Source organism: Shewanella sp. SM29 (genome assembly GCF_025654245.1).
Classification (GTDB): Bacteria; Pseudomonadota; Gammaproteobacteria; order Enterobacterales; family Shewanellaceae; genus Shewanella; species Shewanella oncorhynchi.
In genome coordinates this window covers 57,672-173,014 of sequence record NZ_JAKKRN010000006.1, presented here as the reverse complement: position 1 = coordinate 173,014, position 115,343 = coordinate 57,672, and the positions used below count along the sequence as shown (strand labels likewise).

Annotated in this window: 102 protein-coding genes and 2 pseudogenes (2 of these 104 cut by a window edge); 62 read left to right on the top strand and 42 right to left on the bottom strand. The window is 46.0% G+C overall.

The window, feature by feature from the left end; translation table 11 throughout:
* Window positions 1-580 carry the 3' portion of a glutathione synthetase gene (locus tag L5L77_RS06335; protein ID WP_263222368.1) on the top strand. The gene continues 851 nt to the left of window position 1, outside the view, so the window shows 580 of its 1,431 coding nt (coding positions 852-1,431); its start codon lies off the left edge, out of view; the stop codon is at window positions 578-580.
* A gap of 70 nt (window positions 581-650) precedes the next feature.
* Here L5L77_RS06335 and arrB read toward each other — a convergent pair whose 3' ends face one another.
* The gene (arrB, locus tag L5L77_RS06330) at window positions 651-1,355 is read right to left on the bottom strand and encodes an arsenate respiratory reductase iron-sulfur subunit ArrB (RefSeq protein WP_259482788.1); all 705 of its coding nucleotides are present in this window, start codon (window positions 1,353-1,355) and stop codon (window positions 651-653) included.
* A gap of 11 nt (window positions 1,356-1,366) precedes the next feature.
* On the bottom strand, window positions 1,367-3,931 hold the full coding sequence (gene arrA, locus L5L77_RS06325; RefSeq protein WP_259482789.1) for an arsenate respiratory reductase molybdopterin-containing subunit ArrA: 2,565 nt from the start codon (window positions 3,929-3,931) through the stop codon (window positions 1,367-1,369).
* Window positions 3,932-4,304: 373 nt separating this feature from the next.
* Between arrA and arsD the strand changes: the two genes are divergently transcribed.
* The 4 genes from arsD to arsC all read left to right on the top strand — a co-directional run bounded on the left by arsD (window position 4,305) and on the right by arsC (window position 8,347).
* Window positions 4,305-4,667, top strand: a complete 363-nt coding sequence (gene arsD / locus L5L77_RS06320; protein ID WP_182742966.1) for an arsenite efflux transporter metallochaperone ArsD — start codon at window positions 4,305-4,307, stop codon at window positions 4,665-4,667.
* A gap of 34 nt (window positions 4,668-4,701) precedes the next feature.
* A complete protein-coding gene (arsA, locus tag L5L77_RS06315) occupies window positions 4,702-6,474 on the top strand; it encodes an arsenical pump-driving ATPase (protein WP_263222364.1) in 1,773 nt (590 codons plus the stop codon).
* 64 nt (window positions 6,475-6,538) lie between these two features.
* Window positions 6,539-7,822 carry an arsenic transporter gene (locus L5L77_RS06310; RefSeq protein ID WP_263222360.1) on the top strand — a complete coding sequence of 428 codons (1,284 nt, stop codon included), beginning with the start codon at window positions 6,539-6,541 and terminating at the stop codon, window positions 7,820-7,822.
* A gap of 87 nt (window positions 7,823-7,909) precedes the next feature.
* On the top strand, window positions 7,910-8,347 hold the full coding sequence (gene arsC, locus L5L77_RS06305; protein WP_263222395.1) for an arsenate reductase (glutaredoxin): 438 nt from the start codon (window positions 7,910-7,912) through the stop codon (window positions 8,345-8,347).
* Between the two features lie 79 nt (window positions 8,348-8,426).
* On the opposite strand, the gene L5L77_RS06300 is transcribed toward arsC, so the two are convergent.
* The 5 genes from L5L77_RS06300 to L5L77_RS06280 all read right to left on the bottom strand — a co-directional run bounded on the left by L5L77_RS06300 (window position 8,427) and on the right by L5L77_RS06280 (window position 10,919).
* Window positions 8,427-9,131, bottom strand: coding sequence for an aromatic aminobenezylarsenical efflux permease ArsG family transporter (locus tag L5L77_RS06300; protein WP_263222358.1), 705 nt, complete (start codon window positions 9,129-9,131; stop codon window positions 8,427-8,429).
* The gene (locus tag L5L77_RS06295; RefSeq protein ID WP_263222357.1) at window positions 9,124-9,657 is read right to left on the bottom strand and encodes a nitrophenyl compound nitroreductase subunit ArsF family protein; all 534 of its coding nucleotides are present in this window, start codon (window positions 9,655-9,657) and stop codon (window positions 9,124-9,126) included. The genes L5L77_RS06300 and L5L77_RS06295 overlap by 8 nt, the downstream gene beginning before the upstream one ends.
* Window positions 9,658-9,675: 18 nt before the next feature.
* Entirely contained in the window at window positions 9,676-9,918 is a 243-nt protein-coding gene (locus L5L77_RS06290) for a thioredoxin family protein (protein WP_182742961.1), read from the bottom strand.
* A gap of 60 nt (window positions 9,919-9,978) precedes the next feature.
* Window positions 9,979-10,287: an ArsR/SmtB family transcription factor gene (locus L5L77_RS06285; protein WP_182742960.1), complete on the bottom strand. Its 309-nt coding sequence runs from the start codon at window positions 10,285-10,287 to the stop codon at window positions 9,979-9,981.
* A gap of 392 nt (window positions 10,288-10,679) precedes the next feature.
* The gene (locus L5L77_RS06280; RefSeq protein ID WP_263222355.1) at window positions 10,680-10,919 is read right to left on the bottom strand and encodes a hypothetical protein; all 240 of its coding nucleotides are present in this window, start codon (window positions 10,917-10,919) and stop codon (window positions 10,680-10,682) included.
* A gap of 421 nt (window positions 10,920-11,340) precedes the next feature.
* Between L5L77_RS06280 and L5L77_RS06275 the strand changes: the two genes are divergently transcribed.
* The 4 genes from L5L77_RS06275 (at window position 11,341) to L5L77_RS06260 (ending at window position 15,371) form a co-directional block, all read left to right on the top strand.
* Window positions 11,341-12,801, top strand: coding sequence for a radical SAM/SPASM domain-containing protein (locus L5L77_RS06275; protein WP_263222353.1), 1,461 nt, complete (start codon window positions 11,341-11,343; stop codon window positions 12,799-12,801).
* A gap of 249 nt (window positions 12,802-13,050) precedes the next feature.
* A complete protein-coding gene (tnpA, locus tag L5L77_RS06270) occupies window positions 13,051-13,332 on the top strand; it encodes an IS66 family insertion sequence element accessory protein TnpA (RefSeq protein WP_133040548.1) in 282 nt (93 codons plus the stop codon).
* Complete coding sequence (gene tnpB, locus L5L77_RS06265; RefSeq protein ID WP_014610304.1) at window positions 13,332-13,682, top strand: IS66 family insertion sequence element accessory protein TnpB; 351 nt, start codon at window positions 13,332-13,334, stop codon at window positions 13,680-13,682. The genes tnpA and tnpB overlap by 1 nt, the downstream gene beginning before the upstream one ends.
* 21 nt (window positions 13,683-13,703) lie before the next feature.
* Window positions 13,704-15,371 carry an IS66-like element ISSpu21 family transposase gene (locus L5L77_RS06260; protein ID WP_263222347.1) on the top strand — a complete coding sequence of 556 codons (1,668 nt, stop codon included), beginning with the start codon at window positions 13,704-13,706 and terminating at the stop codon, window positions 15,369-15,371.
* Between the two features lie 138 nt (window positions 15,372-15,509).
* Here L5L77_RS06260 and cadR read toward each other — a convergent pair whose 3' ends face one another.
* Window positions 15,510-15,950, bottom strand: a complete 441-nt coding sequence (gene cadR / locus L5L77_RS06255; protein WP_011638890.1) for a Cd(II)/Pb(II)-responsive transcriptional regulator — start codon at window positions 15,948-15,950, stop codon at window positions 15,510-15,512.
* 85 nt (window positions 15,951-16,035) lie between these two features.
* Between cadR and L5L77_RS06250 the strand changes: the two genes are divergently transcribed.
* The 3 genes and pseudogenes from L5L77_RS06250 (at window position 16,036) to L5L77_RS06240 (ending at window position 19,428) form a co-directional block, all read left to right on the top strand.
* Window positions 16,036-18,441, top strand: coding sequence for a heavy metal translocating P-type ATPase (locus tag L5L77_RS06250; protein WP_069453487.1), 2,406 nt, complete (start codon window positions 16,036-16,038; stop codon window positions 18,439-18,441).
* Between the two features lie 256 nt (window positions 18,442-18,697).
* Window positions 18,698-19,201: pseudogene (locus tag L5L77_RS06245) on the top strand (Tn3 family transposase); the annotation flags it as partial.
* A 41-nt stretch (window positions 19,202-19,242) separates the two neighbouring features.
* Entirely contained in the window at window positions 19,243-19,428 is a 186-nt protein-coding gene (locus tag L5L77_RS06240; RefSeq protein WP_263222343.1) for a transposase, read from the top strand.
* A 242-nt stretch (window positions 19,429-19,670) separates the two neighbouring features.
* Here L5L77_RS06240 and L5L77_RS06235 read toward each other — a convergent pair whose 3' ends face one another.
* Both L5L77_RS06235 and L5L77_RS06230 read right to left on the bottom strand, forming a co-directional pair.
* Window positions 19,671-20,975 carry a DUF6575 domain-containing protein gene (locus tag L5L77_RS06235; RefSeq protein ID WP_263222341.1) on the bottom strand — a complete coding sequence of 435 codons (1,305 nt, stop codon included), beginning with the start codon at window positions 20,973-20,975 and terminating at the stop codon, window positions 19,671-19,673.
* Window positions 20,975-21,388 carry a hypothetical protein gene (locus L5L77_RS06230; RefSeq protein ID WP_263222340.1) on the bottom strand — a complete coding sequence of 138 codons (414 nt, stop codon included), beginning with the start codon at window positions 21,386-21,388 and terminating at the stop codon, window positions 20,975-20,977. The genes L5L77_RS06235 and L5L77_RS06230 overlap by 1 nt, the downstream gene beginning before the upstream one ends.
* A 146-nt stretch (window positions 21,389-21,534) precedes the next feature.
* Between L5L77_RS06230 and L5L77_RS06225 the strand changes: the two genes are divergently transcribed.
* Entirely contained in the window at window positions 21,535-22,080 is a 546-nt protein-coding gene (locus L5L77_RS06225; RefSeq protein ID WP_263222337.1) for a hypothetical protein, read from the top strand.
* Window positions 22,081-22,343: 263 nt separating this feature from the next.
* Here the strand turns inward: L5L77_RS06225 and L5L77_RS06220 are convergent, their stop codons facing one another.
* Window positions 22,344-22,550, bottom strand: coding sequence for a helix-turn-helix domain-containing protein (locus tag L5L77_RS06220; RefSeq protein ID WP_263222334.1), 207 nt, complete (start codon window positions 22,548-22,550; stop codon window positions 22,344-22,346).
* 132 nt (window positions 22,551-22,682) lie between these two features.
* Between L5L77_RS06220 and L5L77_RS06215 the strand changes: the two genes are divergently transcribed.
* A complete protein-coding gene (locus tag L5L77_RS06215) occupies window positions 22,683-23,222 on the top strand; it encodes a response regulator (protein ID WP_263222332.1) in 540 nt (179 codons plus the stop codon).
* A gap of 4 nt (window positions 23,223-23,226) precedes the next feature.
* The gene (locus tag L5L77_RS06210; protein WP_263222330.1) at window positions 23,227-24,642 is read left to right on the top strand and encodes a DEAD/DEAH box helicase; all 1,416 of its coding nucleotides are present in this window, start codon (window positions 23,227-23,229) and stop codon (window positions 24,640-24,642) included.
* Window positions 24,643-25,021: 379 nt separating this feature from the next.
* Here L5L77_RS06210 and L5L77_RS06205 read toward each other — a convergent pair whose 3' ends face one another.
* From L5L77_RS06205 to L5L77_RS06190, 4 genes and pseudogenes are all read right to left on the bottom strand, one after another.
* Entirely contained in the window at window positions 25,022-25,585 is a 564-nt protein-coding gene (locus L5L77_RS06205) for a hypothetical protein (protein WP_263222327.1), read from the bottom strand.
* A 95-nt stretch (window positions 25,586-25,680) separates the two neighbouring features.
* Window positions 25,681-26,427: a hypothetical protein gene (locus tag L5L77_RS06200; protein WP_263222325.1), complete on the bottom strand. Its 747-nt coding sequence runs from the start codon at window positions 26,425-26,427 to the stop codon at window positions 25,681-25,683.
* Window positions 26,428-26,663: 236 nt separating this feature from the next.
* Complete coding sequence (locus tag L5L77_RS06195) at window positions 26,664-30,185, bottom strand: ATP-binding protein (protein ID WP_263222323.1); 3,522 nt, start codon at window positions 30,183-30,185, stop codon at window positions 26,664-26,666.
* Window positions 30,186-30,686: 501 nt separating this feature from the next.
* Window positions 30,687-30,827: pseudogene (locus L5L77_RS06190) on the bottom strand (transcription elongation factor GreB); the annotation flags it as partial.
* Window positions 30,828-31,221: 394 nt separating this feature from the next.
* On the opposite strand from L5L77_RS06190, the gene ompR reads away from it, so the two are divergent.
* The 3 genes from ompR (at window position 31,222) to L5L77_RS06175 (ending at window position 35,405) form a co-directional block, all read left to right on the top strand.
* Entirely contained in the window at window positions 31,222-31,947 is a 726-nt protein-coding gene (ompR, locus tag L5L77_RS06185) for a two-component system response regulator OmpR (RefSeq protein WP_006079507.1), read from the top strand.
* A 42-nt stretch (window positions 31,948-31,989) separates the two neighbouring features.
* Window positions 31,990-33,306 (top strand): two-component system sensor histidine kinase EnvZ, encoded by a 1,317-nt coding sequence (gene envZ, locus L5L77_RS06180; RefSeq protein WP_263222321.1) that lies wholly within the window; start codon window positions 31,990-31,992, stop codon window positions 33,304-33,306.
* A 128-nt stretch (window positions 33,307-33,434) separates the two neighbouring features.
* On the top strand, window positions 33,435-35,405 hold the full coding sequence (locus L5L77_RS06175; protein ID WP_263185107.1) for a methyl-accepting chemotaxis protein: 1,971 nt from the start codon (window positions 33,435-33,437) through the stop codon (window positions 35,403-35,405).
* A 37-nt stretch (window positions 35,406-35,442) separates the two neighbouring features.
* Here the strand turns inward: L5L77_RS06175 and L5L77_RS06170 are convergent, their stop codons facing one another.
* On the bottom strand, window positions 35,443-36,735 hold the full coding sequence (locus L5L77_RS06170) for a DUF5666 domain-containing protein (RefSeq protein WP_263222320.1): 1,293 nt from the start codon (window positions 36,733-36,735) through the stop codon (window positions 35,443-35,445).
* Between the two features lie 86 nt (window positions 36,736-36,821).
* On the opposite strand from L5L77_RS06170, the gene L5L77_RS06165 reads away from it, so the two are divergent.
* From L5L77_RS06165 to L5L77_RS06155, 3 genes are all read left to right on the top strand, one after another.
* Entirely contained in the window at window positions 36,822-37,490 is a 669-nt protein-coding gene (locus L5L77_RS06165) for a response regulator transcription factor (protein ID WP_131525518.1), read from the top strand.
* Window positions 37,462-38,727 carry a sensor histidine kinase gene (locus L5L77_RS06160; protein WP_263222319.1) on the top strand — a complete coding sequence of 422 codons (1,266 nt, stop codon included), beginning with the start codon at window positions 37,462-37,464 and terminating at the stop codon, window positions 38,725-38,727. The genes L5L77_RS06165 and L5L77_RS06160 overlap by 29 nt, the downstream gene beginning before the upstream one ends.
* Before the next feature lie 154 nt (window positions 38,728-38,881).
* Entirely contained in the window at window positions 38,882-39,271 is a 390-nt protein-coding gene (locus tag L5L77_RS06155; protein WP_105250668.1) for a YgiW/YdeI family stress tolerance OB fold protein, read from the top strand.
* 71 nt (window positions 39,272-39,342) lie between these two features.
* Here L5L77_RS06155 and L5L77_RS06150 read toward each other — a convergent pair whose 3' ends face one another.
* Window positions 39,343-39,816 carry a peroxiredoxin gene (locus L5L77_RS06150; protein WP_113940228.1) on the bottom strand — a complete coding sequence of 158 codons (474 nt, stop codon included), beginning with the start codon at window positions 39,814-39,816 and terminating at the stop codon, window positions 39,343-39,345.
* An 80-nt stretch (window positions 39,817-39,896) separates the two neighbouring features.
* Complete coding sequence (locus L5L77_RS06145) at window positions 39,897-40,844, bottom strand: choice-of-anchor H family protein (RefSeq protein WP_263222318.1); 948 nt, start codon at window positions 40,842-40,844, stop codon at window positions 39,897-39,899.
* Window positions 40,845-41,211: 367 nt separating this feature from the next.
* Here L5L77_RS06145 and L5L77_RS06140 point away from each other — a divergent pair, with 367 nt between their 5' ends.
* The 10 genes from L5L77_RS06140 (at window position 41,212) to L5L77_RS06095 (ending at window position 50,326) form a co-directional block, all read left to right on the top strand.
* The gene (locus tag L5L77_RS06140) at window positions 41,212-41,514 is read left to right on the top strand and encodes a PepSY domain-containing protein (protein ID WP_263222317.1); all 303 of its coding nucleotides are present in this window, start codon (window positions 41,212-41,214) and stop codon (window positions 41,512-41,514) included.
* A 2-nt stretch (window positions 41,515-41,516) separates the two neighbouring features.
* Entirely contained in the window at window positions 41,517-42,212 is a 696-nt protein-coding gene (locus L5L77_RS06135) for a response regulator transcription factor (protein WP_113940226.1), read from the top strand.
* Window positions 42,205-43,569 (top strand): ATP-binding protein, encoded by a 1,365-nt coding sequence (locus tag L5L77_RS06130; protein WP_263222315.1) that lies wholly within the window; start codon window positions 42,205-42,207, stop codon window positions 43,567-43,569. Before L5L77_RS06135 ends, L5L77_RS06130 begins: the two co-directional genes overlap by 8 nt.
* Before the next feature lie 148 nt (window positions 43,570-43,717).
* Window positions 43,718-45,220, top strand: coding sequence for a DUF3300 domain-containing protein (locus L5L77_RS06125; RefSeq protein ID WP_263222313.1), 1,503 nt, complete (start codon window positions 43,718-43,720; stop codon window positions 45,218-45,220).
* Between the two features lie 259 nt (window positions 45,221-45,479).
* Complete coding sequence (locus L5L77_RS06120) at window positions 45,480-46,139, top strand: alpha/beta hydrolase (protein ID WP_263222312.1); 660 nt, start codon at window positions 45,480-45,482, stop codon at window positions 46,137-46,139.
* Between the two features lie 69 nt (window positions 46,140-46,208).
* Entirely contained in the window at window positions 46,209-46,382 is a 174-nt protein-coding gene (locus L5L77_RS06115) for a YezD family protein (RefSeq protein WP_105250676.1), read from the top strand.
* A gap of 89 nt (window positions 46,383-46,471) precedes the next feature.
* Window positions 46,472-47,485, top strand: a complete 1,014-nt coding sequence (locus L5L77_RS06110) for a sulfate ABC transporter substrate-binding protein (RefSeq protein ID WP_263222311.1) — start codon at window positions 46,472-46,474, stop codon at window positions 47,483-47,485.
* A gap of 68 nt (window positions 47,486-47,553) precedes the next feature.
* Window positions 47,554-48,378 carry a sulfate ABC transporter permease subunit CysT gene (gene cysT / locus L5L77_RS06105; protein WP_011790693.1) on the top strand — a complete coding sequence of 275 codons (825 nt, stop codon included), beginning with the start codon at window positions 47,554-47,556 and terminating at the stop codon, window positions 48,376-48,378.
* Between the two features lie 4 nt (window positions 48,379-48,382).
* Window positions 48,383-49,234, top strand: a complete 852-nt coding sequence (gene cysW / locus L5L77_RS06100) for a sulfate ABC transporter permease subunit CysW (protein ID WP_263147359.1) — start codon at window positions 48,383-48,385, stop codon at window positions 49,232-49,234.
* Window positions 49,235-49,261: 27 nt separating this feature from the next.
* Entirely contained in the window at window positions 49,262-50,326 is a 1,065-nt protein-coding gene (locus tag L5L77_RS06095; RefSeq protein ID WP_263147356.1) for a sulfate/molybdate ABC transporter ATP-binding protein, read from the top strand.
* A 24-nt stretch (window positions 50,327-50,350) separates the two neighbouring features.
* Here the strand turns inward: L5L77_RS06095 and L5L77_RS06090 are convergent, their stop codons facing one another.
* Window positions 50,351-50,827 (bottom strand): cytoplasmic protein, encoded by a 477-nt coding sequence (locus L5L77_RS06090; protein ID WP_263147353.1) that lies wholly within the window; start codon window positions 50,825-50,827, stop codon window positions 50,351-50,353.
* 97 nt (window positions 50,828-50,924) lie between these two features.
* The gene (locus L5L77_RS06085; RefSeq protein ID WP_263222394.1) at window positions 50,925-54,548 is read right to left on the bottom strand and encodes an EAL domain-containing protein; all 3,624 of its coding nucleotides are present in this window, start codon (window positions 54,546-54,548) and stop codon (window positions 50,925-50,927) included.
* Between the two features lie 626 nt (window positions 54,549-55,174).
* Here L5L77_RS06085 and L5L77_RS06080 point away from each other — a divergent pair.
* The 6 genes from L5L77_RS06080 to cyoE all read left to right on the top strand — a co-directional run bounded on the left by L5L77_RS06080 (window position 55,175) and on the right by cyoE (window position 60,748).
* A complete protein-coding gene (locus tag L5L77_RS06080; RefSeq protein ID WP_259527539.1) occupies window positions 55,175-55,564 on the top strand; it encodes a hypothetical protein in 390 nt (129 codons plus the stop codon).
* 189 nt (window positions 55,565-55,753) lie between these two features.
* Window positions 55,754-56,857, top strand: coding sequence for a ubiquinol oxidase subunit II (cyoA, locus tag L5L77_RS06075; RefSeq protein ID WP_263222309.1), 1,104 nt, complete (start codon window positions 55,754-55,756; stop codon window positions 56,855-56,857).
* A 2-nt stretch (window positions 56,858-56,859) separates the two neighbouring features.
* Entirely contained in the window at window positions 56,860-58,839 is a 1,980-nt protein-coding gene (gene cyoB / locus L5L77_RS06070) for a cytochrome o ubiquinol oxidase subunit I (protein WP_212599486.1), read from the top strand.
* A 1-nt stretch (window position 58,840) separates the two neighbouring features.
* Entirely contained in the window at window positions 58,841-59,461 is a 621-nt protein-coding gene (gene cyoC / locus L5L77_RS06065; RefSeq protein ID WP_011787513.1) for a cytochrome o ubiquinol oxidase subunit III, read from the top strand.
* Window positions 59,461-59,802, top strand: a complete 342-nt coding sequence (gene cyoD / locus L5L77_RS06060) for a cytochrome o ubiquinol oxidase subunit IV (protein WP_263162517.1) — start codon at window positions 59,461-59,463, stop codon at window positions 59,800-59,802. The genes cyoC and cyoD overlap by 1 nt, the downstream gene beginning before the upstream one ends.
* Window positions 59,803-59,815: 13 nt before the next feature.
* A complete protein-coding gene (gene cyoE / locus L5L77_RS06055) occupies window positions 59,816-60,748 on the top strand; it encodes a heme o synthase (protein ID WP_263162520.1) in 933 nt (310 codons plus the stop codon).
* A gap of 111 nt (window positions 60,749-60,859) precedes the next feature.
* Here cyoE and L5L77_RS06050 read toward each other — a convergent pair whose 3' ends face one another.
* The 5 genes from L5L77_RS06050 to L5L77_RS06030 form a co-directional block, all read right to left on the bottom strand.
* Window positions 60,860-61,384, bottom strand: coding sequence for a protein disulfide oxidoreductase (locus L5L77_RS06050; RefSeq protein WP_219251406.1), 525 nt, complete (start codon window positions 61,382-61,384; stop codon window positions 60,860-60,862).
* 25 nt (window positions 61,385-61,409) lie between these two features.
* A complete protein-coding gene (locus L5L77_RS06045) occupies window positions 61,410-62,294 on the bottom strand; it encodes a thioredoxin domain-containing protein (protein WP_263185098.1) in 885 nt (294 codons plus the stop codon).
* Between the two features lie 136 nt (window positions 62,295-62,430).
* Entirely contained in the window at window positions 62,431-64,542 is a 2,112-nt protein-coding gene (locus L5L77_RS06040) for a protein-disulfide reductase DsbD family protein (protein WP_263185097.1), read from the bottom strand.
* Between the two features lie 399 nt (window positions 64,543-64,941).
* Window positions 64,942-65,370 (bottom strand): hypothetical protein, encoded by a 429-nt coding sequence (locus tag L5L77_RS06035; protein WP_173248345.1) that lies wholly within the window; start codon window positions 65,368-65,370, stop codon window positions 64,942-64,944.
* Window positions 65,371-65,773: 403 nt separating this feature from the next.
* Window positions 65,774-66,523, bottom strand: a complete 750-nt coding sequence (locus L5L77_RS06030) for a 3-oxoacyl-ACP reductase family protein (protein ID WP_263176904.1) — start codon at window positions 66,521-66,523, stop codon at window positions 65,774-65,776.
* Between the two features lie 185 nt (window positions 66,524-66,708).
* Here L5L77_RS06030 and L5L77_RS06025 point away from each other — a divergent pair, with 185 nt between their 5' ends.
* Window positions 66,709-67,629: a LysR family transcriptional regulator gene (locus L5L77_RS06025; RefSeq protein WP_263185095.1), complete on the top strand. Its 921-nt coding sequence runs from the start codon at window positions 66,709-66,711 to the stop codon at window positions 67,627-67,629.
* 46 nt (window positions 67,630-67,675) lie between these two features.
* Here the strand turns inward: L5L77_RS06025 and L5L77_RS06020 are convergent, their stop codons facing one another.
* Both L5L77_RS06020 and L5L77_RS06015 read right to left on the bottom strand, forming a co-directional pair.
* Window positions 67,676-68,323 carry a CatB-related O-acetyltransferase gene (locus tag L5L77_RS06020; protein WP_263185094.1) on the bottom strand — a complete coding sequence of 216 codons (648 nt, stop codon included), beginning with the start codon at window positions 68,321-68,323 and terminating at the stop codon, window positions 67,676-67,678.
* Between the two features lie 228 nt (window positions 68,324-68,551).
* Window positions 68,552-69,298, bottom strand: coding sequence for a class I SAM-dependent methyltransferase (locus tag L5L77_RS06015; protein WP_263185093.1), 747 nt, complete (start codon window positions 69,296-69,298; stop codon window positions 68,552-68,554).
* A gap of 266 nt (window positions 69,299-69,564) precedes the next feature.
* Here L5L77_RS06015 and L5L77_RS06010 point away from each other — a divergent pair, with 266 nt between their 5' ends.
* On the top strand, window positions 69,565-71,829 hold the full coding sequence (locus tag L5L77_RS06010; RefSeq protein ID WP_105250693.1) for a GGDEF domain-containing phosphodiesterase: 2,265 nt from the start codon (window positions 69,565-69,567) through the stop codon (window positions 71,827-71,829).
* A gap of 92 nt (window positions 71,830-71,921) precedes the next feature.
* A complete protein-coding gene (locus L5L77_RS06005; RefSeq protein ID WP_263141385.1) occupies window positions 71,922-72,767 on the top strand; it encodes a 23S rRNA (adenine(2030)-N(6))-methyltransferase RlmJ in 846 nt (281 codons plus the stop codon).
* Between the two features lie 57 nt (window positions 72,768-72,824).
* On the opposite strand, the gene L5L77_RS06000 is transcribed toward L5L77_RS06005, so the two are convergent.
* From L5L77_RS06000 to L5L77_RS05990, 3 genes are read right to left on the bottom strand one after another with little or no spacing between them, the layout of a single operon-like run.
* Window positions 72,825-73,580 carry a lytic transglycosylase domain-containing protein gene (locus L5L77_RS06000; RefSeq protein WP_263162538.1) on the bottom strand — a complete coding sequence of 252 codons (756 nt, stop codon included), beginning with the start codon at window positions 73,578-73,580 and terminating at the stop codon, window positions 72,825-72,827.
* A complete protein-coding gene (locus L5L77_RS05995) occupies window positions 73,580-74,617 on the bottom strand; it encodes a DUF3137 domain-containing protein (RefSeq protein WP_131524448.1) in 1,038 nt (345 codons plus the stop codon). The genes L5L77_RS06000 and L5L77_RS05995 overlap by 1 nt, the downstream gene beginning before the upstream one ends.
* A 49-nt stretch (window positions 74,618-74,666) precedes the next feature.
* Window positions 74,667-75,233 carry a LemA family protein gene (locus L5L77_RS05990; RefSeq protein WP_131524447.1) on the bottom strand — a complete coding sequence of 189 codons (567 nt, stop codon included), beginning with the start codon at window positions 75,231-75,233 and terminating at the stop codon, window positions 74,667-74,669.
* 559 nt (window positions 75,234-75,792) lie between these two features.
* Here L5L77_RS05990 and L5L77_RS05985 point away from each other — a divergent pair.
* Window positions 75,793-77,415, top strand: a complete 1,623-nt coding sequence (locus L5L77_RS05985) for an AbgT family transporter (RefSeq protein ID WP_263222307.1) — start codon at window positions 75,793-75,795, stop codon at window positions 77,413-77,415.
* A 56-nt stretch (window positions 77,416-77,471) separates the two neighbouring features.
* Here L5L77_RS05985 and L5L77_RS05980 read toward each other — a convergent pair whose 3' ends face one another.
* From L5L77_RS05980 to L5L77_RS05960, 5 genes are all read right to left on the bottom strand, one after another.
* Window positions 77,472-77,795, bottom strand: a complete 324-nt coding sequence (locus L5L77_RS05980) for a hypothetical protein (protein WP_131524445.1) — start codon at window positions 77,793-77,795, stop codon at window positions 77,472-77,474.
* A 37-nt stretch (window positions 77,796-77,832) separates the two neighbouring features.
* Window positions 77,833-78,096: a hypothetical protein gene (locus L5L77_RS05975; protein ID WP_131524444.1), complete on the bottom strand. Its 264-nt coding sequence runs from the start codon at window positions 78,094-78,096 to the stop codon at window positions 77,833-77,835.
* Between the two features lie 141 nt (window positions 78,097-78,237).
* On the bottom strand, window positions 78,238-81,372 hold the full coding sequence (locus tag L5L77_RS05970) for an efflux RND transporter permease subunit (RefSeq protein WP_113940203.1): 3,135 nt from the start codon (window positions 81,370-81,372) through the stop codon (window positions 78,238-78,240).
* A 9-nt stretch (window positions 81,373-81,381) separates the two neighbouring features.
* A complete protein-coding gene (locus L5L77_RS05965; protein ID WP_105250703.1) occupies window positions 81,382-82,527 on the bottom strand; it encodes an efflux RND transporter periplasmic adaptor subunit in 1,146 nt (381 codons plus the stop codon).
* 814 nt (window positions 82,528-83,341) lie between these two features.
* Window positions 83,342-84,031: a DNA-3-methyladenine glycosylase I gene (locus L5L77_RS05960; RefSeq protein ID WP_263185087.1), complete on the bottom strand. Its 690-nt coding sequence runs from the start codon at window positions 84,029-84,031 to the stop codon at window positions 83,342-83,344.
* Between the two features lie 206 nt (window positions 84,032-84,237).
* Between L5L77_RS05960 and L5L77_RS05955 the strand changes: the two genes are divergently transcribed.
* Window positions 84,238-84,885, top strand: a complete 648-nt coding sequence (locus tag L5L77_RS05955) for a glutathione S-transferase family protein (protein WP_173248370.1) — start codon at window positions 84,238-84,240, stop codon at window positions 84,883-84,885.
* Window positions 84,886-84,909: 24 nt separating this feature from the next.
* Here the strand turns inward: L5L77_RS05955 and L5L77_RS05950 are convergent, their stop codons facing one another.
* Together L5L77_RS05950 and prlC are read right to left on the bottom strand one after the other, a co-directional pair.
* Window positions 84,910-85,440: a thioesterase family protein gene (locus L5L77_RS05950; RefSeq protein ID WP_011791203.1), complete on the bottom strand. Its 531-nt coding sequence runs from the start codon at window positions 85,438-85,440 to the stop codon at window positions 84,910-84,912.
* Between the two features lie 175 nt (window positions 85,441-85,615).
* Complete coding sequence (gene prlC / locus L5L77_RS05945; protein WP_263185086.1) at window positions 85,616-87,652, bottom strand: oligopeptidase A; 2,037 nt, start codon at window positions 87,650-87,652, stop codon at window positions 85,616-85,618.
* A 269-nt stretch (window positions 87,653-87,921) separates the two neighbouring features.
* On the opposite strand from prlC, the gene L5L77_RS05940 reads away from it, so the two are divergent.
* The 17 genes from L5L77_RS05940 to L5L77_RS05860 all read left to right on the top strand — a co-directional run bounded on the left by L5L77_RS05940 (window position 87,922) and on the right by L5L77_RS05860 (window position 108,302).
* Entirely contained in the window at window positions 87,922-88,713 is a 792-nt protein-coding gene (locus L5L77_RS05940) for a hypothetical protein (protein ID WP_263185085.1), read from the top strand.
* A 152-nt stretch (window positions 88,714-88,865) separates the two neighbouring features.
* On the top strand, window positions 88,866-89,432 hold the full coding sequence (locus L5L77_RS05935; protein ID WP_263185084.1) for a hypothetical protein: 567 nt from the start codon (window positions 88,866-88,868) through the stop codon (window positions 89,430-89,432).
* Between the two features lie 146 nt (window positions 89,433-89,578).
* Complete coding sequence (gene gorA, locus L5L77_RS05930) at window positions 89,579-90,934, top strand: glutathione-disulfide reductase (protein WP_219254393.1); 1,356 nt, start codon at window positions 89,579-89,581, stop codon at window positions 90,932-90,934.
* A 182-nt stretch (window positions 90,935-91,116) separates the two neighbouring features.
* Window positions 91,117-91,317: a DUF1656 domain-containing protein gene (locus tag L5L77_RS05925; RefSeq protein ID WP_263185083.1), complete on the top strand. Its 201-nt coding sequence runs from the start codon at window positions 91,117-91,119 to the stop codon at window positions 91,315-91,317.
* 6 nt (window positions 91,318-91,323) lie between these two features.
* The gene (locus L5L77_RS05920; protein WP_173248382.1) at window positions 91,324-92,187 is read left to right on the top strand and encodes an HlyD family secretion protein; all 864 of its coding nucleotides are present in this window, start codon (window positions 91,324-91,326) and stop codon (window positions 92,185-92,187) included.
* Window positions 92,188-92,192: 5 nt separating this feature from the next.
* Window positions 92,193-94,265, top strand: coding sequence for an FUSC family protein (locus L5L77_RS05915; RefSeq protein WP_263222306.1), 2,073 nt, complete (start codon window positions 92,193-92,195; stop codon window positions 94,263-94,265).
* Window positions 94,266-94,428: 163 nt separating this feature from the next.
* Window positions 94,429-94,605: a hypothetical protein gene (locus L5L77_RS05910; protein WP_168826181.1), complete on the top strand. Its 177-nt coding sequence runs from the start codon at window positions 94,429-94,431 to the stop codon at window positions 94,603-94,605.
* 3 nt (window positions 94,606-94,608) lie between these two features.
* Complete coding sequence (putP, locus tag L5L77_RS05905) at window positions 94,609-96,105, top strand: sodium/proline symporter PutP (protein ID WP_263222304.1); 1,497 nt, start codon at window positions 94,609-94,611, stop codon at window positions 96,103-96,105.
* A gap of 11 nt (window positions 96,106-96,116) precedes the next feature.
* Window positions 96,117-97,217, top strand: a complete 1,101-nt coding sequence (proB, locus tag L5L77_RS05900) for a glutamate 5-kinase (RefSeq protein WP_105250714.1) — start codon at window positions 96,117-96,119, stop codon at window positions 97,215-97,217.
* Window positions 97,218-97,265: 48 nt separating this feature from the next.
* Complete coding sequence (locus L5L77_RS05895) at window positions 97,266-98,513, top strand: glutamate-5-semialdehyde dehydrogenase (RefSeq protein WP_168826177.1); 1,248 nt, start codon at window positions 97,266-97,268, stop codon at window positions 98,511-98,513.
* Between the two features lie 402 nt (window positions 98,514-98,915).
* Complete coding sequence (locus L5L77_RS05890; protein ID WP_263222302.1) at window positions 98,916-101,102, top strand: TonB-dependent siderophore receptor; 2,187 nt, start codon at window positions 98,916-98,918, stop codon at window positions 101,100-101,102.
* 39 nt (window positions 101,103-101,141) lie between these two features.
* Window positions 101,142-101,783 (top strand): nickel transporter, encoded by a 642-nt coding sequence (locus L5L77_RS05885; protein ID WP_105250717.1) that lies wholly within the window; start codon window positions 101,142-101,144, stop codon window positions 101,781-101,783.
* A 27-nt stretch (window positions 101,784-101,810) separates the two neighbouring features.
* Window positions 101,811-102,860 (top strand): efflux RND transporter periplasmic adaptor subunit, encoded by a 1,050-nt coding sequence (locus L5L77_RS05880; protein WP_105250718.1) that lies wholly within the window; start codon window positions 101,811-101,813, stop codon window positions 102,858-102,860.
* A 4-nt stretch (window positions 102,861-102,864) separates the two neighbouring features.
* On the top strand, window positions 102,865-106,032 hold the full coding sequence (locus L5L77_RS05875; protein ID WP_263222300.1) for an efflux RND transporter permease subunit: 3,168 nt from the start codon (window positions 102,865-102,867) through the stop codon (window positions 106,030-106,032).
* Complete coding sequence (locus tag L5L77_RS05870; RefSeq protein ID WP_105250720.1) at window positions 106,025-106,393, top strand: hypothetical protein; 369 nt, start codon at window positions 106,025-106,027, stop codon at window positions 106,391-106,393. The genes L5L77_RS05875 and L5L77_RS05870 overlap by 8 nt, the downstream gene beginning before the upstream one ends.
* Window positions 106,390-107,979, top strand: a complete 1,590-nt coding sequence (locus L5L77_RS05865) for a PepSY-associated TM helix domain-containing protein (RefSeq protein ID WP_263222298.1) — start codon at window positions 106,390-106,392, stop codon at window positions 107,977-107,979. Before L5L77_RS05870 ends, L5L77_RS05865 begins: the two co-directional genes overlap by 4 nt.
* A complete protein-coding gene (locus L5L77_RS05860; protein WP_263222295.1) occupies window positions 107,976-108,302 on the top strand; it encodes a DUF3325 domain-containing protein in 327 nt (108 codons plus the stop codon). Before L5L77_RS05865 ends, L5L77_RS05860 begins: the two co-directional genes overlap by 4 nt.
* A gap of 277 nt (window positions 108,303-108,579) precedes the next feature.
* On the opposite strand, the gene L5L77_RS05855 is transcribed toward L5L77_RS05860, so the two are convergent.
* From L5L77_RS05855 to L5L77_RS05845, 3 genes are all read right to left on the bottom strand, one after another.
* Window positions 108,580-109,737, bottom strand: a complete 1,158-nt coding sequence (locus tag L5L77_RS05855) for a hypothetical protein (protein ID WP_263222293.1) — start codon at window positions 109,735-109,737, stop codon at window positions 108,580-108,582.
* Entirely contained in the window at window positions 109,734-110,234 is a 501-nt protein-coding gene (locus tag L5L77_RS05850) for a DUF4365 domain-containing protein (protein ID WP_168826162.1), read from the bottom strand. The genes L5L77_RS05855 and L5L77_RS05850 overlap by 4 nt, the downstream gene beginning before the upstream one ends.
* Window positions 110,235-110,655: 421 nt before the next feature.
* Window positions 110,656-112,188: a DUF3612 domain-containing protein gene (locus L5L77_RS05845; RefSeq protein WP_263222291.1), complete on the bottom strand. Its 1,533-nt coding sequence runs from the start codon at window positions 112,186-112,188 to the stop codon at window positions 110,656-110,658.
* 255 nt (window positions 112,189-112,443) lie between these two features.
* On the opposite strand from L5L77_RS05845, the gene L5L77_RS05840 reads away from it, so the two are divergent.
* Together L5L77_RS05840 and L5L77_RS05835 are read left to right on the top strand one after the other, a co-directional pair.
* On the top strand, window positions 112,444-113,007 hold the full coding sequence (locus tag L5L77_RS05840; RefSeq protein WP_011845404.1) for a malate synthase: 564 nt from the start codon (window positions 112,444-112,446) through the stop codon (window positions 113,005-113,007).
* Between the two features lie 286 nt (window positions 113,008-113,293).
* Window positions 113,294-114,244, top strand: a complete 951-nt coding sequence (locus L5L77_RS05835) for a YeiH family protein (protein ID WP_263173910.1) — start codon at window positions 113,294-113,296, stop codon at window positions 114,242-114,244.
* A gap of 26 nt (window positions 114,245-114,270) precedes the next feature.
* Here the strand turns inward: L5L77_RS05835 and L5L77_RS05830 are convergent, their stop codons facing one another.
* Both L5L77_RS05830 and L5L77_RS05825 read right to left on the bottom strand, forming a co-directional pair.
* Entirely contained in the window at window positions 114,271-114,417 is a 147-nt protein-coding gene (locus L5L77_RS05830; RefSeq protein WP_105253023.1) for a hypothetical protein, read from the bottom strand.
* Window positions 114,418-114,530: 113 nt separating this feature from the next.
* A complete protein-coding gene (locus tag L5L77_RS05825) occupies window positions 114,531-115,076 on the bottom strand; it encodes a helix-turn-helix transcriptional regulator (RefSeq protein ID WP_173497818.1) in 546 nt (181 codons plus the stop codon).
* Between the two features lie 145 nt (window positions 115,077-115,221).
* Between L5L77_RS05825 and L5L77_RS05820 the strand changes: the two genes are divergently transcribed.
* Window positions 115,222-115,343, top strand: the 5' portion of a protein-coding gene (locus tag L5L77_RS05820) for a metal transporter (protein ID WP_263222287.1). Its footprint extends 1,102 nt past the window's final position; only the first 122 of its 1,224 coding nucleotides appear in the window; it begins with the start codon at window positions 115,222-115,224; its stop codon lies off the right edge, out of view.

Here is a 115,343-nt window from a genome sequence, read left to right as displayed (position 1 = left end):
AAAACATCGCGTTGCCATCAATGCCACCGTAGGACAACAACTGGCAACCAGTAAGCGGATGCAGATGCTGCTCTCGTCTATGGATGAAATGTCCTTGACTCAGTTTGGTTTAACGCTGCAACAAGCCAAAATGGTCAAATCCCTCCTCGGCGAGATGCGCTCCGTTACCCCAGAGAGTATCCAATTAGTCGAAGCATCCCCAATAGACACTTGGGTGCTAAAAAATCAAGGTGAAGGCGGTGGCAATTGCCTGTTTGGTGCCGATATTTCACATGAATTAGCCGAGTTAGAACCCGCGCAATACCAAGCATGGTCGCTGATGCGCCGCTTACACCCTAGGCCGAGAGCAACACCAACCTTAGTAGTGCGTGACGGCGAAATAGAAACCATAAATGACATGATCCCTGAAATAGGCATGTTCACCGTCCACATTGATGGCGAGCCTGTGATGGAGGATAGCTCTAATAGCGACAGCCCCGGTTATTCGGGATATTTAGTTCGCAGCAAATCAGCCATGGTGACTGAGGGTGGAGTTCACAGCGGCCAAGGGGTATTAGATTCGCTGATGTTTAGCGATTAACAGGGCGCGTATAAAGTAAAAAGCCACAGAATCTCATCTGTGGCTTTAACTAACAAATTAACCTATATGATTAATAAGCGGTTTTAACACCAAAACTACGAATATAAAATACCCTTGGTCCCGTTCCCGCTTCAGGTTTCAACTGCATAGGTTTATGCAATTTAATCAACTGGGATACCTTGCTCTGCGGATCATCTAAATCACCAATCACCCGCGCTTCAGATGGACAAGCATCAACACAGGCAGGATTCAACCCCTTATCAAGCCTATGATCACAGAAAGTACATTTCTCTGTAGTGCGTCTTGGTCGTGTAACAGGGTAAGTATCACCCCGCTCAGGGTTTTCATTGGGTGATGCAGTAGCCCCCGTGCGTTTGAGCAGCATCAGTGGTGATACAGTACCGTTAGCCACTAACTCAGAGTCATCTTGCCACCGACGGTGCGGTGTTGCCGCATTAAAACTAATCACGCCGTATGGGCAAGCATTCATACACTTCTTGCAACCAATACATTCATCATTGTTTTGCAGCGTTAAGCCGCGCTTATCTTTGTGCATAGCCCCTGTCGGGCAGACTTTTACACAAGGTGCATCATCACAATGATTACATAAGGTCGGTATATAAGTGTATTTTACATCAGGAAAAATCCCCTCAGTGGTGGCAATATGATGCGACCAATGAATACCGTCGTTCGTGTTGTTCTCTGTTTTACAGGCTAAGCTACAGCCACCACACCCTACACATTTTTGTAGGTCAATCACCATTCCTAATCTCATAGTGGGTTACCTCACACTTTCTCAACACGAACACGGATATGACCATAGAATGCCGACGCGCCACTTAAGCGATCGTATCTATCTGCAATCAAGTCATTATTTGAGCCACCTCTTGGGGTTATGCCAAATTTGGTACTGGCGTAACGTCCATAGGCCCAATGCCCTTGGCCAAAACACTTAGCCACAGTGCCAGGACGGACACCTTCCCACAGCTTCGCCTTACAGGTCAGCGTACCCACAGGGCTGGTAATGCGGATTTCATCACCGTCTTTGAGGCCAAATTTCTTGCCGTCTATCGGGTTGAATTTAGCCACATCTTCATTCGCCACATCACCAGGGTCGACATCTTTAAACTCGTAGTACCAAGGACTATTTGCAGTTCGACCTTCTTTGTTTAGACGTGACTTTTGATCCACGAGTAACAGCGGAAACTCGGCTTCATCACCAAATCGATAGGGTTCTTCATAATGGGGAATAAATACCAATTGACCACGAGCTTGGTAGTCACAAGCTTTCATTACCTCATCTATGCTGACTTTGTGTTTATCAGCATGTTCTTGCAACGCTTTTTCCAAGGTCTTACTGTAAAACTCAAATTTAGTGGTTTCAGTTTTGAACTTACCCCAGCGAGACTCAAGCTTATAAGGAGAGCTATTCCACACCCCTTTTTGCACGAACTCATCCCATGAATTGAGCTTATCACCGTATTTAGACGCATCTTCTTTCCACAGCGGCGCAGTCAAGAATCTGACCATCAACTTCGCAAACTCTGCTTCATCCGCAGCAGGTTTACCTGTTTCAGGGTCGACAATTTGTTCATTGATATAACGCCATGGTGCATCAAATCCTTTATCAGCCAGCTTTTTAGCTAACATGTAAGGGATTTCAGATTCATCGATACGGGTATCCCATAGACGTTTAATCGAGGGTTGTTGAATTGAAACCTGTGCAACACCATTACCGATAGAATCCAGCACACCCCATTTTTCAAACATATGGTGGCTAGAAGGTAATAACACATCAGCAAACCAACTGAATTCGGACACGTTGGTAGTCACATGGGCCATGAAGTCGACTTTGCTTAAGGCTTCATCCCAACGTTTCCCTTCAGGATTGGAAAAGTTGAAGTTATTAAAATAAGCTAAAATCACTTTAATTTCGTAAGGATCAGCAGCGAGCATGCCATTAGGGACGTTACCCGTGATCACCCCACTTCCAGGCTTACCTTTAGCAATGGCAGGGAATGCTAAACGACCACGTTGGTCAATTTTTTCTTTTTTGACACCTTTAGCAGCAATCTCATCCATATAGGCTTTTGCCTCTGGATATTCTTTCAGGAGTGGCGTTTTGTTACCTGGGAATAACCCCCCTTTACTATCGATACCACCAAATAAGCCATTTAAGGCATGGCAAGAAATCGAAGTATATGTTCCTCGGGCTTGCATCACTGCGCCACGGGAAGTCCATACTTGCACCGCAGGTGCCGCCGCACCCATATCTTTAGCAATGGCAATAATGGTTTTAGGGTCTATACCAGTAATCTTGCTCGCCCATTCTGGCGTATAGTCTTTAAGAGCTTGGTTCCACCACTCCACTAAACCGTAGGTATGGGTTTCTTTAAAGCTCTCGATACTGACGGTTTTACCCGCTTTAAACAGGTTTTTACCCTCAATAAAATCACCAACAAAGGGCTTATGCCATACACCTTCAACCAAGGCGACATGGGCAATGGCTAGGGCCAGCACACTGTCTTGACCAGGTTCAATCGGGATCCATTTATGGGCTTTCGCCGCCGAAGCAGAAAGCCTTGGGTCGACTACGACGACTGTAGCCTGATCGAGGGAATCACCCCATGTCTGCGAATAAAACGAGACTTGACGGTTACTCGCAATGGGATCGGCGCCAAATGACAAAATAAATTTAGCATTTTTGATATCGTACTGGTTATATCCCCAGTTACCATCTAGATAATACGGTCCCATTTTATGGGCTTCAGCACACACTGAACTATGTGAAATATTATTGGGAGAACCAATCAAATTGGTCATCTTTTTATAAAGCAAATCAGTGATATGTGAATATCGACCGCGAAGGAGCGCGTATTTATGGGGCTCATTAGCTTCGCGTAAAGCAATGATTTTATCCGCTAACATATCCAGCGCTTTATCCCAAGTAATAGGGACAAATTGAGGATCCTGATCGCGGCCCTTTTTAGGGTTAGTTCGCATCATTGGTGTACGCAATCTATCGGGATCGTACACTTGCTCTAAGCTTAGGTGCTGACGAGGGCAACTGGACATACCGTGGACGCCAGAGTTTGGATTACCCCTCACTTTCAATGCACGGCCATCCATCACATAAATCTGTTTAGCACACCATGAAGTACAGCCTTGGCAGGTCGTCGCTAACCACTCTCCGGTGCCAGTTCTACGCAAAGGCGCAGGTAATTCGGCGGCAATACCTTCTAGGATAGGGGTAAAGGATAAAGCTCCGCCAATCCCAGTGAGTACAGTACCTGCCGCAGTTGACTTGAGCAGCTGGCGCCGTCCCAAGTTGAATTGATTCTCTTTCTTCATTTTCCACACTCCTAATAAGGGTATGGAATTTAATATATATCTTTTGGGGTATATAACTGCGATTTAGATCAATTTACAAACATCTACACTTTACTGAAATTTACAATTGTGAAACCAAGTTGAAAATATCAAGAACTGTGACTTAGAACCGTAAACTGAAGTTATGTCACATTTTTCTGATATACCAAGGTGCTCAATATTCGAATTTGTGGATTTTAGCAGTGAATATCTTTTGAGTGTTTGACTCCATTTTTTTCAAGCGTATAGTATATATGAAAATCCATATATGCATTTTAAGTGGTTTTTAGGGCACCAACACCCACTTTTATTGCCTTCGCTTTCAAACCTGAATCCATTTTATGGGGAAAAAGTTATGACTCAATTTTCGATATTCGATCCCGCTTTATGTTGCAGCTCTGGCGTGTGTGGCACTGACGTTGACCAAGCACTCGTCACCTTTGCCGCCGATTGCCAATGGTTAAAACAACAAGGCATTACAGTAGATCGCTTTAATTTATCCCAACAGCCCATGGCCTTTGCCGAAAACGCCCTTGTCAGACGCTTTTTAGAAACATCTGGTACAGAATCCCTACCGCTTATTCTCTTAAATGGTGAAATGATATTAGCGGGCCGTTATCCAAGTCGGCAGGAACTTTCCCGTTGGGCGAAGATCGATATCGCAGAACCTGCGAAAAATATCGCTCCTTGTTGCAGTGGCAAAACCTCTTGCTGTTAGTCAACTCACGTTTGGAAACACCAAGGATAATCTAATGAAATTTATTCAGAATCCGCCCGCATTCCTCTTCTTTACCGGTAAAGGCGGTGTCGGTAAAACATCGCTATCCTGCGCGACAGCAATTACCTTAGCTGACAGTGGTAAGCGGGTGTTGTTGGTCAGTACCGATCCCGCATCCAATGTAGGCCAAGTTTTCGGACAAACCATCGGTAATAAACTCACGCCAATAGACAGCGTTGCGGGACTAACGGCACTGGAAATTGATCCTCAAGCAGCTGCAGAGCAATACCGCGCCCGTATTGTGGATCCCGTCAAAGGCCTATTACCGCCAGATGTAGTTCGCAGTATTGAAGAACAACTCTCTGGTGCCTGTACCACTGAAATTGCCGCCTTCGATGAATTCACCGGTTTGTTAACCGATGCATCGCTACTGCAAGATTTCGATCATATTATTTTTGATACCGCACCAACGGGGCATACGATTAGGCTGTTACAACTCCCAGGGGCTTGGAGCAGCTTTATAGAGACTAACCCCGAGGGCGCTTCCTGTCTTGGCCCATTAGCGGGCCTCGAAAAACAGGCGGAACGCTACTCGCAAGCATTAGCAGCACTGGCCGATCCCGACAAAACACGCTTGATCTTAGTTGCGCGTCCACAGCAATCCACCCTGATAGAAGTGGAGCGCACTCACCAAGAATTGCGCCAAGTGGGCCTTAAGAATCAATATCTGGTGATTAACGGCGTATTGCCCGAAGGCGCGGCACTCAATGATCCCCTTGCCTCTGCACTCTATCAACGTGAACAAGCGGTGCTCACCAATTTATCCCCCATTCTCACGGCATTACCTCACGAAACGCTGATACTTCAATCGATGAACCTGGTAGGCGTTGCGCCATTACGCCAACTCTTTATGCCTGCAGAATACATTGATTTACCCGTAATGGATGAGCAAGACCAATGTAAGCAAGACAGTCTGCCCCAAGTGCCAACACTGGATAGTTTAATCAGTGAAATCGCGCAGCAGGACCATGGCCTTATCATGCTCATGGGCAAAGGTGGTGTCGGGAAAACTACGCTGGCCGCCGCCATTGCGGTCAGATTGGCAGAGCTTGGCTTAGATGTGCATTTGACCACCTCAGATCCTGCCGCGCATCTAGAACAAACGCTGCATGGTCAATTGGCGAATTTGCAAGTCAGCAGAATCGATCCCGTCGAAGTCACCACTCGCTACCGTGAACAGGTGTTAGCAACGAAGGGCAAAGCGTTAGATGCCCAAGGTAAAGCCTTGTTAGAAGAAGATTTACGTTCGCCATGCACTGAAGAAATTGCCGTATTCCAAGCCTTTTCGCGCATTATCCGCGAGGCGGGGAAACGCTTTGTGGTAATGGATACCGCGCCAACGGGGCATACCTTATTGCTGCTTGACGCTACCGGCGCCTATCACCGTGAAGTCGCTAAACGTATGGGGGAAACAACTCACTATTCAACGCCAATGATGCAGTTGCAAGACAAAGAGCGCACTAAGGTATTATTGGTCACTTTGCCCGAAACTACCCCTGTGCTCGAAGCCGCGAATTTGCAGGAAGATTTGCGCCGCGCAGGGATTGAACCTTGGGCATGGCTTATCAATAACAGCCTCGCCGTTGCCAGAACGACCTCGCCATTATTAAAAGTACGCGCTCGCCATGAACTGGTGCAAATAGAGAAAGTGCAACAGGGCTTAGCCTCTCGGTTAGCATTAATCCCATTGCAGCAAGAAGAACCCATTGGTATTACGCGATTAAGCCTACTGGCAAAACAGCATTAATGTATCCTTATGGGCATTATTTTAGGGTTACGGGTAGACGGTATCTGCCCTTTTAGGAGCTTGTATGTGGTTAGCTGGGGCAATTTTTGTTCTCACCATAGTGTTAGTAATTTGGCAGCCTAAGGGATTAGGCATAGGTTGGAGTGCCACCTTGGGCGCCGTATTGGCTCTACTACTGGGTGTGGTGCACTTAGGGGATATTCCTGTGGTATGGAATATTGTCTGGAATGCGACCGCCACCTTTATTGCCGTGATCATCATCAGTTTATTATTGGATGAGTCGGGATTTTTCGAATGGGCCGCGCTGCATGTGGCCCGTTGGGGCAAAGGCCGTGGCCGTTTACTCTTTACTTACATAGTGTTACTCGGCGCGACGGTTGCCGCCTTATTCGCCAACGATGGCGCGGCGCTGATCCTCACCCCCATAGTGATTGCGATGTTACTGGCTCTGGGCTTTAGCGCCGGAGCAACCTTAGCCTTTGTGATGGCGGCGGGGTTTATTGCCGATACCGCAAGTTTGCCGTTAATTGTCTCTAACCTAGTCAATATTGTTTCAGCAGACTTCTTCAACATAGGTTTTAACGAATACGCCTCTGTGATGGTGCCCGTCGATATTGCCGCTATTAGTGCCACCTTAGTCATGCTGCATCTGTTTTTCCGCAAAGATATTCCCGCGACCTACGACTTGCAAAAACTACGCGAACCTAAGGCCGCCATTCGCGACCTCAACACCTTTAAAACCGGTTGGGGCGTATTAGTCTTACTCTTGGTGGGCTTTTTTGGCTTAGAACCGCTCGGTGTGCCCGTGAGTTTAGTCGCTGCCGTGGGTGCCCTGATCCTGTTTGTTGTTGCGAAAAAAGGCCATGCCATAGATACCACTAAGGTACTGCGCGGCGCGCCATGGCAGATAGTGATCTTTTCACTCGGCATGTATTTGGTTGTTTATGGTCTTCGCAACGCAGGCTTAACAGATTACCTATCGAGCGTATTAAATAGCTTGGCAGAACAAGGGCTTTGGGCTGCCACTATGGGCACGGGCTTCTTGGTCGCGTTTTTATCGTCCATCATGAACAACATGCCAACGGTGTTAATTGGCGCCCTCTCGATAGACGGTAGCAATGCGACCGGCGTGATTAAAGAAGGCATGATCTATGCGAACGTAATTGGTAGCGATTTAGGTCCCAAAATCACCCCCATCGGCAGTTTAGCAACCCTGCTATGGCTGCATGTACTGGCGCAGAAAAATATTAATATTACCTGGGGTTATTATTTCCGCGTCGGCATTGTGATGACGCTACCTGTGCTATTTGTCACCCTAGCGGCACTGGCGCTGCGCCTCTCCTTCTAATCTTCGTCCATGGGCACTAGAGCATCTGTTTAGTGCCTATGAATAAATTTATAAGCAATTATTTATCAGAGGCATGTTATGACTAATATGATTGATGACAGCATTAAGATTTACCACAATCCAGCCTGTGGCACATCGCGCAACACTTTAGGCCTTATCCGCAATTCAGGGGTTGAACCGACTATAATCCTCTACCTTGAGACGCCACCGAGCCGACAAACTCTGCTGCAACTGATTGCAGAGATGGGCATTTCGGTGCGCAGTTTACTGCGGCAAAATGTTGAGCCCTTTACCGTATTAGGCTTAAGTGAAGATAAGTTTAGCGACAGTGAATTAATCGATTTTATGCTCGAGCACCCAATCCTGATTAATCGTCCCATCGTCGTTACGCCATTGGGTACGTGTCTGTGCCGTCCATCAGAAAGTGTTTTAGATCTTTTGCCAAATCCCCAATTAGGTGCATTTACCAAGGAAGACGGTGAAGTGGTTATTGATGCCAATGGGCTGAGAGTAAAAAATAGTTAGATTTTCAAAACAAGCTCTGGCCTCGGGTAATCTCATACCTCGAGGCCTGATTTACAAACATGCAATACAGTTATAGCCTTTAATTTTCGCCAATAAATGGACTGAAAATATTCACCCAAGCGTAATAGCCACCAATGATGATAAATACCACGCCAGTGATTTTTCTGGCCCAGTGCTCAAACGCCAATATGTGGTTATAAGCTTTCGCAACGCGATTGGCGCTAATCCCTAATAGGATCGCAAAGACTAAAACCGGTAGACCAGTGGCTAACCCATAAATCGCTGGCAGGGCAATACTCGATTGTGACTCTAGTGCAAGCGGTAGCAGCGAGCCAAAGAAGAGAGCTGCAGAAGTCGGACAAAATGACAACGCAAATAAAATCCCCAGTAGTAAAGCGCCTACATATCCTTGAGGGTTAATTTTGGCTTTTAACTTCTCGAATAAGACACCACTACCTGGTAAGCGTAATGTCAGTAACTCCAGTAAAAACATCCCCACCAATATTAAGATAGGCCCGAGTAACAGGTTCATGTATTTCTGGAGCAACACCGATACCGTCACCGTAGAGAGTAAACTCCCCACGAGTACTACGCCGAGCACCAAGTAACTGAGCATGCGTCCAATAGTGTAGGCAAGCCCTGTAGCAAATACTCGATATGGAGATTGTATGCCTTTACTGATATAAGAAATTGCCGCTACATTAGTCGCTAATGGGCACGGGCTGATAGACGTTAAAATGCCAAACCAAAAGGCCGACAACAGCATAACTGCCCACTCATCCATGGGTGGGCACCTTGGCAGATGGCACGACTAAGGCTTGATTAGCCTTAGTCTGATTAACCATCGCGTTAATCTCTTCAGTCAAATATTGGCTGAATGCCCGCTCGTTGTTGGCTAACTCCCACACACGGTCTAACCGTCGCCAATCTGTATCCACGCCATTGTGGGTATTAGCAATCACCACGGTACGAAATACCAACTGATAATCATCGATGTAATGCTGGTTTTCAGGCAAATCGACATTCACCAAATTTAACTGCATTTCACCATCGCGCACTTGCTTGAAAAACTGATTCATCACAGTAGACTGTGTAAATTTTTCCATGCGGACACAGGTTGTACAGCGCTGATTACCATGAAAATAATAAACATTCAGCCCATCTTTTAATTGAGGTGACACGCTGGCAGCGATATCCGCATTATTAGTTTTAGCAGCGGTTATCGTGCCAAATTGCTGATACCCAACCAACCCTAAGCCTACACAAACCACAGTGAGCAGCAGGTAGCGGACAATTTTTTTAGCGTTCATGCCGACTCCTTTATGCCACTAAGCTGTATGGGCTTTAAGCAAGGTCATGAGCTCATCAACACTGGCAAGTCGTCCCGTTAGAATTATTTGCTCGTCTACCACCAACGCCGGTGTTGACATTACGTTGTAGGCCATAATTTTTTCAATATCAGTCACTTTAGATAGCTGGTAATCAAGATGAAGTGCCTGCGCCGCGGCTTTAGTAGCCTCTGCCAATTTTTGACACTTTGTACAACCCGTACCGAGAATTTTAATATCCATAATTGAGCCTTATTTGGTTACTTTGTTATTTTACCATTTAACCAAATGATAGGTCTGAAACTACTCAATTAATGCGATCTGCTTCTGAATTTGTAGATCTAATAAACCATCAATGCAATGTAACGATGTCAGTAAGCATGGCATGGTAAGACGATAAAAAATCTGCTTACCTCGTTTTTCCATATCCACAATTCCAGCATGGCGCAAAACGGATAAGTGCTTAGAAATTGTGGAAAAATCAACATCAACGCCCTCAACAAATTCACATACACATTTTTCACCCTGTGTAAGTTGCTCTACCATCCATAATCGCGTTGGATGCCCCAGTGCTTTGAAAATATTGGCTTTTACTATAATTCTTTGTTTCATTTTTATAAATTTCCACGACGGTTCAGCGAATGGAACAGTCGTCAGTATAAAATAATCAGCGTTAAAATAATGTAGGTAAACGAAGTTATGTGCTAGACATTTATTTTTTAAATGACCTGAAGATCCTAATCAAGAATATCAGATCACTACAATAGATAACTATTGAACCACTCGATAATCACTCTTAATTTGTTTAGTTGAAGTATAAGAAAAAGTAATGCTAAATCTGTGTAACTTACAATCAAGAAGAAACAACGCTGAATTGCTTTGGGGCAAAAGCAAGTTAGACTTTTAGCTCGAATTAGTGAGTTTAGAATTATAATTTCTATGGATTAATGCATATACACCGAAGGCGCGTCCAGCGACCTGAGGGAGCGAACTTGAGCCTAGGGTTAGAACTCATTGCCACGTTTTAACCTTTCGTCACCTTCAAATAGCAGTTCATGGAGTTCCTTGAAATCTAAAATTTTCATTTGCTTTTCGGCGGCAAGGTTCTTGAAGAAGTACACAATCTTCTTACTTGAACCAAGTATTCGCAACAAGTTTTGGTGGGGTTGGCTCCATATCAATTGCAACATACTGGCTAGCTGCGTGACGATAAAAGCTGACTGGTATCTCGATGCCAGTTGCATCGCAGAACTCTTTAGGTCGATCTGTATATCATTCGGACATATTCGGAGTGAGTTCTAACAAGTGTCTGCCAAGAATTGTGAGTGTTCTGATTTTTGCTGACTAAAAAAATCGATGGTACAGGGATGGAAACTATTTTATTACATTTTGTTGAAAGTTGATCAAGATCAAGGGTAGTTTTCTCTCCGTGAGGTATTCATTAGATGCTTGAACGTGAATGCATCATCAGCACATTTTATAAAGGAGTTGTAAAATGATTTATAAAAAACCATCAGTATTAGCATCAAGTAAAGAGTACAGGGCGGAGTGCAGGCCTAACAGTAAGCCTAGTGGAAGACCTTGTAATAAACCTGGCCCTAGTAATCGTTAGTAATTCTTTATAAGCGGCATGTAATAGAATATGTCGCTTTTCTAAGGGGCATTATGTTTTACAAGAAGAAATCAAACATATTATTTAGAAAATATGACTCATTTGGCTATATCACAGATAATAGAAATTTTGGTTATATCGACTATTATGACAATGTGGTTGGAGACAAGATATTATCTGAAACTGGTTCAGTCTTTTTTGAGTTATTGGGACTTTCTACAATATCCCTAGAAAATATAATTGATTTTTTGAATAGTAAATACCCTAATACTGATTCCACTGTAATTAAAAAAGATGTGGTTAATTTTTTTGACACACTTGAATGTGACGGGTTTGTTGTTTCTGGAAGAACAATAGAAGAATGTGAAGAAAAAGATTGGAGTTTTTCCTATCATAAGCACGATGAAGAATTGTTTACCGATATTAAAACTGGTGTTATTAATAATATAGAAACCGAAGATTTTTTTGAAAAATATTTTGATGGCAAACCTCAATTAACTAGCTTGCATATCGAAGTTACCGGAAAATGCAATGAAAAGTGTATTCATTGTTATATTCCACATGACTTAAAGCTAAGAAATATTGATTCCGATTTGTTTTATGAAATATTAGAGCAAGCAAAGGATTTAAATGTTCTTCATGTGACATTGAGTGGGGGAGAACCAATGTTACATAAAGACTTTTGTGGATTTCTTAAAAAATGCAGAGAGTATAATTTTTCTGTAAGTGTGTTGACTAACTTGACTTTGCTCGATGATTTTGTTTTTGAAGAAATGAAAAAGAATAAATTGTTATCAGTTCAAGTGTCACTATACTCAATGCAAAGTGATATCCATGATGGCATTACAAAAATGAATGGCAGTTTAGATAAAACAAAAAAGGCAATTTTAAAATTGTTAGAAAATGATGTGCCAGTTCAAATAAGTTGCCCAATAATGAAGCAAAACAAAGAACACTATAAAGATGTTTTAAATTGGGCCAAAGAAAACCTTATAAAGGTTAGTTCAGATTATGAAATAATTGCAGAGTACAATAACTCAAAAGATAATTTAAAATGTAGGCTTTCATTGTCTGAGGTTAAAGATATCCTCAATGAGAAAATATTGGAAGATAGTGACTATTTATATAACTTAAGCAAAAACATTGAAAATAAGAGAAGTGCTAAAAAAGATGATCGAATATGTAGTGTCTGTTATTCTTCTATTTGTATATCAGAGAGTGGAAACGTGTACCCATGCCCTGGATGGCAAGGCTATGTTATTGGGGATATAAAAGAAAGAACTATAAAAGACATATGGGAAAATGGATGTGAAGTAAATTATTTGCGAAATTTGCAGAAGAAAGATTCACCAGTTTGTGTTCAATGTGAAAATCGTGATTTTTGCTCTATGTGTATGGTTAGGAATTCTAATGAAAATTCAGATGGAAATCCCCTTGTTGTAAATAGATATTTTTGTGAAGCCGCTAAAATTACTAAAGAAATATTTATGCAGAGTAAAATCAATATCACTTAATAATTCGATGGCCAAAAAAAGAAGGATGTAGTGGCACACTACACTTTGCTGAAAAAGAAGTAGATGACGAAGTTGTGGTCAGCATACCGTTAGGTGGGCATATCTGGTCCGTAAATTCAATTTCCTACCAAAATCCTCAAATAGATAATGATGAATAGCTACTAACAGAGTAAGCGTCCATTTTAGGACGTCCTATTCCCACTTAAGATCGCGCGATAAGCTGTGCACTCATCATTACAGGAGAGTGATATGGCAAAGCGAGCTTACCGCAACGCTGCACAATGGCAGCAATTAATCGACTTATGGCACACATCAGAGCTGAGCATCACTGAGTTTTGCCAAACCCATCAACTGAGCACCATGTCATTTTATAAATGGCGGCAACGTCTATCACCACAAACTGAGCAAGCTAATGTGCACCAGGATACACAGTTTATCGATTTATCCGCGCTTGCACATCACGGTAACACCCGCTGGCATATCGTCTTGTCACTGGGCAATGGCGTTGAACTTACCCTTAGCCAGCAATAATGTTTATCCCTGCTGCCAACCAAAAAATCTGGCTGTGCACCACACCCGTGGATATGCGTAAATCCTTTAACGGTTTAAGTGCCCTGGTGCGCAATAAACTTTGCCATAATCCACAAAGCGGCCAGTACTTTGTGTTTATCAATGCCCGCAAAACCCAGATGAAGGTGTTGTACTTCGAAAGCTCAGGCTATTGTGTCTGGGCTAAGCGCCTCGAGCAAGGCCAGTTTCCGGTGAAACCGCATCCGAGTGGGATCCAATCACTCACCGGTTGCACCCTGCAAATGATCGTTGACGGAATTACCGTACTTCGCCAGAAACAAGCGAAGCGCTATGGGCAGTCAATCGCTTGATAAGTCTGTATAATTGACGCTATGAAAATCAAGCCTTCATCCTCATCCAACGTGGCAGCGGACGCCGAGACACGGGTTAATTTGACCAGTGAAATCGCGCGCCTGCAGAGTTTGTTGCAACAGGCTTCTGCAGAGAATCAGGCCTGGTCAGAAAAGTACGGCAAGCTGGAAACTGAGCATGCGTCATTGCGCGAAACCTTCGCAGGCATTCAGCAACGCTTAGCCTGGTTTGAGAAGCAGTTGTTTGGTCAGAAGTCAGAAAAGCACGCCTTGGAATTGGGTATGCAGTTAAGCTTACTGGGCGATATGGTGCCAGCACTGGCCCAACCCGAAGGTGAAACCGAATATACCACCTACACCCGCAGAAAAGGCAAACAGCGCCCGGATGATTGCGTTAATGACAGTGGTTTGCGATTTAACGATAACGTACCGGTGAAAGTGATTACGCTGATACCAGACGAGTTAAAAGGGGAAGATGCCGACCAGTATGAAGTGATTGGCGTAAAAAGCACCTTCCGCTTAGCACAGCGCCCAGCGAGCTTCGACGTGCTGCGCTATGACCGGCAAATCATCAAACACAAAGACAGCGACACTATCCTGCCAAGCGCAGCGCCGTTCAATGTGCTGGATAAAAGCGTGGCGGATGTGAGCTTTATCGTCGGCATGTTGGTGGATAAATTCCAATACCACTTGCCGCTGTATCGCCAACACCAGCGCTTAGCCGCAGCGGGCATTACTTTAAGCCGCAGCACACTGGGCACCATCGTGGCACGCGGTATTGATTTACTCTATCCGATTGTGGATGCGATGCTGACCAGCATCTTACAAAGCCAAGTGCTGGCAATGGACGAGACGCCGATTAAAGCAGGCAAAGCGGGCCCGGGCAAAATGAAGCAAAGTTACTTCTGGCCGGTGTATGGTGATAAGGATGAAATTGTTTTTACCTTCTCCACCAGCCGCGGGCGGCAACATATAGAAGAGATATTAAAACATCGCTTTAAAGGGACTTTATTAAGCGATGGCTACAGCGCCTATGCCAGTTATATAAAAGCGAATGAGGGCTTGACCCATGCCCAGTGCTGGGTGCACAGTCGCCGGCAATTTATTGCAGCCGAAAACAGCTGGCCACAACCGGCCAAAGAAGCGATAAGCCTAATCGCCAAGCTGTATGAGATAGAAGAGACTATCCGAAACCAAAAGCTCACGGATGACAAAAAACGCCAATACCGGCTTGCGCACAGCAAACCGGTGGTTGACCGCTTCTTTACGTGGTGTGATGACACCCTGCATAACCTGACGCTGCTGCCAAAAGACCCCCTCTACAAAGCGATTGGCTATGTACAAAGCAAAGAAATGGCACTGCGTGTCTTCTTAGAAGACCCCGATGTGCCGCTGGATACAAACCATCTGGAGCGGGCGCTCAGGCCCATACCCATGGGGAGAAAAAATTGGTTGTTCTGTTGGACAGAAATCGGTGCTGAGCATGTTGGCGTTATCCAAAGCCTGATAGTCACTTGTCGATTGCATGATATCAATGTAAACGATTATCTGACCGATGTACTGCTACGTATCAGCCAACACCCTGCCAGCCTGGTACATGAACTGACGCCACGGTATTGGAAAACCCAGTTCGCCGATAATCCACTGCGTTCAGACCTCTTTGCTTTACCCGCCACTTCGGTAGAATAGCCTCCAGACGGAGGCGATATGCGCATAGAAGACCTAACCTTAGACGAATTACATGACCTGAACGAGCTAATCTGCAAGCGGATAGACTACTTAGGGGTCGCCTCAGAAAACGGAAAATAAAGCACGCTAAGCCCTTACTTACCCAGATGTTTGACTGTTCGTGGCACTTTCACCATGGCAATTGCAATTGCCCAACCCTTGCAAAATGCCGCACGCCTCTACAGATCGAGAGCCAGAACACTTCTCGCGCAAATCAACCAAGTGCCGTTTTAACTGCAACAGCGCGGACACACGCATTTCCACCTGTTGAATATGGGCCTCCAGCAGCGTGTTGACCTCCCCACAGTCCTGCATCGGGTTGTCTCGCAGACCCAGCAATGCGCGAATCTCGCTCAACGTCATCTCGAGCGAACGGCAATGACGGATGAATTGCAAGCGCTCAATGTGCGCCTCACCGTACAGCCGGAAGTTGCCACCGCTTCGCGCTGGCTTCGGCAGTAGCCCTTCCTTCTCGTAGTAGCGGATGGTCACGACCTCGCACCCAGAGCGCTTGGCGAGGTCGCCAATTCTGATTTCCATGCATCAATCTCCAATTATCACTTGACTCTATAGTGACTATAGAGATTTTAATGGAGGCTGAATAGAAGATTTTCAGGAGTTACTCATGAGCGAATGCGCTTCAAAGGGGTGTGGCTGCACGACTGAGCCGATCATCCAACCCACGGCACCGGCCCCGCTGGCAACCGGATCGGCTCAAGCGGTGTACCGCATCGAGAACATGGATTGCCCGACCGAAGAGGCGCTGATCCGAAGCAAACTGGCCGGTCTGGCGGGGGTGGCGGGTCTTGAATTCAACCTGATGCAACGTACCTTGGCCGTGCGACACGAATTGCCTTCGTTGTCTCCCGTCGAGCAGGCGCTGAAGGCCATCGGCATGCAAGCTGTGCGCATGGATCAGGCGTCGGCCGAGCAGACGACCAAGCTGTCCATTGCCAAGATGGATTGCCCGACCGAAGAGACGTTGATCCGCAACAAGCTCGGCACCGTGGCCGGTGTTGCTGATCTCGATTTCAACCTGATGCAGCGCACGCTGTCGGTACGCCATGCGAACCAGGTTCTGCCAGACGTGCTCGTGGCACTGCAAGCGCTTGGATTCGAGGCGCAGGTCGTGGACACGGCAGAGGTCGCATCTCCATCCGCCGCCCCTGTGACCACGCCGACCAACTGGTGGCCGCTGGGCATCTCCTTGGTCACTGCATCGGCGGCCGAGGCGGTCTACTGGCTCCACAACGGCAATCACTGGTCGGTTGTCGTTCTGGCACTTGTCGCGGTCTTCACGGGTGGCCTCTCCACCTACAAGAAGGGGTGGATTGCGCTCAAGAACCGTAATCTCAACATGAACGCCCTCATGTCGATTGCGGTCACGGGTGCCATGTTGATCGGCCACTGGCCCGAAGCGGCAATGGTGATGGTACTGTTCGCGCTGGCCGAGGTAATCGAAGCCAAATCGCTGGATCGCGCTCGTAACGCTATCCGTGGCCTGCTCGACCTGACCCCGGAACAGGCCACGGTACAGCAGGCTGACGGCACATGGCGCGAGGTGGGCGCCAAGCAAATCACCATCGGCGCCCGCGTCCGGGTCAAACCAGGTGAGCGCATCGCCCTTGATGGTGAGGTGCTGGAAGGCCGCTCTGCCGTCAACCAAGCCCCGATCACGGGTGAAAGCCTCCCGGTCGAAAAATCCCCCGGTGATTCGGTGTTCGCTGGCACGATCAACGAATCCGGCTCGTTCGAGTACCGCGTCACCGCCTTGGCCAACAACTCCACTTTGGCCCGGATCATTCACGCGGTAGAGGCTGCGCAAGGTAGTCGTGCGCCGACTCAGCGTTTTGTCGATCAGTTCGCCCGCTGGTACACCCCCGTTGTATTCGGCGTTGCCATCGCCGTCGCGTTGTTGCCGCCGCTGTTCATGGGTGCGGCATGGCTCGACTGGATCTACCGTGCATTGGTTCTGCTGGTGGTCGCCTGCCCGTGCGCACTGGTGATCTCTACACCGGTCAGCATCGTCAGCGGCCTGGCCGCCGCCGCCCGCCACGGCATTCTCATCAAAGGTGGCGTCTATCTGGAAGAAGGCCGCAAGCTGCGCTGGCTGGCTCTGGACAAGACCGGCACGATCACGCACGGCAAGCCCGCACAGACCGACTTTGTCACATGGGGCAATGCACTCGCCTCGGACAGCCGCAGCATCGCTGCCAGTCTGGCGGCCCGCTCGGACCATCCTGTATCCAAGGCGGTGGCACAGGCCGCGCAGACGGACGGGGTTGCCTTGCTCGACGTGGCCGAATTCAACGCGCTGCCCGGTCGGGGTGTGCAGGGCCAAATCAACGGTGAAACCTACCATCTTGGCAACCAGCGGATGCTAGAAGAGCTGGGGCAGCGTACTCCCGAGCTGGAACAGCGCATCGCGGCGCTGGAAACCATGGGTAAAACTGTCGTGATGTTGGTCAGCGCAAAAGGGGTTCATGCCTTATTTGCCGTAGCGGACACCATCAAGGAAAGCAGCAGGAGCGCCATTGCCGAGCTTCATGCACTGGGCATCAACACCATGATGCTGACCGGCGACAACCCCCACACGACACAGGCCATTGCCGCACAAGCCGGGATCGACCGTGCGCAAGGCAATCTGCTCCCAGACGACAAACTGCGCGAAGTTGAGCTACTGGCCATAAAGGGCAAGGTCGGCATGGTCGGTGATGGCATCAACGATGCCCCGGCCTTGGCGCGTGCGGACATCGGCTTTGCCATGGGAGCGGCTGGCACAGATACCGCCATCGAGACCGCTGACGTGGCCCTGATGGACGACAACCTGGGCAAGATTCCGACCTTCGTGCGCCTGTCGCGTGCGACGGCGCAGGTGCTGATGCAAAACATTGTGCTGGCCCTTGGCATCAAGGCAGTATTTCTGGTGCTGACCTTCACGGGTCAAGCGACCATGTGGATGGCGGTGTTTGCTGATATGGGGGCCAGCTTGCTCGTCGTTGGCAATGGCTTGAGGCTGTTGCGCAAATGAGCTGGAAATTGGCTAAATTTGCCCAACGCGGTTAAAACGTAAATTTAGCCGAATTTTATAAGGTTCAAAATGTATACAATTTGATAGAGTAATTTATCACCTATCAAAACTACTATCATAAGTCGGTTATCAAAATCTCTAAAGAGATTATGGCAAATTTTTAATTTTTAGGTTTAAGGTGTATTTGATATTGAAAACAAGTTGTTACCTCGTGCATAAATCTAACTTTACACTTTTGGCGCGTTGGGCAAATTTAGCCATCAAGCAGGGCACGGTGACGGCCTCGCTGATGCTGCGCAAGCTCGGCAGCTATCCGCGCCAAAACGGCTTGGCCGTCGCCCTGCGCGAGCTGGGGCGCATCGAGCGCACGCTGTTCATTCTGGATTGGCTGCAAAGCGTGGAGCTGCGCCGCCGCGTCCATGCGGGGCTGAATAAGGGCGAGGCGCGCAACGCGCTGGCCAGGGCGGTCTTCTTCTACCGATTGGGTGAAATCCGCGACCGCAGTTTTGAGCAGCAGCGCTACCGGGCCAGCGGCCTCAATCTGGTGACGGCGGCCATCGTGTTGTGGAACACGGTCTATCTGGAGCGTGCCACCAGTGCTTTGCGTGCCCACGGCATGGCGCTGGACGACACGTTGCTGCAATATCTGTCCCCGCTGGGGTGGGAGCATATCAACCTGACCGGCGATTACCTATGGCGCAGCAGTGCCAAGGTCGGTGCGGGGAAGTTCAGGCCATTGCGACCGCTGCCACCGGCTTAGCGTGCTTTATTTTCCGTTTTCTGAGACGACCCCACTTACGTTTGCAAAAGGACATCAATGTTCTAAGCCAGCTACGTTTAGGCCAAAAAGTCCACTTCAAGGCCAAAGAAGGCCAAGTGTTCGGCGTGGTTATCAAAATCAACAAGAAATCAGTGATGGTGGTCAGCGATGATAACCGCCAGTGGAAAATCCCACCAGGACTGGTGCAGATCATGAAAGACATCTAGCCAGGATGCTTGGCAGAAATCTATAAGGCGTCAATACGTCCTAAAATGGACGCTTACCTAACAGAGGTATTTAGTCTCCTTATATAAAATCTAGGAATATACGATTTCACTCAGGTGCAGCTATTTCAGCAAAGCAGAATTAACGTCATGGCAGGCTTCCCATAGAAAAATATGTATGAGCAATTAAAACAAAAAGTACCATTGGGTACTTTTTGTTTTAATTAACGATATGATATTTATAACTATACTTTGTCTTCACCATATTCTCTACGATGTTTTTTCAAAATAGCTATCCAGCTAGAGAGGCTACTCGCACGTCTATTTATACTTGTCCTTCTAAGCCCTTTAACACACTCCCGAATAAATGGCTCTGCTGAGTCAGGATCAAGATCTGTAATATCTGCGACACCAGCCCACTTCATCCATGCCCAACCAAAATCACTGGACTCAACTCTATCGGCTAAAAACTGATATTGAGCCACTTTACTACTCTTCTGCGCTAAAACTCGACCAGCTGATGTAATTGTGTTGTTTCTGTTAAGCAAACCCAAACAACGTGCAGCATGGGTGTGATAACTAACTTGGCGATCCGAAGTTATACCGTCAATCAGTTCATGCCTTAATTCACCACCATTAACCCTATGTTTAACAATATCAACAACACGGTCAAGGCAATTTGCTTGAGGAACTTTGAGTGAATCAATTACAATATTTGTACTTTCTTCAAGCTTTTTAATTATAGGTAATAAATTACCAGAACCAATCTTAATCGGCTTCCTCAGCGTGTCAGAAGTCTTTGATTTAAGAGTTAACTCCAGCTTTTCTAAATTCACTATATCCAATAAGTCCTTTAGTCGATACGGGTCCATACCCAGCTCATCTAATCTTTCTTCAATATTATTCTTATCAGATAAAATTGATTCCAGTAACTCAATAGCAACTGCTGCTCTTTCCTGATTACTTGTACCTAACTTTACATCAAATGAACTATATCCTGCAGTTAATGGGTAAATAGCAGGTTGTTTATTCCGTTCATCTTTCATTAATAGTCGAATTATCTCACCAAATGCATCGAGAACTTTAGTTATAGCATTATCCGCAGGTGACCCTTTACCACTTCGCTTAGCGATACGTAAATTAAAATCCCATCTTGATTCAGGAGCAATCGATTGAATATCTAAAGGATCGATAGAGAAGTTAGTGGGCGGAAGATTTACTGAATGTAGGTCATCTCCACTTAGTGTTTCAACAATTGTTTTTTGGTTACGTTCTGACGCATATGTGGAAACAACTAGCAAGCGCTTAGAGTTAGAGAAAGCCTCATGGAAACTATATTCCTCACGAAGTAATTCATCGAGTATTCTTTGTGATACAGGCATATATAGCCATTTGGTGACAGTGCCTTCATCGTAATCACCACTCCAATAGACGAGATAGAGTTGTTGCAAATCATCTCTCACAGAAAAGCACTTCGGTCCAAAAAAGTCATCATAGATTTCAAAGAAACTTAATCGACCGAGAAAGGTGTCTTTTGGCAAAGTATTCATTATTCTTCAACCTCATCCTTAATGTGCTTATGAGGCTCAGCTCCTTCTTGAACCCATAATGTAACGTGGCCATTATTCTGTATAACAACAGGAATCACCCCTAGCTCTGGGCATAAATTACCACAAACGGTTTGCCAACGCCCAAACTGTTCAGGTGCTGGATAATTTTTCTCAACATTCCGAATTCTAGATAATTTAGACCAAAAGGATACGCCATAAGACATTGGTATATCTTTGGTGTAGTACACATAGTCAGGTTTTTCATCTCTGTGTCTTTGGAAGTCTATCCCTGTTGGTGGGACAGTTCTGACAAGGCGATACACTCTACCTTCAGCCGGAATTACATCGCTGCTTTTAGGAACATCTTCAGGAAAGTCTGCTGGCCAACAGTAATTTAAGCTATCGATACTCATGCTTTTTCTTATCTATCTCGCTTCCGATGCGGAGCTTTTGAGTAAAATGATATTTAATAATTTCAATACTATCATATGTTTCTTGTTAATTTATAGTGTTTATCGCAATATATCTCGAACATTTAATTGCATGGTTAAAGTTAATAATGAATAAAGAACAAGAAAGTACATCTGATCGCACAGTTACACCTTCAAAATACAGTAGACTTGCTTGGTTGGTTCCAATTTATATTTTCTCGTACTCATTGGCTGGTATCTGGGCTCTAGTGGATGGATTGCTAACAAACTTCTCTTTTATTTTAAAGCTTTGGGCAGTTGAAGATCCTCACTCAATCCCAACGTTAGTGAATTACTTAATTTTCACAATGATAGGTGCACTATTCGGTAGTGCTATTCTGGGGATAATCTCGTTTCACCGATACATTGCAATTGATAAGTCCTTCGATCCTGATCACTTGTGGGGCTTTTGGTTTTCTCCGCTATTGGCACTTTTAGTTGGAATACTTATATTTGCAATTATACAAAGCGGCCTAGTTGTTTTGTCTGGTGATCTAGCTGATGCAAAAAATCCTGAAAATGCGACTTTGGGTTATCTAGCGATAGGTGGTATAGCTGGATATAACTGGGATGTTTTTGTTAAAAAATTACAAAATCTGTCCAAAAATGTTCTAAATGCCGGAGAACTATCTTAGATGAATTCATATCACATTAAGGCCCTTAAGATGACATATGGCTTTTGAAGCCCTTAATCGTAATATATGAATGTAAGTAAACCTTGCGTAGGTTTGGGATAACCTCCTTCAGCATAAATAATATGTTTTGTAACTTTATAATTAATCATTAGTCTTACATAAAATAAGTCTTCTTTGATTGCGACACTTACACAACAAATTGAAAAATATAAAATAATATGAATACGCAACATTAAAAATTGCCTTAGGCGCAACAACTTAACCTATGGCAAGAGTACTCTGATATCACATCCCAATACTTCCGCCAACTGATAAGCCTTTTCGAGCGTGATGTTTACCTCCCCACGCTCTATTCGTCCCATATAACTACGGTCTATCTCAGTCAATAACGCAACTTTTTCTTGGGAAATACCACGCCGTTTACGTTCTTCTCGTAATTTAGCTCCAAATTGGATTGCTAAGTCTTTCATTTTTCATCTCGCTAAAGAGAAAGACTATCCAAAGTTGCGGCTTATAATGCCACGGATTATAATCCGCATTTGTAAAACCAATGCTCTTCTAATGCCTAGTACGAGCACTAAACAGCCTCTTGCGAGAACGTCATGTCTAAAGCCTCAATCAAAATATGCCCGACTTTACATACCATTCTTCAGGACGAGAGCTTCAACAATTTTCAAGTTATGAGTTTACGCGATGCTTATCTTGCTGTTTCAACTAGCAGTTTAACTGTCAGTAAAACTTACAATTTCATTTATCAGCAGGTCCACAGACTCGTGAAAAAGGGGCTCTTAGATAAAAATGTAGACCCACAGTCGAAGGAAACGACTTATCAAAAGACAACAAATTTTTTCCAAACGAATTTCATCCTGCAAAGCGCAAAAAAATCCGAAGCCGTAGAGGTAACACCTACAAATAGGGAAAAGCATAATACTATTAAACAATTAGAAGAGCGACTCAAGCAGTCAGAAATCGATTTACTTACGAGCATAGGTGAGTCGGAAGAATATATGCGCTTATACCAATCCTTTCCTGAAATGAAAGCTCATCTCGAATCACAGTATTTGTTGGCTCGTGAAACGAGCTCAAAACTGCTAGGTCAAATCAAAGCGATTAAATCAGCTATTACCCATCAGCAAAAGTAACTCCATGCAACTTAGACAATGGCAATCTGAGTGCGTCAAACGCGCTCTAAGGCACTTTCATGGTGCTCACAAACATTTCCTTTGCTTAGCAACACCTGGTGCAGGCAAATCAATTATGGCCGCCGAAGTTGCTGCGAAACTATTTGAGGATGGTCTAATCGATTTTGTGTTGTGCTTCTCTCCATCAGTGAATATCTCTCAAGGGATGAAACAGACATTTTCCAATCGTCTGGAGTGCCGATTTGATGGCGTGATAGGTTCAGTTGGTTGCTCTTATACTTACCAAGGAATGTTGGCTTTTAAAGAGGATTTTTGGCAATTACTGAGAAAAAATCGAGTCCTCGTCATCTTTGATGAGATCCATCATTGCGCAGGGAGCTCTGTTGAAGATGCAAACGCATGGGGGGAAGAAATCCTACTCAACATACAAGCCCAAGCGCAGTACACCCTAGCATTAACTGGTACGCCTTGGCGTTCAGACCAAGCGCCGATTGTTTTATCTCGATATACCGACCCTGATAATCAAATTCAATGTGACTATGTGTATGGCCTGAAGGAAGCCGTTGCCGACGGTGTGTGTCGTAGCCCCCAGATTGTACTTATTGATAATGACAACATTTCAGTTACTGACGAAGAAAACGAAACGAAGACATACAGTTGCTTAGATGACTTATTTAAATGCTCATCGATCTCATACCAGTCGGTCATCAAAAATCATGAAGCAATTCTACATACTTTATCGCTAGCAACGGACAAACTTGGGGAGATAAAACAGTCCAATCCTAATGCTGCTGGACTCATCGTCGCTTCATCAATATCGCACGCCGCATATATCTTTAATATGCTAAAAACGGAGTTTAGTGAAACAGCTCAGATAGTTACCTACAAAGAGGACGATCCCTCAACCAAGATAAATGAATTCAGAAACAGCACAACTAACTGGATCGTGAGTGTAGGCATGATAAGTGAGGGGACTGACATTCCTCGTCTGCAGGTTTGCTGCCACCTTAGTCGAGTAAAAACTGAGCTTTATTTTAGACAGGTTTTAGGTCGTATTTTACGCACTAATGATTCGCTTAATCAGCAAGCTTGGCTATACACATTTGCTGAACCAAAACTTGTAGAATTTGCCAATCGTATAGCAGAAGAAATACCCGATATCCCTGTGTTATTTACTGAGCCAATCGAGATGAAACTCAAACACGATCAACCCAAAGCCAATGATATAACAGTGACAACAAAGCCTCCGACTAATAGCAATTTTCTGAATATTGGCAGGCAATACCTCGATAAACAGACACAATCGTATTCTACAGAGATTTTCTCGGGGGAATATTTTGGCACCTCAACATCACTATCATTCGAACTCTTAGGTGGCTTTAGAGAAAAAGTTGTCTCAACTTTTAACTCGCCGTTTTAAAATCAAACCTCTAAATTATGGAGCTACCATTGTCCTCGACACTATCACCCTTGTTGCCACCAAGCTATGTATTTTATGGACGTTCATATGAGTCATCGACCGACAGGCGCTAATATCACCGCCTAAGGCGAGACGTATAAGGATAACGGGTTAACCACACAGAATAAGGACTCGATAACAGCTTGATAAACAAGTGATAAAAATATTAGCTCATTCGCTAAGGGCGGGTCATATCTGCACAACAGTCTCTTTCAAAATAAGACCTTCGCCAGCACAAATTTTCAATCAGCTATTTGCATAATAAAGTGTCAATAACCAGCAACGGGCTTGTTTAACACTTGGGATAAGGTCGCGGCTACGCGCGGCCTATCCTTATTTGTTAGCTGCCAATATTAACATACAGTTTCATAGCCCCTATTTTAAGTAAAAAATCTTCGCCCACAATCATAGGATGATATGACATACCGCCAGTCAGCTCACTAGGATGTAAAGCCAAAGCAGCACCCATCATATCTTTGATTCCATTTACTCTTCCATAAGATGTTGCAATTGAGAAATCAAGAATTTCCATTGAGGGTAATGTTAACCAAGCATGAAGACTGACACTAGGACCTTCGGCTTCGTTTTCTAGCATTGAAAACAATGACTCTTCCGTTTGCTTATACATATAATGACCATCAATTCCAACATAACCAATAGTGTAATAAATTGGGCAATTGAAATACTCAGAGAATACATTTTTCAAACGGATATTGAGCAATAAGCATTGAAGCACAATTTCGTCTTCATCGAGAATACCTAGGTTATCTCGGATTATGAAAGGTAATTCATTTTGAGCTTTTTCGCTTAAAAATCTGTTCTGGCCGGATGAAACCACATCTGGTAAAGACAAACCAAACTTACGCGTTCTTGCTAGGGCTTCTTTAAATTTTGTTTCGTACATTTTGCTTCCTTAGCATTTAACGCTAGCAGCTGTAGTAGCCAACTAAAATTGGCGCGCAGTGGAAATTTTGTCCCAGTGCCAGCGCTTGTTAGAACTCATTCCGGGACTATTGATTGGAGTTCACTACTGATAGTGATCTCATAATGCTTCATGAGATCACCGACGTTCACTCCAACCACTTTCCTCACAGCACCCAAGGAAAAATTGAGCTCTTGGAGGTCTGGATTGTCAGGCGTTGAATTCATGTAATGGCGGCAAGCTCGAACGATAGATTCGGCAATGATGGATAGCGGGGAATCTGGAGAAATTTCAGCCCGGATTCCTGTGATGAGTAGCCGCAGCTCCTTAAGAGACTCAAAGACCCTTTTGGGATCCTCCTGATCATACGGTTCAAAAAGGCTGCCTTTATCTTCCAAAAGACAAATCAATCGTTTAGCTAACTTCTCGTCCGGCCGGTGAGGAAGAAATTGAAACACTACTCTTTTTCCACCCTCGAGACAGTCCTTCATTAATGACTCATGATCACGCTTCCACTTTCGGAGATGTTCTGCGGGATAACCATGCCCACCATTCTTATCGACTAAGTCCGCGCAGGCACCACAAAGCCAAATTGCATTGGCTATTCCACTTCTTTGTTGAATTGTCTGTGACATGTCATAGCGAGGACCGCCCGGACTGGCAGCGCAAATATGAGCAGCTTCCCCTGTTTTAATTGAAAGATTCGATGCGGCTTGGTCAGGCCCGATGGTGATCCTGCGACAGTAAGGATTGCTGCAAATGTATGCAGCGCGCTCAGCAACCTTTCGCACTACAGCGGCTTTGAAGTCGTCCCGTTTAGCCATTTTTATGAGTTTTCCTCAAATGAGTTATATAGTCTCAAACACCAACAGTTGTGCAAAGATACACGAAGCTCACAATGGGGCAAAGTGAGCTAGATCGTAAAGGTAAATTACGGATAAAAATTTCTATGGTTTAAAGCCCTATTAAGGGGTAAGAAACACAATAAAAAGGCTACCACGAATTACCTTAAACAATGTTCAAGTGGAAGTAATTTTGATTACTTGTCGTAAAATTAAACTTAATTATTTCGTCTATAGAGATTCACTCTTATATCGCCAGCGAAGGCACTCTCTCTCCATGACGAAATGACATTCCTTGAATCAAGCCATTTGACCAACTCCAGATTTTCGGGAGTACTTTTCAATCTTGGTGAATTGTATCCCAATTTTATTTCTGAAAATGGTTTTGGTAGATTAGTCAGTACATGACGAACATCATCATTTGTCATAAGAGATTGATATTTGTTAAAGAGTGAAATTTGTGTCGCTACAGGTGAAGAATATCTTATCAGGGATTGCACAATATTTCGGTTAAGGCTGGGGATGTCGGTGGCAGTTTTGACAATAATTGGACCAATCAGTGCTGAGCGCTTAGGAAGATCCACAAGCAATTCTAGGTCCATCAATTTGACTAACCCAAGCTTAGCTACAATATCAATTTGTGTTCGAAGAAGGTCCTCTAGGAAATCATCGTCAAGTGCAAAACTGTCTGGTTTCGCCAGATATGTTTCAATGTTAGCGGCGACGAATAGTACCTGTAAGTCACGATTGTCAGCGAGCAAATCAAGCATTTCCTTCGTAAATGTGATTTTCTTTTCATCTATTAGAATTCGCAACTTAGTTGGTTCGAGTCCTTTTGGCAGGTACGAAAACGTCCTAGGCAAGGCACGAACATATTCTCTATAGACGACATCAGGTATCGAAATAGCCTCGAAGATGAATCGACGTAATCGAAGTGAATCATCATTGCTTGGTATGGGGTATTGCAGAATAGCAGCACGAATAACTTCTCGATCAAAATATCCAATTAGGCTATCTGCCTCGAACACGTTACCTTCGATGAAAGCAAGACAGTTCTCCCAAGTTGGTTCAATCTTACCTAATTGGAACAGCATTGAGTGCAACCTCTCGGGTACATCTTCTAGGGTTGGCAACAGTGTCATCTGTCGTTCAAGAAACATCCGAATATCATCTTGATCAAATGTATTGCATTGAATCACTCTGAGGATAGCTGAAGCATCCTCTCTAGAGTTTTCTTCAAGTTCCAAAAGGATATCACATAGGTAGCGTTCGAAATTGTTTTCGATCCGCTTCAATAGCGCAGTGTTACTTGTCGAACGTATAGTAGTGAAGTTCCTCGTTCGTAGTGGCTCGAGATCATTCTCTCCTAAAATAACTTGGTAGATGTATTCCAAGTTTGCGATCGTAAGTTCGAAAAGTCCCTCTTCGAACATGAAGCGTACAATTTCAGGATATTCTTTGACTGCAGCCAGATCTTTGACTTCAACGTCGAGGCATGCAAGGCGTTCCGGTGCTAGTTCAGGTAAATTAACCAGAATATCTGGAAGATTCTCCGAAACAAATTCTGATAGCTCGTCAAAATCCCTCGCGAGCATTTTAAGCGAGTTTTCTGGTAGACTCGCGACCAATTGTGTGACATGGGAGAGATTGTTAGGGCTAGCTATGATTGCTGGGACAAAACCATCCCATACGTTGGTAAGTCCTAAAAGAAGTCTTTCTATATTACAACCGCTTGTGTAATAGGAATCTAAAAAGTCTTCGCAGCTCTCAAACTTCGACGAGAGATACAGGAAAAGCTTTTGTGTTTGGTTGGCGTAACGGCTACGCTCCGCCAAAAGACAATCAACAAGCTTGACGTTTAAGACATAGCTTTGCCTGAAATCCTCATCTCGCATAGCTGCAATAACTTCTTGCGGATTATCGAGTGGGAAACCTGGCTCTGGAGTGACGAATGCCCGTATCTGGATCAGAAATTTGTTGTCATTGGGTGACAAACGACCAGAGTGAAAGAGTGAGGTGTATTGATAGTAAGTATCGTCAATATGGCCTTCTAGGAGCAGAAAACGAGCAAGTTCTCCGTTTTCCCCGAAGGTTTGAAAATGATCCGGCACGCTCTTGATGTTCAAACGTAGAAGCTCGTTGAGCTTAGTCGTGCGTAGCGTTGTAATCTTTAATCTGAGCTCACTTATCCTACGTAAGATCTTGTTCTTATTATCAGCCGCCTTACTTTCTATCTCCACTTTACGTTGCAGGTAAGATCTGTGAGCATCCACCTCGCTTTGTAATTTAGAAGCATCGAAGTGATTTAGATGACCATAGTCGTTGCGGCAGAACAGACGAGAAGTCTCAAACAGTTTCTCGAATGCATCGTGGCTGACCAGTTGAGAAAGCGAACACCATGTCTGCTGATCATGACTAACGCTGATAGTATTCGCTGGAAGCTTCTCAACCAGAGCCATAGCGTAGATTTGCCGCAACTCTCTCAGGTCCGAAGGCGTCTGCCGCTCCGCGATTTCAAGCCTCTCTTCAAGTCCTGTGATCTCGGTCCTATACGTCACTTCAGCAGGTCTAATAAGTTCGTCTTTTAAGTTCAGTATTTTAGCGAGATTACCCGCGCCGCGGTGCAGTTGCTCAAAATCACTTGGATAAACGTTTTTATAGATCAGAATCGCAAGAAGCTTGTTGGCATCTAGCAGATTCTCCCCAGTAGTTTCCAAATTAGCCACATAAATAGCGTATTCATTAAAGATGTTTCGAATCAACCTCAGGTCGTTCAGGTATCGTGATACCTCTCTCAGAAACTGCCGATCAAGGCGTCCGTCGAGCTCAAGTCTCCTTCCCTGATCCAATACCATGTCGATCGAATTCGATGTGTTGATGATAGGTATCACTGGAATGATGAACTCAAAGAACTTGGTTCGTTCAGTGTTGACAAACATGTCGTCACGCAAGGCGTATAGGAATCTGATCGTGCGTTTCACACCTGCGTTTTCGTTTACAAGACTATTAATTTCACGCAGTGTGACGAAAATATCCGCATTATTAAATCGGTCTAAATCCTCAATAATGACAAGATCGTATTTGGTTGATTGGAAAAAGTAGACTATTTCGTCTAGATGGCGATTCAATATGGACGCCTGATCATCAGATGCAGGCTTAATCTCAACGTCTTTTAACGAGATACTTTTGAGTGACAAACCGAAACTTGCCACATAAAAGTGATGCAGTATCGCCCAAAGAAATGTTACCGCGAACAAGAATATCCCCAGATGGAACCAATTGCTGAGCTCGAACGGAACGAAAAATTTACCGCTGATGATATCTTCTCGCTGATGAAATACATACAAAAGTGCGAGAATTCCAAACATGATGTAAAGAGATTTAAAAATAGACCAAACACCAGGCGACTGGATTCTTTTGAACCGCGATAGAGGAAGTTTATTTGCGTCAGCACCGTACAATATTTGCTGCAAAATACTTCTCTCAATCTCTTGACGGCTTACCTTTCCTGTAACCGAATCAGCTTCAGGAACGAAAGAAGCTAAAGAGATATGAAGTGCATTTCTCCGATACTTTTTCAAGAAGGATTGGATTATGCTGCTCTTTCCAGAACCATAGGGGCCAGTTAAGGCAATATTGAAGACCTTAGCATTGTTCGTCGCAAATAAAATCGCTTTGGAATATACGCCACCTTTGTCGGCCTCATCAGTTGGCGCAAGGTCTACAAACTTCGATTGCATATCAGTGGAGCCGTTATTGCGTTCTAGCCAAGTCACAATTCGATTAAGACTTCTGACAAGCCAATCTGTTAGGGCGGTTTTTATTTTAATCATACGATGCTGAATTAACGTAACCCTCAAGAATCTAAAATACACTAAAGGCAATATCTATTTGAACAGCCACTTTAATGGCACTTCTCCATTTAGGTCTATAGCGTTCATGAATTAGAGCTAATGAATCACCATCAACACTTTAGTTACTTTGTAGCATTACTAAAATTTGCGCAATTTTTAGATAGCTGAATGCGCCTCAAATCACGTTTGGAGAAAATGTATTTGAAGAATTTCTAATGAAAGAATGCCCTGCGCAAAGATAGGCGATCAGCTCAAGGTTGTCATGAACATTTTCAAGGCAACATTTGCCAAAAAATAGTACATCATAAAGAGTATGGTACTATTTTTTTATTTAACCATTTCAGAGGCTAAAGTATATTAGTACAGTAAAAGAGCTACTAATTCCGAGTCCGCGTTCTCACTACGGTCGCCCTGCGCCGCCGCTTCTTGGACTTTAAGGGTGATTTGCGGCCGATATTCCTTCCACAAATACTTCAATTCTTTATCTAAAGTTTGCCAACCCTGTCGGGTGATCAAATGCGCTTTCATACTCATTACTCAATCGTTGGATTAAACGACCACAATTGATGCGGGATAATATATTAGACTGATGATACTCAGACTGGACGCTAAAGTTAACTCACTAAATCATCTCTGTGCATAATGGCTTTTAAATCACCTCTTTTACTGATGCCAATTTAGTTACAATTTCAGCTATAGCGTGAATAAACGCGAGTATTCCCATGCAATTTCATTTGCTTAGTATTAACATTGGGCAATCAATGTCAGCATTTATCGCATTCAAGTTACTAAGGTGAGCTAGTCGCCTTGGTTGAATGCGGCTATATTAGGCAGATTCGTTTTCAATTTCAGCCAGTTGGTTAATCTTAACTGTTTCTCGTCAGTAGAATAAGCACCAATCTGAGCAATTAAAGGACATCCCATGGGACAAGAAACCTCGAAAATCCTCGTCGTCGATGATGATATGCGCCTGCGAGCGTTACTCGAGCGTTACCTGATGGAGCAAGGTTATCAGGTGCGCAGCGCGGCCAATGCCGAGCAGATGGACCGCCTATTAGAACGTGAAAACTTCCATTTACTCGTGCTCGACTTGATGTTGCCCGGTGAAGATGGCCTGTCTATCTGTCGTAGGCTGCGCCAGCAAGGTAACCCCATTCCGATCGTGATGCTGACGGCCAAGGGCGATGAAGTCGACCGCATTATTGGTTTAGAGTTGGGCGCTGACGATTATCTGCCAAAACCTTTCAATCCACGGGAATTACTTGCGCGGATCAAAGCCGTGATGCGTCGCCAAACCCAAGATGTGCCCGGTGCGCCCGCTCAGCAGGAAGCACAGATTAGCTTCGGTGAGTTCTCGCTGGATTTAGCGACCCGTGAGATGTACCACGGCGACGAATCCATCGCACTCACTAGCGGTGAGTTTGCCGTACTTAAAGTGCTCGTCACCCATCCACGCGAGCCCTTGTCTCGGGATAAGTTGATGAACCTCGCCCGTGGCCGCGATTATTCAGCGCTAGAACGCTCCATCGACGTGCAAGTGTCACGTCTGCGGCGTTTAATCGAAAAAGACCCTGCGAATCCGCGCTACATTCAAACGGTGTGGGGTTTAGGTTATGTGTTTGTGCCCGATGGCGCAGCGCGTCGATGAGCCGCGTTGCCATCTTAATCTGCTGCAGTTATTGAGCCCCCGATGAAAGCTAAGTTTTGGTGGCGGTTTGTGCCTCGCAGCGCGTTTAGTCAAACCGTGATGCTGATTGGTTGCCTATTACTGATCAATCAGCTGGTGTCTTACGTCACGGTCGCCGTCTATGTACTTAAGCCAAGTTACCAACAAATCAATCAGTTAATCGCTCGCCAAGTCAAATTACTGTTTGTCGACGGCATAGATATTGGCCGCGAACACTTAACCATAGTCGATGCCCTTAATGCCAAAGTCCACGACGATGGCATGAAAATCTACAATCAACAGCAAGCGCATGAAGCGGGTATTGAGCAAGCCACTTACTATGGTTTCTGGTCATCGCAGATGTCGGAATATCTTGGCGGCGATGCTGAAGTCCGCGTCACCCATGGCAGCGTATTACAGATTTGGATCCGTCCACCACAGGCGCCCTCGATTTGGATAAAAGTGCCACTTATCGGCCAAAATGTTTCAGATCTTTCGCCACTCACCCTTTATTTAATGGTGATTGGCGCACTCAGTGTCGCTGGGGGATGGTGGTTTGCTCGCCAGCAAAACCGCCCACTTAGGCGACTACAAAAAGCTGCGATTTCAGTCTCCCGCGGTGAATTTCCCGATCCCTTGCCGCTAAAAGGTTCGAGTGAAATTGTCGAAGTTACCAATGCTTTCAACCAGATGGCACACAGCATGAAGCAACTGGAGCAGGACAGAGCGCTATTGATGGCGGGGATCTCCCACGATTTGCGCACGCCGCTCACCCGTATTCGCCTCGCCTCTGAGATGATGGTTGAAGAAGATCAATATCTTAAAGATGGCATAGTCAACGATATCGAAGATATGGACGCCATCATCAGCCAATTTATTGCGTATATTCGCCAAGATCAGGAAACCAGCCGTGAGCTAGGGCAAATCAATAAACTCATTCAAGATGTCGCTCAAGCAGAAGCCAATCGCGCCGGTGAAATAGAAGTGGTGTTAACTGACTGCCCCGAAGCCCAATTCCAAGCGATTGCCATCAAGCGGGTACTGAGTAACTTAGTCGAAAATGCCTTTCGCTATGGTTCTGGCTGGATCCGCATTAGCTCACAGTTCGATGGCAAGCGTGTCGGTTTTAGCGTTGAAGATAACGGCCCAGGGATCGATGAGTCGCAAATTACCAAATTATTTCAACCATTTACCCAAGGTGATATCGCCCGTGGTAGTGTTGGTTCGGGCCTAGGCCTCGCCATTATCAAACGGATTATAGATAGACACCAAGGGCAAATTACCCTCTCCAACCGCGCCGAAGGCGGTTTAAAAGCCCAAGTGTGGCTGCCGCTGGAATAACGCGAGATCACATATTTGCAAATCAAATGACAACGCTGACATCCAAGTGAGCACTTGTCATATTAATATCACCTTAAATTCATAAACTCAGAACAGTTACTGGCTCTGACCATTATGAAGATTGCAAAATGAAAATTTCAACGCTGTCGCTTTCTGCTTCTGCCCTGTTGTTATTGCTCGCGGGATTGCTAGCAGCCGTAGTGCTGTGGAGCAGTGATCAGCGGCAACAAATTGAGCAGCAAACACTTACATTACAAGCTATTCAGCAGGATTTTCTCGTCGGCGTACGCCGCGATCTCGACGGCTATCTCGCCAGCGGCAACGCTAGCCAACTTGAACAAGCTAAAACTAAACTCAGCGCCATTAAGAACCAGCTCACAGAGCTTAATCTCGCCACCATGGGCGCTACCGATAATGACTTGCAAGCAAGTCTAAGTAGCTTCATTCAAGATTTAGATACCAAGTACCGCGCCGCGGGTAAACTCGCTGGCAACCCTAGGCAACTGCTCGCCCACGCCGAATCTGAAATGCTCGACTATAACCGTCGTCTGGGCAGTTATGCCGATAAAGGCTTAGCCACAAATGCGGCGGTCGCCGAACAATATCTGCAATTGAGCCGCGATTTACCTTCTATCGTCTACCAACTTTCCCAGCTGACCGATGGCTATCTGATCGGCAAAAATCAGCAACTCAAGGGCATTTTAGACAGCACCAGCAAAGAGCTAAATACATGGCACGACACCCTCAGCGCACTGCCGTTAATCGGCGTATATGAGCAGCAAGAAGCCGATGAATTTGCCCTCGGTGCCAGCGAACCAGAACAGATTGAAGTCGGCGAAAGTGACCGCAGTGAACTGCTCAGTCTCGCCAATCGATACAACAAAGAAGTCGCCAATACCCACCAATTGCTGCAAGCCAACCAAGAGATGCAAGATCAACTCATTCAAGCGATTAGCAATGTGGAACAACAGCTTATTGGCTTAGGTGAGGCTCAGGCGGCAAAGAATCAACAGCTGAAATATGAGCTACAACTGATCCTCTACACTATGGTTTCCATCATGGCCTTGTTTGCGATTGGTTATTTAATCCTGCAGCAAAACCGCGTCGTCAAACCGTTAAAACGTCTCAACCAAGCCTTTATGAAATTAAGCGAATCGAACAGCCGCGAGCGTTTAGACATTAATCGGCGCTGCGAGACGGGCCAAATCGCGGGTCATTTCAACCAGTTGCTACACAGGTTTGAACAGGAAGATGAGGCGCAGCGCCAGCAAATCACTAGGGTTTCTCAATCATTAAGCCAACTGGTGGCGCGCATTACTCAGCTATCGCAGCACACAGAGCACACCCAAACGATTGTGGCCGATACGCAAACACAGACCGAGCATATCCGCAGCCTCGCCAATGAGGTGAGCCACACTTCGGCACTCGTGGAAGACAGCGCCGCCGAAACCATGCGCCAAATGCAGTCGAGCCAAACACAGGCCGAGGCCGTACTGAGCGCAACCGAGCAGACGCAAACCGCCGTTGGCCTTTGCCATGCTTCCCTCGAAAGCCTGAATAACTCAGTGACGGACGTATCGAAAATCATTGATGTGATTGGCAATATCGCCGAACAAACTAACTTACTTGCCCTCAATGCTGCCATCGAAGCTGCACGAGCGGGAGAGCAAGGTCGCGGCTTTGCCGTGGTCGCCGATGAAGTGCGTAATTTAAGCCAACGCACCCAAGTGTCTTTGAATGAGATCGTGAAAATTCTGCAACAACTTACCCAATCAAATCATGCCCTCAGTGAGAGTGTCGATGGCATAGCACAGGCCACCAGCAGCCAGAAACTGCGTGCTCAGAGCCTGTGGCAAGTGGCGCAAACAGTGCAAAACCAAGCAAGTGAAATGGCTAATACCGCCAAACAAGGCTCACTCAATGCCAAAGAGCAAGTCGATTATCTCGATGAATTTGTTCGCACTATGGATAGTTTAAAAGAACAAGCGCAAACCAGTTCACAGCAGAGTGAGGTCATAGCCCAAGAAGTACAGCAGAGTGTAGAAGATATTGAAACCAGCTTGGGGATTGGGCAAAGCCAAATAAACCGTGCGGCCTAAAACCGCACGTTTATTCACTTAATTTCTCTATTTGTGTTTAATCGTCGCTTCGACAATTGTGGATATTAGAGCCATCGAACTGACATTCGACATCAACCCATTTGCCTTCAAATGGCGTTAATGAAGCATCAGTCGCTTGATAGCCCCACAAGGTCTTTTGCATCACTAAACCCGACAAATCAAGCTCATTACTTCGCACTTCAAGGTCAACTTCTTTCACTAACCACTGGTTGTCTGCGAGTTCAACACCTTCTATTTGAATCCATTTTTGGTCAAGTGTCGCTAAGGTTAAACCGTCATCGAATTGAGTTCTGGCATCAATATCAAATGTAAATCCATTAATTTGTAGCTGATTATTGGTGGTCAGTGTCGCCAGACCTTCTAGCTCGAACTTTTTACCTAAGGTTGGAGGTATTCCGCCATTATCATGTGATGTTTCAAATTCAACTTCTCTGGCCCATAAACCCTGCGGCATAGATTGAATATCTACATCGACTAGCTTGCCTTCAACCAAGTTAGCTTGCTTGCCATCTTCAAATTGAGTATTTGTAGTGACATAGAGTCGAGTACGGGCATTAAGCTCAAACTGCGTCTTATCTTGGTTGACCCAAGTAATAGTCCCTTCTAGCTCCATATCATTAAAAGACGCCGTATCTTCCACCTCGACTTCAGAGGCCAAAAATGAAGCACCACTTTGCTGGCCTTCCACTTCAACCCATGCGCCTTCCTGTAAGCTGCCTTCTAAACGTGCGTTGGCATAATTAATCACTGCCGAACCGATATTGAATTGTTGCGCAGCCTTATTTAATCCAGAGACACGTCCCTCGATTTCAGCAAACGCAAAATTGGGGATAAGGTTTATAGAATTAACCTGCCATTCTCCCATTACCGTTGGATAACCATTTACCGCAACCCAATCGCCGACTTTATACTGAGTCGCGTCCGCTGGTTTAACGATTAAATTAATCCCATTAACGGCAATAGTATTTTGATTAACGGAACTGATTTCACCCACAAGGCTTGGATCTAATATGACATTTTTAGCCTGTTGGCCTTCATTATCAATTTTGACCCTCATCCCCATTTGAATGGCATTAACCTCTAACGGCTGTTGTCCATAGTGAATCTTAGCATTAGCGATATTTACGCTATATCCGTTGACCGTAATCGAATTATTATCAGAAGCAATATTTGTTACTGTACCGTTAATTTTTGCGGGTAACGTGGGTTGTGGAACGATAGGATCGGGTTTAGAGGTATCTGTTGATGAATCATTACCACCGCAACCAGCAAGCAAAATGGCCGTAATACAGACTAAGAGTTTATTCATTTTCTTCCCTATTATGTCTTGTTAAATCAGTGCAGGGCATCTTAGTATGAAGATCGTCAAGCAAATGTGAAGAAATGAATTAACCTATGAAAGTATTAATTGTTGATGATAATCATGATGTTATTGAAACAATCATGGATTATTTAACCCTAGAGGGGATTATTGCCGACTGTGCATATCACGGGGAAAGTGCAATCAATTTAATTCAACAAAACCATTACGATGTCATCATAATGGATATTATGATGCCCAAATTAGACGGTATTAATACCGTCAAAAAACTGCGTGAAGAAATTTATTGTAATACACCGATTATATTTTTAACCGCCAAAGATAGTCTGCAGGATAAAATTGATTCTTTTACATCAGGTGGGGATGATTTTTTAAATAAACCTTTCGCGATGGAAGAATTATGCTTAAGACTGCATTCACTGCATAATCGTGGCCCACGTTTAGATGTGGGTATTTTGCGCTTCAGTGATATCAGTTTAAATTTGCAAACCCATCAAGTTACCCGTGCTGGTAAAGAAATTAAGCTCAGTAAAATTCAGCGCACCATTCTTTCACTGTTACTAAAACATGCGCCCGCTATCGTGAGTAAAGAGCAATTGGTAGATACAGTATGGGGAGATGATGCACCTTCGAGTGATTCACTTCGCAGCCACATATACAGCTTACGCAGTGCACTCGATAAAGGTTTTTCAGACTCAAAATTAGAGACTATCCATGGCCAAGGTTACCGACTTATCCCCTGAGCATTTTCCGAGTTTATATAAAAAAATCCGCCTCACTTTTTTAGTATTAACTAGCTTGATGTTTGCCATTTTTTGGAGCCTCATTTATATCGCCGAAGAACAAATTGAGAAGATTAGCCTCGAGCAAACGCTGGCCACAGAGACTCGCGAATATCTAAAGAATTATCAAAGGTTTGGTGATAAAGCACAGCTCCCCGATATCAATGAATTGAAAACATATTGGAGCAAAGAGTTTGTACCAGCTTGGCTGCAACCTTATCAAAATACCGGATTTTACGAACATCAACTGGGTGACGAAGATAAACACTTTTTAATATCCGCTCATCCTTCTGGGCAAGGGCTGTTGTATGTGGTTTATAAGGATGACGCGGACGATTTCCTTGATAGCTATGAAGATAGAATGCACATTTTGATCTCTATTATGGGGATCGGTTTGCTCCTGTTTATCATGGCGTATGGATTGTATTTTGTACGTCTGCTATCCAGTCCACTTGCTGAGATTGAAAATAAAATCAATCAACTATCACCAAAAAGACCAACATCAACACCGAGTACTTCATACCGTGAAACCCGCCAGATTGAGCAAACCCTATTAAGCAACAAAGCTAAAATTGCCGCCTACTTCACTCGGGAACAAGAATTTAGCCGTTTTGCCTCCCATGAACTACGCACGCCCATTATGGTGATCCAAGGTTCGGTAGAATTGCTCAAAAAAATCCCCAATGCGACAACCGAGGCTCAACAATTAATGGTCAAAAAAGCCATTACACGTATTGATTACGCAGGGCATCAAATGAAAACGCTCACCGAGGCCTTTTTACTTCTCGGAAAAGAAGACATTGAATCCCAGCACTACAGCCAAATTGATTTAGCACCACGCCTTGAACACATTTTAGCTGAATTGGCGCAGCACTTTGCCAAGCAAGAAATCACCTACAGCTTAACGCTTAAAGATTGCTTGAGCATCAAGGCGCCACTGAGCTTTATTGACATAGTGATAGGTAATTTAATTAAAAATGCTTTCAATTACAGTGCCGGAAACATTGAAATTACGATGCAAAGCAACCAATTATGGATACTGAATCCACTAAGCACTCAAAGTACTGATACATCAGGCTATGGCTGCGGATTAATTATTATTGAACGTATTTGCGAGCGAATGGGCTGGGCATTTTCAACCCCAAACGATGGTGCTAGCTATCAGGCTTATGTTCAGTTTATAGATAATGCCCATTAACTGAAGTTAGCTTGGATAAATGACCTCGTTTTAGCAAATTCTGAGTTGCAAACCCAATCTTCACAACCGCTTCACGCTTGTCTTGGCACTATGCTCGCAACACTGTAATAGCCATTGAGGCTGAGTTACATAAAACCATAGAAAGGACAAACAGATGAATAAAATGACTCTTACCGTTTTCGCAATGGCACTTTCATTCACGACTATGACCAGCCAAGCAGGCTTTCAACCTACAACGGGTGAACCTCAAATACAGGGTGGCTTCCAAGGGCCGAGCGCAAGACAAGTGATTCATGATGTGGTGAGCGCGCTCAATGCCAGTGATGACGCCCAAATTGAGTTAACGGGCCATATCATTTCTTCCATTGGACACGATGATTATATTTTCCGTGACGCTACGGGTGATATTAAGGTCGAAATTGATGATGATTTATGGCGCGGCAACACAGTAACACCTGAGACTCAGGTCATTATTCGTGGTGAAGTGGATAAAGATTGGTCTGAAGTGACCATAGATGCAGACAACATTCAAATCGTACAATAAATTGATTTAGTTAAAGCCAGCCAATGAATGGCTGGCTTTGGTCACATCCAAACTTCATGTCTTAAATACGCTTAGATAGCAGCCAAAACAACTTCAGCTTTACTGGCTTCAAAAGCCTTTGGCTCTTCTACATTCAGTAGAGTCACTACACCGTTATCGATGATCATGGCATAACGTTGTGAACGCACGCCACCAAAACCGGCAGTATCCATCTCTAAACCTAAGGCTTTAGTAAAGCTGGCATCGCCATCGGCTAACATCATTAATTCAGAGGCATTTTGTGCTTCGCCCCACGCTTTCATCACAAAGGCATCGTTCACAGCAACACAGGCAATCAAATCCACGCCTTTCGCTTTAAATTGATCGGCTAATACCACATAGCCAGGTAAATGCGCTTCAGAACACGTTGGAGTAAAAGCACCTGGCACTGCAAACAATACGACTTTTTTACCCGCGAACAATTCGGTAACTTGGTGATTCACCATGCCATCTTTCGTCAGTTGACCTAATGTGGCAGCAGGTAATGTTTGACCTTGAGCAATCATGTCTTTCTCCATTTAGTTAAAATAACTCATCCATACTAGCCCTATTTACCGCAGATAAACACCGAGAGAAATAAGGGCGATTAGACTCGAGTTCGATTCAACCGCAGCCCCGCACACAAACTAAGACATAACAAACCTAATACTGAGAAGGCGCCGCCACTTTCCTCAACAACGATAATGTCGGGCTCTCTGTCTCGATCGCTACTCTCCAATGGCAGCGCATACAAACTATCGGTCTCATCGGCGCTAATGGTCGCAACAATATCGCTGTAACCCACTTCATACACATCAATCAACACATCATAGTGATCCGTCGCATAACCCGTGTAGAGCGTGGTCAACACTTCGTAATCGTCCTGTGTCGAATCGCCGTAAATGGTAAATACGTCTGTGGTGTAGTAATGCACCCAAGGGCCACCATCACGACTGAGATAAAGCTCGGCAAATAAATCAGCTCTTTCATTAAGATATGCACCATTGACATCAACGTCGAAGGTCACGCTAAACGTTTGATAAAACCCATCGTAATCAAAGTCTTCAAACAAACGACTGCTGGCATCAAAAATCGAAAAGCTGTGATACACAGGTGCGCGGTAGGGATCTTCACTGGTCGCGCTCGAACTCGGAATCCCTTGGCTCGCATGTTTCGCTGTTACTTGCTCACGCGTCATCGGCGAGGCGCCCATAAGTTGCACTCGGTTTGTCGTCGGCGCTTTGGATGATAAGGCTGCTGGCGCCAAGGATTTCACGGCCGCAGCGGCGACTTCAGTGACATTTTTTGCGGGCGCGGCTTGTTGTAACAAAGCTAAAGCTTGTAGTTCCTGCTCAGCAGCTTGCTCGCTATTTTCTGCTTTTTTGGCAATACCAACGCTGGCTGCAGTAAATGGCGTTAAGCTTTGCGATGACTCCAGTTCGCGGGGCTGAGCGCTAGCGACAGATGACGCTAAAAACAGCGCAGCAATAGCCGTTGCCATAAACAGCTTAATATTAACTGTGGCTGCCATATCTTGCTTATTGAGTATGTTCATCTTGAATATCCTATGGATAACCCGTTCAAATTGGAGCTATTAAAGTGCAATGAAGGTGAACATAAGCTGAACATCAACGCCCACTGTTCTCAGCCAGAAGATACGTTCAGCCCGAGTTCATCTGGAATGGGTAACACTCACAAAACTTAAACGATACAAGCGCGAGCATAGAGATAGACTCGCCAACAGAACTTCAGTTCTGTCACGAATAACAAAATAACTGCCAGAGTTAATTTTGAAGGAATTGTGCCAACCAATTGGCTGATCTCTATGTGTTTGTTAAGGTGATGAGGTATTCTTAGTCGACTCGATAAGTTATCCATCTCACTCATTAACTTAAGATCGCTGAACATTGCGGGTACCCGATATGAAACTTGGTTCGACCTTGGCCCTAATCACTTGCTTATCAGCCTCCTTTGGTTGCATAGCAGGTAATGATAGACATGATGATCGCAATCAGCCTCGTAACCAAGGTGCGAAGAATGAGCAGCGCCGTCTAGCGGTCAATAGCCCTGATCAAGCAGTGGCAATGGCGCAACGACAATTTCAAGGCAAAGTATTGAGCGTACAATCCAGCGGATCGGGATATCGTATTAAAATCCTCAATAATGATGGCCAAGTATTTTCTGTTTCAGTAGATGCCGCAACGGGCCGAGTCTCGAGGAACTAACGATGCGATTGTTACTAGTTGAAGATGATATAGAACTACAGACTAACTTAAAGCAACATCTCCTCGATGCCCATTACAGTATCGATGTGGCGAGTGATGGTGAAGAAGGCTTATTTCAAGCGCTCGAATACAACTATGATGCAGCAATTATCGATGTAGGTTTACCTAAACTCGATGGTATCGCCTTGATCCGTAGCGTGCGTGAACAAAAACGCGACTTTCCTATCCTGATTTTAACCGCAAGGGACAGTTGGCAAGATAAGGTTGAAGGACTCGATGCCGGTGCCGACGACTATCTGACGAAACCTTTCCATCCCCAAGAACTCATCGCACGACTAAAAGCCCTGATCCGTCGCTCCGCCGGTAAGGCCAGCCCCCTGATCTACAACGGCCCCTTTAGCCTTAACACCAGCAGTCTAGAAGTACGTAAAGGCGAAGAACTGGTTAATCTCAGTGGTTCTGAATACAAGCTATTCGAATTTTTTATGTTGCATCAAGGCGAAGTCAAATCAAAAACTGTACTCACAGAGCATATTTACGATCAGGATTTTGATTTAGATTCTAACGTCATCGAAGTCTTTATCCGCAGGTTACGCAAAAAACTCGACCCAGATAATCAATACAACTTAATTGAAACTCTGCGCGGCCAAGGTTATCGCCTAAAAGCGTTAACGTCTGGGCAAGCAACCGATGAGTAAACGCGCCATGGCGTGGCAAGTGTTGAACTCCCTAAAAGCACGCTTAGTTGCCAGCGCGCTATTATTTATCTTAGTGTTATTACCCTTGATCGGCGTTGCCTTAAACGATGCCTTTACTGAACAAGTTAAAAGCGCAACCAAGAATGAACTCAGTGCCTATGTCTATTCGATTCTCGCGGTGACTGAAGTCGAAAACAAACAAATCTCCATCCCAGAGTTAGTGTTAGAGAATCGTTTTAACCTCATTCAATCAGGGCTGTATGCCATTGCAACCACTGAAGACGCCAGCGGCAAACAAGATATAGTGTGGCATTCGCAATCTTTTATGGGGATTACGCCACCGCCACATTTTACCATCCCAGCCACGGGTCAAAGCGCATTTGAGCAAATCGAGCTCGCCGATCAACTCCATTTGATTTATAGCTTTAGTGTCAGTTTTGCCAGCCAAAATCAAAACGTGCCTGTGACAATCCACATCATTAAAGACGAGCGGGAATTTCAGCAGCAAATTGATCAGTTTAATCAACAGCTTTGGACTTGGCTGCTGATCTTAATGTTAGTCATGTTAGTGTTTCAATTGAGTTGGTTACTGTGGACGTTGCGACCTTTAGCACGCTTTACCCAAGAGTTACATTCCGTCGAGCAAGGTAAGTCGATGCAGCTAAGTAGCCAATACCCCACTGAATTACAAGCGGTTGCTCGGCAGCTCAATATTTTGCTCAATACCGAACAAACCCAACGAAAACGCTATCGTAATGCCTTGGCCGACCTAGCCCATAGCCTCAAAACACCACTGGCGGTGATCAAGAGTCAGGCCGACTTAAGCGAATCCTCCAGTGAGCAAGTATCAGTGATCAGCCGGATCATTGGCCACCAGCTAAAACGTGCCCAAACCGCAGCGGCGGCCTCGTGGCATTTAGGTATTCGTGTCGATGAAGTCGCCGCTAAGTTATTACGCACCTTAGCTAAAATTTATCGAGAGCCACAAATCAATCTCAGCGGCGAGATGGTAGAACACGCAGTATTCAAGGGGGATGAAGCAGATCTGACTGAAATTCTCGGCAATTTACTCGACAACGCCTGTAAAGCCGCGAAGTCTACGGTGATATTAACGGTCACAGGCGATGCCTATCAACTGCTAATCTGTATCGAAGATGATGGCCCTGGGATCAGTGAAGCCCTGCAAAATCAAATCTTTGAACGTGGTATTCGCGCAGACTCCTACCTTCAAGGTAATGGTATTGGGCTTGCTATCGTGCGCGATTTAGTCGACAGCTATAACGGCAGAATTTCTGTCTCTCGTTCAGAAACCTTAGGTGGTGCCAAATTTAGCATCAGCTTTACACACTCAGTTTAAGTCTTTATTTTCAATGTGATAGTTTTATTACTTCTCTTAAAATTTGGCTATAAATAAATATTTAACCGCAAAACACTTTCAGCTTATGTTCATATTCACACGCCTAATATGCCCATAACATCCTCGAACAGGATTATTGGAGCAAACCATGAACAGACTACATCGATGGAATTGGCTAGTGTTAACGGCGGCATTAGTGGCCTTGCCTTTCACTACCACAGCACAGGCTGCGGGCATATCTGTAAGCCAAAGCTCGAGCACAGCGGCAAGCCAAGCCGAACTCGAACAAATGCTGGCGCCTATTGCCCTGTATCCCGATAGCTTATTGACCCACATACTTATCGCTTCAACTTATCCACTCGAAATAGTGCAAGCACAGCGTTGGTTAACCCAGCGCCCCAAATCATCGATCGACCAAATTATGTCGCAAGCCGAAGATCAGGACTGGGACCCGAGCGTCAAAGCCTTGCTGGCCTTCCCGACGCTGCTGCAAAAAATGAGTGAAGATCTCGAATGGACTCAAAGACTCGGTGAAGCCTTCTTAGAAGATGAAAGCCAAGTGATGAACAGCATTCAGTCCCTAAGACAACAGGCTGATAAAGCGAATAGCTTAGCGGACATGGATAACATGGCAATTACCCGCGCCAACAATCAGATCATCATAGAACCCGCTAAGCGAGAAATCGTCTACGTCCCCTATTACGATCCACGCGTGGTTTACGGCACATGGCGTTGGGGTGTGGCTTATCCACCTGTATATTGGGAATTTGGCGGCTATGCTGGCTATCCCTATCGTCCGAGTCATAACCATTTCTACTGGTCACCGGGCATCCATATTTCCTTTAACTACTTCTTCAGTTCGTTCCACTGGCACAACCATAAAGTGGTGGTGATCGACTATCGCCATTCACACCGATATCGCCCACGGGAAAGATACAGTGTTAGCCATGGCGCACAACCTTGGAAACATAAACCCGAACATAGACGCGGTGTGAGTTATCACAATCCAGTAGTGAAACAACGCTATTACAATGATGATAAATATCGCGGCAGAGATTCACACTCAAGCGGCAGTAAACAGCACTTCAATAGCCAATATTCGAAGTCTAAAGAACGTCAAGATACCCATAGTAATCTGGGTAATATGAGTAATCAGGGCAATAAAAGTCGTGATAATAAAGACTATCACAACGTCAGCCGTGAACGTGATAACCGCACGCCGAGTTATCAGAAAACGCAAGCCGAGTTAAAGGAGCGTCGATCCGCGACTATGGTACAAACACCAACCCACAAGGAGCGTAATGACATGCAATCAAGACCCGTGCAGTCAAAGCCAATACCATCGAGGGAGCCGCAGCAAAGGCAATACCAAACTCGTGAATCGCAGCCGCGTAATATCGATCAACAAAGGGCACAGTCACAAAGGCAAGAAAAACCAAGAACTATGACCCCAAGAAGTGAAATGCCACGGCCTGAAACAAGACGTACAGAGCCACAACGGATTGAACAACCAAGACAAGCAGCGCCTAGACAACGCGAAGAAGTGAGAGTGAGACAAAGTGAGCCACGCCAAAATGCGCAAACCGCTCGCTCGGTAGAACATAACCAAGGTCGATCAATTCAAATCCAAGAACGTCGTCATAGGGAATAACAAGATATAAACTGAAAACGAGTGCCCAGAAGACTCACCCTCTTACTGGGCATTTTTATGGATTATTTATCTGTAACATCACCTCACAAAGGCAACTTCCTCCAGAATTAATATCCTAAATATATCTCATATTCCAAAATGAACTACAAATAACAATTTTAATAACCAAATTTGTAGATATAGTCAGAGTGCGAGTCAAACTGGCTTCATCCGGTCGTCATTTGGCTCTCTTATAAACTCACATCTTGGAGGATGAAATATGGCAACCTTATTAATTGTGCCAGGGTTTGGTGGTAGCGGCCCTTTACATTGGCAAAGTTGGATTGCACAAAAATATGAATCAGCTATATGGGTCAATGACTTACCACTATTGGAGCCTAAGATTCATATCTGGGCCAATGCCATTTGCCGCGCAATCGATCAAATCGAAGGTGAAATCCTCATCCTCGCCCACAGTTTTGGCTGTTTAGCGACAAGCCTTGCCATCGCTCATCATCCACAGCGGGTAGCCGCAGCTATTTTAGTCGCGCCAGCATCACCAGCACGATTTTCTGAGAATGGACACATTCTGCCTGAACACGATGGCACTCAAACGATCAAACACTTGTTGCCAAAACATCCCTTAGGTGTCGCAGGGCTTGTCATTGCCAGTGAAAACGATCCTTGGATGCCCTTTAATCAAGCTGCAAAACTGGCAAAAAAATTGGGATTCCCAACAATCAACTTAGGGTTAAGTGGCCACATTAATGTCGATTCCGGACATGGACAGTGGCCCCTCATTGATGTGCTTATTGGTAATCTTATCTATCAAATAGAAAGTGCAACTCAGAGCCAGTCTAACGATCTCGTAAACTCAAACACACAAAAGACACAAAAGACACACTTATTACATAAAAGAATATCAAATCGCAAAATGTAACTTTTTAGTTATCAATATTTGATTATAATTCCAATTACGTTGTCAAAAACCACTTACATGAGGACTTATATGGCAACCAAAGAAGATCTACAAACCGTGATCCCCGTGCTCGTCAATAGTTTAGAAAAACTACTGGGTAGAATTGAGTTTGGGACAGTGGAATTAACCTTTCACCATGGGAAATTAGTGCAATTAGAAAAGAAAGAAAAAATTCGTTTAGACCAAGTTACGCCGTCGAAATAAAAACGAAATTTACCACCCAATCAACACAGTTAGGCCACATCGCTGACCGGTCAACCGGAAGCCTTATTAAGTAATATGAGGATTTCGGTATGAATATTTTATCTCACCTACAAAAAGCAACACTCACCTTAGTTTTGGCCTCGGCTAGTTTTCTCGCACTCGCTGAAGATACGCTATTGAATGTTTCCTATGATCCAACCCGTGAATTCTATCGGGAATATAACCAACTCTTCAGCCAATATTGGCAAAAAAAAGACCATAAAGCCCCAACCATACGTCAATCTCACGGTGGTTCAGGCTCGCAAGCTCGCTCAGTTATCGATGGATTAGAAGCGGATGTTGTCACTCTGGCACTGGCCTATGACGTTGATGCATTAAGGCAAAAAGCGGATTTAATTCCTGAAAATTGGCAAAGTCGCCTGCCACACAATAGCTCGCCCTATACCTCGACCATAGTGCTATTGGTTCGTAAGGGAAATCCCAAAAATATCCATGACTGGAATGACTTAGTTCGTGAAGGTGTAGAAGTCATTACCCCAAATCCTAAGACTTCAGGCGGGGCGCGCTGGAACTATCTCGCTGCTTGGGGTTATGCACTGAAGCAATACGGCTCAGAAGAAAAAGCGTTAGAGTTTGTTACTCAGATTTATAAAAACGTACCTGTGCTGGACTCAGGCGCCCGTGGCGCAACCAATACCTTTGTACAGCGTAACATTGGCGATGTGTTCATCGCTTGGGAAAATGAAGCCATATTATCTGTTGAGCAGTTAGGAAAAGGTGAATTTGAAATTATTGTTCCAAGTGTCAGTATTCTTGCCGAGCCACCAGTGACAGTGGTAGATAAAAATGTCGATCGCAAAGGGACACGTAAGTTAGCAGAAGCTTACCTAGCACATCTCTATACTGATGAAGCACAACACCTAGCTGCAAAACACTTTTATCGCCCAACAAACCCAGACGTTGCGTTGCAATACAAAGACAAATTTCCACAACTGACGCTCTTTACCATTGATGAGGTTTTTGGTGGCTGGAACAAAGCACAAAAAACGCATTTTAATGATGGTGGTCAATTCGATTCTATTTTAACCAAGATTAGCAAGTAATCTTTTATGCGGTTTCACTCATTCGAAACCGCCCATGAGTTTCACTTATCTCGCTACGGAATAATGATATGAGCAAGGTTGTCATAAAATCTGTGCTACCTGGATTTGGTATTACCTTAGGCTTCTCAGTTTTATATTTAAGTTTGCTATTTCTTATTCCTGTAGCCGGATTAGTTCTGTTTACGCTGCAAATGAGTTGGGCTGACTTTTGGGTCGCCATTAGTCATCCTCAGGTTGTAGCCTCATACAAGCTGTCATTTACGGCGTCTTTTATTGGCGCCAGTATTAATGCCATTTTTGGGACTCTCGTCGCTTGGGTGTTAGTACGTTATCAATTTTTTGGTAAAAAAGTCGTCGATGCTTTAGTCGATCTACCTTTTGCCTTACCGACGGCTGTCGCAGGTATCGCGCTCGTAACGCTTTATTCGACTACCGGGTGGGTAGGTCAATATTTACATTTATGGGGCATTAAAGTCGCCTACAGTCAGATTGGTGTTGTGATCGCCTTAACTTACATTGGATTGCCCTTTGTCGTCCGAACAGTGCAACCGGTTTTGGCTGACTTTTCAAAGGAACTCGAAGAAGCATCAGCATCCCTCGGTGCTAATCGATTAACCACCATAAGAAGAGTGATCCTACCTGCGGTATTACCTGCATTATTAACGGGTTACGCCTTAGCCTTTGCGCGTGCTGTGGGTGAATATGGTTCCGTCATTTTTATCTCGGGCAATTTGCCCTATCGCACCGAAATTACTCCGCTACTGATAGTGTCCAAAGCTGAGCAATATGACTATAACGGCGCCGCGGCTATCGGCGTGGTCATGCTCGCAGCAGCTTTCCTCTTATTGTTATTAATTAATAGCCTACAGTGGTGGGCGAGTAAAAGAGGTTAAGTCTATGGGCCAAATATCGACTGTAAATCATCACGCTACTACTGAGGCTCCTTGGATAAAGTGGAGTTTAATCGGGATCGCATTAAGCTTTCTCGCACTGTTTCTGGTTTTGCCATTAGCGGTTGTGCTCTACGGCGCCTTTAAAGCGGGTCTCAAGGTCTGGTGGCAAGCCGTGACAGATCCCGATGCGCTCGCTTCCATTCGACTCACCATGTTAGTGTTAATTATTGTTGTACCCACTAATGCTATTTTTGGTGTAGCCATCGCTTGGGCCATTGCTAAATTTGAGTTTAGAGGCAAAACCATACTGATCTCAATAATCGATATGCCCTTCGCTATCTCACCCGTCGTGGTCGGGCTGATTTTTGTGATCCTCTTTGGTGCCCAAGGCTGGTTTGGGCCTTGGCTTGCTGCCCATGATTTAAAAGTGATTTTTGCCGTTCCGGGCATAGTCATTGTCATCATGTTCGGCACTTTACCCTTTATTGCCCGTGAACTCATCCCACTGATGCAGCAACAGGGCAAAGATGAAGAAGAGGCCTCACTCACCTTAGGTGCCAGTGGTTTAAAGACCTTTTGGTATGTCACACTGCCGAACATTAAGTGGGGCTTACTCTACGGCGTGATCCTGTGTAATGCCCGTGCTATGGGCGAGTTTGGGGCGGTAGCAGTGGTCTCTGGACGCATTCGCGGTGAGACCAATACTATGCCGCTACACATAGAAGTGCTTTATAACGAATACATGTTTACGGCCGCGTTTGCCGTGTCATCCCTGCTCACAGGTTTAGCACTGGTCACTATCGTGCTGAAAAGCCTCGTGGAGTGGAAAGATGAGCGCAAACATCAAATTAACTAAACGCAACGTCCTTGGGAACAGAGCATTATGAGCATACACATTCAACAAGTTAATAAGCGTTTTAGTGATTTTGTTGCCGTGGACTCGGTCAATTTAGAGATCAAAACCGGAGAGCTGACGGCCCTTTTAGGCCCATCCGGCTCAGGCAAAACAACTTTACTCAGGATTATTGCCGGACTCGAACAGGCCGACAGTGGCATAGTCAGATTTAATGGCGAAGACATCACCACACAGCATGTGAGTGAACGCGGTGTCGGTTTTGTATTCCAACATTACGCCCTGTTTAAACATATGACTGTATTCGAAAATGTCGCCTATGGACTCACAGTCAGACCACGAAAGACACGTCCGACTAAGGCAGAAATTGCCGATAAGGTGCATTCATTACTCAAACTCGTCCAATTAGATTGGACTGCTAATCGCTATCCATCACAACTTTCAGGCGGTCAAAGGCAACGCATCGCACTCGCCCGCGCGCTTGCGGTCGAACCTAAGGTTCTACTGTTAGACGAACCCTTTGGCGCGCTCGATGCAAAAGTGCGCGCAGAATTACGCCGCTGGTTAAGACGCTTACACGATGAGATTAATGTCACTACCGTATTTGTGACCCATGATCAGGAAGAAGCACTCGAAGTCGCAGACAAAATCGTGGTGATGAATCAAGGCCGTATCGAGCAGCAAGGTACGCCAGAAGAAGTCTATGATAATCCAAGCAATCCTTTTGTGTACGAGTTTCTTGGCAATGTGAACCTATTTCATGCCCGAGTAAAACAAGGGCATAGCACTATAGGCAATATTCACATTCCCTCACCTGAGCACACGATTAACGAAGAGCAACAAGGCTTAGCCTATGTGCGCCCACACGAGATTGAAGTACTGACACAACCAATTGAAAATGCCCTTAAAGTCAGTTTAGACTTAGTGACCATAGTTGGCCCAGCAGTGAGATTAGAAGTCCTAACTGAGCTAGATAACCAACTGATCCATGTTGAATTATCTAAAGTGCAATTTAAACGGCTTGGCATAAACAAAGGCGATAGCGCTTGGATCCAGCCGCGCTATACCAAAGTCTTTTTAGGGGAAGGCATTTAGCCACTCACCGCCATAATCAATAGATTAGAACTTCAAGGTCAAGGACTGACCTTCTCCCATTCCCTGCCACTCAACACTCAAATCCATAATCTCATTGAGAATATGATCAAAATCTGTTTGGTTAACAGTAGGAACGGCCAAGTCTCGACTGCTACAGGCTTGCTCTAACAGATAAATAAAGCCGTCATAGGTTGGCGTTTCACCCGACCACAGTAGCGACTGCAGGGTCTCAACTATGGATTCGGTTTGCCACACCTCCGTTTTATCAGCGATGGCGCGGGAGATTTCATTATGCTCTAAGGTAAAGCTGATATCGGCGCCAGCTCTGATCTGCGAGAAAAAAGCGCCTTGAATATGCAGGCGTTTTTCAACCACATAGTGGATCATATCGTGAGGTGCTATACCTTGTTCTGGCATTTGGGTTTGGGTCGCACTACCGTCCATGCGCACACAGCGCAACTGGCCATAACGCTGAGTACCTTTAGTGAAGATGACTTGCATAAAACCATCCTTAGTATTTTGATTAACGCATGCATAATGCGAACTCAAGTATAGTCCAACTCTGCGCCAGCATTAGAAAAACAACAACACTCTGCCGTTATAAATTACGCTGGATAAAGCGGAAACACTCTTCTGCCGCTAAGGGTTTACTAAAGTAAAACCCTTGCACTAAGTCGCACCCCATGCTCGACAATAATACCAATTGCGCCTCGTTTTCAACCCCTTCAGCGACCACAGTTAACCCCAATTCATGGGACATAGAAATGGTCGCAGCACTGATAGCGGCATCGTTCGGATCGCTTTCAATATCCTTCACAAAGGAGCGGTCGAGCTTCAATCTGTCTAAGGGCAAGAGTTTCAAATAGGATAACGAGGAATAACCCGTGCCGAAATCATCAATCGCAAGTTCGATACCATGCTGGCGCAATTCCGCTAACAGGCGCGCATTCTGCTCCGGATATTGCATTGCCACACTCTCGGTGATTTCGAGCTCCAATGCACCTTTGCCTAACTGATGCTTTAAAAGCACATTGGTGATATCGGCGACAATGCTATCTTTGCGGAGTTGATGCGCCGACAGATTCACCGCCATTCGCAGCTCGGTCGCACCCGCAGCGCGCCAAGCGGCAAGCTGCGCCATCGCGGTTTCTAACACCCATTGGCCGATAGGAATGATCATGTCAATCTCTTCAGCAATGGGAATAAAGCGGTCTGGCGCTACCATGCCAAATTCGGGATGTTGCCAGCGCACTAAGGCTTCGACACTGACCACTTGCCCAGTGCGGATATCAATTTGTGGCTGATAATGCAGTCGTAATTCATCGTTAGCGAGCACTTGCCTCAGGCCAGTTTCAATTTGCTGGCGCTCGGTGATCAAGGTATTCATCGCCGCAGTAAAGAATTGATAGTTGTTGCGCCCCGCAGCCTTGGCGCGGTACATGGCCATATCGGCGTTTTTCATCAAGGCTTCAACACTGTCGCCGTCGGTCGGGAATAAACTGATGCCTATACTCGGTGATGAATGTAATGCTTGATTGTTAATAACATAGGTTTGACTCAAACCACTGCGCAGCGCCTCGGCTAAACTGGCCACCTCATCATGGTTCGTATCAGATAAGGCAACCACAAACTCATCACCACCTAGACGTGCCACAGTGTCAGTATCACCAACGATGTTTTTCAAACGCCGCGCAACTTCTAACAAGAGTTGGTCGCCCACATGATGGCCCAAGGTGTCGTTGATATTTTTAAAGTGGTCCATGTCGATAAACATCACGGCAATTTGGCTGTCGGATGCCAGCGCCTCCCTGAAAACCACTTCGAGGCGCGACTGTAAGCTGAGTCGATTAGGCAGTAAGGTCAAAGAATCATGGTGGGCGAGGAAATGAATCCGTTGTTCACTGACTTTACGCTCGCTGATATCGGTAAAGCTGCCGATGTAATGGCTCACGGCACCTGCATCATCGCGCACCACAGACATCATCAACCATTTGGGGAAATCGTAACCATGCTTATGCCTGTCCCAAACTTCGCCTTGCCAGAATCCCGTTTGTTCTAGGGCGGCACGCACTTGAGGGTCGATATTTTTGTCGGTACGCTCGGCCTCTAAAAAGCGGCAGTTTTTACCAATGATTTCTTCTCGTGAATAGCCGGTTATCTGAGAAAACGCAGTATTCACATCCACAATAATGTCGTTGGCATCCATAATAGTGATGCCTTCACCACTCTGCTGGAACACCTGCGCCAATAGATTTACCCGCGCAACGGTGCGCTCCTGCTCGGTAATATCTTCAACGATAAAGAGAATAAGCTGTTCACCATCGGCACCTGTGACTAACGCACCATTGAGACGCACCGCCACTAATTGACCATTCTTATTCAAATAATGCTTCTGATAAGGGCCATAACGACGCGTTTGCTTTAGATGTTCTAATTGCTCAGTTTCACTTAATTGGTAACGCTTTGGTGTGAGCTCCCAAGGGTCAAGCTCATTTAACTCAGCGAGTGTGTAACCCGTGATCGCTTCGAATGCGGGGTTGATCGCCACAAACTGACTATCGTCTAAACGTTTAAGCACATGCCCTACAGGCGCCTTATCAAACAAGTTACGATATCTTTGCTCGCTTTCGACTAAAGTGGCCTGAAAAGCTTGACGACGGGCAATTTCCTTCGATAAGGCCATGGTTTTTTCAGTCACTTTCTCGGCAATACGTTGGCGCTCGCCGGAGGAAACCAGCGTCATACCACCCACAACAGCACAGGTGATAAAGGCGAGGAGCAGCATAAGTAGCGATAAGCTAAAAGTATCGCCCATCAGCACTGCATAGGATTGATAAATCACTATGTGCCAATGCCGATCTGCAAGCTGCAGGTTTGCTTGAAAATACTGGCCGGTTTTATCGCTAAATAGCTTGCTGCTAAATGCGGGAAATGACTTCTGGGTATTGCTGTAAAGCAATGCACCGCCCGCACTCATGTCGGAGAGTTTCCACTGCAATCCCTTTACGCTCTCAACATCATTAATAATGCTTTGCAAATCAATCACAGCTGAACAAAATCCTGAGATTTTACCCAGCCGATCGAACGAGGGCGCTAGAAGCAAGGTGCCACCTGGGCCATTGGGATCTTGAGCTAATTGGATCTTCGCCGTCATCACAGGCGCTAAGGTCGCGCGCACTTTGGCAATGGCAGCGGCTCGTATTGGTTCACTATTGAGATCTAATCCCAATGCCGCTTCATTACCTATGAGTGGCTGAATATACATCACTGGCACTAACCAGCCATCGGCATTAGCTTGCCAGCCTTGAGGCCGCGTGACTTTGTAGGGAGCGCCAATGGCTGAGCGGGTCGATGCCTCAAAACTGGGCAGATCGGCAGCCGCCACTAACGGCGACCAAGACCAAGCTCTAAAGCCATCTTGCTGCAGCATGTTACGTTTGCCAAACTGCACAAACTCATCCTCAGAAACCTGCTCGCTATTATCGAACAAGCTCGCTAAGGCGATGATTTGCTGCAGATTAGCCTCTTGAAAACTTTCAATATTACTAATCACGGCATTGGATTGGATCTGAAACTTATCCTGCAACTGTTGGCGCTGGTTCATATCCGAGTAGTAATAAATCCCCACGCAGAATAAAAAGCCCACCAGCAGGGGAACACCCGTCTGAATGCGGCGAGCACGCCAGATAGCTCGCTTATCAAATAACAACATAGTCAAAGGGATAAAGATCACGGCGCCGAGCAAATCCCCCGTCCACCAATTCACTAAACTCCCCAATAAATCAGATGGTGGAATCGTACCATTGATCACTAAGGCACTGTTGCCAAAAACGGTCGCCACAATACAAGTCAAGGCTAAGCTCAAGCAGGATTTAATAACGGTATTAGGATTATCTAAGGTGAATAAATGATCGACTCGCCCAAGAACATGGGCTGAAAGCACAGCCTGTATACAAGACCCAATCGAGATAGCAAAGGGTAACCAGCCCCAATGGATATGCCCGCCAATATTGATGTTAATCAGCAGGGAACCAATAAACACGCCAACCCAAGGGACATACTCTTTCCATAGGATACAGGCAGCAATGGCAATCCCTGCGGCAGGCCAAATCGCCGCAGAATATCCAGGCGACACAGCAATCATCAAGCCTAATTTACCTACAATGATGTAAGCTAAGGCGATGAAAATGTTTACCTTAAGGTATGGGGTAATTGACTTTATGTGTAATCCTTTAAACTGCCATAGTTACAATATTCAGAATCATAATGCCCTACTCGTTAACGCAATCTCAAGTAGATATCTGGGCAGTGATAAAATCACAGTCTAATAGTCGTTTTACCTAATGTAAATAGCGTAAATGACTGACACAATAATTGTTTTAACTTGATGTTTTTATTTGAGATGCCCATCTAAAATCCGCTTAGTCAAACTTTACTCGCATTAAAAATAAGCATGTAAACATGTGCGCATGAGTCAGAGAAAACAGCAGTACTATTCGGCACGCCTAAAAAGTAAATGTTGGCTAACACCTGCAAGTTTATCGAGGTATTCATCCACCCCATGACTTAGCCATTACATCAACTTTAGCCAAAATGAATAAATGAAGCGCCTCACACATTCCCAATTTATGAGAACCAAATCAGTTAAATTTAAGTTAATTTTGTAAATTTATTGATTTTATTTGGTTTTAATTAAGGTTTTTTTAATGCTTAACGTCTTTTCGCACGGGGATCCGCTTTCAATCAATAGCCGCTTCTTGGTATCCTCCTGCCGCATAAAAAAGTTGCATGCTGAATATTTTTTGTTCTGCCAACTGACTCCCTTTCCCGTTCAACCGGACCCGTTAATTGAAATTAGCTCTTAGCCAATTCATTGCTGAAAGATTGAACCTGATTATTCGGTTTTCAACCTTTAGCATGACAAACCTAACCCTGTTTTTCGGGTTATTGTTTGTGCTGCCTGTAGCTGACGTTTTATACGTATTAATCGGCGGTTGTGTTGATATTAGTGAACTCATCAGCCTCAGCAATGGCTTTTTGGTCGAGTTTATCGGCGCTAGTTTGCTCAGCCTGTTATTACTCAATCCCCTCGTTATTCTGCAGTTATGGCATTTAATCGACTGCTGCTTCAAATTTTTCAATCATCTCGATTTAACTAACGCTTCACTTTTTTTAGCACCCCCAAGGCTAAAATCCCTCGAACATACCGCCCACGGTTGTCGCGCTCCGCCATTTTAACCCTCTGTTTTTAAATTCAAATTAAGCATTAAGCGCTGAAAGCGGATCTTAGATTTGCCTCGGGATGGCGGCACATTATTGTGTCATGCCTCTTGGGTTTCAGGATTTGCGCTCAGATAACGCCGCTTAGTGCGACTGCCGGTTAACGCTTGGCAGAGTTGTAAACCTTAGGGTTAGAGGAATCTTCCTTTGTTAATTCGAAAATTAAGTAAAGCAGCAATCGCGGCACTAGCACTCATGCTCGCGGGTTGTGATGGCGGTGTATTGGACCCTAAGGGCCAAATCGGTATCGATGAAAAACACCTGATTATCGTCGCCACCCTACTCATGCTCATTGTCGTTATCCCTGTGATTGCCATGACATTGTACTTCGCGTGGAAATACCGCGATGGCCGTGATCAGGAAATCTATGCGCCTAAATGGGCACACTCAACGGCGATTGAAACCGTAGTGTGGATAGTGCCGATTGTGATCGTAATAGTGCTAGGTGTGATCACTTGGGGTTCGACCCATGATCTTGATCCATATAAGCCTTTAGTGCACGAAGCTAAACCCGTCACGGTTGAAGTGGTGTCGCTGGACTGGAAATGGTTATTCATTTACCCAGAACAAGGCGTGGCATCGGTCAATGAGTTGGCGTTCCCTGCCAATGTGCCGGTGAACTTTAAGATCACCTCTGACACTGCGATGAACTCCTTCTTCATCCCGCAGTTAGGCAGCCAGATTTACTCTATGGCGGGCATGACTACTAAATTGCATTTGATCGCTAACGAGCCAGGCACCTTCGACGGTATCTCGGCTAACTACAGCGGCGCCGGATTTGCGGGCATGAAGTTTAAAGCGATTGCCACTCAAACACCTGCCGACTTCGATGCATGGGTGGCCAAGTTAAAACAACAGGGTAAGACTTTGGACTCAGCGGCCTACGCCACACTGGCTAAACCGAGTGAATACAATCCGGTTGAATACTTTGGCTCAGTGAGCAAAGGGATGTTTGACCAAATCGTGATGCAGTACATGCACATGGACTCACATGACGGCATGAAAGGTCACGAAGGAATGGAAATGCACGCAGGCATGGAACACATGGGCACTGAGCACACATCTGACATGGCAGACATGAAAGGTATGCACGACATGGCACATATGGCAGGCGAGCACGCGATGGAAAATACACAGAACATGGCCGACATGGATAGCTCAACACCTTCGGTACCGTCATCAACACAGGACTCATCCACAGAACCTTCATCCTTAGAGCACTCATCCACTCATAAAGTGGAGGCGGAGTAATCATGTCATTTCTCGGTAAATTAAGCTTAGATGCGATTCCGTATCACGAGCCCATCATCATGGTGACCCTAGCGGTCGTCGCAGTGGTAGGTTTGTATATCGCAGCCTTGATCACTAAACACAAAAAATGGAGTGTACTCTGGAATAATTGGTTAACCTCAGTTGACCATAAACGCCTCGGTATCATGTACATAGTGTTGGCTTTGGTGATGCTCATTCGTGGCTTCTCCGATGCCATTATGATGCGTACCCAGCAAGCACTCGCCACCAACGGCGCAGCAGGTTATCTGCCGCCTGAACATTACGACCAGATCTTCACCGCCCACGGCGTGATCATGATTATCTTTATGGCAATGCCATTTATGATAGGTCTAATGAACTTAGTAGTGCCGCTGCAGATTGGCGCACGCGACGTTGCCTTCCCCTTCTTGAATAACCTCAGTTTCTGGCTGACCGCCTCTGGCGCTGTGCTGATCAATATTTCATTGGGTTTAGGTGAATTTGCTAAGACAGGTTGGGTGGCGTATCCCCCCCTCTCAGAGCTGGCTTACAGTCCGGGGGTTGGAGTCGATTACTATATCTGGGCACTGCAAATTTCAGGCATAGGGACAACCTTAACCGGGGTGAACTTTATCGCCACCGTACTGAAGATGCGCGCCCCCGGCATGAAGCTGATGCAAATGCCAATCTTCACTTGGACTTGTACTTGGGCGAACATACTGATCGTCGCGTCATTCCCGATCTTAACCGCCGTGTTAGCCATGTTAACGCTCGACCGTTATATGGATTTCCACTTTTTCACCAATGACGGTGGCGGTAACGCCATGATGTATATCAACCTATTTTGGGCGTGGGGACATCCTGAAGTGTACATCCTGATTTTGCCTGCTTTTGGTATTTTCTCCGAGGTGATCTCAACCTTTACGGCTAAGCGTTTGTTCGGTTACACCTCTATGGTGTTGGCGAGCGGTGCGATTTCAATTTTAGGTTTCATCGTTTGGTTACACCACTTCTTCACTATGGGCTCCAGTGCCAACGTCAACGCCTTCTTCGGGGTGATGACTATGGTGATTGCCGTTCCAACCGGGGTAAAACTGTTTAACTGGTTGTTCACTATCTACCGTGGCCGCCTAAGGTTAACTGTACCTGTGTTGTGGACACTAGGCTTTATGGTGACTTTCACCATAGGCGGTATGACCGGTGTGCTATTAGCCTTACCGGGAGCCGATTACGTACTACATAACAGTTTGTTTTTAATCGCGCATTTCCATAACACTATTATTGGTGGTGCGGTATTTGGTTACTTAGCAGGCTTTGCTTACTGGTTCCCTAAAGCGACAGGTTTCCACTTGAATGAACGTTTAGGTAAAGCGTCATTCTGGTGCTGGCAAATCGGTTTCTACGTGGCCTTTATGCCGCTGTACGTATTAGGCTTTATGGGTATGACGCGCAGAATTAGCCATACGGATAACCCAGCATGGAACCTGTGGATCTACTTAGCCGCTGTGGGTGCTTGCATCATCATGGTCGGTATCATTCTGCAGTTTATCCAACTGTACGTGAGTATCCGTGACCGCGACCAAAACCGCGATACTACGGGCGATCCATGGAATGGCCATACTTTAGAGTGGTCAACCGCTTCACCACCACAGTTCTATAACTTCGCTAAGCTGCCACAGGTTGATGATATCGATGCCTTTACCGATGCGAAAGAAAAAGGCTTGGCTTATCAAGGCCTCAAACACTATCAGCCAATCCATATGCCGAAAAATACCTCAAGCGGTATCTTAATGGCGCTGGGGATCACTGCCGCGGGTTTTGCCGCTATTTGGCACATTCTGTGGTTAGCCATTGTGGGCTTAGTGGGCGCGTTTATCGTGTTCTTATTCCGTGCCTATAACAATGACGTCGACTATTACGTGCAACCCGATGAAGTGGCTCGCATTGAAAATGCCCACTTAAACAATGTAGTAAGGGGCTGATATGAGTATTGCAATCCCAGCAGATTTAGAAGTAGCTCACGCAGAAGATCATCACGAACACCATGATACGAGTGGCAACACTCTGTTTGGTTTTTGGATTTACCTGATGACAGACTGCATTTTGTTTGCCTCGGTTTTCGCAACCTATGCTGTGCTCTACATGAACACGGACGGTGGCGTTTCGGGTAAAGACATTTTCGAATTGGACTTTGTGCTGATCGAAACTGCCGCCCTGCTCGTTAGTAGTATTACCTATGGCATGGCGCTAATTTTTGCTAAGCGCCACAACAAAGCCGCGACCTTGGCTTGGTTACTCGTGACCTTCGCCCTCGGTTGTGTGTTTATCGGGATGGAAGTCTATGAGTTCCATCACCTGATTGAACATGGCAATGGCCCGCAGCGCAGCGCTTTCCTGTCGTCCTTCTTCACCCTTGTCGGTATGCACGGTTTGCACGTGACCGCAGGTCTGATTTGGATGGCGATCATGATGATTGAAGTGGCGAAAACCGGTTTAGGTCATCGCAGCATCACCCGCCTGAGCTGCTTAAGCCTGTTCTGGCATTTCCTCGACATAGTGTGGATTTGTGTATTCACGGTCGTGTATTTATTGGGAGCACTGTAATGAGCGCACATAGTCATACTGATAAGCATAGCCATGGCACTGACGATCTGGCCGCGAGCATTAAGTCATATCTAATGGGCTTTGTGCTGTCAGTGATATTAACCGCCATTCCATTTTGGGCCGTAATGACCCATCACTTCGAGAAAGCGACCACCCTTAGCTTAGTGCTAGTGATGGCGATAGTGCAGATAGTGGTACATCTTAAGTACTTCTTGCACTTAGATTTCTCGAAAGAAGGCAAAGTGAATACCTTCTCCTTCCTGTTTACCGCCCTGATTATTGTCATGGTCGTCGGCTTGTCGGTGTGGATCATACTCGAAGCCAACGCTTTGATGATGTAACGAGAAACAGTCTATGCAAACACAAGACAGATTTATGTCACCGCAATGGAAAGCACGCTTCAAAGGGTATGTGCAGGTCACTAAGCCTGGCATCATTTTCGGGAATCTGATTTCCGTTGCTGGCGGTTTTTTATTAGCCGCCAAAGGCGACGTAAATTTGGTCTTGATGCTGGCGAGCTTAGTGGGATTGTCCTTGGTCGTAGCCTCGGGTTGCGCAATCAATAACTGTATTGACCGTGATATCGACGCCAAGATGCAGCGCACCTGCAAACGCGTGACCGTCACGGGCGAAATTGCCGTGGGTAACGTACTTGCATTTGGACTCGCCTTAGGTGTGTTAGGCTTTAGCATCTTAGCCTTGTTTACCAATGCATTAGCCCTGCTATTTGCCGTTATTGGTTACATCGTTTATGTGGGGGTTTATAGCCTCTATATGAAACGTAACTCAGTGTATGGCACTTTGGTCGGCAGCTTCTCGGGCGCAGTACCGCCCGTGGTTGGCTATTGCAGTGTGACAGGGCAAATGGACATGGGCGCGGCTATTTTGCTGTTGATGTTCAGTCTATGGCAGATGCCGCATTCCTATGCCATCGCGATTTTCCGTTTTAATGACTATGCGGCAGCCAATATTCCAGTACTGCCGGTTGCAGAAGGCATGACCAAGGCAAAACTGCATATCGTGCTTTATATTGCTGTGTTCGCCTTAGTCAGTGCGCTGTTACCACTCGCGGGTTACACAGGTATCGCCTTTATGGCAGTCACCTGTGCCACTAGCCTGTGGTGGCTTGCCATGGCATTAAAAGGTTATCGCCACGGCATCGACATGCACCGCTGGGCTCGCCAAGTGTTTGGTTTTTCAATCATCACTATTACGGCGCTCAGTGTGACTATGGCGCTCGACTTCCAAGTTGTGAGTCAGGCACCGCTACTCACTTTAGTGAGGTAAACCCTAAGCTTTCAGCTAGTTGTCTAGTCCTGAAATAAGTTGATAATACAAAAGCGCTAACCAAGATTAGCGCTTTTTTTCTCTCCTAAAACAGCCCCTGAAGCATCACTTCTAAGTGAACATCATTCGCCACCACATACCGGGTAGGCTAGTAAAGCCTGTCGTATAGTGTTTTAGCTCACCCTCTTTAAAGATCATAATGGTTGGCGTCGCCTGCAATGACCAATCACGGGCAATCTTGCTGTCACTATCGTTAATAGTGTCAAAGCCATAGCCTTGATGCTGAAGATATTTTCTCAGTTTCTCATCCTCCCCCGAATTCATGGCAACCGTCACCACGGGGTAATAGGCCGACATTTGATTGACTGCCGGGCTGACAAAATTACACACAGGGCACCAAGTGCCCCAGAAGTACACTAATACCGCCTGATCTTGACTTAACGTGGCAATATCAAGCGCTTCCCCTGCCAACGTCGTCCCTTGGAGCTGCGGCAAATTATCCCGCGGGATATCTTTGCCGCGCCAGATGTCCATCACGCTGGTCACGATAAGGGCAATGAGCAGCCAAAGTGCCAGCTGCTTAATCCAGCCCAATATGCGTTTAGGTAAAGATATCGAAACCTGTTCGGCGCTCATATTTTCAGTTTCCTTTGGCGGCATCTTAACTGCTCTTCTGTGTCTTATTTTTAGCGGCAATCGCGGCTTCAAGCTGCTCTTTTAACACTTCGTAAGGCACTAATCCGGGAATAAGCGTATCGGCCACTATCATACTTGGAGTGCCACCTATGCCTAACTCATTCATTAAATTAACATTGTCATCGACCATTTTAGCCACGCGCTCATCTGTGTTGCCAACCCAACGCTCGGTTGCCGTCAGTTTAGCGACCTTAGCGATGGCGGCGGCATCGAGTCCACGCGGGCTCGACATCAACATATCCTTCACCTTGAGATACTTTTCAGGCTCGTTTAACCAAACCGTTTGGGCAAAATCGACCGCCATTTTGGAGCCTTCGCCCTGCAGCGGTACCATTTTTACTATGATTTTTAACTGCGGAAATTCTTCAATCAGCTGGTTCAGCGAAGGCTCGATTTTCTTGCAGTATGGGCAGTTAAAATCGGTGAAGTACACCATCTCAATCTCAGGTGTCGCAGCGCCCTTCCACGGATCGCTTTTGGTCTCATACATGGCTTTATGATGAGTCACAAGACTGGTTTGCATGGCTGTATTTGCCCCCTCTTGCTCCCTTGCTTGCCACGCAATAATCGCTTCCCTCATTAGGTCAGGATCATTGATCAAGGCATCTTTAAGAATTGCTCGCACCTCTTGCTGCTGCGCCGCCGATAAACTGCTGTCTTTGGCATAGGCCATAGTGCTCACCGAAGGCAAGGAAACCACCAGCATTGCCATGGCGACACCCGAGACAGCAAACATCTGCAACTTGCGATGTTTGAATAAAGAGCTAAATTTCGACATTTTAGTGCCTCCGATGACTTGAGTATTCTGCATTGATTCAGTGTTGTTTTGTGCTTCAATTGTCTGTTTCATAATCGATTCCCATTGTCTTAGGTCAGAGTTATCCCTGACCTGAGTATTTGTTGAGTGCCACTCGACTCGCTATTGAATGAGACTCGCCAGTGATATTGCCGAGTGACATGTCCGAGTGAATGGCTGTTCGTTAGCGTTATTTCCCTGCCGCTACGGATGACTTTTCAGGGGACACTGAGGCCTGCTCAATCGCAGCAAGCACAAGGTCAGTTGATAGAATTTCAGGTAATTCAATCCCCTGCGGTGCACCCGGGCCATAAACCACGTTGAATGGCACCCCGAAACGATTATGGCTTTGCAGGTAGTGAGTTATGGGCTCAGAAGGCGTGGTCCAATCGCCCTTCATCGGCACAATATGCTGCTGTTGCAACAGGCTATAGACTGGATCTTGCAAGATCACGCCAACTTTATTGGCCTTACAGGTAATGCACCAATCGGCAGTCACATCGACAAATACTGTCTTGCCCTGGGCGACCTGCTGATTAATCAATGCTTGATCCAATGGCGTCCAAGCAAGATCCGCAGGTAAAGGTTTAGCCCACTGGTTCGCCGTCATAAATGCGATAACCGCCGACAGTAAAATGCCGATACCTAAGCAGCTCACAATAGCAATCGCGCCATATTTTTTAGCCATAAACACCATAAATATCAGTGTAATAATGCCAGATAATGGCCACAGGTAGATTGTATCAATGAAGCTGGACAACAGGCTAATGAGCCATAAACTGGTGAGGAGCAACATGCCAGAGAAAAACACTTTGACTGTGTTCATCCAGCGACCGGGTTTAGGGAAATAACCCGCCACTTGCGGAAATGCCGCCACAATTAACCAAGGGAACGCCATACCCACGGCCAACGCAGTGAAGATGGCAAACAAGCTCAGTACATCGGCGCCCAAAGCGAAGGCGACCGCAGTACCCAAAAATGGTGCACTGCAGGGCGTCGCCAGTAGCGTCGCAAACATGCCCTGTAAAAAGTGTCCGCTGTTATTATTGCCGCCCGTCGTCGCCAACTTGGTTTGCACGTTAGAGGGTAAGTTAATCTCAAATACACCTAACATATTGAATGCAAAAACTGTAGTCACCAGCGCCATAAAGCCGATAAACCAAGGGTTTTGGAACTGCACGCCCCAACCAATCGCCTGCCCCGTGAGCTTAAGCATTAAGATAAAGCCAGCGAGTAACCAGAATGAGGCCAATATCCCCAGCGCTGATGCGATGAACTGTTGGCGGATTTGATTGCGCTTAAGATCAGGCGCGGCAACCACTGAACTGAGCTTCATGCCGAGTACTGGTAACACGCAGGGCATGACGTTTAAGATCAAACCACCAATAAGCGCTAACAAAATCATGCCAAATATCGAGGTACTTTCTTGGGTAATTACCACAGGCTTAACCTCGGCGCTGTATTCCAACGCCCGCTCGCTATCGGCGACAGTCATATTCAGCGATTTGCCCAAAACTTCAGGCTCACCCAGCCAACTTTGACCAGTGAAAATACCAATCAATTGCTTGCCGTTAGCATCGCTTTCACTCGGTTTTAAGCTCACTAGCTTAAATGTGGTATCTGGCTCACCATCGATAATCACTGTGGGTTGCTGCCAGTTGGCATCATTAAGCCTGACTTCAAGTTGACCTTTGGCGGCATCCCAACCCATTGTCATGGCAGGATTTTGGCCATCTTGGGTCAACACTTTTTGTGGCACAAGCGACACGGCCTTGTTGTAGGCCAACATAGCATCGGTATCTGCTTGCAGCGCATTAGGCGTGAAGTCGAGACTAATCTGATAATCCGTCAGTACACAGATGGTGGTACAGGTCGACAAGGTCACTTTGCCGCGCAGCTGAGTTGGCGCAGCGATATCATCGACTTTTAGGGTTAATGGGAAGGTAGTATTACCTTTGTACCCAAAGGTTTGTAACCCCAATAATGAGAATTCCTCTGGCGCTGGCCATCTCCAATCCACTTGCTGTAGATTGTGTGAGCCATCCCATTTTATCGTCGGCGCGATACCGCCTTCCCCAGGACTACGCCAATAGGTTTTCCAATCGCCCTCAAGTTGTACTTCAAGCACAGCGGGCAAAGTATTCGTTGCAGGATCAACCTCCCCCGTTAGCATAAAACGTACTTTGGCTGGAGGGTGATTATCATTAACCAACCACCCCGTCGATGCGGCCATTAGCGACGGACTCGTCACTATCAAGGCGAGTATCCAGAATCTGGTTAACATGGATTTTAATGTACTCATTTTGTCCCCCCAATATGCACTAACTGTTTGTTATTAAATTGCATATTAATCTCTTCGATATATCGTCAGCATTTGCCATTGCAATACTTAAGCGCTGTTAGACCAAGCTAAGTTAAACAAGACTCTGTGATGCTGCGTGCATGCTTACCTTGCTTCTAGGCCATATAAATATTGGCTAACGCTATGTTCTGGTTACCAATATCGTTATGGCTTAAGAAACATCAGCGTGATAGAAGGCTTAAGTTCAAGCAGTCAGATAGGGAGGTGTGATGTGTAAAATTGGATGTTCTGCAGCCGCTTAACTTTCTTTTCTACCGGCAAACTGGCGAGAAAAGTCAAATATTGACTGAGAGAAAGCATGCCTAAACAAACCCACCTATCAAATTGATAAATAAGTTTTTATTCTTGAAAGCGACAATGTGTGAGATGTATTCGCCTAGGTTTAGCTTGATAACCTTGTATGGGTAACAGTGTTATCACGCGGGAGGCGCGGGGAAGTAACGGCAGTAGGAACAGCAGGATAAGAAATGGGATGGTACTCGGAGTGTCGATACAGGTTCGGATCGATTTCTCAGACAATTCACATTTTTTAGGTTCACTTTTGACCAGCTCAGTACCCGCCGCTTGAGCATCGGCATGGCTAGCCATATTGTTTGAAGCTGAACTGCTGTTTAAAGCAGAACTTGAGTTTAAAGCTGAGTTGGCGCTAAAACCAGCACCAGAAAAAGACGTAGCCGACATCGCTTGCGCGCTCGACTCCTTGAGCAACAAGTTAAGTATTCCACTATTTTGAGTCAAACAGAACAAGGTCAGAATGGTAAACACCATCACGCCCCATAGGTTGCCTGTTTGCTTAGTCGATAACTTAGAAATTTGGATTTCCCTTCGTCTTATTCTTTGATAATAAAGATAAAAAATGAGTGTCTTTCAACAGATAGCTGAAGATAAGACCGGCGGATTGTAACAATAGTTCATCAACAAGCAAATTATTTTGCCTTGCCTGAGTCAAGCCATAGTCCACCATTTCAATAAAACCGCGCTTTGCTGACGGATAATTTGAGTAACAACGACCTAAGTTATTACCATCATACTCAACAAGTTTTTATGCTCTAACATATTGATTCTACATAACTAGCCACAACTTAAGCAAAGCCCGCCAGAGTGACTCTTGTGCAGGCTTATTAATGATTGGAATCAAACTTTTTGCCTAAAAGATAAATACAGGCAAAACTTATGCAGAAAACCCACCATCAATCATCAAACTCGCCCCTGTGATATAGCCCGCTTCTGGGCCCGCAATAAAGGCGACAAAGCTGGCGATCTCTTCGGCTTTACCATAACGCCCTAGGGCGCCCATCGCCTTAACGGGCTCGGATGAATCACCATTATCAGGGTTCATATCGGTATCCACAGGTCCAGGCTGAATATTGTTCACCGTAATAGCTCGTGGGCCTAAATCCCGCGCGAGTCCTTTAGCCAAACCGACTAAGGCCGATTTACTCATGCCGTAAATCGCACCACCTACAAACGGAATACGCTCAGCGTTTGTGCTACCGATATTGATGATGCGGCCGCCGTCATTCATATGCAGCGCGGCTTCTTGACTGGCCACAAACACACTGCGCACATTAGTATTAACAGTTCGCTCCCAGTCTTCTAGCGTCAGATTTTCAATGCTATCCCAAATCAGCGTACCCGCATTATTAACCACTATATCTAAGCCACCGAAATGCGCTTTGGTCTCGCGGATGGCACGACGGATCGCCTCAGGCTCTGTACTGTCGGCCTTAATGGCAATGGCTTGACCGCCATGAGTGATAACTTCGTCCACCAGCAATTGCGACTGCGCCTCAGATGAAACATAGGTAAAGGCAACTGCGGCGCCGTCACTCGCCAATCTTTTAACAATGGCGGCACCGATACCACGACTACCACCTTGTACAAAAGCCACTTTACCTTGCAAATTATTCGACGATTTCATAGTTTGCTCACTCAATAGGAGGTTAAGGTTGATTGTATAGAAAAACCTTTTTAATCAATTACAAAATGACGTTCGCTTGTACGTTAACGCTCATTTTCATACTGTGGTAGTAGCTTACGCGATTCACTTACCATGATTAAGTCACTAAAATGACCCTCACTAAGTCCTATAAGGAATTAATTGCCGTGATAAATAATCAATTTGTTGAGATACGCCATTTCGTCACAGTTGCCCAGCTAGGCAGTTTTACCTTAGCGGCGCAGGCGTTAGGCATGACTGGTTCGGCGCTCAGTAAAAGCATAGTGCGATTAGAAACCCGCTTAGGCACTAAGCTGCTGCACCGCACCACACGGCGTGTGAGCTTAACCAATGATGGCGATTCATACCTCACAGATTGCCAAAATGCCATGGCAATCCTAGACAATGCACAGAGCCGACTCGGCAGCGAACAGCAAATTCCCTCAGGTCGAGTGCGAGTGGATTTACCCGTGACATTTGGGCGGCGATATATACTGCCAACCCTATTATCACTATCGCAAAAATATCCCAAGCTCGAGTTATCCATTACCTTTAACGATAGAGTGACCGATTTGTTTAGTGACGGCATTGATTTGGCGGTGCGTGTCGGACAACTCAGCGACACTGTGGATTTAGTCGCCCGCAGATTAGGGGAACAACGCCGAGTGATCTGCGCGTCTCCCGCCTATTTCGCTCGACTTGGCGCGCCACAAGGCAAAGAAGATCTTAGCCAGCACCAATGCATTGTCGGCTGGCCGCTCGGGCAGCAACATCGCTGGTTACTTAAAAATGAGGATGGGATCATCGAGGCTTATGACATTCCAGTACGCCACGAAATCGCTGATTGCGAAGCCATTTTAGCGGCCACACTGGCGGGAGTGGGTTTAGCGCAGGTGCCAATATGGTTGGTTGAGGACTATCTTAAAACTGGTGAACTTATCTCGGTACTGGACGAACTCGCCAGTGACGACACACCCATCCACTTGATTTGGCTTAAAACTCCTTACCTCCAACCCAAGCTACGAGTGATCATCGAAGAACTGGTCGACTTAGCGAAAGCGCCCAAAAGCAGATTTAAGGCAGGATAAGTAAAAGGCCTCGACTGAGCGCGACCTTTGACTTTGGGACTAACGGTTACTTGCTTTGATGTACGGATTGGTCATAGAGAGTGATCGCTTTGCTGAGCGCGTCAAAATCCGCCGAACACAAATACCGCTTTAAACTTTCAAACTTTTCGGCAGGCCAATCGTAGATTTTTAACGCCAGTAACTCAGTAATGACGTCTTTATCAAACCGATACTTGATTAATTTCGCGGGTGATCCCGCCACAATACTGTAGGGTTCGATATTTTGGGTGACAACACTATTTGCGGCAACAACCGCACCTTCACCTATCGTCACCCCTGGCATCAACATACATCTCATGCCTAACCAAGCCCCATCATCAATATGAGTATCACCTTTGCCTACGTAGGCATCCTCGATGAAATCCATAAAGGGGTATAAACAAAACCAATCTGCTCTATGCGTATGATTTCCGCCCATTAAGATCACAACTTCGGCAGCGATACACACATAATTACCGATATAAAGTTTATCGATAGACCACTTAGGTTCCCACTCACGGCTCACTTCATCGCCATGAAGATATCTCACCGCTGCTCCCTCAAAGCCAGCATCCCAGCAATCACTGTAATAGCTATGCTGACCTTTGACTATGATATTGGGATTGGTGACCACCTCGTGCAATAACTGAACTTTTGACCAATGCTTGTTCCGCATTGCAAATCCTCTTTATAAACAAAATAGTTAATACGAAACATAATGTTATGAGAAGTTTCACATTAGAATAGTCAGTGAATACGCGGCTGTTTTAGCAGAGGAATGAGTTTCATATAAAAAATCACAAGTGAGTATAAAAAAGAAAATAGCCCATAAAACTGAAAAATCGACATGAGCTAAGCCGTTGTCACTGAAAGCATACAATGTTCGCGATGAGAAAAATTTTCGCTATTTCATCGCAGCTTTTACATAGACATCAAAACGGTTTTTCTTAGTTTCGATAACTGTATTTGGCTTAACCCCATCCAAATCTTCGGCATAGTCTGGGCGCTTAACGACGACACGTTTAGTTGCTAAGGCTAAAGCTGGGGCGAGTAAGCCATCGGCATCTAAATCGGCACCGACTAAGGATTGGAATATACGCATTTCTTTTTTAACAAGGGCCGATTTATCACGGTGGGGGTACATAGGATCGAGGTAAACCACATCCACCTCTTGTGCCAATTTCGATAGTGCTTCTAGGCTAGATCCATGAAACAGGCGCATCCGCTCACGCATCCAATCGCCAATTTCAGCATCTTGATAGGCGCGGCGCAGGCCGTCTTCAAGCAATGCCGCAACCACAGGATGACGCTCTACCATAGTCACTGTACAACCAAGGCTTGCGAGCACAAACGCATCACGCCCTAAACCCGCAGTGCCATCAACCACACTTGGTGTTACCCCTTGCTTCAATCCCACCGCTTTAGCGATAGATTGGCCGCGACCACCACCAAACTTACGTCTATGGGCGACGGCGCCAGTCACAAAATCCACCACTATGCCATCGAGCTTAGGCTCATCGCGTTTATGCAGTGATAAAGTATCTGATTCAAAACGCAATTCGAAGGTCGCATTCGCATCGTAGACGAGTTGCCAACGTGCACAAATATCCACAAGTGTTGGGTATTGCTGATTGAAAAAAATCGGGGTCACAGGCTGTCTTCTAACCAACGAAAATGATGGCCATTATGCCTAAAAATCTTGTTTATGAATATGCTAGTAAGCAAAACACATCACCAAGCTCATCACTGTATTAGCCAATTTGTCTCAGTGCGCCCTTAATAATTCAAACAAGTATCACACTGTAATATACTGATTTATAAAGGCGGCAATCTATTTGTATAACAGTTTAGTGATTTATGTTATATGTTACGTCCCCAGCCAACCTGCGTGACTTCCGTACGGGATAAGGACTTTTTTTGCTTCAATGGCTAAAAGGTTTTTTGTTTATCAGGGAGCAAGATTTTTTAAATCCTGACAAAACGATATTAAAAACCAGCTTATTGCGGATTATTCTGCTCAGTGGTGCCATCTTGACCACTAGCATAGTGCTGCATAGCTCTTTAATTGCGTATGAGTTAAACCTCACTTTCATTATCAGCATTACGGTCAGTTTTTTAACCGTACTATTCCTGTCTTTATGGTTTACGCGCAAATATTTACTCGTCAGCTCTATCAGCCTGCTGGCGATGGTTATTGCAGCCTGTTTATCTATGCTGTTGTTTATCCCTGACTTTAACTTATCGCAGGTAGGTATTACTTTCTTATATACCTTGCCCTTGATGGCGCTTTTCCTGTTTGGCAGAAAAGTCGCTTTTATTATGATGTGTTTCAACGTATTGCCTTTTTTACTGCTACTGCGTAACCAAAACCTGCCTCCCATTATCGATATTGATATCAGCCTACCTGCGACCCACGCTTATCTAAACGGTTTGCTGTTTATGTTTTTTAATATCTGCATCCCGTTGTCGGCGATGCGCCTGCTAAAAACCCAGAAAATCCATGCACAGCAAATGATCCAGCATCAAAATGCACTGCAACATACATTAGATCAATATGCTGAAATCTTTGAAAATAATGGTACAGCCTCCTTCTTCTGCAATGAGGATGGAGTCATTCTCAACCTGAATAATGCCGCGAGGGAAATCGCTGGAGAAGTCACACTAAACAGCACTCGCCTATGTGACATTTTTGAACTTACCGAAGATACCAGCACGAATTTACTGGCGGCCTCGTTTCCGACCCATTTAAAGAACAATAACAGCACTAAATATCTGCTGCAAAAAGCCTCATTACAGCACCATGATACTTTGTTGTTTCACTGCCACGATGTCACAGAACAGGCAAACCATGCGATTGAACTGAGTCGACTTAAAAAGCACCACATCAGCACGCATTTCTATGATTTAGTGACAGGATTACCCAACGAAAATCACTGGTATAACCCAGCGCCAAGCTTGATCCATCAGGAAATGACCGTAGCCTTAATCAAAATTGATAATCTTAGCCAAATTAATGCTGCTTTCGGTATCAGCGTCGGAGATGCCATCCTAAAAGCCTTTGCTATTGAACTCAAAAATCGCTTTGGTCATATCGCAAAAATATACCGATTTAGAGGAGCATCGTTTGCACTCGAGTTTACTAGCCTGCCGCTTATCTCCCCTGAAAACCTAGCGCTACAATTACGCGAGCGTATTCCAACAAACCTACAACTTAAGCAAGAACAACAGACTGAATATCATCTCGAGTGCAGAGTCGGTTGCAGCTCAGGTAATAAAGCCTCACCGCAGCAAGCCGCAGAGCAATGTTTAATTGCCATAAAACAAACCACCCAAGCTAGCCCAGTGATGGTGTATTACATTGGTTTGATTAACAATCTTCTCGAAGCTTCATCGCAAAAAGCCAGAATCCGTGACGCACTGAAACACAACCGCCTTGAAATGTGGCTGCAACCTAAAGTGATGGCCAATGGCCACATTACTAGCTTTGAAGCGCTAGCCAGAATGTTTGATGAAGACGGCACTATGATCATGCCGAACACTTTTATCCCCATCATAGAGTCATCTCAATTGCAGGCGATTTTTGCGATAAAAGTCTTCAGGCAATTACTACAACTGATCCGTTCTTGGCCTAAAAATGTGCCTCTGGTTAGGATTGCCTTTAATTTATCTGGGCAAGATATTCTGTCGGATCGCTTCTTTAAGGTGTTGATCCAAACCTATATGAATCATCCTGAACTCATCCCATTGTTGGAAATTGAAATTACTGAAACCTCTGTATTTTCAACCCATAAAGAAACAGGACGACGCTTAAACACCTTAGCTCGCATGGGGGTTTCTATCGCCATTGACGATTTTGGCACTGGCCATGCGTCATTAAGCCAGCTCATTGATATCAGTGCCGACACAATTAAAATCGACCGTTACTTTGTCAGTCAAATGGGCATTAGTGAACGCCATACCCAAATTGTTAACGCCGCCATCCTGTTAGCCAAGAGCTTAAAACTCAACGTCATTGCCGAAGGTATCGAAACCGAAGCCCAATTATTGCAACTCACTGCGCTAGGATGCGAACAATTTCAAGGTTATTTATTCGGTAAACCCGCACCAGCGAATCTCTGGCTGAAAACCTTTCAAATGCAAACCCCCACACATTGGTTTGCCAATAAAAAGAGCGCCAACTGAGGCATTAAATTTACGCCTAGAAGCATCGCAGGTATAATTGCCGACTGGCATTTGCCTCTCTTTGCTATGTTTGCAAATTACTAGGATCCCCCATGTTAAGTTACCGCCATGGTTATCACGCTGGCAATTATGCCGATGTGTTGAAACACGCCATCTTGCTACAAACCTTGCAGCTGATGCACAAGAAAGACAAACCACTCGTGTATATCGATACCCACGCAGGTGCGGGTGGTTATGCTTTAAGCGATGAATTTGCACAGAAAACAGGTGAATACCTCGAAGGTGTAGCTAAGCTTTGGGATAAAACTGACTTACCACAATCGCTGCAGGACTATGTCGCCGCCGTGCGCCATTTTAATGAAGAAAATCCAGACGAACTAAACTTCTACCCAGGTTCACCCGCCATTATCGACATGGAGCTAGGGCCTAAAGATCGCATGGTCTTGCACGAGCTGCACAGCACTGATTATGTGTTATTGGATGATTATTTCTGCGAAGACAGACAAGTTAAAGTGATCAAAGGTGATGGCTTAAAAGGCATTATCGCCGCAGTACCACCATTAGAGCGTCGTGCTCTGGTGCTAGTAGATCCTAGCTACGAGATGAAAACCGACTACCAAGATGTGGCCGAAACCCTGATAAAAGCGCACAAGCGTTTTGCTACGGGTGTGTTTATCCTGTGGTATCCAGTCGTAAATCGCGCTCAGACCGAAGGTATGTTATCGCGCCTAGCCAGCAGTGGCATTAAACGTCAGCTGAGAATTGAACAAGCCATTAAGCCCGATTCAGATGAATTTGGCATGACAGCGGCAGGATTATGGATCATCAATCCACCTTGGCAGTTAGACGAAATCGCAACTGAATTAATGGATTACTTGGGTAAAACACTTGGACAAGTGGACGGTGACATTACCGTAAAATGGGAAGTCGGCGAGTAACCTTCGACTCAAATGGCGGCGATGATCTCCGGATTTTCGCCACTTCATTTTAGCTTGCTAAACGTCCTTCTGCTCGCGGTAACGCTTCAATAAAATTTTCACACGCTCAACATAGGCTTGGGTTTCAGGATAGGGCGGAATGCCATTGTACTGAACCACGGTCGTCGGCCCCGCATTGTAAGCCGCGCAGGCCAATGCGACATCACCATTGAACTGTTTTAGCATTTGTGCCAAATACTTACTGCCACCTAAGATATTCTCTTCGGGCAAAAATGCATTTGCCACACCCATCTCTTTTGCTGTTTCTGGCATCAATTGCATTAATCCCATGGCGCCAGTTCGCGAAAGTGCACGCGCATTAAAGGCTGATTCCGCGTGGATCACAGCGCGGATTAAGGCGGGATCAAGTTGATGCTTATGGGCTGCATGGGAGATCAAGGCATCATAATTAGCGGTAAATAGCCGAATACCATTCCAGTCTATGGTCGAATCGGGACGACAGGCAAAACAGTCATATAACAAAATTTGATACTGGTTATTTGCGGGGGCTTTGTCGGTAAATACGGTGACACCATTAGCTTGTTGGTATTGATAAATTTTGAGTTTTTCTAGACCTTCACTACTCACTATGCCGCTCTGTGAGTACCGCGCCACAATACGCGGCTTAGCTTTTTCGCGCGCCTCCTCAGCATTTGCATTTATCATCAAACTCGATATCAATAATAAGCACAGGCCTAGCCCCTCAAATCTGCAGGGCAATGAAAAGGCTGCAAAAGTCAGTGTACGAGCAAGCGCTGAGCGAGTAAGCAACATCAAAGTCCCGTGTACTGATTAAGTTTAAGTACTTCAATAATAGCAAAGAGTTGCTTCATTTCTCGGTTTATCTGACTAAATTCTACTGAAAAGGTTGCGCCATGAAAAATGGACTGCATTTGAAAATGCGTTCTGCGATTCGGCAGGAACAAAGTCAATTTATTGCGGAAAAATGCACATTGAATATTGCCATCGAAATGTTTGGCAAGCTCCTGTAAGCGCTCCATAAATGCCGTATTGAGCAAATAACGTGACTCGATTTGATCCGTTGAAAACACGTCGAACTCTTTTTCAAATTGCGGATCTTCAAGTTTGACTCGTACCAGTCCCGCATGGCTGTCGGACAGGAAATTGGCTAAACCACCGCGATCCCTCAGCACAACAGTATGACCCATAAACGCTTTATGGCTACTCAGCTCAACCACTAAGCCACGAAACTGGGTTTCCGTGCGGGTCACAGTTCTGCGCCTGCTGGTACTGACATCCAGCTCTTCGACTTGTACATTCTTGGTCAGGGTAAGCTCATTGACCGCCAACTCAACGCCCTTATAGCAGCCTTGTATATAGTCACCGAAGCTGACTTTGTCGTATCGCGGCAATACTTTAGCCGCAACGAGTCGATTCATGTCGAGGCGCATTTCGCGGCTATAAATAAAATCATCGCCGAAATATTTAAACATCAGCGGATAAATATCATTTTGAACCAAATGCTTAAACTCACGAGTCGGAGCAAAGCTCCACCAGCTTAATCCGACTAAAGCAAGCAATGGCAAAGGCGGGAAATAAGCGCCACCGCTGTAGTAGCCAATAACGGTGAGCAAGCTCAGCCCAAGCACTATCATCAAACTCAAATACAAACGTTTACGCGCCGCCTTAAGGCAAGCCACACGCTTAGTTTCATATTTGCGACTGATGGGCGCGATATGTTCTTCGTAATACGCTTCGAGTTGAGGTAGTTCGTCCAAATCCGCAGACAAACCAACAGGCCCCCGATAAGTCCGAATCGGGCTACCTAAAATAAAAGTGATGATATTCATATTGATGTCATAGTATTGCAGGGTGATAACTCACCCTGCACAGCTAAGCTTACAAGTATTCGGCCGCATCTATGGGCGCTTTTGCCGCTTCGCTCACCTCATAGAATGGCATCACTTTAATACTCGCCATAGAAGCGATAATCGAGCCGGGGAAGATTTCTACCGCAGTATTAAGCTCGGAAACTGCCGAGTTATAAAAACGCCTCGCAGCTGAGATATGTGCTTCGACCTCGTTATAGGTCTGCATCGCCTGCAACATAGTGTTGTCGGACTTGAGCTCAGGATAGTTCTCCACATTCACCATCAAGGTACTCATTTTGTCGTTCAACCGCTCAGCCTGAACTAAATGTTCTTTAACTGCGCTAGGGTCGGCCTTGTTGTAATTATGGCTTAGCAGAGTACGCAATTCGGTGATTTCAGTGAGCAGTGACTTTTCATGCTCCATAAATCGTTTAGCGATTTTTAGAATATTAGGCACAAGGTCGGCACGCTTGGTCAGCTGTACATCGATACCCGACAAGGCTTCGAGCGCTGTATTGCGCTTTTTGACTAGGCTGACGTACCAAAGATAGGTCACGATAAAAATCAGCGTTAATCCCAATAACAATTTTTCCATCTTCCATCCTTAGGTTTCTTATTCTTGTTAATAGGATACAGCTAACCATAAATGAGTGAAAATTTCACCTGCGGGCTGATTAAGACAATGAAATTACTCGCTGGTCAGAGCTGGCGATGTTATCTAACGAGCAATCATCAACGAAACTGGCCATATTCAACGATGAAAAGTGATCATCTGCATAAAAAACAGCATTTAACCTATAAATTTATCGATATTCAGCTCCGATACAGCAAACAACGTCTATAGTGATATGGCACAACATTAGAGCATCCAATTTTGCTCGTGAATACTGGACTCCTCGAGAGTCCATTTTTTTATCCTAATTTTCGCCCTCCTCACTTCAACACAGTCAATAGCAACATTTAAGTTTCAATTAAAACTTAACAATCATACTTTGCCGCTAATTTTTTAACTTTTACCTTAGCTTTCACTCCAAGTCTTGCATCTAGAGTTATCCCCTCAGCCACGTCATCCACAATCGGCCGTCGGCAATGTCTCGAGTCTGTTATAGGGTCAAAATATTGCGCTGCGTAAAGGTCGACATAAAGGAAGGACGATGAGTTTTAATTCCGGCGATATTCCCCCACAAAAAGCTTCTGAACCCAATCCACAACCGGGCGATATCAGCTCTAGTGGTTGGTTTATACGTTTTCTCAATATTGTTGAACGCTTAGGCAACCTGCTGCCCCATCCAATCACCTTATTCGCACTGTTCTGTGTTGCAATAGTCATTATTTCAGGTATTGCGGGCTACTTTGGGTTAACCGTGGTTGATCCTAGACCTATTGGCTCACACGGCCGCAGTGCCGACGGTTTAATCCATGTGGTGAGCCTGATGAACGCCGAAGGTTTGCGGATGATAGTCTCGCATCTGGTGACCAACTTTACCGGCTTTACACCGCTCGGCACTGTGCTCGTGGCGCTACTCGGTGTCGGGATTGCCGAACGCTCTGGCTTATTATCTGCGGCTATGCGTGCTTTAGTCATGGGCGCCTCTAAACGATTAGTCACTGTGACCATAGTATTTGCCGGCATAATGTCCAACACCGCTGCCGAGCTTGGCTATGTGGTACTTATCCCTATGGCGGCGATGATTTTCCACTCCCTTGGCCGCCATCCACTTGCAGGTTTAGCTGCCGCTTTTGCCGGGGTTTCAGGAGGTTATAGCGCTAACTTATTGCTTGGTACTGTCGATCCCTTGCTATCGGGCATTACCGAAGCTGCGGCGCGTATGATAGATCCTCAATACAACGTCGGCCCAGAAGTAAACTGGTACTTCATGTTTGTCTCCACCTTTGTGATCACTTTCCTTGGCGCCTTTGTCACAGAGAAAATCGTCGAACCTAAGTTAGGTCAATACCAAGATGATGATGCAGACGAAACCGTACTGCAATCGATGGAGAGCATCAGTGCTATTGAGAAACGCGGCTTAAAATGGGCTGGGTTATCTATGTTAGTGCTCGCGGTTATTTTAGCGATTTCAGTCGTACCAGAAGGCGCACCGCTGCGCCATCCTGAAACCGGTCTCATCTCAGGTTCGCCATTCCTCAAGGGCATAGTCGCCTTTATCTTTATCTGTTTTGCCATACCGGGCTTTATTTACGGCAAAGTCGTGGGCAGCATCAAAAATGATAAAGATGTCATCAATGCCATGTCCCACAGCATGAGCACTATGGGCATGTACATCGTCCTCGTCTTTTTCGCCGCGCAGTTTGTCGCCTTCTTCAACTGGAGTAATTTAGGCGCAGTATTGGCGGTGTTAGGTGCCGATGCACTGCAATCCATAGGCTTGACGGGCCCAATCGTATTTTTGTTCTTTATTATGCTCTGCGGCATTATCAACTTGATGCTTGGCAGTGCCTCGGCCCAGTGGGCCATTACCGCTCCTATTTTTGTGCCTATGCTCATGCTGGTTGGTTATGCGCCCGAAACGATTCAAGCGGCGTACCGTATTGGGGATTCGGTGACTAACTTAATCACACCTATGATGAGTTACTTTGGCTTGATCTTAGCGGTTGCCTGTCGTTACCAGAAAAACCTAGGGATAGGTACGCTGATCGCCACTATGCTGCCGTACTCGCTCGTGTTTTTCGTGGGTTGGACAGCGTTCTTCTTCCTGTGGGTATTTGGCTTTGGTCTGCCCGTTGGGCCAGGAGCCGCGACTTACTACACGCCTTAATCGCAATAAAAAAGGCGTCGATGATGAAGTCGACGCCCTTTCTTTATTCGATAGCTTTAGTCGTATAGCCATTCCATTAACAGACTGCAGATCATCAAAAAAATACCTAGATTAAACACATAGGTCTGTAGGGTAGATTTTAATGTCGAGTCCTCAGCTTGCGATACTATCTGGCTCACTGACATAAAAAATAATTGAGGGGCTAGCCCCATGCCCACAAATAACACTGCAGCACCGACACAGCGAGTTAACTCTGGCAGTACAAGCTCCTGCAAGTAAAATGCATAAACGCCATAGGCCAAAAACGCCAGCGCTATGCCATGGCATACCATTCCCACGATAAGTTGCTTAGTGGCAAGATTACCCCACGAAAACACCATGTCACCCCTACACTCAGCTTAACCACAACTATTGATACTATTGGGCGCGCAGTTTATCTCGCTTACGATTAATCTGCACCCACACAAACCAACCAAATAAAATACCGCCAATGGGATAAATATAGAGCGCTCTTTGCAGTTCCGCCCAGAATGGATCGCCCGAGACAAAATAATGTATTAAGGCGACCACGAGGGACGTCAGCATACCCCAGAAAAATACGCCAAAGGCCAAAATGACGTACATCTTACCCTTAGCAATGAGTGCATCTAGTTTTTGCAATTCCAACGCAGCATCATCCATGTTTCGTCCTCTTAACTGCCTCAGCGCAATATGCCAGAACTCGCGCACAGTGCCTATCCATCTTTATAACTAACAGCATTAAAATAACAAAAAGCCCTGCAATTGCAGGGCTTTAGTTTAGAAGTTTAGAAACGATCGAGCTTATTCAGCTGAGTTTGGCTTCTGTTCTTTAGCTTTCTTCTCGCGCTTACTGAAGAGACGCTCCACTATCACGAAGAATAATGGTACGAAGAAGATCCCTAGGAAAGTCGAGCTCATCATACCGCCGAGTACACCTGTACCAATGGCGTTTTGACTACCAGAGCCGACACCGGTACTGATAGCTAACGGCACAACACCCAGACCAAAGGCTAGAGACGTCATTAAGATGGGGCGAAGACGCACACGCACCGCATGTAAGGTCGCCTCGACTAAGCCTGAACCTTTCTCATAGAACTCTTTGGCGAATTCCACAATCAAGATGGCGTTCTTAGTCGCTAACCCTACTGTTGTTAACAGCCCCACTTGGAAGAACACGTCGTTTGGCAAGCCGCGACCATTCATTGCAATCAAGGCACCGATGATCCCGAGCGGAACCACGAGCACAACAGCAAAGGGTACCGACCAGCTTTCATAGAGTGCAGCCAATACTAAGAAGACCACTAAGATCGACAGAGCATACAGCGCTGGCGCTTGGTTACCCGATAGACGTTCTTCATAAGATAGACCGTTCCACGCGACACCAAAACCAGGAGGAAGCTGCTTGGCTAAGTCTTCCATAATTGTCATAGCTGCACCGGTACTGAAACCAGGAGCCGTGGCACCTTGAATGTTCATCGATGGTAAGCCGTTAAAGCGTTCTAAACGTGGAGAACCGTATTCCCATGCACCAGTGGCAAACGCAGAGAATGGCACCATGTCACCCTTGTTATTGCGCACGTACCAAGAATCTAAATCTCCCGGTTGCATACGATACTGGGCATCACCTTGCACATATACTTTCTTCACGCGGCCGCGGTCAATAAAGTCATTCACATAAGAACCACCCCAAGCCGTTGCAAGCACATTGTTCACATTAGTGATTTCAATGCCTAACGCGCTCAACTTAGCGTGATCTACATGTAATTGATAAATTGGCGCATCTTCTTGACCGTTTGGACGCACACCCACCAGATTTGGATTCTGTGCCGCCATACCAAGCAGTTGATTACGTGCCGCCACTAACTTCTCGTGGCCTTGGCCGTTCTTATCCTGCAGGTACATGTCGAAACCGTTCGCCGTCCCCAACTCGATTACCGCAGGCGGTACGAAGGCGAATACTAAGGCATCTTTCATCTGACCGAACACACCCATAGCGCGACCAGCAATAGACTTCACATCCATACCAGGCGCTTCACGCTCAGACCAATCCTTCAAACCAACGAAGGCGATACCCATGTTTTGCCCTTGACCCGCAAAACTGAAGCCCGCCACACTAAACACCGACCTCACGCCCTCCTCAGCCATAAAGTGATCAGACACTTTCTCCAATACTTTTAAGGTACTTTCTTGAGTTGAGTTAGTCGGCAAAATGGCTTGCGTGAACAAAATACCTTGGTCTTCATCTGGTAAGAACGCCGTAGGCATACGGATAAAGATCCAACCGACTGCAATAACCAGCACAACGTAAATCGCCATCACTCTAAAGCCGCGCTTGATGATCCCAGCAACGCTCGATTCATAACGATTAGTCAGTTTATCGAAACTACGGTTAAACCAACCAAAGAAGCCAGTTTCGATATGAGCATGGCCCTTCTTAATCGGTTTGAGCATAGTCGCACAAAGTGCAGGAGTTAAAATCAAAGCAACTAGAACAGACAACGCCATCGCAGATACGATAGTGATAGAGAACTGACGATAAATAACCCCCGTTGAACCTGACATAAATGCCATAGGGACAAACACTGCGGAGAGGGTCAGACCGATACCGACTAAAGCACCGGTAATTTGATCCATCGACTTACGCGTCGCTTCCAGTGGACTTAAGCCCTCCTCGGCCATTACCCGCTCGACGTTTTCCACCACCACAATCGCATCGTCCACCAGCAAACCAATGGCGAGCACCATAGCAAACATGGTTAAAGTGTTAATCGAGAAACCCGCTAACGACAGAATCGCAAAGGTTCCCAGCAATACCACAGGTACTGCAATAGTCGGGATCAAAGTTGCGCGGAAATTTTGCAAGAAGAGGTACATGATGATGAACACTAGTACAATAGCTTCAAGCAAGGTATGTACTACACCTTCTATCGATTTTTCAACGAAAGGCGTTGTATCATAAGGATAAACAACTTCTAGCCCTTGCGGGAAGAAAGGTTTCATCTCAGCAATTTTTTCACGAACAGCTTCAGCAGTATCAAGTGCGTTAGCACCCGTTGCCAGCTTAATCGCTAACCCTGTCGCAGGTTGACCGTTATACAGTGACACCACAGCATAACTTTCAGAACCTAATTCAACCCGTGCCACATCACTTAGGAAGACGTTTGCGCCTGAAATATCCGATTTAAGGATTATTTTGCGGAACTCTTCTGCCGTTTGTAAGCGGCTTTGAGCCGATACCGTTGCGTTCAACTCTTGGCCAGCCACAGAGGGCGCGCCACCTAACTGTCCAGCTGAAACTTGAGCGTTTTGAGAACGAATCGCTGCGATAACGTCTAAACTGGTCAAGTTGTATTGAGTCAATTTCAACGGATCAAGCCATATACGCATCGCATATTGGGCACCAAACAGCTGAATTTCACCTACGCCAGGTACGCGACTCATAGGATCTTGAATGTTCGCACCAACATAGTCAGCGATATCGCCTTTATCTAACGAACCATCGGTCGATACGAAGCCTAATACCATTAAGAAGCCTGAACTCGACTTGTTAACGTTAACCCCTTGCGCCTGCACCTCTTGCGGTAACAGGGTCATAGCGCCCTGTAACTTGTTCTGTACTTGAACCTGTGCAATATCCGGATCGGCTTCAGCGTTAAAGGTTAAAGTGATCTCAGCATTACCAAAACTGTCACTGGCTGAGGCGATATAACGGAGGTGATCGATACCCGTCATACGTTGCTCAATCACCTGAGTCACAGAATCTTCAACAATCTTAGCGGAAGCGCCAGGATAGTTAGCACTGATCACCACGGTCGGTGGTGCAATGTTAGGATATTGGGACACTGGCAGCGAGCGGATCGAGAGGATCCCCGCCAGCATAATAATCAAGGAGATCACCCACGCAAAGATGGGGCGATCAATAAAAAAACGTGCCATAGCTATGCCCTATTGTGCTTGCGTTTCAGAAATAACTTTGGTGGTTACTGGAGCGCCGGGACGAACTTTCTGTAATCCTTCCACAATCAACTTGTCGCCCACAGTTAAACCAGAAGTGACTCGCCATTGGTTGTTAATCACTTCTGCGGTCGTCACTGTTTTCGCTTCGACTAAACCTTGGTCATTCACCACCATAGCCACAGCTTCACCCTTAGAGTTACGCGTAATCGCTTTTTGTGGAACCAAGATAGCCTGTGGATCAGTACCCGCATTTAACATAGCGCGAACATACATGCCAGGTAACAAGATACCTTCAGGGTTAGGGAATTCTGCGCGCAGAATAACTGAGCCAGTGTTTGGATCCACGCTCACTTCAGCGAACTGCAACTTACCCGGATGACTATATTGAGTACCATCTTCAAGCAATAATTTCACGTCTGCATTTTCTGAAGCTTGTAGCTTACCTTGCTGCAACTTAGCTTTAAGACGTAACAACTGAGCACTCGATTGCGCGATATCCACATTGATAGGATCAAGTTGTTGAATCGTCGCCAGCGTTTGGCTCTGGTTGGCAGTGACTAACGCACCCGCAGTCACACTCGATTTACCGATACGACCAGAGATAGGCGCTAATACTTCAGTATATTGCAGGTTGATTTTAGCGGTGTTAATAGCAGCTTCAGCCACGGTTACATTCGCTAATGCTTCTTTATAAGCCGCTTCAGCTTCATCGAACTCTTGCTTACTGATGGCGTTGGTTTTTACCAATTGCTGATAACGTGCCGCCTTAGCTTTTGCTGAGGCTAAGCCCGCATTCGCTCTGGCTAAATCAGCATTGGCACTCACTAAAGCAGCTTTATAAGTTGAAGAATCAATCTGATACAGAGATTCACCCTGTTTCACATTGCCACCTTCAACAAAACTACGCTTAGTGATAATACCGTTAACCTGTGGACGAACTTCAGCCTCGAGGAAAGCTTTACTGCGTCCTGGTAATTCCACCTGAATCACTTGTGGCTGGGCAACAACATTAAGGATTCCCACTTCCATACTACGTGGACCAGCACCCGCCTGAGCGCTCTCTTCTTGAGGGCTGCAAGCTGCCATCCATAACGCCACGCTTATAACTGAGGCAAGTTTAATTGTCTGCCGCATGAGAACTCCTTCAAATATTAACTGCCCACATACCAGTACACTTATTGCGCTGACACGAGCCGTAATTGTAACTAAAATCAAATCCGTTATTTATCTCATAGCCTATATGAATCAACAAGGAAGATAACGAAACTAAATTGTAAACTAATGAAAATTTTCACTCATTCAGCATTACTATATTCATCGAATTGTTATTCGATTTAAAAAATCGGTTAACTTTGAGTGGCATTGTTAGGGAGATATGCCGTAAAACACCCAATAAGCCTACTCCATATTGAATATGTTGCAAATCTGTTCATATTCTAGACTTGCGGCAGGCCAAGGCCCACAGCTCAATGACGTTAGCTTAACCGTCACTTGTTGCAATAATTTGTACATAGAGACGAAAACGCAGCGCGCTTGTTTTTACTCAGGCCACTCTCAGCATCAAGTCGTTAAAAACGACCCTATCAAGACTGACAATACCGAAAGAGAGTAAGCAAAGAGCTGGCTTCAGACTGCTTGTGCGTAAAAACATGAATACATCCGATAGCGGATTGCTGTGCAGTTTATTACATCTACTATTTGTGCACGGCTAAAAGGCAGCGCCAGCGTTATGAGGTAACGCCACACAATTAAACAGTCACAAATAATAGCTAGCGGGCTATTTTAGTGGTTACCCCAAAACGGAGCAAACCCGAAATTCAGATTAATACCCCATTAAATGAAACTCAGACTCCCACAAATAATGCTTCTGTAATGACAAATATTGCTAGCAAAGCAATATTTGTCTATTAAAACTAATTTGTTCATCTTCAATCACAACTTAACAGGACTAAATTCGATTATCGCCCACGCTGCAAGCCAAAATACGGCTGATATCAGCCAAACAACGACCCGACTCCTGTTGCCACTGATTAAATACGGCTTGCACTTGCTTAAGCGCCGTTTGTGATGAAAAGCCCGCATCGACTAACTTATGTGCTTTAAAATAACCTTGTACATCATCGGTTAACAAAAAAGTATCTTTGCCAATACCGCGCAGAAAATAGGGACCCGTATTGCCGCCCAATCGAGTACCTCGTTTCTTCAACAACGCCCACAAACCAATAATATCCTGTGTCGGCCAAGCGGCGATCAGTTGCGCCAAACTGCCATGTTCGCGAGCAACATCGTGGATCATCAGAGCGTTATCATAAATGGCTTGAGTCTTTTTAAGATGGCGAATCAAGGTCGCATCACTTGCCCGCGCTTGAATTTGCTCAGGCGATAACATTAATACTTTATGTGGTTCGAACCCAAAGAAAGACTTCTCATACTCGGGCCATTTGTTAACCACCACCCGCCATACAAAACCACTTTGAAACACCTGACGGCTCATTGCCGACAATAATTCAGCATCCCGATATTGGCGAATTTCATCATCAGACAGGCAACCAGACAATAAGGCTTCGAGTCCCGCAAGTCCGCCTTTGCGCTCACTGGCTCTGGCATAAATAGATGAAAAACGCTCTAACTGGCTCATATTATTACCTTTAAAATGATTAAATCCCGACACTTCCTATATGGGCTCATAATACCTATTTTTACCCCTGATGGATCACTTGGCTTTGCCAAGAAAAATTGTGTTTATTCCAGCATTTTTTAAGAAAACTCTTACAGCAAGCGCTTCAATTACGACTAAAGTTAAAACGTAAAGTCCGTAAAAGACTGGGTTTGGAGTGAGTGCCTATGGAGCTTTTTTATCACCCGTTATCACGCTATTCACAGAAAGTGCTCATCGCACTTTATGAAAAGCAGGCCAACTTCTACCCCAGAATCATAGATCTACGCGACCCTTTGTCTCGCAAGGAATTTCACCAACGTTATCCGCAAGCGCGAATCCCCCTGCTTAAAGCCCAAAATGAACAGCTGATACCCGAATCCAGCATTATTATCGAGTACTTAGATAGGCATTTTGAAAACAGTACCCAACTGCTGCCACAAGAACCACAACGCAACTTACTGGTACGTTTGTTCGATCGCATCATAGACAATGATATTAACAACCCATTATTTCAATTAGAAAAGTTAAAGCATATAGAAGACAGTAATGAATTCGAAATCAAACAATTAGAGAAGCAACTACTGGCACAGTTTCAACGCTTAGACGCGCAACTCACACAACATCATTGGGTCTGTGGCGACAGTTTTACCTTAGCCGACTGTGCACTCATCCCTTGCTTAAGCTATAGCTTCCAACATCTAAACCTGTTGGATTTAGATGAAATCGTGCGCTATTGGCAACAGGCACAACTGCGTGGCGCTTGGATGTTAGTACAAGAAGAGGTGTTACTGGCTGAGATGGAGGAAACGGCAGGAATAAGAGGCATACCTTAGCGAGTAAGTCATGCCTCAACACAATCACATATTGCGTTCTTTCTTCAACTGCAAAAACGCTTTCCACTTCACGACTTCTGGCGGCAACTCAGGTGCAGGATCGGTATAACCCGCCTCTTTCACTAGTACATCTAACGGCACTTGCTTACCTTTGCACACAAACACACCGCGCACATGCACGATACAATGTAGGCCACGTTCGCTCACAAAGCGTTGTTCAATATAGAAATATTTTTCATCCCAACCGACGACTTTGGTTTCAATCTCAAAAGTTTTCAGCGGCTTAATATCGCGAATATAGGTAAATTCGGCGGCGTTAACTATCGGCATCCACTTCAACTTTAAGAAACGTTTCAGCAGACCCATCTCAGCCAACATATAGGTCCGCGCCAGATCCATAAACGCGGGATAGCGAGAATTAGTGAGATGGAAATTGATGTCGCAATCGCTCGGTAAAGCACGATAAGTGATACGGCTTGTCCCTAGAAAATCGATCTTACGACAATGGCGCGTGCGCCAGAATAACAACCAAAACAAACGAAAATACAGATTCATAACGCGCCGCCCTTGAAATAAGAGCCACAGGCTAACAGAGGTCATACCACAGGGCAAGCGAGATATAGCTCACAAAAAAGACGCCCTAAGGCGTCTTTTTATCGTTCGATTAAGCTAAATACCCTCAGATAATCAGCCCATTAAAAGGGGCTGATTTATCAAAACTCACAATTGCTTATGCAGCAATGCCTGAATGTCTTAACAGGGCATCGATATTCGGTTCGCGCCCCATAAACTGTTTGAACAAGTCCATCGGCTCGGCTGAACCACCCATTTCGAGGATATTGTGCAGGAAGCTACGACCCGTTTCAGGGTTAAAAATACCTTCCTCTTCGAAGCGGGAAAACGCATCCGCCGACAGCACTTCAGCCCATTTATAGCTGTAATAACCTGCGGCATAACCGCCCGCAAAAATATGGGCAAACCCATGTTGGAAACGGTTAAAATCCGGCGGCGTTAATACGGCCACCTGACGACGCACTTCGTCTAAGGTTTCTTGAATGCGCGCGCCTTTAGCCGGGTCGTATTCGTGGTGCATTCTAAAATCGAACAACGAGAACTCGAGTTGGCGCAGCATCATCATGCCAGACTGGAAGTTTTTCGCCGCCAGCATTTTATCCAACAAGGCTTTAGGTAATGGCTCGCCCGTTTCGAAGTGGCCAGAAATTTCGGCCAAGGCTTCTTCCTGCCAGCACCAATTTTCCATAAATTGACTTGGTAATTCGACCGCATCCCAAGGCACACCATTGATGCCCGACACGCCTGCAACATCGATTTTGGTCAGCATGTGGTGGATACCATGGCCGAATTCGTGGAACAGGGTTGTCACTTCATCATGGGTAAACAGCGCAGGTTTGCCATCGACCGGACCATTAAAGTTACAGGTCAAATAAGCCACTGGTTTTTGTAATCCATTGGTGGTTTGACGGCGCACACGGCAGTCATCCATCCAAGCACCACCACGTTTACCTGTGCGGGCATATAAATCGAGGTAGAAGCTACCTCTGTGTTCGTCAGTTTCGTCGAAAATATCGAAGAAACGCACGTCTTTATGCCAACGGTCAAAATCCTTTTGCTCAAGGATTTTAAGGCCGAACAAACGCGATACTGTGTAAAACAAACCCGAGAGCACTTTATCTTCGGGGAAATACGGACGCAGGATTTCCTGTGAAATCTCATACTTATGCTGCTGCAACTTCTCAGCATAGAAACTTAAGTCCCAAGAGGCCATTTCAGTCACGCCATATTCGGCCTCGGCAAACGCTCTCAGCTCAGCCAGTTCTGCCTTAGCTTGATCCTTTGAGCGCAGCGCTAACTCATTTAAAAATGCCATCACCTGCGCCGGCGTTTCAGCCATTTTCGTCGCCAGAGATTTGTCAGCAAAACTATCAAAACCGAGTAACAATGCGAGTTCGTGGCGTAAAGCAAGAATTTCGTCCATCAGCGGGCTGTTATCAAACTCTCCGGCATTGGGACCTTGATCTGAAGCGCGAGTGACAAACGCACGGTAACATTCTTCCCTAAGACTGCGGTTTTCGCTGTAGGTCATGACGGGTAGGTAAGAGGGGAAATCTAAGGTAAATAACCAACCTTCTAGCTCACGCGACTGCGCCATCGCTTTAGCGGCGGCTTTGGCAGACTCAGGCAAACCAGCAAGCTCAGCTTCATCAGTGATCAACTTAGTCCAAGCTTGCGTCGCATCCAGTAATTGATTAGAAAAACCACTGGTGAGTTCAGAAAGACGTTTTACAATCTCGCCATAACGCACTTTTTGCGCGTCATCTAAGCCAATACCCGATAGTTCAAAGTCGCGCAGGCTGTGCTCTATCACCATCTGCTGCGCTTGGCTCAATTGTGCAAATTCATTGGATGCTCGCAGCGCTTTATAGGCTTGATACAAACCTTGGTGTTGGCCAACGTAAGTGCCGTATTCCGATAAAAGAGGTAAACAAGCATCATGGGCGGCACGCCACTCATCTGTGCTAGTCACTGAATTCATATGAGAAACGGGCGACCAAATTTGGCTTAGCTCATCGTCAACCTGTTCTAATGGCGCGACCAAGTTGTCCCACGAAGGACCTTGGTTCTGCAGCACTTCATAAATCTTAGTGCGGCACTGAGCAATGGCATGCTCAACGGCGACTTGAATATGTTCCGGTTTAATCTGTGAAAAAAGCGGTAATTTTGCGCCGCTAAGCAAAGGGTTGCTCATATTGACTCCTCAACAATCTGTATCTGTTATAAATAAGGGCTAATGGCCTATTTATCAAGGCGAGAAAACCGATTGTCCCCTTCGAACGCCTTACTTAACCCTATTTCCCCTGAAAAAAAGTGAACTAGTTCGCATTTAGGATTTACGTTTTATTTACCTACACATTGTTGCAATCTCGATCGCAAATCGAATCAATTCGCATTAATGTTTGTATGTGGACAAGGTATTATCTGCATAACTAACGTACCTCGACCAAAATCAGCAAAAATATGGCAACACACTCAGTGAAACTTATCGCCAGCGTCCTCTGCACATTAGGGATCAACTGCCTTAGTCACAACGCAGTTGCTAATGAGGGCCTAGAACAAGTCGATAGTATTTCAAACACCATATTACCCCGCCAGATGACAGAACCTTTGGCGGTGACGCTGGATTTAGGTTGGGACAGCAAATATGTCTCACAGGGTCGCAATAACTTGCAAAATGGGGGTATTTATTGGCTCAATGCTGCCGTTCAACACGGCAACTTAACCACTTATGCCTTAGTCGGACGCGGTGATAGCCAAGCCTATACAGAGTGGAATATCGGCCTTGAATATGGGTTCAACTTAGCCGAAAACCTAGAGGCCAATCTGGGATATCAGCGCATTGAAGGCTATAGCAATAGCCGCTGCCAAGATAACGAGCTATTTGCAGAACTCGCCTACAGCGCCACAGCTTGGTTGGTACCATCGGTGAGTTATGTCTATTCCACAGAAGCGGCAGGCTACTTTGTTGAAGTGAGTTTGCACAGTTATTGGAATATCACAGACCAGTTCAGCCTCACGCCCTATATCACTCAAGGGTTTGATTTTAAATACCGCACAGAAGAACACGATGGCAGTAATAACCTGCAGTTTGGCCTCGAAGCGAATTATCAACTGACCCCAAGCATGAGTATTAGCGGACACATTAGCCACAGCATTGCCCAGAGTGATATTGAGCAAGAAGCCTCAGCCAATGGCGATATGAGTTCGCAGGATCAAACCTATGCCGGCATTCACTTTGCGATAACGTTTTAACGTCGTTTTAGCTCTGTGTTTCTAGCGCTGTATTGCAACCTTCCTCTGTCAATTTATCCCGTGACATTTGGCAAAAACAAAGCTCACTAACTAAACTCAAAATGTCGACGGAGCGACTCACTATTCACATTGATTTTGCCGAGGAACAGGGAATGTTAACGCATCATTTCTATCTTATCCGAACCGCTGTCATTACCTTGCCCCTGCTTTTTATCCCAGTGACAAACTCGACAAATGCGCAGCAGGTATCTGAGCCTGAACCGAGTCTAGAGTCCTTAGCGCAACCGGCACAAACCGCGCCTTTGCCCCTAGGCACTTTGCTCGACAATGAAGGTAAGCCGATTAATGTGCCTAACCAAGTGCAAAGTGCGTTCGAGTATTCGCCCCCCACTGTCACCCCCGCAGAGCCATCCAAAACCACTAAATCAACTAAAGCCACTCAATCGAACAAAGCCGCTAAGAGTAAAAAACTCAGTCGCAAACAACAGCTAGCCAGTCGTGAACATGTCGCCAATGATCCTAATTGCCGTTGGCTCGATAAACGTATGGATCAGCTAGAGTCCCTTCTCGGCAACAAGCAAGATAACGCTGCTAAGCATCAAGCCGATGAACTCAGCGCCCGCCAAAAGGAGTGGCAATGTTTGAAATGTAGTGCAGAAGGCCCAGCTCAAAACGATCACTCTAAGTGCCAATATCGCCGCGAAACAGCCACGCGATAACAACTGAATGCAACTTTAGGAGTATTTTTATTAAAAGCAATGCCTTATACGTTAGTGATGCAATAGGCTGGTCTGTTACCGCAAAGCCCCCTACAATGACCTTCTGCTGTAAAGCATCTCATCCTTGAAGTAAGACGGAGAAACTCATGGCTCAACATTTTGACTATATCTGCCTAGGCGCAGGCAGCGGCGGTATCGCCTCAGCAAACCGAGCGGCAATGCGTGGTGCTAAGGTTCTACTCATCGAAGCCAAACACGTGGGTGGCACCTGTGTAAACGTAGGTTGTGTACCCAAAAAAGTCATGTGGTATGGCGCCCATGTAGCCGAAGCGATGAACCTTTACGCCAAAGATTATGGTTTCGACGTCACTGTTAATAAATTCGATTGGAACACTTTGGTCGAAAACCGCGAAGCCTACATTGGTCGCATTCACGATGCCTATGGCCGTGGTTTTGCCAACAATAAAGTGACGCTGTTAAATGGCTACGGCCGTTTTGTGGATGGCAACACCATCGAAGTGGACGGCGAACATTACACCGCCGATCATATTCTTATCGCCACTGGCGGCGCGCCGACGATTCCGAACATTCCTGGCGCGCAATACGGTATCGATTCCGATGGTTTCTTCGCCCTGCGCGAGCAACCTAAGCGCGTTGCCGTTGTTGGCGCGGGTTATATCGCCGTTGAAGTCGCTGGCGTGTTACACGCTCTGGGCAGTGAAACTCACTTATTAGTGCGTAAACATGCGCCGCTACGTAACTTTGACCCTATATTAGTCGATGCTCTCGTCGATGCGATGGCAACCGAAGGCCCGACATTACACACCCATAGCGTGCCAAAAGCCGTGGTTAAAAATGCCGATGACAGCCTGACATTAAACTTAGAAAACGGTGAAAGCATTACAGTCGATTGCCTAATTTGGGCAATTGGCCGCTCACCTGCAACAGGCAATATCGGCCTAGAAAATACCGAAGTGCAATTAGATAGCAAAGGCTATGTCATCACTGATGAGCAGCAAAATACAACTCACAAAGGGATTTACTGTGTCGGCGACATTATGGCGGGCGGCGTAGAGCTCACCCCTGTTGCGGTTAAAGCGGGCCGTTTGTTGTCCGAGCGTTTATTTAACGGTATGACAGATGCCAAAATGGATTACAGCCTGATCCCAACGGTCGTGTTCAGCCATCCACCAATCGGCACTATGGGCTTGACCGAACCAGAAGCGCGCACTCAATACGGCGACGATAACGTCAAAGTGTATACGTCGACGTTTACCTCCATGTACACCGCCGTCACGGCCCATCGCCAAGCCTGTAAGATGAAGTTAGTCTGCGCTGGCAAGGACGAAAAAGTCGTCGGTATTCATGGTATTGGTTTTGGTATGGACGAAATCCTTCAGGGTTTCGGCGTCGCCATGAAAATGGGCGCGACTAAGGCCGATTTCGATGCGGTCGTTGCTATCCACCCAACAGGCGCCGAAGAGTTTGTTACTATGAGGTAGAAGCGATTTTCGCTTTGATTTCATCATATTTAGGGCCAGCTTATGCTGGCCCTAATTGATCACAGATAACATAAAACCATTAACTCTCACGCGACTTTCCTATAATCTCGACTGAGTACTTTGCATTTTAAACACTTAGTGCGGTTATCGCTGCGCCACTGTCATCGGGGATGAATAGCGTAATGCTTAAAGAACTCGCGTTCGATGGTTTGTTATTTAGTCCATTAATTATATTTATCCCCTTAGCTTTTCTGCTTTCCTGCATCACTCGCTGGGTACTCTATCAAACTGGGCTCTATCGCAAGCTGTGGCGCGCAGCTTGGTTCGAAGTTGGGCTGTTTATCTGCTATCTGGCTTTGGTCATTTACTTGCTTGGGAGTTGATTGTTCATGGGAAAAATCTTTCGTATCAGCCTCACCCTTATTGTGGTCGCGATTGCAAGTATCGCCGGACATTGGATATGGTCGCACTACCTTTATTCTCCTTGGACCCGCGACGGCCGAGTTCGCGCCGAAATCATTACCATAGCGCCAGATGTATCCGGTTGGGTGAACCAACTGAATGTAAAAGACAATCAAGTCGTTAATAAAGGTGATGTATTGTTCACAGTGGACGATACCCGCTACAAAGCCACGATTGCCGAATTGAATGCCAAAGCGGAAAGCCAAAAATTGGCATGGGAACTGGCAAAACATAAATACAAACGCCGTATCGGTTTGACCAATGCCAACTTAGTCAGCAAAGAAACCTTCGACGAAGCCTTTATCAATACCGAACTGGCAAGAACCAGTTATGAACTCGCACAGGCACAATTGAATACCGCCAAAATTGACTTAGCGCGGACGCAAATTCACGCTCCCGAAAATGGCACCCTGATCAATTTAAGCCTGCGTAATGGCAACTATGTCAGCAAAGGCAACTCAGTATTTTCGCTCGTTAAACAAGACTCTCTCTATATCACAGGGTATTTTGAAGAAACCAAAATCCCCTTGGTTCACATAGGTCAAAACGCCGATGTCAGCCTAATGAGTGGTGGCCATGTCTTACATGGCAAAGTGGTCAGCATAGGTAAAGCAATCGCCAATACCAATGTCACCACTAATGGGCAGTTATTGCCGCAAATCGGCCAAACCTTTAATTGGGTGAGGTTGTCACAGCGTATTCCGGTCGATATCCAGCTAGACAGCATTCCTAAGGACATAGAGCTGAGTGTCGGCATGACAGTTTCCATCCAGCTACAGACTGACAAATAGTCATTATGACGCTGTTACTTAAGAGTTTATTTTTTCCTGACCGACGAACCCTCATCTTCGCGATTAAAGGCGTGATCTCGATGGCGCTCGCCTTATATGTGGCCATGTTTTTAAATTTAGAACGGCCATATTGGGCGCTGGTGTCAGCGGTATTTTTGCAAATTCGCCCCGAAAGTGGCCTCGTGATCGAAAAGGGCTTATGCCAAATTGGCGGCACCTTAGTCGGCGCACTTGCAGGGATTGCCATACTCAACGGGTTTACACCCTATCCCGAACTCGCCTTAGGATTACTCGCCTGCTGGATAGGGTTAAATTCTGGGTTGTCGGCCATGGTGCGCCAGCAAAACTTTGTCTATGCCTTTGCTATGGCGGGCATGACAGCCTGCTTGATAGTGCTCATTGTGATGGCGAGCCCAGGCACAGCCGATAGTGCAAAAATATTCGATGTGGCGCAGGCGAGGATCAGCGAAATTATCGTCGGCGCAATTTGTGCCGTCTTGGTCAGTTCGCTACTTTGGCCGACTAAGGTAAAACATGGCCTGCAACTGCATGCTAAAAACACAATTAATCAAACGCTTAACTATCTTGCATTAGAACTCGATTTACAGGGCGTACATGCGAGCCGCCATGAACATATCGACACTATTATGGAATCAGTATCGGCGCTGAGTGACGACTCCAGCGCGGTGATTTATGAAGGTCCAGAAGGACGCGGACAAAGCCATGCGGCAAACTTTCTCTGCAATAAAACCCTTTCGCTGTTGGCGGCAATCCAAATATTTGGCCGACTACAACGTAATCACTCCCATCTGGTCAGCGAACCGCTCGCGAAAACCTTAGCCAATATGCGCAGCAGTTTTACCCTGATGGCGCAATCCACTGATGACCAAGAATGCTACAAAATGGCGCGTACTTTAAGGTATCAACTCCAACAAAACCTGATGCAATACCGCGACCGAACCCCATTAGAGACTCGCTTACTCAAAGTTGCGATGGAATTAAGCGCCGATCTGATCATGGTGCTCAAAAGTTATAACGTGCTGACAAGCAATTCTGCGGTACAACTCAACGCGCCGCCAATGGAATTTCACCGAGATCCACTGATAGGGTTTACGACCGGTCTACGCAGCATGGCGGTATTTGTCATTGGTGCTTCGCTGTGGATCGGCACAGGGTCGAGCGCGGTACTCATGATGATCCTGATGCCTGTGGTCTTTTCCATCATGATGGCGCGCCAGCCACTGCCGATGCTAACCACGATTTTGCGCCGTATTCTTGTTGGTATCACTATCGCTGTGCCCCTCACAGTGTTTTACGCTTTACCTTTGCTGGCAGAGAGTAGCGGCGATTTCGAAATCCTCATTTTAGTGCTCGCAGGCCCCTTTTTTATTGGGCTACTCGCCTTAGCGAATCGACCGACCTTGCCCTATGGTCTCGGGATTTGCGTGCCGTTTGCGGTATTAGTACAGCCCAGTAACACCATTTCATTTGCGATAGAAAACACTGTCAGCAATGCCTTAGCGATTTTTGTTGGCGTTACTGTGCTGTATTGGCTATTTAAATTGATCACCGAACCTAGCCAGCGGCTGATGCAATATCGTCTGCTGCAATCTATCCAAAAAGATCTAGTGCATATCGCGCAACATGATGATCCTGAGCCTTGGTTTAACGCCCGCATGGGCGATCGACTGCTGCGGATAGCCAGTTACGAAAAAGGTTCGGGCAAGAGTTCGAGGGTATTTACCGATCTGGTGTTTACTGCACTTAATCTAGGCCATGTGTCGATTCGAATGCGGCGCATGTTGCAGGGGATTTCAGATACGCACTCAGACTTAGGCTTAGAAAATGCACTCAACCTCTGGCAACACAATTTAGGTCAGGCATTTATCGCCTGCGCCCACGGCCAAGTCGCAGAAGAGTTTAACATCAGCAGCGAAGCCTTATTACAAGCGCTGGCGCAATGCCCGTTACCCCACGAACAATTCACTCTGATTACTGGGATGTTTGAACGCATCACCTTAACCTTCGAACGTACTGCCCACAGTATCGCCGAGCAGAAAAACACCTCTGAAAGATAGTCAGTTCTCAAACTATTTTCCGCCGAAAAAGCCACTCTCGCACCGCCGCCAAAACCATTTAAATCCAATAGAAGCTTGATATTTGGCCGATAAAATGCCTTAATATAATTAGATCACTAACTATATTGGTGATATAAATTCAATTATCAACCAAGGAGCAATTATGTCTACGGAGAACCCACCAGAGGAAAATCTTATCTCGCAAGTAGCAAGCTTTACCCGATTACACGCCAAGGAAACCATGCAGTTTATGTGTTTATGCGCAATATTAAGCACCTATCTCTTTGTCATTTTGAAACCGAGTATTATTCAAAATAACAAAGCGTTAGGAGACAAATAACCCATGAATTACCTGGCTTACGTTTCCTTAGCGATTTACTTTGTCGCCATGCTTGCTATTGGCTTATTCGCCTATAAAAAATCCACCAGCGATGTGTCCGGCTATATTTTGGGCGGGCGCAAGGTGAGCCCACAGGTCACCGCACTCTCAGCGGGTGCATCTGACATGAGTGGCTGGATGCTAATGGGTCTTCCCGGCGCAATGTTTTTGGTTGGTTTCGAAACCATTTACATCGCACTTGGACTATTGATTGGTGCTCTAATTAATTACTTGGTCGTTGCACCCAAATTAAGGGTCTATACCGAAGTCGCGGATAACGCCCTCACTATCCCGGAGTTTTTTGCTAAACGCTTCGGCAATGCTAACGGGAGTATCCGTATTATCTCGGCCGTGATCATTGTGATCTTCTTTACCTTGTATACCTCAGCGGGTTTAGTGGCTGGCGGTAAGTTATTTGAGTCAGCATTTGGCCTGAACTACGACATAGGTTTAGTCGTCACCCTCGGCGTAGTGGTTTCTTATACCTTGTTGGGCGGATTCTTAGCAGTGAGCCTCACTGACTTTGTCCAAGGCTGTATCATGTTTGTCGCTTTAATCTTAGTGCCTGTGGTGGCATATCAAGAGTTTACCAGCGCTGACACTATGCTGAACTTTGCGTATCAATCGATTCCACACTTCACCGATGCCATGCAAAACGTCACTATGTTAGGGCTTATCTCAAGCTTATCTTGGGGACTCGGTTACTTTGGCCAACCGCATATTATTGTCCGCTTTATGGCAATTCGTTCAGTCGCTGACATTAAAACCGCCAGACACATAGGTATGGGCTGGATGACAGTGACCATTGTGGGTGCACTGGCAACAGGTCTTGTCGGTATCGCTTACGCCAATAAATTTGGCATGAAGCTGACCGATCCTGAAACCATCTTTATTGTGTTTTCTGAGTTGTTGTTCCATCCGATCATTAGTGGCTTCTTATTAGCCGCAATTCTGGCCGCGATCATGAGCACCATTTCATCGCAACTATTAGTGTCATCAAGCTCGCTAACGGAAGATATCTATCGCGTGATGTCGAAGAAAGAATCTAGCGAAAAAGACATGGTGAAAATGGGACGTTTTGGCGTAGCTGGCGTGGCAATTGTCGCAAGTCTACTGGCGCTTGACCGCTCTAGCAGTGTGCTATCACTGGTGAGTAATGCATGGGCAGGATTCGGTGCAGCCTTCGGTCCGTTAGTCTTGTTTAGCTTGTATAAAGCTAACCTAACCCACAAAGCCGCGATTGCCGGCATAGTGTCAGGCGCAGCTACAGTGCTGTTTTGGATTTATGCACCAGTACTTGCTGACGGTAAAGCTTTAACCACAGTGGTGTATGAGATGATCCCCGGCTTTGCCGTGAGCAGTGTGGTGATTTGGATAGTCTCGTTACTCGATACTGATCCCTGTGCCAAAACCACTAAATTATTCCATAAGGCTGGCCGTGTTTTAGCCGAAGACAGATGAGGCGCGCAGGTATGACTGACTTACCCTGGAAACGCATTGTCGTTAAGGTAGGTAGTGCCCTGATTGCTCCACACAAACAAGGTTGCAGCAGCCACTACTTACTCGGCATTGCCCAATTTATTACTTATTGTCGTGCCCAAGGGATCCAAGTTGTCTTGGTCTCTTCGGGCTCAGTCGCTGCAGGATGGCATCACTTTGGCGAGGTTGATAAACCGAGCGTCACAGTGAAGAAAGCCATGGCTGCAGCGGGCCAGGCCGATATGATGGCCACATGGAACAAGTTATTTGATTTCCCAACCGCACAGCTACTGTTAACCCACGGTGATTTACGCAATCGAGATCGTTACATCAGTATTAAAGACACGATTTTCAGCCTACTCGAACATGGGCTATTGCCTATCATCAACGAGAACGATGCCGTCACCGCCGACAAGCTCAAAGTTGGCGATAACGATAATCTCTCGGCCATGGTCGCCGCGGCGGCCGATGCCGATACGCTGATTATCTGTTCTGATGTGAATGGGCTTTACACGCAAAACCCCCATGAATATCCCGATGCACAGCTTATCAAGCAGGTGACCGAGATTAATGCCGAGATCTACGCCATGGCAGGCGGCGCCAGCAGTGCCGTCGGTACGGGGGGAATGCGGACTAAGATACAAGCCGCCAAGAAGGCGATTTCCCACGGGATCGAAACCTTTATTATTAATGGTTTTGATGCCGACTCATTCAACCAATTGTTGAAGGGCCAAAACCCAGGAACCTTATTTACCCCCGATGAGAAGCCAATGCAGGATCACTTGCACTGGATGACACATACCTCGCAGGCTCAAGGCGAAGTCATTGTTGAAAATGACTTTAATATCGCCCTTGATATCCATAGCGAGCAATTGACCAGTGACGATGTCGTTGCCATCAATGGGGACTTTTCTGTCGGTGACACCATTTTAGTACGCAAAGACGATGGCACTAAATTGGCCAAGGCCAAATCCAATTACAGCAGTTGTTTACTTAGCTTTATTACAGACCAAGACGATCGCGAGTTTGCCAGTGAATTTCAGCAAAAGACTGGGCCGATTATTTCCGAGAAAAACATCGCCATTCTCGAATAAGCATCAGCCGAATAAAACTAAGCGAGTAAACATCTAAGCGGAGTAAATATGACTTTAATCAAAAATTTATCTCAAGAAGCTGCCAAGGCGGCTCTGATCCTCGCCCAAGTTGACGAACAGCTTAAAAATACTGTACTCCTCGATATGGCACGCTCATTACGCGAAAAGTCCTATGAAATCCAAAGCGCAAATTTAATCGACTTACACAGAGCGACCGCCGATAACGTCGGCCCAGCCATGCTCGACCGATTAACGCTAACGCCAGAGCGTATAGAAGCTATGGCGGTAGGCATTGAAACCATCGCCGCCTTACCCGATCCGATTGGCAACGAACGCTATATTGGTCAGCGACCTAACGGCTTATCCATCAGTAAGATGCGCGTTCCCTTAGGCGTGGTTTGTATGATTTATGAAGCGCGCCCCAATGTCACCGCCGATGCGGGTGCCCTGTGCTTTAAATCCGGCAATGCCGTGATCCTGCGCGGTGGTAAAGAGGCGCTGCACAGCAGTAAAATTATCGCCACTATTTTGCAAAGCGTATTGAAACAATACGGTTTGCCCGAGGCGTTAATCACAGTGGTGCCAGACCCAGATCGCGCCCTCATGCTAGAACTGCTGCAGCAACGAGATTATATCGATGTGATCATTCCCCGCGGCGGCGAAGGCTTGATAAACTTTGTGACTGACAACAGTAAAATCCCAGTGATCCAGCATTTTAAAGGCGTGTGTCATTTATACGTCGATAAAGATGCCGATCTGGATATTGCTATGGACTTACTGCTCAACGGTAAAACCCAGCGCACTGGCGTATGTAATGCCCTCGAAGCCCTATTAGTACACCAAGAAATTGCCTCGCAATTCCTGCCTAAAGTAGCCAAAGCGCTGGCCGAGCATAAGGTTAAAATCAATGCTTGTACTCAAGCCGGTGGTTATTTTGAAAACTGTACTTACATGGAAGAAGACGATTTCGGCCAAGAGTATTTAGATCTCGAAATTGCCATTCGCCAAGTCGATCACTTTGACCATGCTATCCAACATATTGCCCGTTTTGGTAGCCAGCACACCGAAGTAATTTGCACCGAAAACGAAGTCACAGCCGCACACTTCCAACGTGCGGTCGATGCTTCTGTGGTAATGGTCAATGCCTCTTCGCGCTTCTCCGACGGCAGCGAACTCGGCCTTGGTGCAGAAATTGGCATCGCGACCTCTAAGCTACATGCCTACGGCCCAATGGGACTCGAATCCTTGACCGCAGAGAAGTATTTAGTCTCAGGCACAGGCCAAGTGCGGGCGTAAACCTAAGGTGTAAATCACACTTTTAGGCTTAACAAGTCCGTTGGATTTCGATTCAATTGTAAAGATTAAAGGCCACAGTCGGTAACGACTGTGGCCTTTTTGTTGGCTAAATTGACCCTATCCACAACAGCCTGAGTTCCAAGTCGATGCCCTGAAACCGAGTTATAGTAAGGCATGCGCTAAAACCTCAGATCCCATTGCGACGGCTTATCACAGCTCGCTGACAAGCTATTCGCCAATAAGTTACAACCCCGCTTAAACAATTTACACATTGAGCATATTGCATTTATTTTCAACAAACCTATCATGCGATCGATTCTCATTTGCACCTAAACATTTTATTTGCACTCAGGATCACCAATCATCATTTAATCTGAAATCGCCTGAAAGGATTGAAATACCATGCCTCCCCTATCTGTTTTAACGTCTTGGCGCTCGCCATTGATCCCTGTACTTCTCAGCACACTTACTCTGACGGTTCAAGCCAATACTGACCCTAAGCAAGATGAGAAAAAAGATACAGAACAGATAGAAAGATTGAACGTGGTAGGAACATACACCCGCGCGGCAATGAATAGCGCCACGGGTTTGTCTATGTCACTCAAAGAAACCCCACAAAGCGTCACTTTGATTACCGAAGAGATGATCAGTGACAAAGGTTTGGTCACTATGGAGTCAGTGTTAAATCACACTCCTGGCGTCACTATGGTGGGCGATGCCTCTGAAAATAGTCAGATATTCGTGCGCGGCTATGCACTCGACAGCGGTGTCCAAATTGACGGCTTAATCACAACCTCTTCATCCCATGTTTACAGCGGCTCAATTGATCAAGGTTTAGACCCTGTGATTGCCGAACGGGTTGAAGTATTAAAAGGTGCGGCAGGGATTTTAAGCGGTTTAGGTGAACCTTCTGCAACGGTTAATTTTATTCGTAAACGCCCAACGGATGACACCCGCGCCACGACAAGTGCAAGTTATGGCTCGTGGAATACCTATAGATTAGAGGCCGACGTTTCTGGCTGGCTCACGGATTCAGGCAATGTGAAAGGTCGATTCGTGAGTGCGGTGAAGAAAGGCGACTCTTTTATCGACCGCTATCAACGCGATACCACAGTGCTCTATGGCGTGGTTGAAACGAGTCTCGGCACAGATACTAGCCTGTCACTGTTTGCGGACTATCAAAAATCACAAACCGACGGTGTGTATAACTGGAACTCTAATCCCGCATTTTATACCGATGGCACAGCTGTCGATTTTGGCCGCAACTACTCTAGCTCACAGGACTGGACCCATTGGGACGTGACCCAAAAGAGTCTCATGGCCGAATTTAAACATAGATTCGATAACGACTGGTCACTCGTCAGTGCCTATCGTATCGCCAACGCCACCATAGATGCATTGGCCTTTTACCCAGGCGATTATATCGTCAAATCAACCGGCGAATTTGTTGGCCCTTGGGGCGATACTTATGCCGCCCAACATGATCGCGAGTCAGATACCAACAGTTTCAACCTGTATGCAACGGGTAACTTCGACTTACTCGGCCGTGAACATAGCGCTGTGATCGGTTTTAACTACGGTGACAACGAGTTCGATAACATCAACACGAACTCCACCCCCCAACGTCGCTATAACGTGGCGGATCAAGGCCATTATCCCAAGCCTAATATTCCTAATTCACCCACCAATGGCCAAACCAATGAGCAAAGCCAATCGGGTGTTTACGGCACTGTCCGTGTCAATGTATTGGATTCACTGAAATTAATGGTCGGTGGACGCGTAAGTAACTGGTCCTATGAAAAGCATGATCTCGTGGGTAACAGCACAGATGCGACCATGGAAAAAACCGGTATTTTCATCCCCTACTACGGCCTAGTCTACGATGTGACCGAGCAGATCGCTGTCTACGCTAGCCGTACTGAAATCTTCAAACCTGGCACCTATTTTGGTGAAGATGGCCAACTGCTCGAACCTGCAGAAGGCACAAACGTCGAAGGCGGCGTCAAGGTCGCGCTGTTCGATGACACGCTAAACATGTCAGCCGCCATCTACGAAACCAATAAAGACAACGAACCCGAGTATGCAGGTAAAGGTCAACTACCTTCCGGCGACTCTATCTACGAAAGTGTGGATGGGATTACCACCAAGGGCTATGAGTTAGAAATTGCCGGACGTCTTACCGACTTATGGGATATCAGCGGTGGTTATACCCACAACAATGCAGAAGATAAAGATGGCCTACGTCGTCAAACTTATCTGCCCGAAGATATCTTCAAACTCACCACTAAATATAACTTTGAAGATATTCTACCGGGCATTACTGCAGGTGCGAGCTGGCGCTGGCAGAGCAGCACCTTCTATCAAGGCACTATTTGGGGTGTCGGTGGCGCGCCGAATGTGGCTTACCGCCAAACACAATCCGCCTACTCACTCGTTGACTTAATGTTTGGCTACCAAATCACACCTTCTATTTCTATGCAATTGAATATTAACAATATTTTCGACAAGAACTACAACCGTTCACTCTGGGGTTACGCCGACTTTGGCGAGCCACGTAATGCCACACTATCACTACGTTGGACGCTCTAAAACATAGCCCTAACCCGAAATAACATTAAGGATGTTCAAATGAAACAAGCACTTGTAATACTCACTTTACTCGGCGGTATCGCTTTTTCGGCTCAAGCACATGAAGTATGGCTTGAGCGTAATAACGATGGTTCGGTTAAAGTGCAATTTGGCGAACCGGGTTCAGAGCAGGCTTCGGCAGAAGAGTTAGCATCGTTAAGCGCGGCGCGTATTTTCGCCGCCAATGCCAAGACACCGTTAACCGCCACAGCGCAGGCCGATCATCTACTGGTCAAAACCCAAGATAGCAAGAGTGACATCAGTTTCTATGCCGATACCGCGTGGCAACCATGGAAAACCGAGACCGGATTGCAGGCCGCAATACTCTATGCCCGCACGGGACAAGAACACACAAAAGCGCTGCAAGATTTTGAATTTACGCCAGTAAAGTCAGGCGTTCCCGAGTTTGTGCTTAGCTATAAAGGCGCACCACTGGTGAATCATCCAGTACAAGTTTATCGCCCCGGTTTTTGGAGTAAATCTTTCACCACCGATGCCCAAGGTAAATTCGCCCTCGATACCCCAGATGCGGGCCGCTACTTACTCGTCAGTAATCACACCACAGAAGGTAAACAAACACTCGCAGGCAACGAGGTTGATAGCGTTTTACACATCACCACTACGAGTTTTATCACTCAGTAATAATCTTAATAGTGAGATGGAGTTAACGTGCGTTATTTAATGATAGGTTTATACATGCTGTGTTCTGCAGTCCACGCAAGCACAGCACCTGTAACAGTCGCCTTGCCCCAAACAGGCAGTACTAATGAACTTTTGCCACTCAGTGGCTCCATTAAATCCGCACGGGTAGCCCGCTTATCTGCACGTACCGATGGCTTAGTTGCCAAAGTACTGGTCGATGCGGGCTCGCAAGTCCGCGCTGGCCAGCCTCTACTCGCACTCGATGACACCTTAGCCATACACCAATTAGCACAGCGTCAGGCCGATGTAATGGCCGCTAAGACCATGCTGGCAGAAAAGCAGCGACTCCTCACCGAAGCGCAAACACTCAGTTCTCAGCAATTATTCCCCGAAACTGAGCGCGCGATTCGTCAAGCGGCGTTAACCGAAGCCGAAGCTAATCTGCAGAGTTTAACGGCGGCATTAGCACACCAAAAAGAGGTGGTCGCCCGCCACCAACTGATCGCGCCGTTTGCGGGAGTGATTTCAAGCAAACAAACTGAAACCGGTGAATGGGTCAATGTCGGCACTGAAATCTTCACTTTAGTGTCCCAAGAACAGCTCTGGCTCGATATTCAAGTCCCACAGGAAATGTTCCAAAACATAGCCACTGCAACTCAAGTCGATATTGCCGCAGATATGCTGCCTGAACAGCAGTTTATCGGCCATGTGAATGCACTCGTCCCCGTGAGCGACCACAATGCTCGCAGCTTCTTGGTGCGCTTAACCATTCCTGATGCGAGTGGACTTTTGATGCCCGGCACATCGGCCACTGCGACCTTCCACTTACAGCGGGCGCAACACAGTGTTGTCGTGCCGCAAGATGCGCTAGTCCGTCACCCCGACGGCCAGTTCAGTGTCTTTACCGTGCAAAACAACATAGCCCAACGGCATACCGTTCAAGTGGGCCACACGAGCGCCATCGGGATTGAAATCCTTAGCCCATTACCTAAAGACGCGCCCGTAGTGATCCGCGGTAACGAAAGCCTACAAGACCAACAGCCAGTCTCTGTACTCAACTCTGCAGTAGGAGGTTAGTGGGATGCTGAAGTTTGGAATTAAACATGGCACCTTACTGTCGGTCATCGTCTTGATATTTTGCGTATTGGGCACGGCTGCAGCACTGCGTATCCCAATCCAAATGATCCCCGACTTAGATGTGCGCACCATCAGCGTGGCCACAGGTTGGCCGGGAGCGACACCGCAAGACGTCGAAAAAGAAATTCTGCTTGAGCAGGAACGCTACCTGCGCACCCTGCCCAACTTACAACGCATGACCTCTTGGGCCGATACGGGCTCGGCATGGATAGAACTCGAATTCCCCCAAAGCACAGAGATAAGCGATGCGCTTATTCGTGTTAGCAATGCGCTCAGCCAAGTATCGTCCTACCCTGAAAACGTCGATCAACCAAGGCTTTACAGCAGTTCATATTCAGACAACGCTTTCATGTATTTCCGCCTCGTGCCTGTCGCGGGGAACCCGCTGAATCTAGACATAGACATGATGCGCGATTTCGCTAACGACTTTATTCGCCCACAAATGGAGCGCGTCAAAGGCGTTTCCTCCGTCACTATTCAAGGCGGCGCCGAACGGCAAATCCAAATACGGCTCGATCCCGCCAAACTCGCCCAACGCGGCATCAGCATTATGGACGTGCGCCAAGCCATTCGAGATCGCAACAAGGACACTTCTGCGGGCGATATCGACAGTGGTAAAAAACGTTATTTACTGCGGGTAATTGGCCGTTTTGAGGATTTAAATCAACTTAAGCAACTGATTTTAAAACGCCAAGGTAATACGAATATTCTGCTGCAAGACGTTGCCGAGATAAAACTCGACCACGCCGAGATCCGAGAACTGTCCTTTGCCGAACAAGAACGCACCCTCAGCTTAGCGGTCAAACGGGATGTCGGTTCTAACGTTATCGCCATCAAAGATGCCATGATGCCCGTGATAGCGCAGATCAATCAAAATCAACTCGCCCAGCACGCCATGCAGTTAGAGTTATTCAGTGATGATGTGCGCTATGTGCAAGATTCGGTTGCAAATGTGTGGGTCAATTTAGGTCTAGGTGCCTTACTGGCAACCTTGGTCATGTACCTCTTCTTGCGCTCGAATCGAGCCACCCTGATTGGTGTTATCGGTATTCCGCTGTGTACCTTAGCCGCCTTCGTCGGGCTGCTGGTGTTTAATCGCACTATTAATGTCATTTCACTGGCGGGTGTTGCCTTTGCCATCGGCATGACGGTCGATAACAGCATTGTGGTGCTCGAAAGCATTGAACAAGCGCGCAGACGCGGATTAGAGCGTCTCGAAGCAGCCATAAGTGGTATCTACGATGTCTGGCCCGCAGTATTAGCCTCGACGCTCACCACAGTACTAGTGTTTGTACCCATTCTATTTATCAAACAAGAAGCGGGACAACTGTACTCGGATATCGCGATTGCCATCGCTTCATCCATTATCGCTTCTATGCTGGTCGCGGTGTTCATCGTACCCGCCGCTATTGCCCGTTTTGGTTTCGGTAAGATGCACTCGGCGCAGACAAACCAAAGTGAGCCCCCCAAAGCATCACGCATATTGAGCTTAGTTAGCCAACTTGTACTCTCTGCAAGACGCCGCACCTTTGTGATTGTGCTGTCACTCGTCTCGACGATTGGGCTTGCTGCTTGGCTGATGCCCCCGGCCGAATATTTACCCGAAGGTGAAGAACCAAAAGCCTTTACTTCTATGGTCGCGCCGCCGGGTTACAACCTATCGGAAATGGCTAAAATTGCAGAAGAATTAACGACTCAGCTATCCGCGAGAGTCAATGCCGAGGCGGCATCCTTTGAACGTGGTGAGCAAAAGATCCCGCCGCTAAAATACTATACCCTCAGCGTGGGTGTCGGCAGTATTTGGGTGATGAGCGAGCCCGTTCGCAGCCAAGATATGGATGCCATGATGAGTTCACTCACCGCCTTGTTTGAGCAATATCCGGGCATGCGCGCCTATTCATCGCGGGGTTCCATTATTTCCAGCAACGATGGTGGCACCCGCGCTGTCGCCTTGGATATTTCTGGCCCGAATCAAGCCAGCCTCTATCGTGCTGCCGAAGCGGCGTATCAAGCGGCGGAAAAAGTATTTGCCGAACCACAGCTGTATTCTGACCCATCGACCTTGTCGCTAGATCAACCGCTGTGGCAGATCTCCCCTCGCTGGCAACGTCTTGTAGAACAAGATTTTAGCGGCAGCGAGTTTGGCTATGCAGTTTCGGCACTGAGCGATGGCGCCTATGTCGACGAGTTTTTCCTTAATGATAACAAGGTGGATATCTTTCTATTTAGTCTGGCAGGCAATCAACAGAGTCTGTCGCAATTAGCGCTCGCTCCGATAGTCACGCCTAAGGGCAATGTACTGCCACTGCAAGCCTTGGCCGACATTAGCGAGCAAATGGATAGCGACAGTTTACGCCGCGTCGATGGCCGCAGAACCGTGACTCTTTACATTATTCCGCCGCGTTCCATTGCGTTAGAAACCGCTGTGGCTAAGGTGCGGGAAGAATTAGTCCCCATCCTCTATCAACAGGGTGCTGTCGGCAAAGATGTCAGTTTAGACATTTCGGGCGCAGCCGATCAGCTCGAAGCGACTAAAGCGGCACTCTCCAGCAATTTTCTGGTCGCCGTGTTGATCATCTACTTGTTATTAGTCGCGATTTTTAATCACTGGGGTTATCCGTTATTTGTGCTGATCACTATCCCGCTCGGACTTGCGGGCGGTTTAGTCGGCTTACAAGCGCTTAATTATACTGGCAGCTTATTTGCGTATCTTGGCGGCCAAGGTTGGCACCAACCCTTTGATATGATTACTATGCTTGGATTTTTAATCCTACTCGGCACTGTCGTTAACAACCCGATTTTGATCGTGGAACAGAGCCGTAAAAACCTGCAATCGGGTCAGTTTGGTATCGTTGATGCCGTCAAATCTGCCGTCGCCAGTCGATTAAGACCGATTCTAATGTCTACCGCGACGACCTTGTTTGGCTTATTGCCGCTGGTGTTATTCCCCGGTGCTGGCAGCGAACTCTACCGCGGCGTTGGCATAGTGGTATTGGCAGGCCTCATCGTGGCAACGCTACTCAGCTTAACCTTTTTACCCGCCCTGTTAATCTCTGTGCTATCCCGAACCCACAAGAGAAATTCAGCAGAAGTGGCACACCATCATGACTGAAAAAACCAACATGACTCCGCCGTTAACACAAAGACTGATGCGCTGGAAAACGTCAGCCATCTGGAGCGATAGCCTGCACATAGGCAATCGCTGCCTCGCAGCAACCTTTGGCGGCTATTTGTTAAGTGCAGTAGCGACTATTTTGCTCGCGCAAATCCTGCCGTTATCTCAGGTTGATCGGGTGTTAACCGCCATGATGCTGTCATTTACTGTGTACACCTGCGCCGTGATTTGGGTGTTCAGCGTTAAATCAACATGGCGATACTGGCTGGATTTATTCGCGCTTAGCGGTCTGCTGTATTTAGCTTACCTCGCCGCTAAAGCGTTTGATGCAACAAGTGCTCAAGGGAGTGGATTATGAAAGACTCCTTTTTTCGTTCAATGACTTGGCTACACACTTGGGTTGGATTGCTCACATGCTGGGTGTTGTTTCTGGTTTTTTTCGCCGGAACAGCGGCCTATTACCGTGCTGAAATCAACCTGTGGATGCAACCCGAAAACCACGGCAGCCAATATGATGCCAATGCGGATAATCAACAATTGATACTCAAGGGCCTCACGTCCTTGGCACAACAAGCGCCTGACGCTGAGTCATGGTGGATTTACTTACCCACACAACGGGTGCCATTACTGACCTATGCATGGAGCGATCCCGCCGCTGAAGGCCAGCGATTTGGTGATTATCATCAAGGCTTTATTAACCCTGCGACAGGTGAAGCCTTACCTAAAGCACGGGAAAGCCGAGGGGGCGACTTTCTCTATCGACTGCATTTCGACTTGTACTACATGAGTGTGCTCACAGCGCGTTGGATTGTCGGCTTTTGCACTATATTCATGCTAGTCGCCATCATCAGCGGGATAGTGATCCACAAACGTATTTTTAAGGATTTCTTTAGTTTTCGCCCCGGAAAAGGCCCGCGCTCTTGGTTAGATGCCCATGTCGCCAGCTCAGTTCTCGCATTGCCCTTTCATCTTATGATCACTTACACCGGCCTAGTGACCCTGATGTTTATGTATATGCCATGGGGACTTAACACGCAATATGGTGATGAAACTCAAGCCTTTTATTCGCAATGGAAACCCATTTACCAAACTCCCGCCGCCACGGGCACGCCAGCCACTATGCTCGATAGTCAGAGTTTACTCAGTGCGATTCACAGTGTCGTCGGTGAGTCACCAATTGAAGGCTTACAGCTTGATAATCTCAACGACAGCAATGCCAGCGTAACAGTCAAAATCGCCCCTGAGCACAGCTTAAATCAGCAAGCGCCTTGGTATCACTTGTCTACTGTGACAGGTGCTGTGTTGGCGCAGTCGGCAGTGACTTCGGGAGCGAATCAAACCCAAAGTGCCATGATAGCCCTGCACAGTGGTCGCTTTGCTGGCCAAGGCCTACGTTTACTGTATTTACTGGCGGGATTAACGGGCTGCGTGATGATCGCCAGCGGCGCGATTATGTGGGCCGAAAAACTGGCACAAAAGCAGCTTAAAAAAGATAAGAATCATAGCGGGCTCACGCTAGTGAACATGTTGAATCTCGCCACCTTTGCTGGCCTGCCCATTGCGCTAGCCTGTTATTTTTATGCCAATCGACTCTTACCCGTCACATTTGCAGATAGAGAGAACTGGGAAATCCATTGTTTCTTTATCAGTTGGGCGTTAGTCGCACTGCTCGCTTGCTTCAAACGAGATAAACAAACATGGCAACGACTTTTTTTACTCACATCCTTGCTTTATGGCCTGCTACCTCTGCTCAATGCCATGACTTCGCAGTATCAGCTGATAAGCAATCTACAGCGCCAAGCCTATGTTATCGCAGGATTTGATCTCATGATGCTCGCACTTGCAGCGCTGTTTTACATGGCAGCCAAACGCTTGCGTAGCCCTAAAAAAGTGCTGGCTACAAGGGTAACCAAAGCGACGACAGAATTAGGAGTTGAATTATGACAGCCACAGTCGAATTGTTAACCTGTTTTATCGCCATGGGGCTGTTGGCCTTATCTTATTTTAGCCACCACCGAGCCGTGTGTAACCGCCCGTTAACCGATGCACAGGCACGCGGATTTCGCACCGCTGGTACTGTAACGCTCGTCCTGTGCTATTGGCTTGCCAGTCGTCATTACGGCCCAGCGTATGCCAGCGTATTACTGCTCGGCTGGGTGTGTTTAAGTTCAATCATCCTAGTGATTTTACTCAGCTACAAGCCACGCTGGTTACAGCCCATATTGCCCACCAGCGCCGTAGTATGTTTGCTCGGTTTGCTGTATTAAATACCGAATGAAATCGATTATGAGCGAGGCTAATTGATAAAAATCATAGAGTAGGGATTGTGAGATGAGTTCTTTTTAAAGCGATAAACACATGAGTGACGACATAACTAATGATTAAGCACTCTCATTCCAGTGACTCGCCGTGAATATATCCCTATAGGCTCGACGGCGGCATCCATGCCGCCAACGGTCACTTACACGCGAGTGCTTAATCTCGTTAGCCCTTCATATCTATGATAATCCGTTATTCCACTTAACTAAAAAACATCACAATACATTAGAGCCTACATTCATCCTCCGAGTTAGAATGACTACCTACTACTTTAAAATTATGCGAATCAAGCATCTTTGCTGACTTTGCGGTTACATGCAGTGCGCCTTTACAACTCACAAACTCTTTTCTTTCATGTGCATGCACAGCGTCCCAATAGTCATTTAAAGCTAATTGCATAACCACATTTTTTTCGACACCTCGAACAAGAGATCTAACAGTAATCTCGCCGAAATCATCATCAGGTAAATGTGTCATTCTGCTAACTAAGCCAAATGCTTCATAGGCTTTAATAACATAATTCCCTTTATAAAATGCTGATGCGAGCTCTAGTGTAGGCACCTGTTCCGAACAGAAGTTAAATTGCTTTGGCATATTTTGGATATCGGCTTCAGCTCCAGCCAGATATATACTTATTGTGAATGACCTAGTTTTGGCAGTACCACTTAAGCCAACTAGTGCATCACATAAATTAGCACTTACACCACTTTCCACAATTGATTCTAATTCAAATACGCTTTCTGTATTTTGATAAGATTTTATCCCATTCTCTAAAGCTAACAAGCTACGAGACAAATTATTAGTGACAGCTCTAGTAATTGATATTTTATCTTGATCTAATTGGGCATCAAAAGACTCTACAATAGGAGCTATTAAATTAACGACAAAACTACCAACTTCTGTTTGGCCTAAGCGCAGTTGCTTTATAAAATTTTGAACATCAGTGTTACGTTGACCAGTAAAATGTGCTTTATTTCTAAATGTAGAGAGTGTTGTTGCTGCAAGTAAGTCTCTTGATTTTTCAATAAGTAAAACTCCATCATCGATAGGAATAGTGCCTTCTTCTACATCGGCATGTACAACCCGTATTTTCACACTATCAGAAAAAAAATTATCTATTGCTCTTATAATTTTTAAAGGAGATCTATTTTCAAACTCTGAGAGCGAATTTACCGCGTCCAATATGCGCTGTTGATAGCCCTTAATATTAATCGATGTTGGTTGTATGACCTCAAAGTCAAAAAAACCTTCTTCTCTTCGATGCCAAATTGTAGCTTGACCGAAAACATCGCCATCTGGCACCCATCCATTTGACCGTAAGTAACATTCTAAATTTTTAGGCGGTATATTATGGGTAATATTTTTTAACTGAGAAATATTCATGCAGCAATACCTTCATGACTTGCCGACTCCATCAACAAAAACATACTAGTAGCTGTTAAGATATTTTCTCTTGGGATCTTAATTGTAACTGATGTTCCATTGGTAGTTTCTTTCAAATCTCTCAGCGAAATCCAATAGCAACAATGTTTCATTTTCATGTGATCAAGTTCATATGAAAGCCATGCATCTGTCTCATTCGGCACAACTAGAACAAATAAAAGCCTAGGACACAAGAGATTATTCCCGCGTAGATCGTTGTAGTTTTTTATTGGAAGTTTGTAAGAAAAATATTCTTCGCAACCGTCATTACAGGCTGTGCACTTTAATTGAATCTCTAGCTGAGGATTACGAATAGTAGAGGCAAAACCTCTTCCTTTTAGAATTAAATCAACACTATCATCATCAACATCAGGAATTGCTGATCTAAAACCAATTTGAGCAGCAATCGCACTAACATACGCTCTACTTAACAATTCTTTCCTTTGATTTATATCCATTATGCCAACTAAAAATTTTGTTAAGAAACAATCTGAAAAATAAATAACATGCTAAAGCAACATGTTAGCCCTAGAGTTTATAGATTACGCTGTGCACAAAATACAAAGAAAGTGTTGACTGATCTTTAAGTATAACTGTGGCCACATCCCTACAATTTATCATTTTATGCTATAAGAATTTGAGTCAGTTAAGTAGTTATTTTTTAAACAACTATTACTTTAAACGTCTTTATTATGCTCAACATTATCATTACAGGCTGCTATGAATAGGAAGGGATGCAGGCTAAATTAAGCACTCTCATGGCAGTGACCGTTGGCGGCATGGATGCCGCCGTCGAGCCCTCAGGGACGAGTTTATGGCGAGTCACTGGAGTGAGAGTGCTTAATCGCAACCACTTTGTAAAACTTCCCACGACATCCTTTATGCAACTCCATCACACTGTGACTTACCTGCTTGATAGCAACTGGGTTGGCGTGGGCATACGGCGCCGCGGGAGCAAATAAGGCGGGCGTCGTTTTTAATCCCACGTTCTATCCAGTTGATATTGAGGATTTTTGCAACGCTCACCAGATCGCTTTTAATGTGTTTGGGAATAGCGACAGAACCGCCACTGGCGACACAGGCATTCTTCAAATCGTGGGCGATTGAGAGAGCATCTTTACCCTGTGCTTCAATGGCCGGATTTAAATCTATGCCAGCACAGAGAACATGGGGATTGCCCGCCGAGTCTTCGACTTTAATCGACTCGCAGCAGTAAATACGGGGTTCGTTGCCGACGTTTAAAATCGAAATCTGTGCCGAAGTGCCGACCGTCGGCTCGCTGATCATCCTAAAGACGGCCCAATGCTGACAAGGGTCTTCCACTAATCGCATATTGCCCCAAGGCAATGGAATCCCGTTACCGCGATAAACCGCCTTGAGCTTGCCCGGCGCGTAAGCGTCGAAATAATGCCAATGAGGATAAGGAGATACCACTGTCATACGCCGCATGGCGACTGAGGCTGACACTTGCAGTTGCTTGTGTACTTCAATCTCATAGCCGTGGCGGTCGAGTAATTGGCGATAAGGCACTTTAGGGCACAGCAGCGCACCGGCGAAGAAGCTCGATTCAAAATCGCGCCACGCATGCAAGATATCCTGCGCGTTCAAGGTATTGGACTGCATACCCGCCTCTTCATCTACTTCTAATTTGCGGCCTGAAATCATCACACTCTTGAGGCCATCCTTGTTGTGCAACACGCAATGACCTATGTGCACGGCTAAATCATATTTGAGTCTGTTGGGGCGATTTTTGAGGATTTTATTTACATAAATCGTGCTCGGCGGCTCAATAAATGAGGTGACCAACTGACGCGAACTCACGCCCATTTCATCGATAACTTCCTGCGGCGTACTGTCTATCCACTTGATTTTCAATCCCATTCCCTTAGCGATATCCAGCATGTCGTCCAGAGATAAGGGCATACGTTTGAGGCCGACGTCTTCAGCGGCACGTTCAAGATCAGGGAAATGATTTTGATGATGTTCTTGATGGGCGCGGATCAATAAATGGGCAAACTGCCGACCAGAGATCCCTGTCTGCGACAGCATCTCAGGTATCGCTATTTGTAAAATATCATTGGAAAACAAAAAGCTGGGCTCGAGTGCCATACCGCTTATGCCACCACGTCGGCCCTTGTCTGGCGTAATGGCGTTTTCTTCGGGCACATCGTCTAAGAACCATTCGGCGTCTTTTTGAAAAACCGCGGCGATCACAGCCAGCATTCCTGCACTCGGCACACGCTTACCACGCTCGATCATCGACAAATATGACACAGAGGGCGCACTTCCCGCGTCGACTCGAATGCATCGTGCCGACAAATCTTCCATAGTTAAATTATTACGTTTCCGTAGGTTACGTATTTTTGTGCCTAGGAAATGTGATTTTCTCATCAAGCTCTGGTCATTGCGCATTTTGTAAAATTCACAGTGTAAAATTTTTATTGTGAAATTGTAGTCAAAAAAAGACTAGACTACAAATCAAGCAATCAAGGAAAGGCTAATGCGAACAAGCTAAGCCATTCCAGTACAAGAAATGCTTAACCACTCCCACTAAAAGTGGCTAAGCACTCAAAGCGGACAAACCAAATTGAAGACAAACTTTGATAAGCCAAAAGTTAAATCAAAACCCTGAATTTTTTTAAATTGAAAGAGTAAGAGGAACAAGCGATGAATATGTCAATAATCAAGAGCAACCAGATCCAACCGAATCTAAACAGCCTCATCGCAGAAGAAGTGCTAGCCGTGGCCCAAGTGAATGTCGCCGAGCACGAGAAGATCGCTAATGCGAAACAATTCCTCGACCGCCTCTTTCCACTTAACTCTGGTTCACACCAAGATGTGAGCAGCTATGTGGTTTACTACCAACACCTGTTGGCCTTTTTTGCCGACGGCAGCCACAGTGGTTTACGTCAGCCAAAACAGTTTGTGGCCTTTAACGGCACTAAAGATGCGCCTTGCGCCATAGTGTTACAGGACCTAGGTTGCCACGTTGAACTCAGTTTCGACCGCAGTGGCATGATAGGTGCGAGAGACGTTGCCAATCTGGAAGATATCCAAATCGGAACGTCATTAAACATGGTAGTCGGAACACCAGAGTCACGTTCTGCCGCATCGCGCCATTGGCTCAGCCTATTACATGCGGGTATGTCCAGCGCCAACGACACCCAAGATAAGTTGTTTACCGCAAAGGATGGCAGCGATTACAACTTGAAAAGTATCGTAAATTTATAATTTCACGTTTTGTAACCTCGCTATTTATTATCTAGCTAAGAAGATGAACTGAGCTCAGTTCATCTTCTTCAATTTACCCTCCTGCTTTGCACAATCCTCTGATAGTCAATAAAACTGACTGACTAGATAAGTTTAATTGATTTTATTGAGGCTCATACACCCAGCTATAATGCCCTCTTTCATCTGTCTCCATGATCAATCCAATTGATCGCCATTTTGTATCCGTCGCTTAATGTGAAGATCTGTGGTTGGAACGATAAACCGAATCGCTCGAGCCTAAGGCGTTATGAATTCTTCATCGACATCACAGCAAAATAATAAGACTCATCGCATCGTTTTCATCTGTGCGGGTTTGTTATGCCTCGCGCCTTTTATCTCATCGCCCATGGCGCTAGTGCTCGGTTTTACCTTAGCCAGCCTTGGTTGGGTGCCAGTGCAATGGAATATCGCCGCACTCACCAAAAAACTCCTGTCTTATTCGATCATTGGCTTAGGGTTTGGGATTAACTTAAACGCGGCGATCGAGGCGAGCACCCACAACTTCGGCCTGATTGTTGGCTCAATCTTTTTCACCCTCAGCTTAGGGTTTATGCTCACCCGCGCCCTGAAATTTGATCATGTCACGGGCCACTTAATCGCCTCTGGTACCGCTATTTGCGGTGGCAGCGCCATTGCCGCAGTCGCTCCGGCCATCAATGCGCGTAACGATCAAACCGCCACTGCATTAGCCTGCGTATTTGTGCTCAATTCAGTCGCGCTATTTTTATTCCCTGCACTCGGCCACTTGCTCAATATGAGCCAATACGATTTTGGCGTGTGGAGTGCTATCGCCATCCACGATACTTCATCGGTTGTCGGCGCGGCTTCGGCCTACGGCGATGAAGCCTTAAAAACCGCAACCACTATAAAACTCGCCCGCGCCCTGTGGATTATCCCGATCGCATTGGTCAGCGCTATGTTGTTTGGTGGCGATAAGCGCAAGCTTAACCTGCCGTATTTTATCGGTTTTTATTGTTTAGCCATTGCCGTGGCCCATTGGTTACCACAATTCCACGCTGTTTATGACACCTTATTTATGGTGTCGAAACGGGCATTAGTTCTGTGTTTGTTTTTGATTGGTGCAGGAATTACAGTGCAGAAAATGCGGGCGAGTGGCCCCAAACCTTTGTTGCTTGGGGTGATGCTGTGGGCAGCAATTGGTATCACGTCTTTAGTGTATATTCTTTATTTTCAATAACTAAGATTTAGCTAAAAAAAGCCTGCCTACTCTGCCGTCGGCTTCATTCGCCAAGCCCAGTAGAGGACGCCAACAAAGGCGGAGAATTCGATAAGTGAGCGCACGAGTCCTGTGGTTTGCGTCGAAGCGACCAAGGCAATCAGGCAAAACACGATAATCAGCCAGTTTTTCAATTGCATCTTCCTGCAAACTTAGGGGATGCTCATTATTGTTTAGAACTAAAAACTCAGCAAATATCGATTTTCAATAACAAATAGCTATAACAGCTAAGCCAATCCTGCGTTGATTAAGCCGCCTTAGGGCTTGATGCTGCTTCATTCGCAGCAAGATCTTGATTATGTTCTTGAATAAAATCTTCCATAAACCAAGCGCAAAAAGTATGGCGTCCATCGACTGCCGCTTTACTGTAAATGGTCGATGCCTGTTGTCTGACGGTTTTTTCTTTAGTCTGGCGCACTTCGGCAATTTCTTTAAAGCTTAAGCCCTTAAGTAATAAAAATGCCACTTGCTGCTCACTCTTAGTAAAGCCCCAAGTCTCGAATTGCTGCGACACCGCTTGGCTATATTCTTGTCTGGCAGAGCGCATTTGCGTCGACATATTGTCGATTTTTTTATCCGCATGCTCCAACCGTTTAGCCAACGCTTTCACTTCGCGGGAGCGACGAATAAGGTCATAACTTAAGTACATGGCACCAATCACAGTGAGCACTAATAACATGGCTTCCTGCACAATATGCCATTGGGGAATGCCCAATTGAATGTCGGAAGTGATGTCAAAAAGCTTAAAGCATATGATCAAGGCCAACAGACCAATAATGACAAGATCCTTCATCGAAAAACTCCTAAATAAAAGCAAAATCAACCCATTAATTTATGGGACATATGTACCATAGACGGTTTTATGATACATGTCCCCCACGACTTTCGCCCACCAATCCCTACACTGACAGCACACTTTATTACCATAGAATCGTCCTATGTCTGTCAGTACGTCTTGTATCAAGTTATGTCTGTTGGCGACCTTAGTCAGCAGCAATTTCCTGTGCCACGCCGCTAATTCCGAGCTATCTCAAGCACTCACCACCAGCCAAGCAAGATT

Coding starts and splice junctions, on each gene's coding strand:
- arrB (WP_259482788.1), bottom strand. CDS start 1,355: ATGAGATTAGGAATGGTGATTGACCTACAAAAATGTGTAGGGTGTGGT.
- arrA (WP_259482789.1), bottom strand. CDS start 3,931: ATGAAGAAAGAGAATCAATTCAACTTGGGACGGCGCCAGCTGCTCAAG.
- arsD (WP_182742966.1), top strand. CDS start 4,305: ATGACTCAATTTTCGATATTCGATCCCGCTTTATGTTGCAGCTCTGGC.
- arsA (WP_263222364.1), top strand. CDS start 4,702: ATGAAATTTATTCAGAATCCGCCCGCATTCCTCTTCTTTACCGGTAAA.
- L5L77_RS06310 (WP_263222360.1), top strand. CDS start 6,539: ATGTGGTTAGCTGGGGCAATTTTTGTTCTCACCATAGTGTTAGTAATT.
- arsC (WP_263222395.1), top strand. CDS start 7,910: ATGATTGATGACAGCATTAAGATTTACCACAATCCAGCCTGTGGCACA.
- L5L77_RS06300 (WP_263222358.1), bottom strand. CDS start 9,131: ATGGATGAGTGGGCAGTTATGCTGTTGTCGGCCTTTTGGTTTGGCATT.
- L5L77_RS06295 (WP_263222357.1), bottom strand. CDS start 9,657: ATGAACGCTAAAAAAATTGTCCGCTACCTGCTGCTCACTGTGGTTTGT.
- L5L77_RS06290 (WP_182742961.1), bottom strand. CDS start 9,918: ATGGATATTAAAATTCTCGGTACGGGTTGTACAAAGTGTCAAAAATTG.
- L5L77_RS06285 (WP_182742960.1), bottom strand. CDS start 10,287: ATGAAACAAAGAATTATAGTAAAAGCCAATATTTTCAAAGCACTGGGG.
- L5L77_RS06280 (WP_263222355.1), bottom strand. CDS start 10,919: ATGCAACTGGCATCGAGATACCAGTCAGCTTTTATCGTCACGCAGCTA.
- L5L77_RS06275 (WP_263222353.1), top strand. CDS start 11,341: ATGTTTTACAAGAAGAAATCAAACATATTATTTAGAAAATATGACTCA.
- tnpA (WP_133040548.1), top strand. CDS start 13,051: ATGGCAAAGCGAGCTTACCGCAACGCTGCACAATGGCAGCAATTAATC.
- tnpB (WP_014610304.1), top strand. CDS start 13,332: ATGTTTATCCCTGCTGCCAACCAAAAAATCTGGCTGTGCACCACACCC.
- L5L77_RS06260 (WP_263222347.1), top strand. CDS start 13,704: ATGAAAATCAAGCCTTCATCCTCATCCAACGTGGCAGCGGACGCCGAG.
- cadR (WP_011638890.1), bottom strand. CDS start 15,950: ATGGAAATCAGAATTGGCGACCTCGCCAAGCGCTCTGGGTGCGAGGTC.
- L5L77_RS06250 (WP_069453487.1), top strand. CDS start 16,036: ATGAGCGAATGCGCTTCAAAGGGGTGTGGCTGCACGACTGAGCCGATC.
- L5L77_RS06235 (WP_263222341.1), bottom strand. CDS start 20,975: ATGAATACTTTGCCAAAAGACACCTTTCTCGGTCGATTAAGTTTCTTT.
- L5L77_RS06230 (WP_263222340.1), bottom strand. CDS start 21,388: ATGAGTATCGATAGCTTAAATTACTGTTGGCCAGCAGACTTTCCTGAA.
- L5L77_RS06225 (WP_263222337.1), top strand. CDS start 21,535: ATGAATAAAGAACAAGAAAGTACATCTGATCGCACAGTTACACCTTCA.
- L5L77_RS06220 (WP_263222334.1), bottom strand. CDS start 22,550: ATGAAAGACTTAGCAATCCAATTTGGAGCTAAATTACGAGAAGAACGT.
- L5L77_RS06215 (WP_263222332.1), top strand. CDS start 22,683: ATGTCTAAAGCCTCAATCAAAATATGCCCGACTTTACATACCATTCTT.
- L5L77_RS06210 (WP_263222330.1), top strand. CDS start 23,227: ATGCAACTTAGACAATGGCAATCTGAGTGCGTCAAACGCGCTCTAAGG.
- L5L77_RS06205 (WP_263222327.1), bottom strand. CDS start 25,585: ATGTACGAAACAAAATTTAAAGAAGCCCTAGCAAGAACGCGTAAGTTT.
- L5L77_RS06200 (WP_263222325.1), bottom strand. CDS start 26,427: ATGGCTAAACGGGACGACTTCAAAGCCGCTGTAGTGCGAAAGGTTGCT.
- L5L77_RS06195 (WP_263222323.1), bottom strand. CDS start 30,185: ATGCAATCGAAGTTTGTAGACCTTGCGCCAACTGATGAGGCCGACAAA.
- ompR (WP_006079507.1), top strand. CDS start 31,222: ATGGGACAAGAAACCTCGAAAATCCTCGTCGTCGATGATGATATGCGC.
- envZ (WP_263222321.1), top strand. CDS start 31,990: ATGAAAGCTAAGTTTTGGTGGCGGTTTGTGCCTCGCAGCGCGTTTAGT.
- L5L77_RS06175 (WP_263185107.1), top strand. CDS start 33,435: ATGAAAATTTCAACGCTGTCGCTTTCTGCTTCTGCCCTGTTGTTATTG.
- L5L77_RS06170 (WP_263222320.1), bottom strand. CDS start 36,735: ATGAATAAACTCTTAGTCTGTATTACGGCCATTTTGCTTGCTGGTTGC.
- L5L77_RS06165 (WP_131525518.1), top strand. CDS start 36,822: ATGAAAGTATTAATTGTTGATGATAATCATGATGTTATTGAAACAATC.
- L5L77_RS06160 (WP_263222319.1), top strand. CDS start 37,462: ATGGCCAAGGTTACCGACTTATCCCCTGAGCATTTTCCGAGTTTATAT.
- L5L77_RS06155 (WP_105250668.1), top strand. CDS start 38,882: ATGAATAAAATGACTCTTACCGTTTTCGCAATGGCACTTTCATTCACG.
- L5L77_RS06150 (WP_113940228.1), bottom strand. CDS start 39,816: ATGATTGCTCAAGGTCAAACATTACCTGCTGCCACATTAGGTCAACTG.
- L5L77_RS06145 (WP_263222318.1), bottom strand. CDS start 40,844: ATGAACATACTCAATAAGCAAGATATGGCAGCCACAGTTAATATTAAG.
- L5L77_RS06140 (WP_263222317.1), top strand. CDS start 41,212: ATGAAACTTGGTTCGACCTTGGCCCTAATCACTTGCTTATCAGCCTCC.
- L5L77_RS06135 (WP_113940226.1), top strand. CDS start 41,517: ATGCGATTGTTACTAGTTGAAGATGATATAGAACTACAGACTAACTTA.
- L5L77_RS06130 (WP_263222315.1), top strand. CDS start 42,205: ATGAGTAAACGCGCCATGGCGTGGCAAGTGTTGAACTCCCTAAAAGCA.
- L5L77_RS06125 (WP_263222313.1), top strand. CDS start 43,718: ATGAACAGACTACATCGATGGAATTGGCTAGTGTTAACGGCGGCATTA.
- L5L77_RS06120 (WP_263222312.1), top strand. CDS start 45,480: ATGGCAACCTTATTAATTGTGCCAGGGTTTGGTGGTAGCGGCCCTTTA.
- L5L77_RS06115 (WP_105250676.1), top strand. CDS start 46,209: ATGGCAACCAAAGAAGATCTACAAACCGTGATCCCCGTGCTCGTCAAT.
- L5L77_RS06110 (WP_263222311.1), top strand. CDS start 46,472: ATGAATATTTTATCTCACCTACAAAAAGCAACACTCACCTTAGTTTTG.
- cysT (WP_011790693.1), top strand. CDS start 47,554: ATGAGCAAGGTTGTCATAAAATCTGTGCTACCTGGATTTGGTATTACC.
- cysW (WP_263147359.1), top strand. CDS start 48,383: ATGGGCCAAATATCGACTGTAAATCATCACGCTACTACTGAGGCTCCT.
- L5L77_RS06095 (WP_263147356.1), top strand. CDS start 49,262: ATGAGCATACACATTCAACAAGTTAATAAGCGTTTTAGTGATTTTGTT.
- L5L77_RS06090 (WP_263147353.1), bottom strand. CDS start 50,827: ATGCAAGTCATCTTCACTAAAGGTACTCAGCGTTATGGCCAGTTGCGC.
- cyoB (WP_212599486.1), top strand. CDS start 56,860: ATGTCATTTCTCGGTAAATTAAGCTTAGATGCGATTCCGTATCACGAG.
- cyoC (WP_011787513.1), top strand. CDS start 58,841: ATGAGTATTGCAATCCCAGCAGATTTAGAAGTAGCTCACGCAGAAGAT.
- cyoD (WP_263162517.1), top strand. CDS start 59,461: ATGAGCGCACATAGTCATACTGATAAGCATAGCCATGGCACTGACGAT.
- cyoE (WP_263162520.1), top strand. CDS start 59,816: ATGCAAACACAAGACAGATTTATGTCACCGCAATGGAAAGCACGCTTC.
- L5L77_RS06050 (WP_219251406.1), bottom strand. CDS start 61,384: ATGAGCGCCGAACAGGTTTCGATATCTTTACCTAAACGCATATTGGGC.
- L5L77_RS06045 (WP_263185098.1), bottom strand. CDS start 62,294: ATGAAACAGACAATTGAAGCACAAAACAACACTGAATCAATGCAGAAT.
- L5L77_RS06040 (WP_263185097.1), bottom strand. CDS start 64,542: ATGAGTACATTAAAATCCATGTTAACCAGATTCTGGATACTCGCCTTG.
- L5L77_RS06035 (WP_173248345.1), bottom strand. CDS start 65,370: ATGGTGTTTACCATTCTGACCTTGTTCTGTTTGACTCAAAATAGTGGA.
- L5L77_RS06030 (WP_263176904.1), bottom strand. CDS start 66,523: ATGAAATCGTCGAATAATTTGCAAGGTAAAGTGGCTTTTGTACAAGGT.
- L5L77_RS06020 (WP_263185094.1), bottom strand. CDS start 68,323: ATGCGGAACAAGCATTGGTCAAAAGTTCAGTTATTGCACGAGGTGGTC.
- L5L77_RS06005 (WP_263141385.1), top strand. CDS start 71,922: ATGTTAAGTTACCGCCATGGTTATCACGCTGGCAATTATGCCGATGTG.
- L5L77_RS06000 (WP_263162538.1), bottom strand. CDS start 73,580: ATGTTGCTTACTCGCTCAGCGCTTGCTCGTACACTGACTTTTGCAGCC.
- L5L77_RS05995 (WP_131524448.1), bottom strand. CDS start 74,617: ATGAATATCATCACTTTTATTTTAGGTAGCCCGATTCGGACTTATCGG.
- L5L77_RS05990 (WP_131524447.1), bottom strand. CDS start 75,233: ATGGAAAAATTGTTATTGGGATTAACGCTGATTTTTATCGTGACCTAT.
- L5L77_RS05985 (WP_263222307.1), top strand. CDS start 75,793: ATGAGTTTTAATTCCGGCGATATTCCCCCACAAAAAGCTTCTGAACCC.
- L5L77_RS05980 (WP_131524445.1), bottom strand. CDS start 77,795: ATGGTGTTTTCGTGGGGTAATCTTGCCACTAAGCAACTTATCGTGGGA.
- L5L77_RS05975 (WP_131524444.1), bottom strand. CDS start 78,096: ATGGATGATGCTGCGTTGGAATTGCAAAAACTAGATGCACTCATTGCT.
- L5L77_RS05970 (WP_113940203.1), bottom strand. CDS start 81,372: ATGGCACGTTTTTTTATTGATCGCCCCATCTTTGCGTGGGTGATCTCC.
- L5L77_RS05965 (WP_105250703.1), bottom strand. CDS start 82,527: ATGCGGCAGACAATTAAACTTGCCTCAGTTATAAGCGTGGCGTTATGG.
- L5L77_RS05960 (WP_263185087.1), bottom strand. CDS start 84,031: ATGAGCCAGTTAGAGCGTTTTTCATCTATTTATGCCAGAGCCAGTGAG.
- L5L77_RS05955 (WP_173248370.1), top strand. CDS start 84,238: ATGGAGCTTTTTTATCACCCGTTATCACGCTATTCACAGAAAGTGCTC.
- L5L77_RS05950 (WP_011791203.1), bottom strand. CDS start 85,440: ATGAATCTGTATTTTCGTTTGTTTTGGTTGTTATTCTGGCGCACGCGC.
- prlC (WP_263185086.1), bottom strand. CDS start 87,652: ATGAGCAACCCTTTGCTTAGCGGCGCAAAATTACCGCTTTTTTCACAG.
- L5L77_RS05940 (WP_263185085.1), top strand. CDS start 87,922: ATGGCAACACACTCAGTGAAACTTATCGCCAGCGTCCTCTGCACATTA.
- L5L77_RS05935 (WP_263185084.1), top strand. CDS start 88,866: ATGTTAACGCATCATTTCTATCTTATCCGAACCGCTGTCATTACCTTG.
- gorA (WP_219254393.1), top strand. CDS start 89,579: ATGGCTCAACATTTTGACTATATCTGCCTAGGCGCAGGCAGCGGCGGT.
- L5L77_RS05925 (WP_263185083.1), top strand. CDS start 91,117: ATGCTTAAAGAACTCGCGTTCGATGGTTTGTTATTTAGTCCATTAATT.
- L5L77_RS05920 (WP_173248382.1), top strand. CDS start 91,324: ATGGGAAAAATCTTTCGTATCAGCCTCACCCTTATTGTGGTCGCGATT.
- L5L77_RS05915 (WP_263222306.1), top strand. CDS start 92,193: ATGACGCTGTTACTTAAGAGTTTATTTTTTCCTGACCGACGAACCCTC.
- L5L77_RS05910 (WP_168826181.1), top strand. CDS start 94,429: ATGTCTACGGAGAACCCACCAGAGGAAAATCTTATCTCGCAAGTAGCA.
- putP (WP_263222304.1), top strand. CDS start 94,609: ATGAATTACCTGGCTTACGTTTCCTTAGCGATTTACTTTGTCGCCATG.
- proB (WP_105250714.1), top strand. CDS start 96,117: ATGACTGACTTACCCTGGAAACGCATTGTCGTTAAGGTAGGTAGTGCC.
- L5L77_RS05895 (WP_168826177.1), top strand. CDS start 97,266: ATGACTTTAATCAAAAATTTATCTCAAGAAGCTGCCAAGGCGGCTCTG.
- L5L77_RS05890 (WP_263222302.1), top strand. CDS start 98,916: ATGCCTCCCCTATCTGTTTTAACGTCTTGGCGCTCGCCATTGATCCCT.
- L5L77_RS05885 (WP_105250717.1), top strand. CDS start 101,142: ATGAAACAAGCACTTGTAATACTCACTTTACTCGGCGGTATCGCTTTT.
- L5L77_RS05875 (WP_263222300.1), top strand. CDS start 102,865: ATGCTGAAGTTTGGAATTAAACATGGCACCTTACTGTCGGTCATCGTC.
- L5L77_RS05870 (WP_105250720.1), top strand. CDS start 106,025: ATGACTGAAAAAACCAACATGACTCCGCCGTTAACACAAAGACTGATG.
- L5L77_RS05865 (WP_263222298.1), top strand. CDS start 106,390: ATGAAAGACTCCTTTTTTCGTTCAATGACTTGGCTACACACTTGGGTT.
- L5L77_RS05860 (WP_263222295.1), top strand. CDS start 107,976: ATGACAGCCACAGTCGAATTGTTAACCTGTTTTATCGCCATGGGGCTG.
- L5L77_RS05855 (WP_263222293.1), bottom strand. CDS start 109,737: ATGAATATTTCTCAGTTAAAAAATATTACCCATAATATACCGCCTAAA.
- L5L77_RS05850 (WP_168826162.1), bottom strand. CDS start 110,234: ATGGATATAAATCAAAGGAAAGAATTGTTAAGTAGAGCGTATGTTAGT.
- L5L77_RS05845 (WP_263222291.1), bottom strand. CDS start 112,188: ATGCGCAATGACCAGAGCTTGATGAGAAAATCACATTTCCTAGGCACA.
- L5L77_RS05840 (WP_011845404.1), top strand. CDS start 112,444: ATGAATATGTCAATAATCAAGAGCAACCAGATCCAACCGAATCTAAAC.
- L5L77_RS05835 (WP_263173910.1), top strand. CDS start 113,294: ATGAATTCTTCATCGACATCACAGCAAAATAATAAGACTCATCGCATC.
- L5L77_RS05825 (WP_173497818.1), bottom strand. CDS start 115,076: ATGAAGGATCTTGTCATTATTGGTCTGTTGGCCTTGATCATATGCTTT.